The sequence below is a fragment of the Shewanella sp. 3_MG-2023 genome, from assembly GCF_030548765.1.
Classification (GTDB): Bacteria; Pseudomonadota; Gammaproteobacteria; order Enterobacterales; family Shewanellaceae; genus Shewanella.
Genome location: NZ_JAUOSH010000004.1, coordinates 57,672 through 173,014, shown reverse-complemented (window position 1 = coordinate 173,014; position 115,343 = coordinate 57,672). Strand labels below are relative to the sequence as shown.

Sequence of the window (115,343 nt, the reverse complement as noted above, 5' to 3'; positions counted from 1 at the left end):
TAGTTAAAGCGGGTGATGTGGTTAAAGTTAAAGTGATGGAAGTGGATGTAGAGCGTCGCCGTATCGCATTAAGTATGCGCCTTGATGAAGCACTACCCACAGCGAAAACCGCTAATCAATCTAAATCAGCCAACAGCAAGCCTACACATAAAGCTAGCGGGAATAAATCAGGGCAAAAGTCAGCCCATAAACCGCAAAAGGCCCCAGCTAATGCCGCTATGGGTAATGCCTTTGCTGACGCCTTTGCTAAGCTGAAAAAGTAACACCGCTAATGTGTTTGGCTTAGGGTTAAACCAAAAAAGGCCTTAACATCGTGAGAATACTCGTGACTGTTAAGGCCTTTTTATTTTGTAAAATTTATAGTGCGACCAATTAAGCGATATGAGTCATTTCGTTTAAAATGAACTGCTCAACAGCACCTTCGGTTGCCACCATATACTCGGCTAAATGTGCGTTACCCATGTGTGCTTGCCATAATTCACGGCTTTCCCAGTTTTCATAAAACATGAAATGTGCAGGGTTTTCGTTGTCTTGATGTAAGTCGTAATTGATGCAACCGGCTTCAGCGCGAGTTATATCCATAAGTTTTAGTAGTTCCGCTTTAACCAGCTCTACTTTGTCAGTTTTGGTAATGATGTTTGCTACGATAGTTAAGCTAGCCATGATGATAGTTCCTATAATGTATCAAGTTGAATTTGGTTCAGCCCTGTTGCTGATGAAGCTATATTAGCCATTACTTACTGGTGAATAAATAGGCTGTCATTTGAGTTATTATCAAAAATTAATAGATAATCTTTTGAAGTGAATGTGTGATTGATGCTTATGGCCTAAATAACGACTATTACCTAATACAATGATTAGCGGGTAATAATGATTAGTTAGTAATCGTTCGGCCATAATAAGTGAAGACATCAAGCCCGTTAATTAAAGTGAGAGCAGGGTTAGACTAATATCAGCAGATGAGCGAGTGGCGAAGGGGTGGTGCATTGCTGGTAACATGTGGCTATGTGCTGGCCAAATTGTTTATAAAACTCATCAGAATGCTGCTTTATCTGTTGTTTAACTTCGGTTTTTTTATTGTTTTCGCTGTTAATTGCAGTCGACTTAGTGGGCGTTTTGGGCTGAATGTCACGACGGCTAACAGTGGGATTATTTCTGGCTGCTACTCGCAGCAGTTGTGGCAATAAGCCGGTTAACGGTGCGCTTTGAGGTGCTTGCTGTTGTAAAGCTGATTGTTGGGATAGATGCTGCTGATTCTGTTGATCTGAGGATTGTCGCTGCTGGCGATGCTTTTCCTCTATGGTATTTAAACGGAATAATGATTCGTTTTTTTGATTTAGCGCCCGTTCATGGTGGGGCTTAGTTAACGCTTGTGGCGGTAATATTGGCTTTGCCTGCTGATTATCCGCCCGAGCAAGATCCGTTGCAACATTCGTTGTTGCAAGCGGTACTTGGGGATAATTAGTGACAATTAGCATAACACTCACTTAAAAAACAAACAGTTAATGTTTAAATTATAACCAAATGCTAGCAGGTTTTATAGCCTATATTTGATGTTTTTTTATCCATGGCAATAAGCCATCTATAAAGGCCTGTGGGTGTGAAATAAACGGCGCATGGGAGGCTTTATTGTGGACAATGTCAGTAATATTACTGGCTTGGGGTAACTGGCGGATGATGGTTCTGGGTACTAAGGCATCGCATTTGCCCCAAATACGTAACCATGGCTGGCTAATATCCGTAAGCTGGGGCCGCAAATCAACCTCTTTGAGCATATCTAAGCCTTGATCGAGTACTGCTTGGGTCGGTAAAGGTTTAGCCAACACTAATTTTTTTATCGCTACAATATCTTGTTTGGCCGAGTCACTGCCCATGGCTTGAATCGCTAAAAATCGCTCGACCGTTTTGGCTAGATTGACATTTAATTGCTGGTGAAATTGCGTGAGCACTTCAGGGGCGATCCCCGGCCACTGATTTTGCTCTTGGGCCATAAAGCAAGGCGAAGAGGCTACAGTGATCAGCGCTTTTACCGACTGAGGATGATTTAGGGCAATTTGAGTGGCAACTAAGCCCCCCAATGACCAACCAAGCCAGATGGCATTTTCTGGTAGAGCTTTAGCTAACGCCGCTGCCCATGCTTCAATATTATCGCTATTTGCTTGGCTATCACCAAAGCCCGGCAAGTCGACATAATGCACTCTATACTCTGATAATGCGGTTTGTAGCGGCTGAAAAACCGCAGAGTTCACCCCCCAGCCATGTAGCAATACGATATCAATAACGTCGGTGCTATTTTCATGAGTCATATCTGTATGAGAAATAGCTTTAGGCGTAATAGTAGTAATGTGCAGCGCTGGTGGATTCAAAGGCTAACCTCAAAAAGTGGCGATTAATAAATGATCGCTGGTTAAAACAACTGTCATACAGGATAAGGATATTCTATGGCTTGGCAACTCTCAAAACTCCTCAAGCTCAATTTGCACAATAATACAGCGCGGTTAGTTTCATTGATGGCTGCAGTGGCAGCTAACCTGCCTAACCGCTGCTTGTTATGTCAACAAGATATCATTCAGTACTCTGCAGCTAAACCGCATACGGGGGTGTGTCAGACCTGCCTTGTGGCGGGGCTTTATCAGCAGGAAGTCTGTTTAGGTTGTGGTAAATCGATGCCGTTATTGCAAGTGTATTGCGGCCACTGCCAGCATATTGAACCCATGTTAGTCATTGCCCCTTGCAGTTATCATCAAGGCTTAGGGGAGTTAATAGCTGGGATTAAATATCAGCAGCAATGCGCGCCATTAGCGGCCTTGGTGCAAGTATTAGCCGTAAGGGTGATGGATTTGGCGGCCAGAGGTTTAATTCAACTTCCCCAAGTGCTCATTCCGGTGCCGCTACATCGCAATCGCTTAAAGCAGCGCGGTTTTAATCAAGCTTGGCTGATTGCTAAAGAGCTCAGTGCGCAAATTGGTATTCCGATGGACGATAGTTTATTGGTGCGCTGCGTTGATACCAAGGCCCAAGCGGGACTTAATGGTAAGCAGCGTCGCTTAAATTGCGCCGATGCATTTACGTTGCAGCGAGATAACCCCTACCAGCGGGTGGCGCTTATCGATGATGTGGTGACCACAGGCACCACGGTGAATGAAATTAGCCGCTTATTTGCGGCGCACTATACCCATGTGCAAACTTGGTGCTTAGCAAGGGCTGAAGCACCGGGATTATTATGAAAGGCAGACTGTAAATTAGTCAGTTATTTTTGGATAAAATACAGCGCATTGGCGTAGACTTTTTCAGAGCCTAACCATATATTTCTAAACAAAAAATTATCTGTTAATGCCACAACATGCCCTTTGCCTTTGGGCTCAACAATCATTGCTGGGGTGTTGGCAAAAGCGCGCTGATATTCCTTAGCAAGGTAACCGCTCATCAGTGGCTCATTGGTATAGTCCGCCGCCACAATAAATGGCGTGGAAGTGAGGTTAAAGCTTATCTCACGGTTTTTCATCACTTGCAGCGGGTTAGGTAAACCAAAGTTGATTGGATGGGTTTCATCCAGTGTTAACGCCACAATGGCGCCGCCGATGGATTGTCTGGCATTTAATTTAGACTTATCCGCATAACTCATCCCTGAAGTGCTAAATAATTTATTCAGCTCTAGTCTGGTTTTAGGCTGAGACTTAAGAATATTGCGCTTATTGAGCCATACCAGCGCCCGCTTTTGCGCCACGATAGTGCCGCCATCCATTACAAATTTGCCCAGCTTTCTTGCGCTGGCATCACTGATTAAATGATAAGGCCCATCAGCCATAAAAATGTGGCTATAGCCTGATAAATCAATGCCTGCTAGTCGATTGCTGTCCACCATAGTGACAGGCGCGGCAAGCGTTTGATCAAGGTAATACCACATTTGCCCGGTTTCTGAGGCGTTAGTATCTATGCCTGTGAGCAGTAACGGCTTAATGGGGTTGATCACGCTAAATTCATCACTGCCAAGATCCATTCCCGCTAAGGTATGTGAGCTGCTTGCTGCAGTGACATCTACTTGGTATTGCGTGGCAAGCTGGCTAACAAGTAAGGCGATATTGCCTTTGTAGTTGGGCTGGCGTAAGGGAATTTGCAGGCTACCCGCTGTGAAGTCTATTGCTGCTGACTTTTTGGCGTTAGAGCTGCGATCAGGCAGGCTAAAGGGCTTTTTAGCGTATTTAACCTGTACCCCTTGGCTAAGTAATTGCTGCAACATGGGCGCCGCGGCCGCTTGTTGCCAGTCAATAATAAAGGCCACATTGCTGGCGTTATCTAGCTGCTCAGTCGCCGCGACATATGGCGTGTTATTGGTGAGATATTTGGGGTTGGGTTTAGCATTTTCACTGATACTTAAGCCCAGAGCTGATTCAAAATTCCAAGTGGAAATATCATAAAAGGTTTCATCTTTAAACTCAGTGCGCTTATCAAACAATGCTTGCAATAAGTCATGCTGTGGCTGACTTTGAGGAATGAACAGGCTGTTTGACGGCTTAAAGAGTATGTCATCGTTTTCCAGTTCACGGTTTAGATATTTGAAGCTGATTTGGTGTTGCTGCAATATCGTTGCAAGCTCAGTGATATGGGCATTACCGCCATGGGCTTTGATAAGGCGGCCAGTTTGTTTACCGTCACGGGTGCGCTTACTGTTGCGAGCAAAAAAATCACTTTGGTATGTCATCAATTTTTTACGTAGCGCATGGGCGCCTTGCAGGCTTGATAGTGAAGTAGAAAATTGATTATCAATACTATTTTGCAAGGTGACCACACCATTGGGGGACTCTTGGGCTTGACCACGGGAGCTAGCTTGCTCAAACAAAATACCCACAGCGCCATTGATATCTGGGTAGGTTGAGCCTTTACCATAGAAAAAGTCATCAAACATCTGCCCGCTAAAATATGGCTGCTTAACCTCATCCAGCGCTTTACGATGATAGGCCGCTAGCTCATTGGATAACATTTGATTGGCAGGATTGGTCAGCGGATTGACTCTATCAGCGACACCAGGTTGAAAGAAGTAGGTTTGGTCTTGCCACATCTCGTGGAAATCCCCTACATAATGGGGCTGCCATTTATGGAAAAACGCCACTCTGCCTTGAGAGGCGGGGTGGCGCAGAAATAGCCAGTCACGGTTTAAGTCAGCGAAATGGTGATTAAAACGTCCGCCGGGCCAATCTTGATTATGCTCACGATGATTAGGATCGGTAATAATCACTTGGCCTCGATTGCTATTTGCCCAGTTAGCAAAGCGATCAAAACCATCAGGGTTCTGGGTCGGAGTCAGTAAAATAACCGTATTATCGAGTAATTCTTTTACCCAATCTTCATCAGATGCGGCAAGGTAATGGCTTAACGCCACCGCCGCATGGGCGCCACTGGCTTCATCGCCATGAATCGAATAGGCCAACCAGATAATCAATGGGCTTTGCTGTAATGGACCTTGTTGTTTGACACCGTATTTTACTTGGCTGCGCTGGGCGAGGATTTCAGCTAGCCGCTGTTGGTTGTCATCTGAGGTAATGACCGCGCTAAGTTGCTGGCGTTTTTCATAGGAGTAACCAGCAGAATCTAAAGAAACTCGCGAACTTTGGCTGGCTAATAGTTGTAAATAGTGATTAATTTGATCATGTCTTAAATGCCACTCGCCCAATGGATAACCTAAATATTCAGTAGGTTGGGTGATTTTTTTATTAATTTTCTCAGCCCCGAGGCGCTGCTCAATGCGGGAATCAGCCTGCGCCACGGTAAATAATGGCATACAGATAATGAAGCCGAAAAAGGTGCCTTTAGCGAGACGAGTAAACAATGCATTGAAGCTAATCATATAAGAAACAACATCATAAAAAGAAAACAATACAATCACCATAAAGTGATTAAACTTAAATCGCCATTAAAAAGCGCAATTTCTCGGTGTTTTTTATGCAACTTGCTCACTGCAGGACTACAAAGCCGTCGCAACTAGGAGTATCATAGCGCTAATTCTTACTAAATTACTCAAGTACTATTTTTAGTACACTTTAAAGTACTATCTAACGGAGCAGTTTTTATGATCAACATTTCTGATACGGCTCAGGCGCATTTTGTTAAATTACTGGCCGATCAACCTGAAGGCACGCATATCCGTGTGTTTGTAATCAGCCCGGGTACTGCCCAAGCTGAGTGCGGCGTGTCTTATTGTCCACCTGACGCTGTAGAAGCGGATGACACTGAATTACCTTTCAACGGCTTCAGTGCCATGGTTGACGAAAAAAGCGCACCATTTTTAGAAGAAGCGAGCATTGATTTTGTTACTGACCAATTAGGTTCGCAGCTAACCTTAAAAGCGCCAAACGCTAAAATGCGTAAAGTGTCTTCAGATGCGCCATTAAAAGAGCGTATTGAATATGTGATTCAATCAGAGATTAACCCGCAGTTAGCAAGCCATGGTGGTAACATCATGCTAGTTGAAATCACGGAAGATGCAGTTGCAGTACTGCAGTTTGGTGGTGGTTGTAATGGTTGTTCTCAAGTTGATATCACTTTAAAAGATGGCATTGAGAAACAGTTACTGGAGATGTTCCCTGGTGAGCTCTCTGGTGTGAAAGATGTGACTGACCATCAACATGGTTCTCACTCTTACCAGTAAATTTGCAAGGTTTTATTGTTGTAAAATACAGCAATAGCTAATTCAAATTTTACACTAAACGCGGCCAATATGGTCGCGTTTTTTATTGGCCGTCACTTACGCTGAGTGGGAGCCTTGTGCTATAACTTAAGTATGAAAACGGAGCAGGATAACTTCATGGCAGAAAAAACAACTCAATTTAAACCGTTAAAAATGCAAGGCTTTACCTTAATTGAGCTGGTAGTGGTTATTATTGTATTGGCTATTTTAGCAGTAATAGCGGCGAGTAAATTTATAGATGTAAAACGTGATGCTGAAATAAGCCGAGTAAAGGCGGTAGCGGCATCCTTTGAGCAGTCGGTTACTTTTTCCCATACACGTTGGCAAATTATTGGTGGCAGTGATCCGATGAATGATCTACCTGACTTTGCCAATAACGATCTCGACATGAATGCTTTTGGCTATCCGTTAGGCACAGGTAAAAACAACCCTATGGCCAACCCTGTCAATATTGGTCAAGGTCAGCAAGGGTGTGTCGATCTTTGGAACGCTTTGATAGAAAGCCCACCATCGGTTGCCATTAGAAATACTTCCGATGATGTGGATTTTGAATCATATCGACATGCAGCTGCGGGCGGTACAGGTGAGACCCAATGTACTTATGTACTGCGAACGCTTGGTGATACTGCAGGTCGAAATAGTGCAGAGATAAAAATTGTCTATGACTCGGTAGAAGGGACTGTTCAAGCCTATATCGATGAATAAATCGGATAGTTATTTATCAAATGCGACATAATAAAAATAGCGGCTTTAAGCCGCTATTTTTATAGCTGTAATTTAATAATATCAAATGAATTTAGGTGGCTACTTTTTCTTTTTTGACTTGAATATACGTCGATAAAAAGTGACTGTGCTGAATAATAGAATCAAGGTACCAACCACTGCGACTAATGTAATAAATACAACGTATTTAAGTGGCATATTCAATGCGTCATGCAGTGGTCTAACAAAGCTGGCCACTTGACCTGACAAGTTTCTATCGCTGTGCTTCAGGCTTGATACGATTTTGCCGTGCTGATGATCCATGGTGATACTGTCAGCATTTCTAAGCCAGACATCAGCATGACTATCAAAGTTGATACTGTAATTCATCGCTTGAGGTTTAGCCGCCTTTGGTGCATCAGGATCGGGTTTTTTCTGCCTTGGTTTATTAACCGATACTAATAACGATTCAGGCCATAAATCTTGGGCGGTTTGTAGCTGGCTTTGCCAATCGTTAGCTTTACTTACTGGATAATTAATTTCTGCGGTTGGCTTGTGCTTGAGCGCATCCATCCATAAGCCTTTATAAGTAATCAAAAAGCCGGTAATACAGAGTAAAAACAGTGGCACTGATATGAATAAACCTAATTGAATGTGGCTTTTAACTAGGCTGCTTGATTTGGTGTCTTTTGGAATAGAGTGCTTGAGTCTAAAACCTTTACGTACTCGCCACCAAAGGTAAATACCCACTAGGGTAATGACGCCACCAATGAACGATGCCCATGCATTAACGTATTTACCAATATCACCCAGTAAGAAGTTTCTGTGCAACCAAAACATCGTGGTCCAAAGCGGAATTTCTGTCACCTTGTAATGGGAGATTTCATTGAACTCGCTATCAAAAGCGATAGATTGCCCACGGGTAGCAGCTTCAAGGTAAGGGGTATGTTCGGTAGGAAAACGTACACTGCTCATTTTTGGGTAATGCTCAAAAATATACTCAGTGGCTTGTGCTTTTTGCTCAATGGTTAACGGCACATAGGTTTGGCCTTTATCATCCATTCTTTTTAGCATGTCCATGCCGCCGAGATACACTCCCGTTGTCAGCACTATCAGCATACAAATACTAATGACAAAACCGACCCAATTATGGAACCACTTTAAAGCGGGTACAACTTTCATATTTACGTTCTCAGGTTAAATATTTATGGATGACAATGACAAAAGTTAGCAGCTAACAATTATGACTGACACGCTATATGGGTAATGATAATTAATCTCATTTGCAACTGCAATTAAAGAAATGTAAAGAGTGGCATATAAGTGTCATTGTGTTGTCGAGGTCACATTTAAAGCTGTAGAGGGCGTATAAAGCTAAAAGTTTATTTGAATAAAAATTCTTGGTAATGAATTTTTTTAGCTGCTATTAAGTGAGGTTTTCGAAAAATAATGAAATTTAAGCTAATAAATACACATGTTTAATATTTGTTAATTTCTGATTTTGTGTAACTTTGTTTAAATAATTAATATCTGTATTAGTTTTGGCGATTAAACTCATCTAGCTTGGATGAACATTAGTTAATCCATTTATGCAACATTTATTCAGGTAAACTTTCTACAATTTACTTACAACAGTGTCCTTGTTCACAGTTATTTACTTCTGTTAAATAAATGGCTTCACTTTCGCCGTAATGCAAATGATAATCCATCTCATTAACGACTGCTGCCATTTAAAGGGCTACTTTGTATGAAAATCTCACCTATTGCATTTGCTGTTGTTGCCAGTTTAGCCTCAGCTTCATTAGCGGCTGAAGAAGCAACTAATGACACTGATAACGGCTTAGATTTCGAGTTGAACATTGAGCGAATTCAAGTAACAGGCATGAATTTTAATAATTACAAAGTAGGCTCGTCATCAGGCGCCATGCGGGGTGATATTGCCTTGATGGATACGCCGCAATCAGTGAACGTTATTCCAGATTTTGTCACTGATGAGCAGTTAGCAACTAATTTATCTGAAGTATTAGTTAACGACTCAAGTGTGACCGGCGGCAGTGAAAAGTGGAACCGCCAAGTATTTAATATTCGTGGCTTTGAATTAGATTCTGGCAGTGGCTTTTTAATTAATGGTCAGCAGCAGTTTTCGCACTATGTGCAGCCGATTGAAACCTTGCAGCAAGTCGAAGTCTTAAAAGGCCCATCAAGCATGCTTTATGGCCAATCAGGCCCAGGTGGCTTGATTAATATGGTGACCAAAAAGGCCACCTCTGAAACCATGTTTGACTTTGGGTTCGATACCGATGAGAACGGCTCAACTCGTTTTCAACTTGATGCAGGCGGCGCGTTAAATGATGCTGAGTCAATCCGTTACCGCACTGTATTAGTTAAGCAAGATACAAAATACTGGCGTGAATACCAGGACGGTGAGGGCGATGATACTCAAGAACGTGACCGTTTCTTAGGGTACTTAAACCTTGAATTCGACCTGCATGATGATGTGATGTTATCACTGACCTATGATTACACCGATGATAAAACCGGTATCGATAGCGGTGGCTGGTTAGATGGTAACGGTGACTTAGTTGGTGATCGCGAAGATATCTGGGATATGTCGTGGGCCTTTACTGACAACGAGGTGCAAAACCTGGGTGCTGATTTAACCTGGTATGTATCAGATGATTGGAAAATGACCACAGGTTATAACCATCAATCATTTACCCGTCAGCGCTTAGATTCGTCTCCATCGATGGTGGCAGGTATGGATCCAACTACCGATGGTTACCAAATTAAGGCGTTTGATCGCCACGATGATTGGCAGCTTAAAACCGCTTATATGGATTTCACTGGTGTCGTAAATGGCTTTGGCATGGAACATCAATTGTTAGTTGGTGCTAACATTCTCGATTATTACTATGGTCAACTTATTGACCGCGATGACGCGCAGATGGTTCAGCCGGGTGGTTATGTACCTAGACCTGATCTGGATTACAACAGAGACACCACTAAGTCAGAGTCAAGCTATAAGCATTATGGTTTTTATGTACAAGACTTAATGACCATTAATGATCAGTGGCAAGTACTGGCAGGCCTGCGTTATGACGAGCAGAAAAAAGACGGCGATGGTGAAAATAGCTATGCCGTGTCACCTAAGCTTGGGGTTATTTACTCGCCTTCAGATAACGGCAGCATCTATGTAAACTACGCCAAAAGTTTCAATCCTCAGTCAATCGTTAACAATGAAGACGATGTCAATAATGGTATGAACTTAGACCCAGAGTACGGTGAGCAATATGAAATCGGTACCAAATGGGAACTGTATGATGGCGGCTTACTATTAACTGGTGCAGTTTTTGACACCACAGTGAGCAACGTTACAGTGCGCGAACAATTAGACCAACCTATTGGCGAGCATGAGTACATCACCACCCAAAGCGGTAAGCAGCATCACCGTGGTTTTGAAATGGGCGCTCAAGGACAAGTCAGTGACAATGTATTCGTCACCAGCTCAATGATGTATCTAGATGCAAAATATGTCACCAGTAGCCAAGATACTGAACAGCTAGACGGTAAAACCCCGGTAGATGCACCTGAATGGTCAGCAAATATCTGGACTCGTTACGAAGTTACCGATGATGTCGCACTTAACTTTGGTGCTATCTATGTCGGTGAGCGTTTTGCCAATACTCAAAACACCATAGTTAAAGATGACTATGTTAGATTTGATTTCGGCGCAGCTTACTCATTTGCAGTAAACAATACTGATATGAATGTACGTTTTAATATCAAAAACTTATTTGATACTGAATACCTAGATGGCGGCACCAACACTGACGTCACCGTCGGTGATGGTAGACATTTCAGCCTCGCATTTGAAGCTAAGTTTTAATCGCTTTAGTTAAATGCTTTAGTTAAGTGCTTTAGTTAAGTGCTTTAGTTAAGTGCTTTAGTTAAGTGCTTTAGTTAAGTGCTTTAGTTAAATGCTTTAGCTGAGAACTTGCGTTAAGTAATTGGGTAAAAATTTTTAATAGAAAGGCCCGCACATATACCAATATGTGCGGGCCTTTTTCATTGCTTCAATTATAGGTTTTTAGATAAGAACTTATCGATAGCTTTAAAGGTCATTAAACGGTGTTGGTTGTTGGATAAGTTGTGATTGGCATTATCGATTTCAACATATTCGACTTGTTTATCTAACGAGGTTAATTTTCGATACATATCTCGGCTTTGGCTCACCTGTACCACTTTGTCATTATCACCATGGATTAATAAAATGGGCACATTAATTTTATCAGCATGATAAATCGGAGAGCGTTCATACAGGTCGTCATAATCATCTCCTAACACCTTTTTAGTCATCTCATGACTAGTATAAAAACGGGATAGCTTCACTAAGTCTTCTACATCAGCCACACCTGCAAAACTGATCACACATTGGTATAATTCAGGGGTCTTTGCTGCGGCCATCATGGCGGCATATCCACCGTAACTAGCGCCAACTATGCATATGTTATTTGGGTCAGCAACACCTTGGTCGATTAAATAGCGAGTGCCATCTTCAACATCTGTTTGCATCTCTTTCCCCCAATTTTTATGTCCAGCAGTGGTGAACTTAAGCCCGTAGCCCGCCGAGCCCCTAAAGTTCATTTGCAGTACAGCATAACCTCGGTTAGCAAAGAACTGAGCCCAATAATCGAATTCTTCGCCAACATAAGAATTAGGTCCACCATGGGGAAAAATAATGGTAGGTAAGTTCTTCGCTTCACGTCCTTTGGGCAATGTAAGGTAGCTAGGTATCTCTAAACCATCTCTGGCGGTATAACTCATTGCTTGAGGTTGGACTAATACATCTGGCGTGAGTTGCGAATACTTGGTCGCAATCACTTCTAGCCTGTTTGCATCGCGATCGCCATAAAGATACAACCCTGGTTGAGTAGGACTTGTAGCAAAAACAATATAACGGCGTTCATTTTTACTAAACTGAGTCAGGTAGTTTTGGGTATCGGGTAATGCGCTTTTTAAGCGCTTGATCAGTTTTTGATAATCTTGATCCCAAAAGTGATATTCATTATCGATACCTGCGGCAATACCAATGGCCTCTCGAGTGATATTAGAGTGCAGCAATTGTGCATTAACGTCACGATTGTCTTCGCTAAATACGAGTTCTTTATGAAGTGTAGGATCCCTAAGATCAACTTTAAAAATGGCAAAGTAACCATCTTGGTAAGCTTTGACGAAGAGAATATTGGGGTTTACGTCAAATCCTAGAGGAATAACGCTGTCTTCTGAATATGCTTCGTGTTTCCAAAGTAAACGTAATTCACCATTGGCTTCACTTTGCTCGTAGGTTCTATATTCGGTGGTATCAGGGTCTCGATAAGTGGCAATACGCACCTTGTGTTGTTGATCGGTCATCCATCCGATAACATGCTCTCGATAGTATTGTTCAGTGGAAACCCTACCGGAATACAAGTTAACTTTTACCACGCTATCTTCATTCACTCGCTCACTAAATCCGGCAACAGATAGCAAAATGTGCTGAGGATCTTTAGGGAGTAAATCGATAATGTGATGCTGAAATTGAGGATTAAACTTAAAACGTTTAAGGGCTTTTTTAGTTAATACGCTGCCCACATCACCGGTTTTTATATTGTACTTTATCAGCAAACTTTCATTAGCATTTTTTCCAAAACGTTTCGAAGGCAAAGTGGCTGCAATGAGCAAGATTTCATCGCTGGCCCAGGTTAAATTAAAAATGGTATAGCGTTCATGGTCATTTTTAAGCGGTATATGAAACTGACCCGTTTCGGTATTAAACAGCGCCACAATCTTATGTGGCTCTTCGGCGCTATCGTCCAAAATTAACGATGCTATGTGTTTACCATTTGGTGACAGCTTTACAGTGCTGACATCGGGAATACTGGCAAAGGCTTCAACGGGGAGTTTAGGGGCAGTTTTTGGGGGAGTATTATCGGTAGCCAAAGCTTGCTGACTTAGCACCAAAGTGGTGATTAGTATGGAAATCCATTTCATTATTGATTGTTTCTCTTAAACGTTTTTTTGATAAAGAATCAGTACCACAGTGTTGATTTACTGGGTACTGTTCTGAATTTAAAGCTTAATGTAAATTTTGATGTAAAAACTTTTCAATGGCGATAAAGGTCTGAATCCGATGATCATTATTACTTAAATAATGATCGCCGTTTTCAAGTTCGATATATTCCACAGGCTTTTTTAGGTCGTCTAACTTATCAAACATATCTTCACTGTGCTGCACGCGCACCACGCGATCTTTATCGCCGTGAATAAGTAACACTGGGACATGAATGTCTTTAGCTTTGCTTAATGGTGAGCGCTCATATAGGGCATCATAGTCATCACCAATTTGTTTTTTAACGATTTCAAAATTAGTGTAACGTCTTGAAGACTTGACTAAATACTCCACATCGGTGACACCCGCCACACTGACTGCACATTGGTATAAATCTTTGGTGGTAGCCACACCCATGAGTGCGGCATAACCGCCATAACTGGCGCCGACAATGCATATTTTTTTAGGGTCTGAAATACCTTGCTCCATCAGCCAGCGGGTACCATCTTCAACATCGTTTTGCATATCCAAGCCCCAGCTTTTTAACCCTGCTTGCATAAAGTCAAAGCCGTAACCAGATGAACCTCGAAAGTTCATTCTCAGTACTGCATAGCCTCTGTTGGCTAGAAACTGGGTCCAATAATCAAAGCTATTTGAGTCATAACTAATGGGGCCGCCATGGGGGAAAATAATAGTAGGTAGGTTTTTAGCTTCTTTGTTTTGGGGCGTCGTTAGAAAAGCTTCGATTTCTAAGCCGTCTCTGGCTTTATAAGTCAGGGTTTTAGTATCAGCTAATAATTCAGGGTTTAACTCTTTATAGCGGTATGCGATAGGGAGTAACTCACCGGCATCACGATCACCAAAGAAATAAATACCCGCTTCTTTGGCATTGGTTGAGTAGACAATATAGCGGCGTTCATCGTCACTAAATTGAGTGATGTAATTACGATAGTCTGGTAACGCTTTATTTAGTCCATTAGCTAAGCGAACGTATTCGTCATCCCAAAATGTATATTCAGATTCGTCACTGTCATTAATGCCGATGACTCTTTGTTTGAGACTTGAGTAAATTAATGAGCCTTCAACGTCATAGGACTCTCTGCTAAACACCAATTCTTTAGTTAGTTTTGGGTCGGTTAAGTTAACCTTAAAAATAGCCAATAAGTCATCATGATATGCTTTTACATAAAGAATATTGGGGTCTTGCGCAAAGCCCATCGGCCAAATTTGTTCCTTAGCAAAGGCCTCAAACTCCCATAAAACACGCCTATCTTCACCTGTGTCAGCTTGTTCGTAAATTCTGAACTGAGTATCTTTGTGATAAATGCCAATTCTGACTTTATGTTGTCTATCGGTTAACCAGTCTTGGATATGTGGCTCTGCTGGTTGCACAAACTTGAAAGCTCCATTGTTCAAGTTGATGTTAATAACCGACTCAAAATTGGGCTTGCTACCTAAACCACTAATGCCCAGTAACAGTTTTTCTTTATCATTTGGCAAATAGTCGATGATGTTAGATTGGATTTGCGGCATCCATTTGAATTTTTTAAGAGAGCGACTGCTGATAATGCTAGAGGTTTTATTTTTACTGATAGAATACTTCATCAACCTCGTTTCTGTAGTTGGCGTGCCGTAGCGTACAGCAGGGAATTTAGCTTTGATTAATAAGGCATCATCACTGGCCCATTGCAGTGATAAAATCACAAATTTTTCATTATCTGTTTGCAGTGGATAAAAAGACTCACGGCTATCAATATCAAGGATATTAATAATAGAGCCTTTCATTTCATTGGTATTTAAGCGGACTAAAGAAGCTATTTTTTTGCCATTAGGTGACATGGTCACATGGCTAACATCTGGAATGCTGGCAAATGCTTCCAGCGGTAATTGTTGGGCGCTAACTGAAGCTGAGCATAGCCAAAGCGTCACTAGTAAGCTAAAAATCCGTTTCATTAAAATCATCCCTATTATTGTTGTTAACTAGATGTTATCAGTCGCGGGACTGATAAATCTACTGTTAATTCAATAATAAAGAGCGCTTATAGCTGTTTAAAGCAGTCACTGTAGCGGTAATGCAGTGCTAACGACAGGCTACGGCATAACATAAAGGCGCTCATGGCGGCCCACAGGGCATTATTGCCGTATTCTTGAAGTAAATACCAACAGGGAAAAAACACCCCAAAGGTCGATAAAATCATGCTATTACGCATCATTTTACCTTGAGCTGCGCCAATATAAACCCCATCAAATAAGTAGGACCCAAATGCCAGCAACGGCATGAATACCAACCAGATCAAGTAATGCTCGGCTTGTTGTTGCACCAGCTCAATATTGGTGAGTAAGCCAATGATATTGCTACCCGCAAAATAAAATAACAGGCTAAAGCCAACAGCAAACATGGCAGACCAAGTGGCGGCAAGGGTCACTGAGTCATGTAATAAACTTAGGTTTTTTTGCCCCACCGCGCGGCCCACTTCGGCTTCGGCATAATAAGCTATGCCATCTAAGGCGTAAGAGATCAGCATCAGTAAATTAAGCAGCACCGCATTAGCGGCAATGATGTCATCACCTAAGCCCGCACCGTAAAAAGTCATAAAGGTAAAGCTGGCTTGCAAACATAAGCTGCGAATAAAGATATCGCGATTTAATTTTAATAAGCGTGAATAGCCTTTTAAGCTGATATGAACCATTAACTGACGCAAACTAAAATCAGCCTGTTGATATAAAGCGCGTTTTACAATGACAGCTGCAACGGTAAAGGCACACATATCAGCGATAACAGAGGCAAGCGCGGCGCCTTTTACATTCCAATTTAGGCCAATCACAAACACTACATCTAAAACGATATTGACGATATTGGCGATGATTAACTGCCACATTGCCGCCTTGGGCGCTTGCCTGCCCAGTAACCAGCCAAGTAACACCAAATTTAAGAGTGCAAATGGCACCGACCAAATACGAATTTCTACGTACTCGCGGCAAAATTGCTGCACCTGCGCACTGGCTTGGCTTAAAGACATGGCAAAATCGAGCAGCGGTTGCTGCAATAACACTGCTGCGCCACCAAACAGCAATGCAAGGCAAGCGCCTTGCACCAGCAATTTTTGCTGAGTTACGGTATCATTAGCGCCGTAAGCTTGGGCGACCAGCCCCGTGGTGGACATGCGCAAAAAGCCCAGCAACCAGACAATTAAAGTAATAATTGTGCTGCCAAGCGCCACCCCGCCTAAATAATAGGCCTCACTTAAATGGCCGATGACTGCGGTATCGACTAAACCTAATAACGGTATGGTGATATTCGATAAAATCATCGGTAAGGCTAAAGCAAAAAGCTGCCGGTTTTTTTGGCTGTTAAAAAGTAATGCTTTTATGGACATAGGAATAATATGTTAAAACGAACTCTATTGGGGTTATTGTGGTTAATATCACTTAATGCCAATGCCGTGGTGATCTTGCAATATCATCATGTGTCAGAAACTACACCTGCAAGTACCAGTGTGACGCCAGCTCAATTTGAAGAGCAAATGCAATACCTTGCTGAAAACGAGTTTACCATCATTCCATTAACCCAAGCGGTAAATGCGCTAAAGAATAACACGCCATTAGCGGATAAAAGCATCGTTATTACCTTTGATGATGGCTATGACAGTATCGGTATGGCTGCGGCGCCCATATTAGCCAAATATGATTTTCCTTATACAGTATTTGTGTCAGTAGAGCCGATTGAAAAAGGTTATCGCGGCATGATGAGTTGGGATGATATTAAAACGCTCACTGAAAAGGGCGCTACAATCGCCAACCATAGCTGGGCCCATGAGCATCTAAATCGTAAGCTTGATGGCGAATCTAAGCAGCAATGGCTTGATAGAATCGAAGCAAACTTGCTAGCAACGGAAGCGGAAATTAACAAGCATACCGGTCAGAGTGTAAAAATGCTGGCTTACCCATATGGTGAGTACAATAGCGATGTTGAAGATATTCTGAAAAAGCACGCCTTTATTGGTTTAGGGCAACAATCTGGCGCCGCGGGAAAATACTCAATACTGACTGCGCTGCCACGTTTTCCTGTGGCGGGCCCTTATGCTGATTTAGACAGTTTAAAAGTCAAGTTTACTAGCCTCAATATGCCGGTGGTGAAGCAAAATATCACTGACCCACAGTTAAGCCAAGGTCAGTGGCGACCTGAGCTAACCGTTGAGCTGGACACCACTGATATTTACCCGCATCAGGTGATGTGTTTTGTCCAAGGCCAAGGCGCTAAAAAGCCGACTTGGGTGTCTGAAACTGAGTTTAATATTCAAGCTTCAGCAAACTTACCTGCAGGTCGAAGCCGTTATAACTGCACTGCACCGAGTAAAACTAAGTCAGGTTATTATTGGTTTTCGCAAGCCTGGTTAAGACCGAATAATGATGGCAGTTGGCCGACAGAATAACTTCTTTCTTTGGGTGCTATTTTTCCAAACTCCGTTTGGATTAACATCGTGGGTTTTCCACCCACACCCGACCAAAAGGGTATCAACAGCAATACCCTCTTGGATCACCCTGCCGCCCCCGACGAAAAATGCTGAAAAGCGCATGATTTTCGATGGGGATTGATCCAGCTTTCAACGTCGTTTGTAAACCGCTTCGGTCACCTCTTTATTGCAAAGAGTGAAAATGCTAACGCTTCCGATGGTGCATCCATGCACCGCGAAAGCTAGCCTGACGTCCTGTCAGGCTCACGCTATTTTCTCTGCGTCCTCAATTCAAATTGAGTCAGAAAGTTTTAGATCCTTTTTCTCTTTAAATTGTCACGAATACAGTCAAATCGAAGAAATGAAAATTCGGGTGTAGATGCAGCAGCGAGCTTCCAAAACAGGGATGTTTTGGCAGAGCTTACATGGACGTACTTGCAGCGTCTCGCAGTTGTATCTGCACATAAGGTCGCTCTTTCACATCCATGTGATCGCGACATTTGTATATCCTATACATCACCTGCGGCAGGCAATGGATTAAGTTGAAGTTATGGTCTTCCGTAATTTAGCCAATAAAAATGAAGTATAAAGTTGGTGCTGGTAACTCGTTTATGCCCCTTTATTAGCTTCGCCGAACAAATTAGCGTATCCAATCATTCGTAATTTGCCCAAATAAAGCTAATGTGAGAACGGTGATATTTATGCAGTAAAAGTGTATTCAAATCTCGATTGGGGAAGTCACTTTGTGACAAAAGGAATTTTGTATTAGCGAATAAAGATACAACAAAAAGAGACTGCCTACGTGCTTTGTCTTTTCTCTCTCTTTTTCAACTCAATCCGTAAGTGGCATTGCGATCGCCACGATAAAAAAGTGTCGTTGCCCCTCTTGCTGATTCCTAAGCTCTAATGCTCCATCGTGAAACTGCACAATGCGCTGCACTAGATTGAGCCCCTGCCCAATGCCATCGCTTGCTTTGCCTTTGACTCTGGCTTGAGTCACATTGAGGGGAACTGGCTCGTTCACCGGGTTTTTAAACTGTAATTCATTTCCCTGCCACGAGATCTGTAACCGCTTTTCACCTGCGTGTTTTACGGCATTGATAATTAGGTTATTCAGTAACAATTTCAGTAATACTGGGCTAGCTAGGATCCGAGTCTTTGCAAGTACCTGAATATCGATATTAAAGTCTTCTTGGTTTTGCAAATCAGGCAGGGAAAGCACGCTTCTTTCAATGGCGAACAATAGCTTAACTCGCTTTTTTTGACTGGACTCTTCTCTTGCTAGGGTGGTTAACACATTCAGGATCTGGTGCTGTTGTTCGACGGCCTTATTCAGTTGTTGGCTATATTTACTGGGTAATAGTTTTTGTTCGTTACATTCCCTTAGCGCGTTTTTTAGAATTGTCACCGGCGTTCGTAATTCATGGCTGATGTCTCGGGTAAACTGCTTTTCTCTGTCCAAAGTCAGATGCAAACGCTCCAACAGTTTCTTCAGAGATCCTGCCAGAGAGCGCACTTCATTATCGGGAAAAGTGTCTGTAAAACCCGAGGGCAGCTCGTCGAGTGACTGAATGTTAAACATGATTTCACTGAGCCGATTTAGCGGCGCAGTAATGTTGCGAATAAATCGATAAACCAACCAAGATCCCACTGCGATGAGCATCAATACAAAAATCAGAAACAAGGGGATAACCAGCGGCCAGGAGCGATCATTGACCCCTAGACCACTCACCTTAGACACCAAGATAACCTGTTTTTTCTCGTCGAGCCTAAATGGAAACACATGGATATCTATGCCGTCAGGGAGTGTATATTCGACTCTATTGGGCTCATCGCTTTGTTGTACGACTATGTCCGCAGACAAGTCCTGCCAACGGGATACCAGATACATGTAGGGATAACGAGGACTGACAATCTCTCCTTGTGCCTGATATTGCGACTGTATGTATTTGGCTTCGCTGTATAGCTGCTCATTGAAGATGTTGTCTTCAATCATGTAGGCATAAAAGATGGTGATAGCAATCAATAGGCTAGTAAGAAAAAAGCTAAACAGCAGAAAAAGGCGCTGTAACTGTGAGCCGATACTCTTCACGCTTGCTCCTGCAATCTATAACCCACTCCGTGTATTGTCTTTAACATGGAATGGGAAAAAGGTTTGTCCAGAGCCTGCCTAAGAGTATAGATATGAGACTTGAGCACATCGCTATCTGGAAAATCCTCTCCCCACAACTTGTCCAGCAGCTCAGTGCGGCTAACTGGGGCTGGATGTGCCTGAGCCAAAGTCATCAGGATTTGCCTGTCCTTTTGACTTAAATTCAGCTTTGTTCCCTCTCGAAAGATATCTTTAGTGATCTGATTAATTTGCAGAGGGCCGATATTAATTTCTTGGGTTTGATGTAACACATTCCTGCGAGCTAGGGCTTGGCATCTTACCAGTACTTCCGAAGCTTCATAGGGTTTAGTCACATAATCGTCTGTACCCGCTTCAAAACCTTCCAGCTTTTCATGTAACGCATCCCGGGCCGTTAACATCAACACAGGAATGATAGTTGTGGCATCCGACTTTATCTGCTGGCAGACTTGAATGCCGTCAATATCCGGTAATGAAAGATCCAGAATCACCACGTCGTAACGATTTTCCTTACAAAATCTGATACCAGACTCACCGTTATAGGCATAATCGACCCGATAGCCTGTTTCAGTAAAATAATCTCCCAGCTGTTGTGCTAATAAGGCATTGTCTTCAATAATGAGCAGCGATAATTTAAATTCCATTATTTCTAGAGTCCATTCTATATTTAAGATGCTTACCTGCGACTAAAAGATTATTTTTAGCTTTTATTTATCTCTTGACCTTTTCTTTACCACTCCTTTGCTAAATTGCTGACAACTTTTTGAGGAGGGGTAACTAATTATGCGAACAGTATTACTATTCACAATCATTTTGGCAACAACGGGATGCGGCATGGGAATGGATGCATGGATACACGATGAGGTGAATGACGATTTCACGAAACAAAGCTTTGCTCAAAAAGCATTACAGGAAGATTTGGCCTATTTACAAACTCAAATGGCGGCAAGGCATCCGGTTTATCATGAGTTGACAGACGAGAAAGCCATTAATGAAAAGTTTGCGACTATGAGCAGCAAAATTAAAAACGAGATGAGTCGTGGTGAATATTTTCGTTTGATTGGCACCATCAATCCCTATTTTAGAGATGGCCATAGCCTACTGTTCCCGTTACTGGCTGAAGGAACCTATGCAGAAGACAAAAAACAAAACCTCTTCCCCTTTGGCGTATTTACTCAAAACCATTCTCTGTATATCAACAAGGTCTATAAAAATAAGTCCACCGGTGCATTAATAGAAAAAGGAACGAAAGTGGTCTCTATCAACGGTGTGGCCGGCGAGACGATTCTGAAACAGCTTGCGGAATATGGCCATGGAGAAACCGCCAACCTAAGAATGCACATGAGCACCCTATTATTTCACTACTGGTTAAATGCGATTTATGAATGGCGCGGCAACTTTAAGCTGGTTTTGGAACACGACAACAAGCAAGAAACCATGATGCTTTCCAGTCATGGGAATTGGGAGAGTGAACAAAACAAGCTGAGCGATAACTGGCTAAAAATCATTGCTAACCAGAATGCCTACTTAAAACTTGGCACCTTCGATGTGGACGAAGAGTCAGGCTTCGAAGACTTTGTTGAAGACGCTTTCGCTAAGATAAAAGAAATGAAAGTAGCAAAGCTAATTATTGATGTCAGAGGTAACACTGGTGGACAGTCCGATGCGGGGGCGGAGGTGATTAGTTACCTCACTGATAAAAAACTCAACCAAGCCTCTTCCGTTATTGAAAAACTATCTAACGATAATAATGGACTGTTTGGCTACAAAGGTAAGCCAGGTGAAATCATTGAGCTAGATGTTATCGGCAGCCAAATCATCGAGCCTGTCGAACCATCTAAAAGGTTCAAAGGTGAAGTGGTCGTGCTGATTGACGAGATGACCTACTCAGCAGGAATCGTTTTTGCCACCACGCTACAAGATCACAAAGTAGCGAAATTAGTGGGGCAGCCCACAGGTGGGCACGCCAATCAGACTGGCAACCTGAACCCTTTTTACTTACCTAATACTAAATTACTTGTCTTAGCACCTAGCCGCTACATAACCCGAGTGTCAGGTGATACTAGTAAGCAAAGCATACAACCAGATGTGATTGTGAATAAAGGCAAAGACACGACTGTGGACATGACTTTGCAGGTCAGCCAAGAGTTATTTTCTAATTAACCTCAGTTCTGCTCAAGCGAGAACTCGCCTTTCGTTAGATTTAAACCAGGTTTTTGGGGTTGATAAGCATAGTCAATCAACTCGGCTGTAACTTCTAACATAAAGTTTATAGGACTGCGGTGCTGACTATGCTCAATTTGAGAAATATTCTTAAGGTACGCATTGTAGTGGCCAACTCATATTGGCCACATTCTTAGAATTTAACTAGAACAATCGATCTGCTCCATTAGGTGCTTCGGAAAACTAAATTACTTTTTCTAATCTATATTCGGTCACCTAGACCAAATACTCTAACGCATTTCTGTCCACAAATGAGTTACTACATCAGTCCTCGTCAAAACAAAAAGCCTCAATATTTTCATATTGAGGCTTTGTTATATTTCAATACCTATATAAAAACCTTAAGCACTTTCAATAATCTGCTTTAGATCCGCAACCAGCTCTTTATTCAAAATCTGTGGTATTTTCCCGGGTTGGGCTTTAGGTTTAAACACTGCAAACTTTTCCCCTTGTGGTGATACTAAAACATAGCTGGCGCTGTGATCCACTTGGTAATCTTCGCCGTCGCCAACCATGGCGTAGGCAAAACCTAAATCACGAGTAAAAGGAAATAGCTGAGCGTGATCGGCAGTAACGGCTTTGAAATCGCGGTTAAAAAAATTGATGTAATCTAAACGTTTAGTTTGGCTGTCCCTTGCGGGGTCCACTGACACAAACACCACTTGAATATTGTCGCTTACTGCTTGCAACTCTGGGTAGGCGGCATTGAGTTTATTAAGGGTTGTTGGGCAAACATCTGGGCATGAAGTAAAGCCGACAAATACTAAACTCCACTTACCTAAAAGCTGCTCATTGGTAAAGGTATTCCCCAATTGGTCTTGCATACTAAAAGGTGCCAGTGGTCTTGGGTTATCAAACAAATAACTTGTTTCAAGTGCCAGATCCGGCCTTGATTTAGTGGCAGTGGCGATTGTTGCGGATGAACTTTTTTGACTAGGGAAAAGCGTAGCAACAGCGACGCCCAAGCCCAGCATAATGAAAGCTAACGCGATAATTTTTTTCACTCATTCACTCCATTATTTTTATCTTTACGTTCACTGTTTTTATCTTCAACTTCACCATGGCGATAAGCACTGATAAAGCGAGTTATACCCATAAGTAGTGATCAACTAATAGCACTAAAAATAAAATCATTAAGTGATAAATCGAGAACTTAAACACATCCATCGCCAGCCCTGGTTTGTCGTGATACTTAAGTTGCCAGGCTTTATAAATAAAGCCACAACTTAGAATGGTTGAACCCACAAGATAAACGGGGCCACACATGCCAACCAGTACTGGCAATAAACAGGCAATAGCCAGTAACAAGGTATATAACAAGATACAAGTTTTAGTAAACTCAACCCCATGGGTGACTGGCAGCATTGGGACATCGACTTTGGCGTATTCTTTTCTACGGTGAATCGCCAGTGCCCAAAAATGCGGCGGCGTCCAAGTGAAGATGATGATAACAAGTAATAGTGCGTTGCCATGTAATTCGTTGGTGACAGCAGTCCAACCCAATAAAGGTGGCATTGCCCCAGCTAAGCCGCCAATGACGATATTTTGCGGGGTAGCGCGCTTAAGATAAGCGGTATACACCACAGCATAACCGATTAAACTGGCAAAGGTTAACCATGCGGTAAGTGGGTTAACTAAGGTATACAAAATAACAAAACCGCCTAAGCCGATAGAAGTGGCAAAGGTCATGGCTTTGATTACCGAGACCTTGCCTTTTGGTAATGGGCGGTTATAGGTACGCGCCATTAAACCATCAATGCGGCGATCAATTAAGTGGTTATAAGCCGCCGCTGCCCCCGCCATCATGGCTATGCCTATCATGCCAAAGATAAGCGGCTGCAATGGCACTGCGCCGGGCAATGCGAGGCACATTCCCACCAGTACTGTCAGTAACATCAGGGCGACCACTTTGGGTTTGGTCATTTCAAAATAGGCGCGCCAAGGTAATTGCGCGCTGCTGGTGCTTGCTGGTATAGACAGAGATTTAGCCATAATAGAATCCTTGCTTAAGCTTTACGCCACAGCGCGTAGTTGATGAAAATAACGGTAAGTAACAATAGCGCTGCGCCGCCGTTGTGCGATACAGCAATCCCTAAAGGCAAATGCATGACAATATTGCTGATGCCAAGGCCCACTTGAATGATCACTAGGGCAAATAACAGCCAAGCACTTTTACGTATTGTGTGTGAGCGTGCTTTAAGTAATTTAAATCCTAACCACACTAAACAGGCAGCGGTAATCACGCCCCAAATACGATGAGTAACATGGATTGTCATGCGGGCAGGGTATTCCAATACGCCATATTCAAAGCTTGGATGTGTCCCTTGAAACGGTGAAAAAGCATCAGCAAATTGCAGATTATCGACCCAGTTACCTTCACATATTGGCAGGGCGGTACAGGCTAATGCTGCGTAATTCGATGACGTCCAGCCGCCCAAAATAATTTGAACCGCCAGTACAATTAAGCAGACCATGGCAAAGGGGGCGAGTTTTCTGGCATAAGTGTCACCACCAGGGATCCGCAGTGGCCGGGTACGTAAATACAGCAGTAGCAGTAAAGCGAATAAACTAAAGCCACCAATTAAATGCCCCATGACTACGATGGGCATTAATTTCATGGTGACAGTCCACATGCCTAAGGCAGCTTGAAAGAGCAGTAGGGCGGAAATCAGTATGGGTAGCTTTTTGGGCGCATCGGCTCTTTTTAAGCAGATGATAAGGATGGTTAAAATCAGTAATCCAAGAGTGCCAGCGATATAGCGGTGGATCATTTCCAGCCACGCCTTGTCAGGCTCTAGCGTTTGATTTGGGAATGCAGTCTCAACTTTTGCTATTGCATCAGGCGCGCTAGGCACCACAAGATGACCATAGCAACCTGGCCAATCAGGGCAGCCAAGGCCTGCATCTGACAGCCGAGTGTAGGCACCCATTAATATCACCGTAAAGGTAAATACTAAGGTAAATTTGAGCAGGTTTTTTATCACCATTACCCGACCCTCGATAGTTTAAGCATCTTACGTAAATCGCCAATCATCGACTTACCTTGGGCAATATTTTCTTGCTCGCCCATAATACCTGGGTATTTCATGACTAGGCTACCAAGGGGATCGACAATAATCATTTGCTGCTCTGTCAGTAATGCGGCCATTGCAGGGCTGGCACTGGCTGTAGCAAACGGCACTTGCAGTTTAGTTAAAATTGCGGTGTCGCTATCTGGGGTGAGTAAAATAATTGGGCTGACGCGATCTTGATGTTTACCTAAGGCGATATGGCTTTGATGCATGACATACAAACGTTGCTGACATTGTTCTAGGCATTGGTTTGGTAATAAATACACCAGCTGCCACATATGCGGCTGCGGGTTGGTCATGGCTAAGGTTTGATAATTAAGTTGTGCGCCGATTAGCTCACCTTTGTTAGTGGCGGCGCCGTTATATAAATCTAGGCTCAAGACTAATTTAGCCATAGCCACCGGTAAAATAAATACCAGCAGCAGTAGATATAATGTCTTGTTACCTTTAGGTTTTGCTGGGGAGTTCATACTTGCTCCTCTTGTTACGACTGTTTTTGTTATAGGATGAGTTTTTTTTACTTAAGTCACTATTTTTAATTTAGTTACTCTTGTATTTAGATTTTAACTTTAGGTCTTAATTTTAGGCTTAAATGTTTTCCAACCAAGCCATAGCATTAGCGATAAAAATACTGCTGCCATGGTGAACCATTGCAATGCATAGCCTTGGTGTTTTTGGGCTGACAGTGGAATAGGTGTCCATGGTTTTGCTAGTGTCATGTTCGGTGTTATATCTGGCTGCAGTACTGCCGGTGCCAGTTGATGACCTATTTTCTCTGCTAAGGCCACGAGATTTAAATTTTGAAAACGGATCACGTCACGGTTTTCTACTGTAAATTGTTCCACATAAAGTTGGTCACTTAAGGGATTGGTTTGGCGCTGATACACTCGACCTGTGAGCTGATATTGCGCCGCAGGCAATGGCGCTAAATCGGGTAATATGCGGCGGTCTTTATTCGCTGCAGTAAAGCCTAGTTCAACCAGTAGCCATGGCTCTGTGGCTGATATTGCAAATACTTGATAAGCCAGATAACCCACTTGGCCGTTATAAACTTGATTATCAAGCAGTAATATTTGTTCATTAACGGGCTTAGCGGTGACGTTAATGCGATAACCCGTTAGTGGACCGCTGCTATCTAGCGTTAAAAAAGTGTGGTAATCCAATTCACTGGACGCTTGCCTTTCACTTAAGGTGGCTTGCCAAGCTTGTTTTTGAATTCCTCTATCAAGTTGCCATAAACCGAGCTTGACCAAAATAGAAAACACACTCACAGTAACAACTAGCAATAACCCAGTAGAAAGTCGCCAAACGCGCAAAGGAGAGCCCGTGGGAACCTTAGATACCTTAGTTATTTTCAAGCTTGTTTTAGTACTGCTGCTTGTATTCATATTATTTAATTTAGCCAGAGCCCTATTTATTATGGTTAAAGCGGAAAATAAACAATCTATGAGCCAATATTTAGGTCGTCGAGTGATCTTTTCTGCGTTAGTGATGTTGTTATTGTTACTGGCCTTAGGATTTGGCTGGATAAGCCCAAATCCTAGACCTTATTAGCTTTGCAGCCTTATAAGACGTACACGAAAATAAATAAGCATAACCACACCACATCAACAAAATGCCAATACCAACTTCCGGATTGAAAGGCGAAATGATTATCTGGGGTGAAGTGACCTTTCAATACTCTAAAGAACAGGATTATTAGAAATACTGTGCCTAAGGTGACGTGCATACCGTGAAAGCCAGTTAGCAAAAAGAAGGTGTTACCATAAATCCCTGAGGTGAGTGTGAGCCCCATTTCTTGGTAGGCATGGACATACTCTTCAACTTGTAAAAACAAGAAGCCGATACCCAGCAAAATAGTCAGTCCTAACCAAACCTTCAGTGCGCCACGTTTTGATTTTTCTAACGACACATGGGCAAAGTGCAAGGTGACTGAAGAGGTCAGTAGAATGAGGGTGTTATACAGCGGCAATCCGCCCCAACCCATGGCTTCAGTGGTGGTACCATCTGGGGTTTTCACTAGCGGCCAAATGGCTTCAAATGTTGGCCATAATACCTCATGGGTCATGGCATTATTTGATGCACCGCCGAGCCAAGGTATTGCTACCATTCGAGCGTAAAACAATGCCCCAAAAAATGCCCCGAAAAACATGATTTCTGAGAAAATAAACCAGCTCATGCCTTGTCTAAAAGAGCGATCCATTTGCGCTGAATATAAACCTGACATTGACTCATCAATGATATTTTTAAACCAGCCAAACAGCATAAATATAATTACAGCAATACCCGCGATTAGGGTGTAGCCGCCAGAAGATTGTTCAGTTGAAAGTTGTTGGATGTAGGTACCTGCGCCAAATGCAATCAGAAATAATCCGATAGCGCCGGTAATTGGCCAGATACTTTGCGCTGGCACGTAGTAGTTTTCATGTTTTGTTGTCATCTTGCTGCTCCTTGCTCTATGGCTGCAGTCTGCTTGTCTGTAATATCATAGAGGGTATAAGAGAGAGTCAAAGTGTTAATGGATTCAGGTAAATCCGCATCCACGTAAAAAATTAACGGTAATTCAGCATCGGCCATTGCTGCTAGGGGTTGCTGATTGAAGCAAAAGCACTCGGTCTTATTAAAATAAGCCGCGCCTTGGCCTGGCGATACCGAGGGTATTGCTTGGCCTACGAGGTTATTTGAAGATAAGTTTTTCGCTAAAAACGCAGTACGTGTGAGTTCGCCGGGGTGAACCTGCATGCGGTTCACTTTTGGCACAAACTCCCACGGCATATTGCTTTGTACTTGGGCAATAAACTCAATGGTTACAGTACGGTCTTTATCAATCACCACAGCCTCATAACTGCTGGCAGTACTTTGGGTTTTTCCATTAATCCCCAAGGCATCGCAAAGCACGTCATACAAAGGCACTAGCGCAAAACCAAAGCCGAACATACCTATTGAACCCAGTACTAGGCCAATAAGTAAATTACGGTTTGATTTTGTTGGCTGGCTCATATCATTTAACCTCTGGTGGGGTGGTAAATGAGTGATAAGGCGCAGGACTGGCAATAGTCCACTCTAACCCTTCAGCACCTTCCCATGGCTTATCCGCAGCTTTTTCGCCGCCCTTGATACATTTCAGTACCACAGCGAGGAAAATCAGTTGTGATAAACCAAAGGCAAAACCACCAATAGAGACAATTTGGTTTACGTCAGCAAACTGAATTGCATAGTCTGGAATACGACGTGGCATGCCTGCTAAGCCTAAAAAGTGCATTGGGAAAAACAGTACATTCACTGAAATAACACTGCACCAGAAATGCCAACGACCTAATGTTTCGCTATACATGTATCCTGTCCATTTCGGTAGCCAGTAATATGCTGCAGCCATAATGGAAAATACTGCGCCAGTCACCAGTACATAATGAAAATGCGCTACCACAAAGTAAGTATCATGGTATTGGAAATCCGCTGGGGTTATCGCTAGCATCAAGCCAGAGAAGCCACCGATGGTGAATAAGATGATGAATGCAATGGCGAACAGCATCGGGGTTTCGAAGGTGATTGAGCCGCGCCACATAGTTGCAACCCAGTTAAACACTTTCACCCCAGTAGGCACTGCGATTAACATGGTGCAGTACATGAAGAATAGCTCTGCAAATACTGGCATCCCGGTGGTGAACATGTGATGCGCCCAAACTAGGAAGGACAAAATCGCAATACTTGAGGTGGCGTATACCATGGAGGCATAACCGAAAAGCTTTTTACGGCTAAAGGTGGGAATAATGGCCGAGATAATCCCGAATGAAGGTAAAATCATGATGTAGACTTCGGGGTGGCCAAAGAACCAGAAAATATGCTGGAACATCACAGGGTCGCCGCCGCCAGCAGCATCAAAGAAGCTGGTGGCAAAGTATTTATCAGTCAGTACCATGGTTACTACACCTGCCAATACCGGCATCACTGCTATTAGCAAGAAGGCGGTAATCAGCCAAGTCCAGACGAACAATGGCAGCTTCATCCAAGTCATACCCGGAGCACGCATATTAACAATGGTCACCACCACGTTAATAGCACCCATGATCGAGCTTATGCCCATAATGTGAACTGAGAACACAAATAATGCTGTGCTATCAGGGCTATAGGTTGTTGACAGTGGTGCATAGAAAGTCCAGCCAAAGTTGGGGCCTCCACCTTCCATAAATAGCGAGCTAAGTAGAATCGCAAACGCGAAAGGTAAAATCCAAAAGCTCCAGTTATTCATCCGCGGTAGTGCCATATCTGGCGCACCAATCATCATTGGAATGAGCCAGTTAGCTAAGCCGGTAAAGGCTGGCATGACTGCGCCAAATACCATAATCAAGCCATGGACTGTGGTCATTTGGTTAAAAAAGTTAGGTTCAACTAACTGTAAACCGGGTTGGAATAACTCAGCACGAATGACCATGGCCATTGCGCCGCCGGTTAAAAACATAATGAAACTAAACCACAGATACATTGAACCAATATCTTTATGGTTAGTGGTTAAAACCCAGCGCATAATGCCTTTTGGCGCCCCATGATGATGGTCATCATGGTGATCGTCGTGAGCGGCTGGTGAATCTTGTGTAATTGTGCTCATTTTAATCCCTTACTTTCCGTGACCAACAACATCAGCAGCCTGAACTGCATCGCCAGAGTTATTACCCCAGGCATTTCGCTCATAAGTCACCACTGCAGCAAGCTGTTGTGGCGTAAGTAGCGAGTTAAATGCTTGCATTGCCGTGCCAGGTTTACCATTGATGACAATATTAAGATGATCCGTCACTGGACCGACGATGAGTGGGCTGCCTACTAATGAAGGGAACGCGCCAGGTAAGCCAGTACCAGCAGCTTGGTGACATGCAGCGCAGCTAGTCATATAGACTTGCTCGCCCATGGTCATTAACTCATCCATCGTCAAGTCATCCAATACCACAGCTTTAACTTCTGCTGCTTGTGTTGCCGCTTCAGTCACAGCTTGTGTTGCAGTGTCTTCAAGTTGTTCAGCTGTAGGTAAGCTTGCTGGTAAAGTCACAGGCGTTGACGTGTCTGCGATAGAAGTGCCTGCACTAGGAGCGTCAGCAGTGGTTGGTGTAGCGCTAGAATTTGTCCCATTGCCACTCACATCAGCCGCTTGCACGGTATCGCCAGAGTCATTACCCCAAGCATTACGCTCATAAGTGACTACTGCAGCAATTTCAGTTGCCGTTAGCTGCTTGGCAAACGCTTGCATCGCAGTGCCAGGCTTACCATTAACGACAATATCGATATGACCAGACACTGGGCCTTTAATCATTGGACTGCCAATTAGGGAAGGGAAGACGCCAGGTAAACCAGCACCATTAGGTTGGTGGCAAGCCGCGCAGCGACCCATGTAGATTTGTTCGCCTTGGGCCATTAACTCGTCATAGCTAAGGGTTTGGCTCAGTGAGGCTTGTGCAGCGGCTTTAGCATCGACAGCAAATTGCTTTTGGTCGATTAGCCATTGGTCAAAGTCTGCTTCTGAGACGGCTTCAACAACAATAGGCATAAAGCCATGATCTTTACCGCATAGTTCGGCACATTGGCCTCGATAAGTACCTATTTTATCGATTTTAGTCCAAGCTTCATTGATGAAACCAGGATTTGCATCTTTTTTAACGGCAAATGCTGGTACCCACCAAGAGTGGATAACGTCATCCGAGGTCATTAAAAAACGTACTTTACGATTTATTGGTAAAACCAGCGGCTTATCGACCTCTAAAAGATAGGTGTCGGTTTTATCTGCGGTGCCAGTAATTTGGTCTGCTGGGGTAGATAATAAACTGAAAAACTCGACATCTTCATTGAAATAGCTGTAATGCCATTTCCATTGAGAGCCCGTCACTTTGACTGTCAGTTCAGCATCGCTGGGATCTTCCATAGCAATCAGCGTTTTTGTTGCTGGGATTGCCATGCCAATTAGGATTAGAAATGGCAATACTGTCCAAGCTATTTCAACCTTGGTACTGTCATGAAAGTCGGCTGCAACTGCACCCTTAGATTTTCTGTGATAGATCATGGAATAAATCATGATCCCAAAGACCACGACACCAATGGCGCAACAGATATACAAAATAATCATATGCAGGTCGTAAACCTGGCCACTGATCTCTGTTACACCTTGAGTCATGTTTAAGGGCATCTCTGCCGCTGTGAGTGGGGTTGCAAGCAACGCCACCATTAATCCGTACAACAATCGCTTCACAAGACTACTCCTCTGCTAATTGCGAATTGCAATTACAAAGAAAAGCCACACAGTAATACTCTGCTCTATGCAAACTTTTCATACCCGAAAAAGTTTGATCATTTCAAAGTACACGGTGGCTTTGAGCTTGAAAACTCAATTATGTTATTACGTTACGGTGCCACACTTGTACCTAATACTGAACTTATCAATTATATTTGACGCTTTACATTCAAGGCTTTCTATACCGCACGGTACCAGCTCAATCTTTTAATAGCGTTTGTATCTTTTTGACATTTATTCTCGGCAGTACGATAAATTGTTACTACCTTGTTAACTACATTACTTGGAGATTAAATATTGATCAAGATCACTTTATCATCTAATTTGCTGAAAAAAGTGCAAAAAAAAGCCCCTCAGCGTAGTGAAGGGCTTTTTTAGTCATATTTTACTAGTGAAACGAGGTAAGGTTTACCCGAGTCGGTACTGCTAAAGTTTGCGTTAATGGGTCGCCTTCAGGTAAGTGAGTATTTACATCTTCAATGATAAGCCCTTGGGCTAAGGCATTTTTGGCAACCAATTGAATGCGGCGATTGTCGCGGGCATCTAATGGTGGTGTCCAAGTAATTACTGCACTTGAAGTACCGTTAGTGAGCGCTTTTTCCATCGCCCACAGGGTTTCGACTTCATCTTTGGTGTGAACTAACAATACTCTGTCCATACGAACATTGGCATTAGCAAGAATTTGCTTATAACCGATATGCGGCGGATTAATCAGTACAATCCAACGGCCTTGCTGACTTAAAATGGCTAACTGACTGCATAATTGAGTCAATTCAGTTAAGCCTTGGTTTTGGGTGCGCTTGGTTTCAATCCCTTGTTTAGTGGGTAAGGGATCAGATGCCATATCTACCCATAATCCAGGGTGACGCGGTGCATTGCCTATTAATGTGTTCATAACCAACCTCCATTACGAATAACGCCAACAGCAAGCCCTTCAATCGTTAGGTTTTGGCAACTTAAATCAACTTTAATCGGCTCATATTCTGCATTTTCAGCATGTAAATAAATAATATTGCCTTTCTTTTCAAATCTTTTCACGGTTACATCGTCTTCAAGACGTGCCACTACAACTTGACCATTGGTGGCAGTTTGCATTTTATGCACTGCTAATAAGTCGCCCTCTAAAATACCAATGTCTTTCATACTGTCGCCTCGAACGCGTAGTAAGAAATTAGCATTGGGCTTAAACATTTCTGGGTCAACTTGGAAATACTGTTCAACATGCTCTTGAGCAAGGATAGGTTCACCTGCAGCAACTTGGCCGATAAGTGGTAAGCCTGCTTCAACTTCCTCCTCCACCTGCACCATGCGGATCCCGCGAGAGGTACCAGGAATAATTTCAATACAGCCTTTTTTTGCCAGTGCTTTTAAGTGTTCTTCAGCGGCATTGGCGCTTTTGAAGCCTAATCGAGTTGCAATTTCTGCACGAGTTGGCGGCATACCTGTTTCGGCGATATTACATTTAATTAGCTCTAATATTTCAGCTTGGCGTGGCGTTAAAGGTCTCATATTGATTCCTGTTTTTTTATACAGTGACTGTCATTATATACAGTATCGGTGGTCGCGCAAGTATTAACCAAATTAATTTAACTATTATCATCTAATTCTTGTTGGCTATATATGGGGGCACGGTTAAGTATCTGTAATTTAATTATTTAGTTAATGAAGGTAAGTCAGCTTTTTAAACCGATGAAATTGGCTATTTCTCACATCGTTTGTTTAAACAGTATATTTATACAGTAGTGTTGATTGAAAATAGGTTGGTTGTTATTCGGATATGGCTATTTTTACTGAACAAATATTCTCTGTATAGACCCTTGTTAGTGAAACTGAACCATTATCTGGTATTCTATGGCCAATTAATTGATGTTGAATATGCGAACACTCATGTTAAAACCTGACTCAATCATAGCAAAATCATTACGTTGGATTCAAAAACTGATGGTGCACACGGTTGTTGTGCCTGAAGATCCCTTTGCCGATCTGAACTTAGACCCAGATAAACCAGTGGTCTATGTGATGAAGACAGAATCACTCAGTGATATTGCGGCATTAAATGAAGTGACCGCCAAATATGGCTTACCGAGCCCTTATGAGCGACTAGACGTTGATGGCTTAAATACCCCTAGAATTGTGTGTATTGAAGGTCGTAAGCCTCTATTTGGCAAGCGTTTAAGTGGCGAAAAATTTGTTGATAACTTCACCAGCTTATTAGCCTTACATAAAAAAAATGATCAACTTGATATTCAATTGGTGCCAGTGAGTCTGTATTGGGGACGTATCCCTGGTAAAGAAGATGACACCATGACCGCAGCCGTATTTGAGCGTGAAAACCCGACCTGGTTACGTAAATGGTTGATGATTTTGTTCTTAGGTCGCCATAGCTTTATTCAATTCTCAAATGCTATGTCGCTACGTTATATGGCTGATGAACACGGCACTGATGTCAGTATTGCGCATAAACTTATCCGTGTGGCGCGAGTGCACTTTAGACGCCAACGTAAAGTGATGACAGGCCCACAACTGCCAAATCGTCAGGCAATGTTCAACTCATTATTAAAGTCTGATGCCATTGCTCAAGCGATAAAAGAAGAAGCGCTTAATAAAAAAATTCCTGAAGACAAAGCCCGCGAAAAAGCTATTCAGTATTTAGATGAAATTGCAGCGGATTACTCAGACAGCTTAGTGCGTATTGCTGAGCGCTTTCTTACTTGGTTGTGGAATAAGTTATACAGCGGTATTAGCATTAAAAGCGCTGAAAAAGTGCGTAAGCTGCATCATGATGGTCATGAAATTGTCTATGTGCCTTGCCATCGTAGCCACATGGATTACCTACTGCTGTCGTATATTTTGTATTACCAAGGCATGGTGCCGCCGCATATTGCCGCCGGTATTAATTTAAACTTTTGGCCAGCAGGCCCTATGTTCCGCCGTGGTGGTGCTTTCTTTATTCGTCGTAGCTTTAACGGTAATAAACTTTATACCGCAGTGTTTCGTGAGTATTTAGATCAGTTATTTGCTAAAGGCTATTCGGTTGAATACTTCACCGAAGGTGGTCGTTCTCGTACCGGTCGTTTATTAGCGCCTAAGACCGGCATGTTAGCGATGACAGTTAACTGTGTACTGCGGGGCATTGAACGCCCAGTAACCTTAGTGCCAGTTTATCTTGGTTATGATCATGTGATGGAAGTGTCCACCTATCATAAAGAGTTAAGCGGTAAGAAAAAGCAAAAAGAATCAGTGTGGCAGGTCTTTGGTGCGCTGCGTAAATTAGGCAACTTTGGCCAAGGTTACGTTAACTTTGGCGAGCCAATCAATGTGCAGCAATTTTTAAATCAACAATCGCCAAATTGGCGTGAAGAAATTGCTCAAGATCCGGATCAAAAGCCATCATGGTTAACGCCAGCAGTAAATGTATTGGCCAATAAAGTGATGACTAACATCAATGGCGCCGCCGCAGCGAGTTCGGTGACATTAGCAAGTATGGCGCTGCTGGCTTCAGAGCAAAACGCCCTGCAGCGCAGTGAGCTTGAAACCCAGCTAGACCTCTACCTGAAAATCTTAAAGGATGTTCCTTATACTGAGTATGCGTCGGTGGCTGAGGGCTCAGCTCATGACCTAGTTGAGCAATGTTTGTCGCTGAATAAATTTACCTCAACCACAGATGCCATCGGCGAAATTATCGCAATTGAAGATAGCTCAGTGATTGCGATGAGCTATTATCGCAATAACATAATTCATCTAATGGCAGTGCCTTCATTAATCGCCAGTTGCTTGGTGCAATATGAAGAATTTAGCCGAGAAAAAATCCAGCAAATTGTTAATGATTTTTACCCATTATTGAAAGCTGAGCTGTTTATGGGCATTGAAGATTTAAGTGCCTATGTGGATCAAGTGCTTGATTTGTTTGTTGAACAAAAGCTAATTTCCGGTAGCGATCACTTTGAAGTCAATCAAAGTAATGTCACTCAGTTAATGTTATTGTCCGCCACGGTCAGTGAGACCCTACAGCGTTACGCGATTATCTTTAATTTACTGGCTTACAAACCAGAAATTGAGCGTTCTGATTTAGAAAGCGCCAGCCATTTATTGGCTCAGCGTTTAGGTGCTTTACATGGAATTACTGCGCCTGAGTTTTATGATAAAAAGCTCTACAATAATTTGAGTGTGAAATTAAAAGAATTAGGGTATTTATCCGCTAACGATAATCAATTTGAAGTCATCCGAATACGTGATCATGCCAATGGTATGCTGCGTTTATCTGTTCGAAAAACCATTGTTGATAGTGTCACAATGGAACATGGGTAATAACTAATTTTATGAGTTCGACACAATCTCAACCGCAAAATAAATCCTTATTGGGCGGTGCTATGATCATCGCCGGTACCACAGTCGGTGCTGGTATGTTTTCTTTGCCTGTGGTCAGTGCAGGCATGTGGTTTGGCTATTCATTAGTCATGTTAATTGGTATTTGGTTTTGTATGCTGGTGTCAGGTCTGATGCTACTTGAAACCAATTTGCATTTTAAACCCGGTGACAGTTTTGACACCTTAACTAAGGTAACCTTAGGCCAGTTTTGGCGGATTATTAACGGGTTATCTATTGCTTTCGTGTTGTACATCCTGACCTATGCTTACATCAGTGGTGGTGGCTCGATTGTTAATCACACCCTTGCGGGGATGGGGATTAACTTACCTCAACCGATCGCAGGGTTAGTGTTTGCCGTCGTACTTGCTGCAGTGGTGATCATCAGTACCAAAGCGGTTGATCGCATTACCACCATTATGATTGGCGGGATGTTAATTACCTTTTTTCTCGCCATCGGAAATCTGCTGATTGATATTGATAGCGCAAAATTATTAATGCCAGATGGTGAGGCGAGTTTCTCGCCTTATATTTTAGCGGCGCTACCTTTTGGGCTGGCCAGTTTTGGTTACCACGGCAATGTGCCAAGCCTAGTTAAGTATTACGGCAAACAACCTAAAGTGATTTTAAAAGCCATCTTTATTGGTACGTTTATCGCCTTAGTTATTTACAGCTGTTGGTTAGTGGCAACCATGGGCAACATTCCCCGTAGTCAGTTCAGCGACATTATTGCCCAGGGCGGCAATATGGGTGTGTTAGTGGGCGCTCTGTCAGATGTGATGGCGAGTAAATGGCTTAATACCATGTTGACCTTGTTTGCTAATCTTGCTGTGGCGTCATCATTCTTAGGGGTGACCTTAGGCTTGTTTGATTATCTAGCTGACTTATTTGGCTTTGAAGAAAGCAATAATGGCCGCATTAAAACAGCTGCGATCACCTTTATCCCGCCGACAGTATTAGGTTTGTTATTCCCTAATGGTTTCTTGATTGCCATTGGCTTTGCGGCATTAGCGGCGACCATTTGGGCGGCGATAGTGCCAGCCATGATGGCATACAAATCGCGCAAAATGTTCCCTGATGAGAAGAGCTTTAGAGTCCCAGGTGGTACGCCATTGATTGTGGTGATTATTGCATTCGGTGTCATCACCGGCGCATGTCATTTGTTGGCGATGGCTGAGTTACTGCCAGTTTATAAATAATACTTTAGCTAGATAAAGTGGTGTTTAAACACCGAAATGACCTCCAAAAAGCCCTTTGAAAAGGGCTTTTTTATGGGCGTTTTCTAGCAAGTAAGGATGTGACTGTTAGCATTTTGACTAAAGGTGTGTGTAATTTACGACTTGTGACCGATAGTGACTAGCCATGGCTTGCTGATATTGTTGTCTATATAAGGCTATGATTTTAAGTTGTATTTATTATTTAAATGTCATTTTTTATACGAATAACCAACCATTATTGCCAACTCGACTTTAGCTTTAAAAGTGTCTTAACTTAAAGAGTGTTGTCATTTAGGTTCAGCTTAAACCTTTATTCTTATAAGTCATTATCAACAGCAGGGTGAGGTGTATGAAGGTGTCACACTATAAACAAGGGCAACCTTGTTGGGTCGAACTTGCCAGTCATGATTGGTATGCCGCGAAAGCATTCTACCAAAGCCTATTTCAGTGGCAGGCTGATGATATGCCCATGCCTGAGGGTCATTACACTATGTTGCAGTTAGCGGGTGATGACATTGCGGCTATGTATCAAATGCCCAAAGAGATGGAGAGTTTGCCAACCCATTGGCAGCTTTATTTTGCCGTTGATGATGTTGAGGCGACAATTAAAGCCATTAGGCTTGCGGGTGGACAAATTATTGCAGGCCCTCACTCTGTTGGTGATTCAGGGATTATAGCTGTGTGCCAAGATCCTGATGGCGCACGATTTTCAATCTGGCAGGCCATTAACCATATCGGCATTAAGCGCTCATTTGAGCCCAATACTTTGTGCTGGGTTGAATATATGTGCCGCGATCTGGCCACATCAACCGATTTTTATACCCAAGCGCTTGGCTTTGAGACTAACAGCCTTGATATGTCTTCAATGGGCATAGCTGATTACGTGCAATGGCTGGTGGATAAGCAAGCCATTGGCGGTATGATGCAAATGACGTCCGAGTGGGGTGATACCCCGCCCCATTGGATGCTGTATTTTAGTGTGCAAGATTGTGATGCTATGGCTCAAGATGCCGAAGCTCTAGGCGGGCGAATTTGTGTCCCGCCTACGGATATTCCGGATGTGGGTCGTTTTGCGGTGATTGATGATCCCCAAGGCGGCACTTTTTCAATTATTGCATTGACCGAGGTAGCGTCTGAAGTAGAATAATTGCTTGAAAGTTAAACTGTAAATCTAATCAAGGAAGACTTATGACACTCACAAAGGACGAAAAACTCGCGGTAATTCAAAAGAAAATGACCATGGTGGCAGTCATTGATTTTCCTGGCACGTTATTAATGGCGGCGGGTTTATATGGCTTGTTTGCAGGTTTTGATACTGCTGCTTATCCGATGCTGGCGAATCCAATACTGCTGTTTGCTATGGTTGGAGTCGGAGGTTGTATTATGGTTTGGGGTCTTTTAAGGATGATGCAACTGGCACGAGAAAAGCAAGGCGTACTCAGTGAACCAAGCTAACAAGCTTATATTCAGCTTGTGGCTTTATAGATAAAAAGGCGCCTTAAGCGCCTTTTTTAGTGTTTATGAGTGACTTTGTAAACCTAGTTACTGAGTTTACGACCATAGATTAGTAAATAAATGGCTGGAATAACAAACAGCGATAGCAGCGGCGCAGTGACCATGCCACCAACCATAGGTGCGGCAATTTTCTGCATCACTTCGTTACCGGTTCCTGTGCCCCACATTATCGGCAGTAAGCCAAAAAATATGGTCGCAACTGTCATCGCTTTGGGGCGAATCCGCATTACAGCACCTTCAATCAATGCTTGGCGTAAATCATCTTTGCTATTGAGAGTGTCATGATGTTTTCGGTCTTTTATACTGTTGTTGAGATACACCTGCATCACCACGCCAAATTCAGCGGCGACACCCGCAAGGGCAATCATCCCCACAGATACCGCAACCGAAAAGTTGAAGTTCAGCAAATATAAAAACCAGGCACTGCCTACTAAGGCAAAGGGTAAACTCAGCATAATTACTGAAGCTTGAGCAAACGAGTTAAAGGTCAGCATCAGTAATATAAAAATAACTGCCAGCATTAGTGGAATGACTAACTCCATCTTGGCTTCAACACGCTGCATATATTCATATTGACCCGCAAAGCTGTAGCTATAACGTGCTGGCAAAGTGATTTGCTGGCCTAAGGCTATTTGCGCTTGCTCGATATATTCGCCGATAGAAATATCTTTAATATCGACAAACACCCATGAGATTAAACGGCCATTTTCACTGGCAAGCATGGGCGGTCCATCACTGATGGTGATGTCGGCTAAAACGCTTAATGGCAGATATTTACCGGTTTTGGTTAATACCGGTAAATCTCTGAGTTTTTCGATGCTGTCACGTAACTCTCGTGGATAACGAATGTTAATTGGGTAACGTTCTTGACCTTGAATTGATTCCCCTATATTCATACCGCCGATGGCGATTTGCACCACATCTTGGATGTCACTTAGGGTCATACCATATCGAGCTGCATTTTTTAGTTTCGGCTCAATATCGATATAACGTCCACCACTACTTCGCTGCGCAAATGCTGATGTTGTGCCTGGCACTTGGCTCATTACCGCTTCGATTTCAGCGCCAATTTTTTCCAGTTCGGCCACATCTGAACCCGATATTTTAATGCCGACAGGTGTTCTAACCCCGGTGGACAGCATATCGATACGGGTTTTTATCGGCTGCACCCATGCGTTAGTCATGCCGGGCACTTTCACCGTTCTCTGTAATTCAGCAATAATAGATTCTAAGGTCACGCCTTCACGCCATTGAGCATGTGGTTTAAGCATGATGGTGGTTTCAAGCATGGTTAATGGTGCAGGATCGGTAGCGGTCATCGCGCGGCCCACTTTACCAAATACTCTTTTGACCTCTGGTACCGTTTTAATCAATCTATCGGTTTGCTGTAAAATTTCAGCGGCTTTACCTGCACTGACACTTGGCAGGGTTGTAGGCATATAAAGTAAATCACCTTCAGCGAGTTCTGGCATAAACTCAGAGCCCATCTTTGTCATCGGATAGTAAGCACTGGCTAAAATGACCAGCGCTAATAAGATGGTGAATTTAGGAAATTTTAATACCAGTTTGAGTAATGGCTGGTATATGGCAATCAAAAATCGACTGATGGGGTTTTTGCGTTCATCAGGGATATTACCGCGCACAAAATAACCCATTAATACTGGGATCAAGGTGATGGCCAGTATTGCAGAAGACGCCATAGCAAAGGTTTTAGTAAACGCCAGTGGGTGGAATAAACGGCCTTCTTGAGCTTCCAGTGCAAATACAGGAATAAAGCTTAAGGTGATGATTAGCAGGCTAAAGAATAGCGCAGGCCCTACTTCAACAGAGGCCTCTTTAATTAGTTGCCAGTGGGCTTCACCTTCGGGTGGTTTACCGTGCTCAGCCCGATATCGCTCTAAATGTTTATGGGCGTTTTCTACCATGACAATGGCGGCATCGACAACGGCGCCTATGGCAATGGCAATACCTCCTAAGCTCATGATGTTGGCATTAACCCCCATAAAATGCATGATAATGAAACTGCTTAATATAGATAATGGCAGGGTGATTATGGCAACCAGTGTTGAGCGAGCATGTAATAGAAATAGTAAGCAAACTAGGCCAACGACCAGCATCTCTTCCATCACTTTGTGCATCAGATTATCCACAGAATTGAGGATAAGTTCTGAGCGATCGTAAGTGATAACTAATTCAACCCCTTCAGGTAAACCGCTTTCAATTTGCTTAATCTTTTGTTTAACATTATTAATGGTTTCAAGGGCATTCTCGCCATAGCGCATAACCACAATGCCGCCAACGACTTCACCTTTACCATCAAGTTCAGCAATACCACGACGCGCTGCAGGGCCTGTTCGCAGCTGCGCCACATCTTTCATTAATACTGGTGTGCCAGCATCAGATAACACCCCTAAAGGAATTTCGGCAAAATCTTCAATGTTTTGTCGATAACCCGATGAAGTAATCATGTACTCGGCTTCGGCCATTTCAATAACCGAGCCACCGACAGAGCTATTAGAGCTTGCTAGCGCATTTTTAACCGTCATCAAATCGATTTGATAAAGGGCGAGTTTATGTGGGTCGACCACGATTTGATAAGATTGCTCCATGCCGCCAATCGTAGCAATTTCAGATACGCCTTCGACACTTTGTAATTCCAGTTTTAAAAACCAGTCTTGCAATGAACGCAGCTGGGCTAAATCGTGATTACCTTGTCTATCGACTAAGGCGTATTGAAATACCCAACCGACACCAGAAGCATCAGGCCCTAAAGTGGGGCTAACGCCCTCTGGGAGCTGATCTTGGGTTTGTGATAGGTATTCTAAAACCCGTGAACGTGCCCAGTAGATATCGGTATTATCTTCGAAAATGATATAGACGAATGAGTCGCCAAACATCGAAAACCCACGTACGGTTTTCGCCCCAGGTACAGCCAGCATCGCTGTGGATAATGGATAAGTAATTTGATCTTCGACTAACTGCGGTGCTTGACCTGGATATGAGGTCTTAACAATCACTTGCACATCAGATAAGTCCGGCAGGGCATCCAATGGGGTGGTGCGCATGGCTTGATAACCGATCACTGCAACCACTAAGGTGAGTAATAACACCATCGCACGTTGCTTTATCGAAGCACTGATTATTTTCTCTAGCATGAGAGTGCTCCTTAGTGGTTATGGGCTGCAGGCGCTTTATCTGCGCCGCTTAAACGTAACAAGCTACCTTGAATACTGGCTTCTGAATCAAGCAGGAACTGCCCTGAAACCACCACATGGTCGCCTTCATTGATGCCTTCAATGATCTCTGCTTTCCCTTGCGCAATGATGCCGACTTTTACAGGTACCGAAGTAAATCCGCTATCGTGACGCTGAACTACTACTCGATTTTCACGGCCGGTTAATATCAGTGCTTCTGTGGGAATAGTAATAATGTTGCGTTTAGGGCCGCCAAATAAAGACACATCCACTAAGGTTCCTGGTCGTAGGCTTGCATTTGGATTGGCTAATTTTACTCTGACACGCATGGCGCGAGTGACAGGGTCGAGTTCTGGATAGATATAATCAATGTCAGACTCAAGATCAAATAAGCCTTGGGCCGATGCAGTGACTTCTGCAGGACGGCCTTTTTCTAGCCAGCTTTGTTCATTTTCAAACACATCGGCAATGACCCAAACCGTGGATAAGTCGACTAATTCTATTAAGGCATTACCCGGTTGGATATACATGCCATCACGAATGTCCATTTGGCTGACAACCCCATCTTGTGGGGCATAAAAAGGCACTCTAAAAGCAGTTTCGCCGCTGGTTTCTAATTGTTGAATAATTTTTGATGACACCCCTAAAAGCGCTAAACGTTGGCGGGCTTTACGCTCGAGAATGCCGCCACGTTGATTGTCTTGCTCCAAATAATCAAGCGCTTGTAAGTAGTCATCTTGAGCATTAATAAGTTCAGGTGAATAAAGCTCATACATGAGCTGACCTTTTTTTATTTTTTGGCCAACATTATTAATATGCAGTTTTTCCACCCAACCAGTCACTCGAGCATGAACATGGGTAATGCTGTCTTCGTTATACTCAACGGTGCCGATGGTTTTAACCAGGCGCCATAGGGTATCTCTTTCAACTTGTTGAGTGCGCATGCCTAAAGCTTGCTGCATGCCGCCAGATACGCCAACCACGATTTCTTCTGTCGCAGCGCCCATGGTGACTTTTTCTAAATTCATACCACAAATAGGGCAAGTGCCTTGGGTGTCAGAAACAATATGCGGGTGCATTGGGCAGACATATTTAATGCTTGGCTCTGCATCCGAGGGTAATAGGCTTGGTTTAACAGTATTAAACACTTTATCTGCAGCACTCTGTGTGGGTTGCACTGCTAGGTTTTCTATCTGTTCATCTTGTGCATGCTGATGTTGGCTATGGTCGACTTCTTCCTCTTCTTCTTTAACCACTAACAACATATTGCACTTTGGGCAGCGGTCACCTTGTTTGTGGCTGCTAACTTCAGGGTGCATTGGGCAGATGTAGGTGGTTTCGGCGCTATGGTCTATGGCAGCCTCAGGGCTAACTTCTTCTAAGAACATATTGCATTTAGGACAAGTATCACCGGATTTATGACTAATAACTTCAGGGTGCATCGGGCAGATGTAGGTCTTCTGAACATTATGTTGAGCGTGTTCATTTGAACTGTGACCAGATTCCTCTTCTTCCTCTTCTTCATTTGCCACTAGAAACATATTGCATTTAGGACAAGTATCACCTGATTTATGGCTAGTGACCTCAGGGTGCATTGGGCAGATGTAGGTCGTTTCAGCGCTATGGTCTATGGCAGGCTCAGGGCTAACTTCTTCCAAAAACATATTGCACTTAGGGCAAGTATCACCCGACTTATGGCTTATGACTTCAGGGTGCATCGGGCATGAATAGGTGGCTTTTTCTGCATCATGCTGATGCTTGTCAGTCGCAATATGACTATGTGTTACTGCTTGTTGAGCAGCGACTGGATTAGTGCATAACCCAGCTAGAAAACCCGCAATGGTGATCAATAAAATAGCGTGTTTCATAATAACCTCAAAATACGGCTGGCAAATAAAGCGAACCGTTTATAAAAACTGTAAATACTAGCAAGTATAGGTGTTTAGCTATGGCACAGAGGACAGTGCTAGGCTAAAAATATTCTGTCAGTAATTTAACTAATCGGAGGTCGAAATTCTGGAAGGGTTTTATGGAAGAAAAAGTGTGGCACTGCAGTGGCATCAGCCTTGCTGTTGACTGCTTTTGCGAGAAGGATATCAAATGTGAGCAAATGCCCTGTCATCGAGATAGTAATGCAGTGACCACAATCGATAGCGCAGCCATTTTTGCTGTCACAACAGCTTTGATCAGCTTTTTTCGATTGGAGCATTGAGCCATCGTCACAACAATGAGTCGTTTTTTGCGGGGCTTGTTCAGTCATAGATGAATGACAATTAGGGGTATCGGCACTGCTGTGTTGCTTCAGATTTGCTTGGGATGTTTTGTCGTTAGGCATTAACATCTCTGCTGATGAGCGCATGAGAGGGTTAGCGACCATAGCGTAACCATTAGTTATCAACCCTTGGCCTAAAATGGCAAAGAGGGTGATAAAAACGATTATTTGGTGCGTTAACTTAGTGCTCATGCTTTTCCAAAGTGTGTAGCCATCAATAACAATTAAATAGCGCAATAATCTAGTGATAAATCAAGAATCAAAGCTAAATTAAGTTGCTGATGATCTGGCTTAATATAACCCGAAACAATACCCGCAGCAATAAACAGCTTCAGAATATTTATACTCGCTCAAACTAACTAGTGGCAGAGGCTATAATGATTCTATAGCGCAATAAACCTGATTTTTTTACAGTATATTGCAAAGGTAGGTTAATTGTCATTTTTGTGAAGGCTACTTTGCGATTTTGCTATAGCTGTATTAAGTTTAAAGGAGTCAAATTAATTATCATTGAGCCTCAATAGTTAGATCTTGATCTCATTTTGAGCATATACTGGTAACTTATTAATTAAAACATGTTCTTAATTCGTTTTTTTATGGGCAAAACAACCTAGAATAGATTTACTATTTTTAGAACTTAAAATTTATATTTTAGAGTTTAAAAATTATAAATTATAAAACTGTTAACTGGAGATGTCCGATGAACTGGCGTGCACTATTTAAACCGAGCGCAAAATATTCTATTATCGCACTGATTGTAGTGGGTATTATTTTGGGTGTAGTGGGCTATTTCGCCACTCAACAAACTTTACATGCAACAAGTTCAGATGAATTCTGTATGAGTTGTCATAGCAATCACTCATTGAAAGATGAAGTACTAGCTTCAGCACATGGCGGCGGTAGCGCTGGCGTGACTGTTCAATGTCAAGATTGTCACCTTCCACACGGCCCAGTTGATTACTTGGTTAAAAAGATTATCGTATCTAAAGATTTATACGGTTTCGTAACTATTGATGGTTTCAACACTCAAGCTTGGTTAGATGAGAACCGTAAAGAACAAGCAGATATCGCACTTAAGTACTTCCAAGCAACAGATTCTGCTAACTGCCAACATTGTCATACGCGCATCTATGAAAACCAGCCTGAGACTATGAAGAAAATGGCTGTCAGAATGCATGAGCGTAATGCTAAGCAAGAAGGCGACAAGAGAAAGACTTGTGTAGATTGTCATAAAGGTGTTGCTCACCCTTACCCTAAAAAGTAAGTGACGATTCATAATCAGGAGTGATGACCTGATTAAGAAAAAACCTCGCCTAGGCGAGGTTTTTTTATGCTTGCATTTCAATTAAATCTAACGACTACTCGGCTTTATCAAGCTCTAGTACTTTTTGTCGGTACACAAGTAAACCGAAAACACCAAAAAAATACACTTTAAGATAATCAACAAAAGATAACTTAAGTAAGCTGCTAAACATGGTGTTGAAAATAAGTAATTGGAAAAAATGCATTATTACAGTGATAAAAAATAAGATATTCAACACTATGCTGACTTGGCCTTCAAACGGCATAAATAAGTTATAAAACATCACTAACCACATGATTAAAGTTAAACTTTTACCACCGATAATAAAAAATTTCATGGGTATCCTCTATTAGATTTGTTGCTTGTTTGAAATGCTATTCATCAAGCTGATATTGAAATAAGCGATAGGTTACCTGACCGGCATTTTTTTGCTTGAGCTCAACCCAATGGTTTGGGATCGCTAGCTGGGTTAAATCTGATTCAGTTTCTAGGTAAATTAATGCATTCTCATTTAACCAGTTATGCTCAGCTAATAACGCCATAGTGGTATTGGCCAGCCCTTTACGAAATGGTGGGTCAACAAACACAATATCAAAGCCTTTATCGTTATTCAGACCTTGTTTTAGCAATGCCAGACTGTCGCCACTGATGACATCGGCATTGTCACATTTTAAGGTTTGTAAGTTTTGCTTTAACTGTTTGGCCGCATTGCTCTGCAGTTCGCAAATACGTGCATAGCTGGCGTAACGTGATAAAGCTTCCAGACTTAGGGCGCCACTGCCTGCAAAACAATCTAATACCCTTGCACCTCTGATATCGCTAGCAAGCCAATTAAACAAGGTTTCACGGACGCGATCAGTGGTTGGTCGTAACCCTTCTAAATCATGAATAGGTAGCTTTCGTGAACGCCATTGCCCTGAAATGATCCTGACTTGGCCGCTTGCGGACTTATTTTTGGACATTTTGCCCTCGTGATTTTGCCTGAACAAAGAAAGTGGTAGACTATGCAACCAATTAGAATACTCGATATTTTATACCAAACTGCTGTTTAAAGGTGAGGATTCCTTTTAACAAGTTTAGTATTAATGACTCGAGAAAACTTCTCCGAATTTTATCGCTCATTTAGCATTGGTAGTAGACATGGCAAAGAAAGGTTTTTTTTCGTGGTTTCGTAAAGACAAAACCAAAGAGCAAGAGCGTGTTGCACAAGAGCAACGTATCGCAGAAGAGCAAGCTGCAGAGGCTTTGGCAAAAGAACAGGCCATTGCTGCTGAAGAAGCGGAGCGATTAGCTGAACAAGAACGCGCCGCAGAAGCTGAACGTATAGCAGAGCAACAGCGCTTAGCTGAAGAGTTACGTCTTGCAGAAGCCGAACAGGCGCGTATTGCAGCAGAGGCAGAGCGTATAGCCGAGCAAGAGCGCTTAGCTGAAGAGTTACGTCTTGCAGAAGCCGAACAGGCACGTATTGCAGCAGAGGCAGAACGTATAGCTGAGCAAGAGCGCTTAGCTGAAGAGTTACGTCGTGCAGAAGCCGAACAGGCAGGTATTGCAGCAGAGGCTGAACATGCCGCCGAGCAACAGCGCTTAGCTGAAGAGTTACGTCTTGCTGAAGCGGAAGAAGAGCGTATTGCTGCAGAAGCAGAACATGTTGCAGAGCAACAGCGTTTAATTGAAGAGCGAAGCCTAGCAGAAGCCGAAGAAGCACACCTTGCAGCTAAAGCTGAACGTGAAGCCGAGCAACAACGTTTAGCGGTTGAGCAGCAGAAATTAGCTGAAGAGCAACGCCTTGTCGAAGCAGAAGAGGCGCGTATTACAGCAGAAGCTGAACGTGTAGCAGAGCTGCAACGTTTGGAGGCAGAAAAACAAAGGTTAGCAGAAGAGCGAAGCCTTGCTGAGGCTGAAGAACAAGCTCGTCTAGCTGCAGAAGCCGAAGCAGCGCGTATTGCACTAGAAGCTGAACGTGCAGCAGAGCAGCAACGTCTTGCTGACCAAGAACAAGCTCGATTGGCAGCAGAAGCCGAGGCGGCGCGTATTGCATTAGAAGCTGAACGTGCAGCAGAGCAGCAGCGTCTTGCTGACCAAGAGCAAGCTCGATTGGCAGCAGAAGCCGAAGCGGCGCGTATTGCATTAGAAGCTGAACGTGCAGCAGAGCAGCAGCGTCTTGCTGACCAAGAACAAGCTCGATTGGCAGCAGAAGCCGAAGCGGCGCGTATTGCACTAGAAGCTGAACGTGCAGCAGAGCAGCAACGTCTTGCTGACCAAGAACAAGCTCGATTGGCAGCAGAAGCCGAAGCGGCTGACGTTGAGCAAGAGCAAGTGGATGAGCCTCAGGCTAAACCGGTAAAAGAGGGCTTATTTGCCCGCTTAAAGCGTGGATTACTGCGAACCAGTGAAAACATTGGTAGCGGCTTTATGGGGATCTTCCGCGGTAAAAAAATTGACGATGACTTATTCGAAGAACTCGAAGAGCAATTATTGATTGCCGATGTGGGCGTCGAAACCACCACTCGCCTGATTGATAATTTGACCTCACAAGCATCACGTAAGCAACTTAAAGATGCCGAAGCGCTATATGATTTATTACGAGACGAATTACAAACTATTCTCGATCCAGTGGCAGTCCCTTTAGTGCCTGAAAATGCAGACGGCCCATTTGTTATTTTAATGGTCGGCGTCAATGGCGTGGGTAAAACTACCACCATTGGTAAATTAGCAAAACAGTATCAAAAACAAGGCAAATCTGTCATGTTAGCGGCTGGTGATACCTTCCGTGCAGCAGCCGTTGAGCAATTACAGGTTTGGGGACAACGTAATGACATCCCAGTGATTGCCCAACATACCGGCGCAGACAGTGCCTCGGTATTATTTGATGCATTACAAGCTGCCAAAGCGCGTAATGTTGACGTACTGATTGCCGATACGGCAGGGCGTTTACAAAATAAGAGTCATTTGATGGAAGAGCTGAAAAAAGTTGTTCGCGTCATGAAAAAATTAGACCCTAATGCGCCTCACGAGGTGATGCTAACGCTAGATGCAAGTACCGGGCAAAATGCCATTAGCCAGGCGCAGTTATTCCAAGAAGCCGTTGGGGTAACGGGGATCACCATTAGTAAATTAGATGGTACTGCAAAAGGTGGGGTTATTTTCGCCATTGCTGATAAGTTTAATATTCCGATCCGACACATAGGTGTTGGTGAGCAAATTGATGACTTACGTACTTTTAATTCCAGCGATTTCATCGAAGCATTATTTAGTCAGGAAAAGGCAGAATAGTCATTTATGATCCAGTTTGAGCAAGTCAGTAAGATTTATCCGGGTGGCCAAAAAGCACTCTCAGAAGTTAATTTTCACCTCCAACAAGGGGAAATGGCCTTTTTAACCGGACATTCTGGCGCAGGTAAAAGTACCTTGCTCAAATTGATCACTGTGATTGAGCGAGCCAGTGCCGGTAAAGTATCGATTAATGGTCATGATATTGCCAAGTTAGGGAAAAAGCATGTGCCGTATTTACGTCGCAATATCGGCATGATTTTTCAAAACCACCACTTATTAATGGATAAAAGCGTATTTGATAATATTGCGCTGCCATTAGTGATTGAAGGCTTCTCCCACGGCGAGATCCGCAAAAGAGTTGCTGGCGCACTCGACATGGTGGGGCTGTATGGCAAAGAGCGTCATTTACCCATCATGCTATCTGGCGGTGAGCAACAACGTGTTGGTATTGCCCGCGCCATTGTCAACAAACCGCCTTTATTACTGGCCGATGAACCCACAGGTAACTTAGATCCTAAGTTATCGATGGATATCTTAAGATTATTCGAAACCTTCCATGATTCTGGCACTAGCGTGCTGATTGCCACCCATGACTTAGGCTTGATTGCCCGGATGAAATACCGCACCTTAACCCTGCGTCAGGGCAAAATGCTTGGCAATGACGAGCTCTATTCTGCGACCACAGAAGGGCAAGTATAATGACCAGAAAAGTTAAAATTACCGCCAGTAAGCTGCCTTTTACGGGTCGAGTAGTGATGTTTTTTGTGCGCCACATTCAGCAAGCAATGGCGAGTGTGGGCGAGCTGTGGCGCAACCCGGTGTCCTCTGTGATGACCATGGCGGTACTTGGGGTGAGCTTAAGCTTACCTGCAGCTTTGCAAGTACTGGTTAAAAATGCCGAGAACATCACCCAGTCATGGAATAATGCTGCTGAAATATCGTTATTTATTAACGAAGGCCGGAGTGAGCAATCTATTCAAAATTTAATCCGCCGTATTAATGTATACGCTGAAGTTGATGCGGTTGACTATATAAACCGCGAGCAAGCGCTAGAAGAGTTTCAGCGCTTATCAGGCTTTGGCGAAGCATTATCTTACCTTGATAGTAACCCGTTGCCAGCCGTGGTGGTGGTAACACCTTTGGCGCGTCACTCGAGCCCTGAAGGGGCAAGACAACTATTAGTAAAGCTTGAGCGTGAGCCTGAAGTGAGCTTTGGCCGTTTAGATATTGAATGGCTTGAGCGCCTGCAAGCCATGGTCAGGTTAATTGAGCGCACGGTACTCGCCATTGCTGCGTTATTGGTATTAGCAGTGGTGTTAGTGATTGGCAATACTATTCGCTTAGCCATTATGAATCGCCGTACTGAAATTGAAGTCATGAAACTGGTCGGCGCCACAGAGTCTTTTATTCAACGGCCGTTTCTTTATACCGGTATTTGGTATGGGGTGATTGGCGGCGTGTTAGCTTGGGTTATTATCAATTTATTAGTCTGGTATCTTGATTCTGCTTTAGCTGAGTTGTTAGGTCTTTATGGTAGCCAGTTGCAAATTCAAGCCTTGAGTTTCTCTGAGCTAATTAAGTTAGTGCTACTTGCCTCGTTTTTAGGCTGGCTAGGTTCATACTTATCGGTAAGGCAGCATTTACGTGCCATTGAACCTTCTTAGGGCTTGGTTGGTATCATTTAATAGCTAAATTGATCGCGTAATAGCTAAGTTGATCGCGGCTTTGATGAATTTTTATTAACTTGTAATCGATGTGTTTTCAGTCGAGTATAAATTAGCACAAAAAATGTGCACCAACTAATCTGGTCGCCATGTTGACATATGTCGCCATATCATAGATAGTTCACAAGCTATTGCCGCCAGCTAGCTGTATAATGAGCAATAGACCGTTTTAATGTTGTTAATGTAGGAGCGCCAATGGCCTTTCAATCGCAATCTATGTCACTTACTGTCCCTAGAGGTAGTAGCAGCTTAGAAGCTTATATGCAGTCAGTCACAGGCATCGAAATGCTTGGGGCCGAAGAAGAGCATGAGTTAGCCAAGCGTTTGCAAGAAACTGGCGATCTACAAGCGGCAAAAAAACTGATTATGTCGCACCTGCGCTTTGTAGTGCATGTGGCTAAAGGTTATTCAGGATATGGTTTGCCACAGGCGGACCTTATTCAAGAAGGCAACATTGGTTTGATGAAAGCGGTAAAACGTTTTGATCCTGGTGTTGGTGTGCGCTTGGTGTCTTTTGCTGTGCATTGGATTAAAGCTGAAATTCATGAATACGTGCTTAAAAACTGGCGTATTGTGAAAGTTGCCACCACCAAAGCGCAACGTAAATTATTCTTCAACATTCGTAAAACCAAAAAGCGTTTAGGCTGGTTTAGTGATGAAGAAGTCGGCATGGTTGCCGAAAACCTTGGGGTGTCTAAAAAAGACGTCACTGAGATGGAGTCGCGTATGGCGGCTCAAGATCCTGCATTTGATTTAGCCAGCGACAATGATGATGACAGCGGTGTGGATTTTGCCCCAGTTCATTATTTAGAAGATCATTCTTCCGATGTTGCACTTGAAGTTGAAAATCAAAATTGGGAGTCAGACTCTCAAGCGCGTTTATTCTCGGCAATTAAAACCCTTGATGAACGTAGCCAACATATTTTAAGAGCGCGTTGGTTAGATGATGACAAGACAACACTACAAGAATTAGCCGCTACTTACCAAGTGTCTGCAGAGCGCATTAGACAGCTTGAAAAGAATGCCATGACCAAGCTTAAATCTTGTATGGAAATCTAACTTAGCCTCGGGTTGATTCACTTCAATCTCGCTAAAAACTAAAACCTGCTACGGCAGGTTTTTTTGTGGCTAAAAATTAGCTTTCAACTAAAGCTGTTATTAGCTGAAAGCCGTGATAAAACAGCCTAAAGTGAGTCGAGGTTATATTGGCTCTTAACCGCAGCAATGATCTGTTTGCGAGGTATTTTTAAACTGGCGGACTCAATATTATCGGGCCAAGGGTAATAGTGACGCGGGCGCTTAAAGCGAGCGATAAACTTTAATAGCAGTGCTTCAATGCTGCCAATAACCTCGGTTGTTAGCTGGGCTTGGGGAGCTTTAAATTGAATAATTGCTGCTGGTAGCAAGCTAAATTTAGCATCATATTGGCCAAACACAATGGCCTGAGCGATATCAGGGTGAGCCCTTAAGGCGGCTTCAATTTCTTCTGGGTGAATATTTTCACCACCACAGATAAACATATTGTCTACGCGGCCCAGTAAATGTAACTGACCTTGGTCATCAAATTGGCCTTGGTCATTAGTGCAAAACCAACCGTTCTCATCAACAGGACGCTCAAGTATGGGCTCTGCTCGCTGCTGTGAAGCGCTTAGGGTGTGATCAGGGCTTGCTTGTAAATAGCCTAAAAATAAACATGGGCCTTTGACCCAAATTACCCCATCAACTAGCTTTAATTGCCGCTGTGGCAGCGCTGTACCTAAATGATTAGCGCTATTAATGGCCGCGGTAGTGATTTGTGAGCTCATCTCTGACATGCCGTAACTGCAAAAAGCGCTGATGTGTAACTGAGCTAGCTGTTTAACCAGTAGCAGATCGATCGCGCCGCCACCGAGCAATAATGCTTTTACATGTTTAAGTACTGTCGCATCAGTGTCTAAAATCTGGCTTAGCTGGGCAGATACTAACGATAAGTGGCTTAATGGCGTTTGGGCTAATTGCTTAACAAGAGGCTGCTCGGTACTGAGTACTATGGTGGCAGCGGCGATGGCGCAGCGATTAACAATGGCGAGGCCGCCAATATGAAATAGCGGTAATGATAATAACCAGCTATCCCCTTTATCTAGGTTGATATTTTCAGCTGAGCCTGTGGCGCTAGCAATATGATTACTAAGGCTATGAACCACTCCTTTTGGGGTGCCACTTGAACCAGAGGTCAGAATAACATTCACTGGCTGGCTAGCGTCGATAGCGAAGGGCCTGAGTGGCTTACTGGTATTTAGGTTAAGCTTAAATGTCACCTCAGTTGTGATAGGTTGCGGCTGTGCCTGTGTGGCTAATACTGATGCTAATTGCGGTGTTAAATCAGCCTCAGACCAATAGTAATTGATGTTAAAACGCAGGCATAGTTGGCTTATTTGCGCAGCAGGAAAACGGGGTGATATCGGAAAAAATAATGCCCCTAAATCAATACAGGCCCAATACAGGCAAATCATTTCCAGATTATTACGACTAATGCAGGCCAGTCGATGATTTTTTGCAACCCCTTGGCCGCTAAGTTGCTGCGCCAATGCTAATACCAGCTGACTTAACTGAGCATAGCTAATGGCGGTTTGGGTATCGTTACTCGCAGTTGATGCACTGGCGGTTTTATTGAAACCCGCTGTGAGCTCAGCGGCGCTATTCGGTAAGATGATTGCCACTGCATTTGGATGTTCAATAGCAGTTTGGTGCAGCGGCGATATCATGTTATTCATATTAATGCTCGCTATCGGCAATAAGGATCGATGCTTGATTGAGAGCTGCAGCTTGGGTGAGATCAGCGTCTTGATTGATCGTCGCTTCAGAAATCGTTTCGCGCTGCAGTAGCACACAAACCGCTTTATTCAGTTGCCCTTGTTCATCAATAAGCGGTTCACTAAAGCTTGATAGGGTATCGAGTCCTGGGGTTTCATCTGGAGTCAGCATATAGCTTAATTTAGCCAAGTCATTAATCCCAAGGTTTGCCTCTAAACTTGAGCTTAAAATGCAGCGCACGCCATGGCTATTGGCCTTGGTAATTAACCCTGTTAATTGATTAATGCCGCCTATGATGGTGGGTTTAATTACCAGCGCGGTTAGACCTTCAAGCATGTCAAATTGATACTTGCTGTCGTTTAAGCTTTCATCTAAAGCAAAAGGAATTTTAAGGGCTTGGTAAACCTGTTGGTTTTCTGCTGGGGTTTTACATGGCTCTTCAATATATTCAATGGCCGCTTTAGGCAAACACGCTAGAAACTCAATGGCTTGCTCAGGTGTAAAGCCTTGGTTGGCATCTAAACGGAGTTTAAGCTTTGGATTAAGCTCAAGTATTTGATGAATATATTTTATTTCCTGCTCGATACTGGCTTGGGCGACTTTCACTTTAACTGAGTAGCTGCGTTTATCTAATTGGGCCAGTTTTGCTCGTAACTTATTGAGATCTGAGTCTGGTTGATAATAGAAAAGGCCAATTTTACTTTGCATTGATTGAGCATAATCATATTGGGGATGATCAAACCCGCCATCAAGCTTAAGGGCTAATAAACTTAAGCCAAATGCAGCGGATGGATAAAGCTCAGCAGATGCCAATATCTCATTAATTTGAGTAAGGCTACTGCCTATTAAGCGTGGTAATAGGGTGGTGAGTTGTTCGATAACTGCGTCAAGTGATTCATGACTAAAACCGCTGAGCGCCACGCCTTCAATGTCAGTGCCAGACAGTGGCGCTATTTCAACAAAGCTTTGTTGGCCGCTAGTTAGACTTGCTGCAATGACTAAGCCGTGGCGGATATCAATACGTTGTTTAGCTACGGGTAAATGGGGCGCCAAGTTAATTTGATAACGATATAACTCAAGCTGACTAATACGTGGGGCATTCATTAAAACCTGGTTATTATTACTGTTAGCGGTTGCCATGAATGATGTCCTTAAGGGGTTAAAAGTTGGATGATCCTAGCGGCAAACATCTTAGGTTGCGCTTTATGGATATTGTGACCGCAATGAGCAATGGTGACTGTGTTAAGTTGCAGTTTTTGCTGCCACTGCTGGGCAAGTTGACTGAACTTACTGTCTTGTTCTCCCACTAACAGGTAGGCGGGGCAGTGTAATTGCTTCAGCACTTTTTCGCCATTTTGTTGTAACCCTAGCGAGGTACTTTTAAAACAGTGCAGCAGCGCTTGGGGATTGTTTTTACTGCGAATCGCAATCAGGTTTTTTCTCGCGTCCGTGGTTAAATTAGCAAATACTGGCTGTTGATACCATTGCTCGAGAAAGTCTCTAATAGGTTCGACGGCGAGCTTATCGGCCCACTTTTGATCGTGCTTGAGGCGTGCTTGTTTGTCGCGGCTGCTGGTTAAGCCTAAGTGCGCTGACTCCAGCAATAAACTTAATACTGCTTTGGGGTAAAGCTTGGCAATGTGCAGTGCAATACGGCCACCTAATGAATAACCTAACAAATGAAATTGGCTATAACCGAGCTGGATGACTTTATCGACAATAGACTGCGCCGCCGTTTCAAAGCCTGGGGTTGGCAATTCTAGCTGATTGTCACCATGGCCTGGTAAGTCGATACAGATACAGTGAAAGTGCTGACTTAAAATCTGTAAGCTTGCTTGCCAGTCTTCTTTTGACCCCAAAAAACCATGCAATAATACCAGTGCTGGTAAATTGGTGTCGCCAAAACGATTAATTATTGGCATTAGTGCTGCCTCACCCATTGTCCGATGAGTTTAATCTGATCGCTGGCCTGAGTTGGGCTGACATTCACTTCAATGACTGAGGTGCCTGCATATCCCATCGCATCGGCGTAGGCTTCATTAAAACTCGTTAAACTATCCACTTGATTATAGGCCAGACCAAACATGGCTGCTGCGTAGCCAAATTCTAAGCCATGGCTTAAGCGGTAATATTGCTCTCGAACGGCATCATTGGGTACCGGCAGCAGGTTAAAGATATTACCGCCGTCATTGTTTAAAATCACAATCACAAACGGGCTGTTAACGTGTTTGGTCATCGCCAGTGAGTTTAAGTCGTGCAAACTGGAAATATCCCCAATAAGCAAGGTGGTAGGCTGATTATTGGCTAATGCCACCCCAGTTGCGGTAGCGATTAAGCCATCAATACCCGATGCGCCGCGGTTAGTATAAATATCGGGTAGCTCGCAAATGATTGGTGCATACATATCGTATAAGCGTATTGGCAAGCTATTACCAATAAACCATTGATGTGATGCGCTTTGCTGCTGAGCGATATGCCGAACCACTTGCGGCTCACCAAAACTACTTTGATCAATATGCTGCGTCAGTAATGCTTCAATGTTTTGATTGTGCTCAACTAAGCTTAACGCCCAATTAGCTGCAGAGGAGCGAGGCCAATTGTTATTGCACATGGCAGTGATACTGGCTTGCCAAATTCGTTTTGATTGATGGTTTGGATCCAGTCGTTGCTGGTTTGCTAATACCTGCCAATAGCTATGCCATTGATGATTAGCAATAAAGCTGATTAAACGCTTAGAGATAAAGCGGCCACCAAACACCAAAATGCGGTCAGCTTGTTCAATAAATTTACTGGCTTTAGGATTTAGCAGCAGTTGATCGATATGGCCAATAACACTGGGGTGCTGCCTCAGTTGTGATTGCGCGTCGGCGACTATTGGCCAACCCAGTTTTTGAGATAATTCAATAATTTGCTTTGGGTTTTCTTGGGGGGATAAGGTTCCCGCCACAATGATCCCTTTGCCGTGTGCAAAACGCATCATAGTGTCTTGGCTAGGCAGATTGGTTTGAGCTAACTGGCCGTAATCCGTGTAAGGGTGAGAGTGGTTTAACCATGGCGTAATTGGCGTTACATAATCACTCATTGATTGGGCTAATTGCCCTAGGCTTTGAAGCTCTGTGGGATACAGAGGCTCTCGGTACATGCAATTGACATGTACTGGCTGGGTTAAATTTGCCACTGCTTCATCAATGGTGGTGAGCAAGGTATTAGGGCTGATGGCAAGATCCGGCGTCGGTAAATTCACTTGCTTAGCGTAATCAGCAAAAATGGCGGGCTGATTAATGGCTTGGTTAGCGCCGCAGCCAATGAGTTCAGGCGGCCTGTCGCCAGTTAAAATAATCAGCGGCACCTGAGTAAGCCAAGCTTCAATAATGGCGGGATACAGATTCGCCACCGCAGTGCCAGAAGTGGTGATGATGGCCACCGGGCTGTGACTGGCTTTAGCTAAGCCCAGCGCCATGAAACCCAGCCCACGTTCGTCAAAATGAAGGTGAGATTGCAAGCTTGACTGCGCCGCTGCGGCTAAGGTTAATGGGGTTGAGCGAGAGCCTGGCGCCATACAAACATGTTTAACACCCAGTCTGGCTAACTCTTCTAAAATGAGTGCGCCCCAAAGTAAATTGATGTCAGATGTCGGCTGTGATTGCATGTTGATAAACCTAATAGAAAACCAGTTACTAAGAAGTGTAACGCTATCAAGCTGCTATATCTAAGATTTCGGTTGGAAAATTATAAAAAGCTAGCTTGATAAGCTAAAAATAGCGCCAGTAAAGGGGAACAGATAAATTGCTACAATTCAAGCTAGCGACTTTGATTTAACCTAATAGCCTAATTACTGGGCTGGTTATTAATCCATTCACTCATCACCACGTGGGTTTTGATTTTAACGATATCGGCTTGGGCATCAATGTATTCCCGAATTTGATGTAAGCGCTTCATTGATGGGGCATTCACATACACTAATAAATCCATTTCGCCGGTAATGCCTTGGCACGTGATCACTTCAGGAATCGCGTGAAAAACATGGACTACATCAGCGCAATTAGCGCGTTCATGCTGGATTTCGAAATACGCTGAAACGCCTTCTTTTTGTGACTCGCTCAATAGCACTTGATAACCACGGATCACGCCGGTTTGTTCTTGCTTTTTGATGCGTTCAGTGACTGCGCTGCGAGATAAACTCACTTGCTCAGCAATATTTGAAATGCTTTGGCGGGCATTAAGGCGTAATGCGTTAATGATTAATTGATCGAACTTGTCCAAGGCTAACCCTCATTATGTTGGTTATTGAGCTAAATGCCGTCATTTTGTCGGTTTGTTCGGTGATCTTGCAGGTGATATGCTGCAGTTTGACAAGCGCTATCAGCTTATACTCTTACTAAATATCACTATAGATAAAGACAATGAATCAAATTACAGCAAGCATAGGGCGCTGGCAAGGCGCAGGACTGATGGCCACCACTTTGCTGGGCACTGGGGTATTTATATTGCCACAGATGACCATAGAGGTGGCTGGGAGTGGCGCTTTACTGGCGTGGATTATACTCACAGTCGCCATATTGCCGGTGGCAGTGGTATTTGGCTTGCTGGCAAGTCGCTTCCCCCATGCCGCAGGGCCAGCTTATTTTATTGAAAAAGCCTTTGGTATCACAGCAGGGCGCACCATAGGGCTGATTTTTTTATTAGTGATCCCCATTGGCGCCCCCGCAGCCATTTTAATGACCTTTCAATTTATGGATGCGCTGGTTGCTATAACAGGTTGGGGGCAATTGGCCGCCGAAATCGCCATTGTTGCTGTGTTATTGCTGCTTAATTATCGCGGCATTCAAGTGTCTGCCAAATTACAGTTTGGGCTAACACTGGCCATTGTGGCTGTAGTGACTGTGCTATTTGGCAGCAGCGGCGCCAACCTTGGGCAATTAACCTCGCTCTCTGCAGTCGCTAAACCAGAAGCGGCGAGCGTGATGTTAGCCATGGGCATCGGTTTTTGGAGCTTTTTAGGCATAGAAGCCATGACCCATTTAGCCAATGACTTTCGCGACCCGAAAAAAGATATGTTACCAGCAATGATGTTAGGCACTGTGTTGGTGGGGATTATTTATCTGGTATGCACCTTGTTGTTATTAATTGTGCCAGCTGAAGCTGAGGGCCTTGCAATGGTGCATGCTTTTAATCAGCTATTGAGCGGTTTGGGTGTGCCTGCCATTGGGGCGCAAGTTATCGGTGTATTAGGCATAGCAAGTGGCTTGGCAACGGTAAATGTATATTGTGCCAGTGCAGCGCGGCTACTTTGGAGTTTTAGCCAGCAAGGAATATTGCCCAAGTATTTTGAAAAATTGAACTCATACGGCGTACCTTTGCGGGCATTGGTGACCATTTTAGTGACTATGGTGATGGTTATTGTACTGACATTTATCACTGAGCAGAAACTTGAAGATCTGATTGCCTGGAGTAATGGGGTGTTTGTGATTATCTATTTATTAACCATGTTGTCAGCGGCAAAGTTACTCAGTAAAGCTTACTTACCTTTGGTGGTGGCGGGCTGTGTATTTTGTATTGGAGTGGGCTACGCACTCGCTGAGAATATGTGGTATTCGTGCATCTTAGTGCTGACCGTTGCGCCCTTCATCTATTGGCAGAAAAATCATTTAACTCGTAAGGCGCTAATAAGTGATTAGCTATAAGAGCTTAATTTTGTGAGGCTACCTCGACGCGAGTTAGGCCCTCAAAGAGCCCTTAACGTTGCTCCATGGCGATATTACGCATTTGAATAACTTCACTGTGCTTTAAATGCAGCAAATCTGCGGTGCGGCGAATGATTTGATCTTCATTGCGGCACAGTTTGCCGTCGGAGTAGGCAAGCTTCCACATCCCCAGTAACAGTTTCTGTTTTTGGGCGATGGAGCATTGGGCGTTTATTTCAGCGGTAAACTCGTACAATGAGGTGGCATTGCCTTGAATCAATTTGGCTTCAGCGATGAGCTCATCAGCGGCTTGCAGAGTCAAACCGAGATTCTTAGTGAGCATAGCTGGCAACATGGCCACCTCTTGCTCATCAAGGGTTTCATCTGCGTACATGACTTCAAGTAATAAACTGGCAGCAGCGAGATTAAGCTGACGCGCTTGATCTTCTGGGGTGGTCGCTTGGGTATGGGATTGTAAGAACTGTTTTAATTTAGCAATCATATTGCCTCCAATAAACAAAACGATGTATGCAGCTGTGTCAGCCTATGTGATGACTTTAGCTTAACAGAGACAATAATGCCGAGCGAATGGCTCGGCATTAATTAAAATTAATCCATTAACGATACCGCAAATGTTACATGATTGAACCAAGGCCTTTCATCAACATATCAACTGTGCCTTCAGAGCCGTTGCTTTCTAGATAAGACTTGGCAATATCGACCATAGGCGCCACGTATTCTTTTTTAATTCCAAGTGCTTCAAAGGTGTCATATACCATGCTCGCGCCTTCAAGTGACTTACCAATATCACCAGCTTGAGACAATAACCCTGTCATACCTGAATCTGAAGATAGTGCTGGCACTGCTGCCAATAGCGCATCAGTACCGGGAATGCTATCTGAAATTTGGCTAAAGTCTGAATCGCCCAAGTTAGATTGCGCTAAGCTTAGCAATGCCCCTAAACCACCTTCAGCTTGCTGCTGGTTTAACCCCAGCTGTGACATGACATTACCAACTAAATCAGTTGATTGTGCATCAGCAACCGCTTCAGTAGCGGCGACGGTTTCAACTTTTTCTTCATCACTACCAAAAATGTTATCTAACCATCCAGCTTGAGCGGGTGTGGTGACTGCAAATGCGGTTAATAAAAGGCTTACTGCGGGAGTCATTTTCATTGTGGCCGTCCTGTAGGTAATAATAATTGGATACTTTGGTTAACATTGTAACGCTATTAACAAAATTGTGACAATTGATTTAGGGAACTTCAGTCTAATGACGATATCAATTGTGCAAAAAACTGCTTTTTTCGGTATCCTTAGCAGTATATTTATCTTTTTTTGATTATTGGAACCCCCATGTCATTGTCTGCAATTTTGACTGAAGCATATAATTTCTTTCGTAACCACATTGTACAATTAGCATCATTAACAGTACCGTTGCTGCTACTCCAAGTCGTGATCCAATTATGGTTAGGCAGTGAACTGGCAGCCCAAGCAGAAGTAGAAGTACCACAATTTGGTGCAATGCATGGCGCTGCGATGATGGCGTTATTGCTGATTTTTTCACTGTTGATTTCGGCGCTAACCTTGTACCTAGAGGTGCGATCTCGTGGTCATGAAGTGACCCCTGGGATGATATTGAAAAACAGCTTCACTTTCGTGCCGCCGCTATTATTAGCTGGGGTGTTTTCTGGTTTAGCGATTTTAGCGCCGGTAATGCTGTTTGCTGTGTTTGGGCCGTTTTGGGTTGTAGGTTTGGCGATAAGCTTCTATTTATTTGCCCGTTTAGCTTACGTAAACTTTATGGTGATTGTAGAGCGCCTAACGCCACTAGAAGCCATTAAGAACAGCTTTAAGTTTTCATCTCCTATTGTGCTGAAAACAATGGCTATTTTGATGATGTATATTCCATTGTCATTAGTGGGCGGTACGGTATTATCTCTCGCTGAATTTGGCGGTTTTCCACTACAGGTGATCATCGACACTGTATTCGCATTCTTAGGCCTGTTTGTAAACGTGGCTTTATTCAGATTGTATATGGTTAATCGCAGCACTGATGTTAGCGAAGATGATACCAACAGCGATCATACAGAAATCTAATTAAGTGAGTTGATAGCCTTGAGGAGTTGCCCGAAGTGTTAAATGATATTGAGCTGATAGGCAGCTTCTCTCCTGACATTGTTGAAGATTACACTAAAGCCAAGAGCTATGTGCGAGATATTCCCACCCAGGCTTTGGTGTTTGTCAGAAGTTTTACCCATCAAGTTACTGCGTTAATCGCGGCTAAGCAGTCGCTAAAATTCACTAGCCCCAATTTATATGATCGCATCGAGCAGTTAAATCGCATGCGCTTGATTGATGTGCCTACGACGCGCGCGCTACATAAACTTCGTAGTGACGGTAATCGTGGCGCTCATCCTGAGAAATACCATCTAACCCAAGAGCAATTGGTTACGCTCGCTGAAAAAACCATTAAAAATAGCTTAGGGTTAATTGAGCTGCTATATCCGAAAGTCCACCAAAAAGCTGCGCCAGCATATAAATTTGAAGCTTTTGATTCTTTTGCTGGGCGAGAGTTGTGTTATCAAGCTGTCATGCATAATGATCCCCAAGCGCAATATCTGGTGGGGATGTCGCTCAAGTCAAAAGCATTAATGCAACAAGAGCAGGAGCAATCACTGCAGCAACCTGAACTTGAACAGGCCGAGTCAATCAGCACCTTTAAACAGGCGGCTTACTGGTTTGAGCTTGCGGCAACGGCGCATCATCAAGGTTTATTTGAACACGGTGTGGCGCTACTGCATGGTTACAGTGGTCATAAAGATGCGCTAAAAGGCGAGCAAGCCATTGAGCAAGCAGCACAAGCAGGTGTGATTGAAGCTAAAGCCTTATTGGGTTATTTCTATTTAGTGGGCTCTAAGCAGTTTCCGCAGGATATGGCATTAGCCGCGAATTGGCTTGAACAGGCCGCCGTGGCAGAAAATGCAGAAGCGATGTCGAATTTGGGGGTACTGTATTATCAGCAGCAACAGTTAACCGATGCATTTGAGTGGATTAGTAAAGCCGCCCAGACAGGTTATCCCCATGCGCAATACCATTTAGCCTTAATGCTCCATAATGGTGAAGGCTGTGAGGCTGATGCTAATACCAGTGAGCATTGGTTGGCAGAAGCGGCTGAGCAAGGTCAGCTTGATGCCATGTTTGCCCGCGCGCAGCACATGTTAAATGACGATGCTGGTTTGGGTAGCGATGGCTGTTTAGCCGAGCGCTACTTACGTGATGTGATCAATTATGGCCGCAGTGTCCCTGCTATGATTGAACTGAGTGTCGCTTTGGCCGATGGCATGTTAGGCCGCATTGATGTGGTGGAATCGGCATCCTTGTTAAAGCTGGCAAAACAGCATGCGAATGAACAACAAGCTGAAATTATTGACCCCATTTGGTTGTCGCTGCAAATTCAAATTGATAATGTGATTGGGCTTAAGCCCAGTGAACAAGAGTTAAAGTCATTGCAATATGCGCAGCATATTTTGGCTTAATCGTTTCATACATCCCAGATACCAAAACACCGCCAGCTGGCGGTGTTTTCATTGGTATAGCTAAACGCTAAGCAGCTTGTTAATCAGGATTGTGCTCGAAAGTGCGACCCGTGTTGCTGGGTTTGGCTTTTCGGAACATCTCTGATTTGTAGATAGATGATTCTCGCTGCATGTTGGGATTGCTACGATAAAACTCATTTGCTTGAGACTGCTGGCTGAAAATAGGCTGCATTCTAGGGGCTAGGTATTTACGCCCTAATAAGTTCAATCCGATGAAGCTGACTAGAGCAAACATCAGTAAAAACGGTAATAACACTAACGAGGTCAACGAAATCCCGATCACTAATAGCAATGATAATAGTGGGTGAAAATTCCCTAGGCGCTGTTTTAAATTTGTTTGATTAAACATTTGGTTAAAGTTCATTGTTACTCCTAAAATAACCTTTGAACATCGTCATCAAAATAGCACTGGATGACGATGAATTTAATACTTGAAGCATGACTATCGATGATCCCAGCGCCTAGGTCACGTTAATCATGGTTAATGTTTGTGCATTTTTGCGGCAATCTGGGCAGCAATTTGAGCCAAATTTTATCGTCAGTGATTGTGTTATGAAAAATGGGCTGGCTTATATTGCAGTATTGGGCGATTAAACCTGCGTGACAGCCGTTTGTTTTATCGCTTCTTCTACACTGCCACAAATGATATTTCTTAACCAAAGGTGACCCGGCGCTTGGCTGTTGCGTTCATGCCACAGTAGTACATAGGCCATGGGCATAAACTCAAATGGTAGCGGAATTTCAACCAGTGGATAAAGTAGTGCAGCATGCCTTGCAAAGCTCGATGGCAAAGTAAAAATTAAGTCACTGTGGGCGCAAATACTGGCAGCGCCATAAAAATCTGGCACGGTAGAGCTAATACGCCGATGTAAGTTTTTCTCTGCAAGATGGTAATCCAGCGCCCACCAATCATTGCCTTCACAGCGCACCTGCACATGAGCCATTTGCAGGTACAGCTCTCTATTCCAGTGACCGGCTTTAATTTGTGCCATTAGCGGATGATCTTGGCGGATTAAGCACACTTGCCTATCTTTAAATAAGGTCTGATATTTAATCCCATCAGGCAGTTGCTCTATTTTCAAATCAGCTTGAGGATGAGTATCACGACCTGCAATGCCAAAATCGATTTGCCCCAACTGTAAGTCTTGCATCGACTTTTCAGTCCACACATAAGAGTCTAACTTTACATTGGGTGCTTCTCTTAAAATGGTGCCGATAAAATACGGTAGCAAGGTTTCGTAGGCGCTTTCGACCATGGCAAATGAAAAATGCTGGTGGCTACTGGCAGCAATAAAGCTTGGTGGCTGCACTATTTGATGCAAACTTTGCAGAAGTTGAGGTAATTGTTGGGCAAGATTTACCGCATGGGCAGTGGGCTTTAACCCATGAGCTGTACGCTGAAATAGCGGGTCGTCTAAGGTTGCCCGTAGTCGGTTAAGGCTTTTGCTTAACGCTGACTGACTTAAATGCAGGCGGTTTGCGGCGCGAGTGACCGATTGTTCTTCAAGTAAGACTTGTAGAATGACCAGCAGGTTTAAGTCTATTTTAGCGAGATTATCAATATTCATGTGATATTCCTCAAGGGAAATTTACTTAGGAAATAATACCATTTCTATTCATACCATGAGTAGTCTAAAATGCCGCCCAATTAATCATTACCATGAAATGTAAGAGACCAATTCAATGAGACGTAACCTGCTACCAATACTGATGTTTATGGTGCTACTGAGCCCATTAGCCATCGATATATATTTACCATCCATGCCAACCATGGCGCTAGAGTATGGGGTAAGTGGTAGCCAAATTCAGTCAACATTAGTGTTGTTTTTGTTTGCCATGGGGCTGGGACAAATCCTAATTGGCCCATTAGCCGATCGCTTTGGCCGTAAGCCAATCGCCTTATTCGGTATTGTGTTATATGGCGTGAGCAGCCTAGTTGGCGCGATGGCGGTGGAGTTTGAAGTATTGCAACTTGCACGTGTTCTGCAAGGCTTGGCAGCTTGTTCTACTTCGATTGTGGTATTCAGTGCGGTTCGAGACTGTTATACCAGTCAAGAAAGCGTCAAAATGTACAGTTATTTAAATGGCGCTATTTGCGTTATTCCGGCACTGGCACCAACATTGGGCGGCTTATTAGCCCTGCAGTTTGGCTGGCGTTCAACCTTTATCTTTATGGCGCTGTACGCCATCATCGTATTGGCTATCGTTATTTTTAAATTCCCTGAAACTCGCCCAGCAAGCACAGACACTAGCGGTAAGCTTTATCGCTGGGGACGTTACAAGCCAGTATTAAGCGACCCACACTTCATGTTTTATGCTGCAACCTGTATGGCAGCAATGGCATCTATCATCACCTACGTATCATATTCGCCTATGTGGTTAATTGGCCATCTAGGGGTCAGTGAGTTGGCATTTAGTGGCTTATTTGGCCTCAATGCGGCAGTCAATATTGCGGCTTGTTTTGCTGCGCCAGTGTTAGTTAAGCGCATTGGTAATCGCCCAGGTGTGGTGGTGGCATTAACCTTGATGCTCATCGCGGCAGTCCTTGAGGTGGTGATGCAACTTGTAGGACCTGAAACCGGTTTAGCTGCAGGCTTTAGCTTTATGCTACCTATGATGCTGCTATGTATTGGTTTTGCGATATTACTCGGCCCAGCAACTTCAATGGCATTATCAGCCTTTGGTGAGCGCGCCGGTACGGCAGCAGCTATGTTAGGTTGTATTCAAATGAGCGGCGCATCAGTATTGGCGGCGTTAATTCAAATGACCGATATCACCGCACCTTATGCGGTAGCGATATTAATGGGCGGCTTGTCACTGGTGCTACTCATTATTATGTCATCAAAACGCTTGAATCATTTACATGTTGAGCAAGTTCATCCTTAAATTATAGGTAAGTCTTATTTAAATCATGGTGTTATGATTTAAAGGGTGCTAAGTCAATAAATCAGTCAACGCCGCAAATTAGTTTGCGGCGTTTTAATTTATTTAGATTATAAAATTCAGTTACAGGCTCTTAATTACACAGCATTCTTATTTATTGTAATTGGTATAAAATGGCCTTTAATTGTATTGATATGTTCAAGGAGTGGGTTATTAGAATTATCTGTAAAAGTTGTGGCTACCCACAGTCGGCTTGTATCTGTGATAGCGTGACTAAGATGGAGGCTAAAACTGAGGTGATTGTGCTGCAGCACCCCTCTGAAGTTGAGCATGCAAAAAATACTGTTAAATTGCTGAGTTTAACCCTGCCGCAAACTCAAGTGGTGGTGGGTGAGAGCGCTGATGACTTTGCGCTATTGCGACAACAGCTGGCTGCGGCCAATAAACCTGTGTATCTGGTGTATCCCTGTGAAAATAGTCAAAATGCTGCGGACTCGTCAGTACCAGCAGATTGCTGTATTTTATTAATTGATGGCACCTGGCGCAAAGCATTCAAAATGTTGCAGCTTAATCCGTGGTTATTGGAGCTTCCGGCATTGCATATTGAATTTGAAGGGGTTTCACAATATCTTATTCGCAAGGCCAAACGTAGCGACAGTTTATCAACACTGGAAGCCACCGCTTATACATTGCAAGCAATCGATAGCGAACTTGATATCAGCCCGCTATTTAGCGCCTTTGATGCCATGGTGCAACATAAGCTCAATGCCATGCCTGCTGAGGTGCGAGCCCGTTATATTGAGTCTAAAAACAACCAGGAAGGTTAATTGTATGTCGCTAAACTTATATTCAAACAGTCTATTAAGGCTAATGAGCAAGCTATTACTGCTTTCAAGTTTGCTAGGCGTTATTGCCGTGGCTGCTCAGGCATCTGATAAGCCGCGACTGACCTTGTCGCAACAAGCTGAGCAAGGTCGAATCGACTCGAAAAAGACGGAGCAAAGTCAGCTTGAAAAAGCCCGCCAAGCAGCCAGCGACACCAGCAGTCGTGAGCAAGAAATTATTGAACGCCAAGAGCCTGGTGAGTGGCAACAACAGCAGTTAGAGAAATCTCAAGCGCAGTTTCAACAGCGAGAATCTCGGGCGGATAAATATTTGCGTGAGGCTAAAGAAGCTGCAGCTAAAGAGCGTAAAATCGAAGAAAAGTAAGCGCTTTGGCAATGCAGCACTATTAACTAGCTGATTAGCGCTTTATAGCCACCGGTTTTTGCATCGGCAACAAATTCCAGATAGTTATTAATACTGTCTAAACTGTCCTCATGGTAATGGGACACATATAGCAGCTGACTGAGGTTTTCTCTGGCGATCAGTTCTAGGGTATTTTTGACTAAGCGAATACCCAGATAATCTAACCCTTGATAGGGTTCATCTAAAATCAATAATGTCGGCTGTTTCACTAATGCTCTGGCAATTAACAATAGTCGCTGTTGGCTGTAATCCAGTTGCTTAAACGAGACTTTGGCATAGTGGGACATATGCAAAATGCTGAGCCAATCTTGGGCGATATCTTGCTGGGCTTGGGTGGCTTTTTGGTACAGGCCGATAGAGTCATAAAAGCCGGATAAAATCACATCTTTAGCGCTGCAACCGACGCGATACTGCAAGTGTAATGCCGATGACACCATGCCGATATGCTGCTTTATTTCCCAAATACTTTCTCCAGTGCCACGTTGCTTACCAAAGATATGAATATCATTGCTGTAGCATTGTGGGTGGTCGCCAAAAATAAGCCCTAACAAGGTACTTTTACCACAGCCATTGGGCCCTTTTACCTGCCAGTGTTGGCCTTTATCAATGCGCCAATTAACCTCAGTAAAAATGGTTTTATCACTGTAAGCCACCTTGCCATTTTTAAGTTCAAAGATGGGGTTATCAAATGGGCTTTGATGGCGGTGGCGCTGCATGATAGCCAGCATCTGCTCGCTTTGGACTTTAGATTGGGCGGTAATTTGGCTTATAACAGGGTGTTGCTCCCAGCTGGCTTTATCCATGATGCTATCAAGTTTGCTGTGGCTGAATATAGCAATCTGATCTATCCATGTGGGCATATCTTCCTCGCGAGAAAATATCACCATCATTTGAATATCAAGCTGACTTAGATAAGCCGTTAAGCTTTTACGATGGCTAATGTCGAGCCCTGAATAGGGATTATCTAACACTAAAAAATCCGGCTCGCTAGCAAGGGCAATGGCTAGCATCACGCGACGGGTTTCGCCCGTTGAAAGTTCACGAAACCCGCGCTGTTGCAGCTGAACTAAATCAAGCTCCTCAAGCAGTTTGTCGGTTAATGTTTGCTTATGGCAATGGGCAAAAATTAATCCCGCGACCGTAGTGCCTTTATCGGCATAATCTAAAAAGTCACTGTCATCATTGGCGAGTTCAAGTGCTAATAACCTTTGTTGCTCAGCGAGTGAGACCTGAGCAACTCGGCCTGAGGTTTTATGTATCGCACCTGCGGTGACCTCAATGCTTGATGTATTTGATGTGTCAGAGCCAACGCCCACAGGTACATCTGCTAATAAGTCACCGATCATGGCACCAATATCACTGTGGGCGCTGAATACTCCCCAGGATTGGCGATGTTCAATTAACCACTGTTCAATCTCCAATGAGTTACTAGCACCGGCTGCGGTTAATTGCTCAAAGGTGATTTTCATGGGCTAGGACTCTCGATTTAAAATTAATAGTGGCCATAGATTATCAACACAATGTCATCAACCATAGTTTTTATTGAGCCACTCTACATAAATCGACACAATTTCAAATGTGCTTTGGATAACAAAATATTTAACAATTCAAGGGATACGCTGTAGATTGAAATACTACCAAAATGATAAAAACATGGATGATTTATGCGCTTAACGATACTTGCTGCTTGCCTTGCGGTTGCCTCTGGCACTTTTTCTAGTTCGATAATGGCTCAAACCCCTAACGCAGCACAACTTGCAAGCGATGTTGAAGCTAAGGTGTTGGAGTGGCGCCGTGACTTGCATCAGCACCCTGAACTGTCTAACCGCGAGTTTAGAACCAGTAAAGTGATTGCCAAACACCTTGAGTCTTTAGGCTTAGAAGTACAAACCGGCATTGCGCACACTGGTGTAGTGGCGATATTAAAAGGCGCAAAGTCTGGGCCGCTAATCGGCATTCGCGCAGATATGGATGCGTTGCCAGTGACAGAAGAGGTTGATTTACTTTTTGCCTCCAAAGCCACTGATACTTATCGTGGCCAAAAAGTCGGCGTGATGCATGCCTGTGGTCATGACACTCATGTGGCGATGTTAATGGGCGTGGCAGAGAATCTGGTCAAGTCTAAAGACAGCCTTGCTGGCGATGTGATGTTTATCTTTCAGCCAGCAGAAGAAGGCGCGCCAGCGGGTGAAGAAGGCGGTGCAGAGTTAATGCTTAAAGAAGGCTTATTTGCTAGTCGTAAACCTGATCAAGTGTTTGGTATGCACGTGACCTCAAGTATGCCCACAGGGATGATTGGTTTGCGAGCAGGCCCTGCGATGGCTTCAGAAGATTCATTTACGATTACGGTAAAGGGTCGCCAAACCCATGGTTCTCGTCCTTGGGGCGGGGTTGACCCGATTGTGGCTTCTGCGCAAATAATTAATAGCGTACAAACCATTATTAGTCGCCGCGTTGATGTGACTAAAGCACCGGCAGTGGTGAGTTTTGGCGCCATTAATGGCGGTATACGCTCGAACATCATTCCTGATGAAGTTGAGTTGATTGGTACTATCCGAACCTTTGATCAAGATATGCGCGCCGACATTAAAGTAAAACTAGCTGAAATCGCGACGCTTTCTGCTCAAACCCTCGGCGCCACTGCCACCACAGAGATTGATGCAGGTTATCCAGTTACGGTTAATAACCCTGAGTTAGTCGCAAAAATGGGTCCGGTTATTCGTGAGGTTGTGGGCGATGATAATCTCATTGAGCCAGGGCTTATCACCGGCGCTGAGGACTTCTCCTACTATGCGCTTGAAACGCCGGGGCTGTTTTACTTTTTAGGGGTGACGCCAGCAGGCACAGATCCTGCCACTGTCGCCAGTAATCATTCGCCAGCATTTTTTGTTGATGAAAAAGCCTTAAAAGTGGGCGTTGAAACCATGACTCAGCTGGCATTAACTGCGCTAGGCGCGGTGAATTAAGCGATAAAAATACTAACAACGGGTTGTAGCAGGCCTGTTGTTCATTGCAATGACTTACAAGGAAACCATTATGAAACGCAACATCAGCGCGTTATGGGTATTACTCAGTTGCTGGGTGAGTACCGCGGCGATGGCCACCACAGTCGAGGATATCAATAGCTTTACTCTGGATAATGGCATGAAAATTATGGTGCTAGAAGATAGCAGCATACCCAATGCCAACATGTACTTATTTTGGAAAGTGGGCTCTCGTAATGAGGCGCCGGGTATTACTGGGATCTCGCATTTTTTCGAGCACATGATGTTTAACGGCTCAAAAAAGTATGGCCCTAAAATGTTTGACCGCACCATGGAAGCCGCGGGTGGCGCTAATAATGCTTATACCACTGAAGACACCACGGTATACACCAATTGGTTTCCTGCCAATGCGTTAGAAACCATTTTTGATCTCGAAGCTGATCGCATCGCTAACTTAGATATTAATTCGCAGATGGTAGAAAGCGAGCGTGGTGTGGTGCAATCAGAGCGCACCACAGGGCTTGAAAACTCCAACTGGCGCACCTTGCAACAAGAAGTAAAAGGTGCAGCGTTTAGAGCTCACCCTTATAGCTGGCCTGTGATTGGCCATGAGTCAGATATTGCCGCCTGGTCGCTAGCGGATTTACAGCAATACCATAAGACTTACTATGCGCCCAACAATGCTGTGGTGGTGATCGCAGGTGATGTTAAAACCGCGGAGGTGAAGCGTTTAGCGAAGCAATATTTTGGCGTCATTGCCGCCCAGCCCGCGCCATTAGCCGTTCGCACTGTAGAGCCGCTGCAAAAAGGTGAGCGCCGAGTCTTTGTTGAAAAAGCCTCTGTCACTACCCCTAATGTGCTGCTGGCGTATCATGTACCATCCACGAAACATGCCGATTATTATGCGCTAGATATACTCAGCACTATTTTCAGTGAAGGTAATAGCTCACGGCTTTATCAAGGCTTGGTGGATAAGCAACTGGCCTCCGATGTGATGTCATATTTGCCCATGTCATTTGACCCTAATCTGTTTTACTTTCTTGGGGTCGCCAATGCAGGGATTGATGCATTGCAATTAGAAGCCTCAATGATTGCCGAGATAAACCGTATTGCCCTTGAAGGCGTTAGCGAGCAAGAGCTTGAAAAAGTGAAAAACATCAAGCTAATGGATTTTTATCGCACCATGCAAACCATCAATGGCCGCGCTAATACTTTAGGTCGTTATGAGCTGTATTTTGGCAGTTATGACAAACTATTTAGTGCGCCTGCAGCCTACAATAAGGTAACCGTTGCTGATATTCAGCGTGTTGCGCAAACCTATTTACGTAAGGCCAATCGCACCGTGGGTGTGTTAGCCGCCACAGAGGGAGCTGACTAATGATGTCATTGATAAAGCTTAAAAAGACCAGCGCCTTAACGGTATCAGCCATAGCGCTTGCTTGTGGTGTGGGGGTGGCGGGCTGCAAAGCCACGACTGAGTCAAGCAAGCCCCTCGATACTGGCAGTTTCAGTATGCCGCAGTATCAATCTGTTACCCTTGAAAATGGCTTACTGGTTAATTTGATGGTGCAACAAGAAGTGCCGATAATTAACTTTAATGCCGTTGTGCGCGCAGGGGCGGTAAACGACACCACATCTGGGGTGTCGTATATGACAATGAAAAGTCTCTTACTGGGCGCCGGCGGTAAAAGCAAAGCTGAAATTGAGCAGATGGTGGACTTTCTCGGTGCAAGCTTATCTACAGCGTCAGGGCGTGAAAGCATGATGCTGGAAGCGGATTTTATGAGTAAAGATCTTGATACCATGCTCGATATTATCCAGCCAGTGCTCATAAGCCCTGACTTTGACCATAGTGAATTTGAAAAACTCAGACAGCGCGAAATTGTTGGCTTGTCACAAGCGAAAGAAAGCCCACGGGCGGTAATCGGTCGTTACTACAATAAGTTGGTATTTGGTGAGCATCCTTACGCCAATCCGATATCAGGCAACAGTAAGTCATTAGCTGATATTAATGTCACTCAGCTACGGGCCTTTCATCAAAGTTATTTTCAGCCAAAAAATACCGCCATTAATGTGGTGGGTGACTTTGATATCGCAACCATGAAAGCCAAGCTGTCAACGGCATTTGGCGGCTGGAAAAACACTGACACTGCGGTGCAGCCTGATTTAACACAAGGGCTAGCGCCATTAACTGCCAGTAAGGTGTTATTAGTTGATAAACCCGATGCCATTGAAACCACTTTTGTTATTGGCGGTTTGGGGATTAAGCGCGATAACCCTGATTATGTGGGGCTAACGGTAGTAAATACCATTTTAGGGGGCCGTTTTACCTCATGGCTTAATGATGAGTTACGGGTTAACGCCGGGCTCACTTATGGGGCGCGTTCTGGCTTTAGTGCCTATTCTGCTGCAGGGGTGTTCTCTATCAGCACCTTTACTAAAACCAGCACCACCAAAGAAGCCATGGATTTAGCTTTAAAAACCTATGGCCGTTTATGGGAGCAAGGCATTGATCAACAAACCCTAGATTCAGCCAAAGCTTATGTCAAAGGTCAGTACCCTCCTAAGTTTGAAACCGGTGGCCAACTGGGCGAGTTACTGGCTGATATGTATATCTATAACTTTGATGATGCATTTATTAATGAGTTTCAAGCCAAGGTCGATGGGCTGACATTAGCCGAAACCCAGCGTCTCATTAACCGTTACTTTCCAAAAGACAATTTGCAGTATGTGCTTGTTGGTAACGCGGCTCAGATTGCCGATATTGCCAAAGAGTATGGTGAGGTTACTAAGGTTAATATTACCGATGTGGGCTTTGGCCAATAAGCTATCTCAGCGCGGAACAGGTTAAATAAACAAGCCTCGCATTATTGCGAGGCTTTTTGTTGGCTGCATTATGTGATTGGGATGAACCACTTAGTCTGAACCACTTAAGCCAGATTGATGTTTGAAACTTACCGTGGTTAAAACCTAAAACCTAAAACCTAAAACCTAGCTGGCGCCAGCAAAGTCCAATTGACGCCAAGCTTCATAGCTAATAATCGCCACTGAGTTAGACAGGTTTAAGCTGCGACTGTTAGCCGTCATCGGAATACGTAAGCGCTGCTCAGTGGGAATCGACTCAATGATATCCATAGGTAAGCCACGGGTTTCGGGCCCAAATAACAATACATCATCAGCAGCGAACGACAGCTCAGTATGAGGACGACTACCTTTGGTGGTGCAGGCCATAATACGTTTACCTGCCATGACGTCAAGGAAGGCTGCAAAATCTTTATGACGGGTGATATTGGTTAAGTCTGAGTAATCTAAGCCGGCGCGTCGAAGTTTTTTCTCTTCTAAATCAAAACCTAATGGCTCTATTAAATGTAGCTTAGCGCCATTATTGGCACAAAGACGGATAATGTTACCGGTATTAGGGGCAATTTCTGGTTCATAAAGCGCAATATGGAACATGGATAGCTACCTTCATTGATTGAGCTGGGAATTATACGCAAAACCAGCTGCTGGTGGTAATCAATTCACAATGTTCAATTCGAACGGCAGATCCGCTCAGGCAGGCTAATCACCACCTTGAGCCCATGGGGGGCAATATTGCTGGCATGTATCTCGCCTTTATTGAGCTTGATGGCGGCTTGGGTAATCGCCAGACCTAAGCCCCAACCACCTGATTCTCTGTCTCTTGAACTATCAGGGCGATAAAAAGGCTTAAATATTTTCTCTAACTCAACGTCTTCAATACCAGGACCATCGTCTTTAATGGTAATGACGACCTGTTGGTGTTGCTTTATTGCAGTGATTGAAATGTCACTATTGGCATATCGAATGCCATTACGCAGTACATTTTCAATCGCCCTAGAAAGCGCTTTGGGGTAGTGATCTAGGCTAATGTTTTCTGGTATATCAATGAGTAATCTTTTCTGTTGTTGCTCGGCTTCAAATTCAGCATCATCAAGAATTTGACTGAGAGACTCGGCAAGTTCTAAGTGGACTTTATTTTCAGTATTACTGATGGTCACTCGCGATAAGGTCAGCAATTCAGCAATCAAGGCTTCTAGCTGCTCAGCTTCATAGCCAATGCGCTCAATCTCGACGCTGCTTTGTTGTTTTTTGCGAGCCAGCGCTAAAGAGAGTTGTAAGCGCGTTAAGGGGGTGCGCAGTTCATGGGAGATATCACCCATTAGGCGCTGCTGGTTATGCATCATGGTTTCAATGGATTGCGCCATGGTATTGAATGCTTGTGCTAACTCGCCCATTTCATCGCCTCTGGCGGCAATACTGTCATCGACTCGAGCGCTTAAATCGCCGCTAGCAAGAGCGTTAGAGCTTTGCTTGAGTGAGCGAAGTGGTTTGCCTAAATACCATGCTAAAAAGCCACATAATATGCCAGATAAGATCATGGCGATAATAGTGGTTAATAATTTATGGTCATTAAAGAAAAAGAACCAAGGTCTAGGGTGGTTATCTGGTACGCGACTGTAGATGCGATATTCTTGTTCCCCAGCAGTAAAAGTGTAAGGTCCAAAAATCAATTCATCACGGAACTGATGGCTCATTGGCGCGTTAAACTCTTCACTAATCAGCAAGAACTCTCTAAAGGTTCTAGGGACTTGCCTGCTATTAATCACAAGGTCTTGGTCATTGGTGATATAGAACTTAATCATTTTGCCATTTGGACTGCGATGGCGATGCAAGCGTTTTAAAGCTTTGTGATCTTCGAGTAATTTAGGATCTTCAATAAATGGTTTAGCTGTGCGTTTAAGTAGCTGTTGCTGCTTGGCTGTCATTGGCTGTTTGTCGTGGTTTTGCTGCAATAAAGGCAGTACAGCCACAAAGCCAATAATTAAAGAGCTGCCAAGCCAAAAGCCCAGCAGTAATTTGACAAATAAACGATTTAACGAAGATAGCTTAATCATTATGGGATCCAGATATAGCCTTTACCACGGATGGTTTTTACTCGAGGGCGACCATCGTGACGTTCAGGTAATTTTTTGCGCAGATTGGATAAATGCATGTCTAAACTGCGGTCAAATGGCATCAGTTTTTTACCCAAAACGGTTTCACTGAGCTGCTCTTTAGTGACCAAATCGCCTGCTTGAGTGATCAAGCTATGAAGCAATGAGAATTCAGTGCCGGTAAGAATAATAAGCTGATCATTACAGTACAGCTCTTGTCTGGCTTGATCTAAGGTTAAATCACCAAAGCTAATGGTATCTTGGGCGCCTGCATCTGCTTGAGTGAGGCTAGAACGGCGTAAAATAGCGCGTATACGGGCCACTAATTCACGATCGTTAAACGGTTTTGGCAGGTAGTCATCAGCGCCAATTTCTAACCCTACTACTCGGTCAATTTCATCGCCTCTGGCGGTAAGCATCAGCACTGGAGTTTGCTTTTGGGTGCGCAGGGCGCGCAGCACTTCAAAACCATTGAGTTTTGGCAGCATGACGTCTAATAAGATTAAATCAAAATCTTGATTCTGCGCAAAGTCTAGCCCTTGCTGACCATCAAATGCTTGAGTTAATTCAAAGCCTTCTAGCTCTAAAAGCTGGGCTAATAACTCTGATAAACCTGCGTCATCATCGACTAATAAAATTCGACTCATGGGATCCTCGCTCAATAATAAGCATTCACTATATAACGAATGAATAGCCAAGTTTAGCAACATTGCACTCTTTTACATATTGGCCAACTAAGCTGTGGTTATTGTTTAGTGATAGCTATAAATGGGCTGGAACAAGCAATAAACCAAGCTGGTCAGTCTAATCAAAATAGCCAATAGCGAGTGCCACTTAATAGCACTCGCATTGATAATGTTACCAGATAAAAAATTAGACGGCTTTTTGCTTATAGCGCTTAATTTTTACCACAATATAGGTAAGTAAAATTGAGCCGGCAATTAACCCAACAGAGAACACCACGTTTTGCAGTGCCATAGGGTTAAGGACCAACATGCTGCCTAAGCCTAGCATCATGATCCCAGACATTAACTTAAGTACTTCACCTTCTTTTTCAGTGAGCTTACGTTTACCTAATGTGGCAGCAAAAACAATGACAATCGTCGCTAATGGAATGATATAGATAAGGTTATAAGCGATGAGGTATAAATAGCGCTGCACGGTATCTACCCCTGAGATTGATAACACTGAGGTGTAAATCATCGGGAAACCCGCGGTGCAGAGTAGCTCGTAAGCATTGGCCATAATCGCCAGTAATGCCGAACCCAATATTAAGCTTGGTAAAGAGCTAGCTTTAGATAATTTGCCCATGCGTTTGATTAAGCTGCCGCGGTTTTCAACTGACATAGACAAACTGACATCGCCTTTACCAAAAAAGAAATCTTTAATATTCACTACTGCCGCCACCAGTGCGATAACTCCTGCGCTAGTAATTATCCAGCCGCCATCACCACCGCCAAGTAACTGGAATAAGTTTAGCCACGCGCTCATAAAGATAAAGTAAATAAAGCCCGAGAAAAACACAAAGATACCGCCCACTAATAACATGCGGCCACGACTACCGGCATTCACCATAATGCTAAGCAAAAATAGCAATACGAAGAAGGCACAAGGGTTAAAGGCATCGACGCCGGCGAGGACTAAGGTCAACACAGGAAGTGACATTTGCTCTGGTTGTACTGCACCAATTAACGGAATATCAACGGGCTGGATATGTGGCGTTGAATCGAGCTTTGCTTGTTCGCCAGTAGTCGTACTAAAGTTCATCCCACAAGTGCTGGGGTTATTTGGATCTGAATCATCAGCACAGGTTTCAAAAAGCGGGCTACTAGCAGTGGTTTTTTCGGTATAGAAATCAGCCATTAAGTCTTTGCTTGGCAAGCTGCCTGCATTTCGTTGATAACAAGCCTCTAGGCGCTGCAGAATATAGCGTCCGGTGACATCATGGCTGTTGTAGCCAGTAATGGCTTCGCCACAGACGGCGAAATAAGGCACTGACTTGGGTTCAACCCCGGTTAATTCGCCCACGGCCATGAGTTTGTCGACACTGCCAGGCTCGCTGATAAGGTAATCTTGTAAATGAATCCAGCTATAGCGCTCTGCTAAGGCATCTATAAAAGGGTGAGCCTCATTACAATGTGGGCAGGTCGCAGACCAAAAAAAGTGTAAGTTAATCTCGGGGCCGGCTTGGGTTTGATTAACCCAAATACTGGCATTGGGTTCGTGAGGACTGGGTGTCACGTTACTTTGTGCAAAACCACAGACAGAAAATAATAAACTACTAATAAAAATGATATTGCTGACAACTTTGTTCATCCATAACCTCAATTCAATCATTTACCGCATTTAGTCACTCATAACATCAGTCATTCACTCTTAGCTGCAGTCTTTTGTCACATGCGCTTAAATTATCTCTGATAAGTCGCACTCGCTATAAAGCTAATGTCTCATAATGTTAACTACTTAGCGCTAACTTTGATGTTACAAGTGTAACTTTGTTCATTATGAAAATGATCAAACCTTTAATACGTGAGCTTGCTCCCATTCTCTGCATCGAGGTCGTGATTATGGGCAATTTTATTGAATAACAAGATGTGTGTTGATTAAAAAATGGTCTTTACATTTTTTTACTGAGCCAACACCCTCATTGACATTGCATTCGCTAAACTTGTTTCATTCCTACGAAACAGTATGTAGGTGACCCCAGATCCCGTTATCAGTGCGATGTTCATTTTCATGCTGACAACACAAACGATTTTGAGCCTAAGGTGAGTTTTTGATTGGTTACATTTGATGGATTAAATGGTTAACCGTCGGTCTTAGCGGGTTCAATAACTTGAGATAAAAGGTGAGATTATGAAAACACGATTAAAGATGAAAAGCAGCGTTTTAGCTCTAGTAGCATCATCAGCATTATTAGCTGGTCAACTTTATGCCGCAGAGCCTGCAGATACCTCAGTTAAAACTGAGCAAACCCAAAAAGGTGAACGTGCTCACGGCGGCAAACATCACGGTAAAAGCATGCATAAAGGCGTACGTAAAATGCTACGTTCTTTAGATCTTACCGAAGCGCAAAAGACTGACGTTAAAGCGATTATGGCTAAGTACAAAGCTGAAAAAGGCGAGCGTCCTTCAGCACAAGAGCGCAGTGCACATAAAGCAGACATGTTAGCGTTAATTACTGATGCCAACTTTAATGAGTCTCAAGCTGAGCAAATCATTGCTGCTAAGCAGGCGAAGCAAACACAACAAATGATGAATTTCTTCAAAATGCAAAATGAAATCTATCAAATTTTGACAGAAGAGCAGCAACAGAAATTTGAATCACGCTTTACCAAGGTAAAAGGTAAAGGTTCTCGTTAAATAAACCAAGACTCCGCTATAATAGAGATTAACTAAATGGCTTAATTACTAGTGTTTTCTCTATTATGACTGCAGAATCTGAATACGATTTTTGGGTAAAACTTGCCAGCCGAGCCGCGGTGGCAACAGCATTAATCCTGATCGTGATAAAACTACTCGCTTGGCTCTATTCAGGGTCGGCGAGTATGTTAGCTTCCCTTACTGACTCCTTTGCTGATGCCTTAGCATCCATAGTGAATTTCATCGCTATTCGCTATGCCATTTTACCCGCTGATGACGACCATCGATATGGTCATGGTAAAGCCGAACCTCTTGCATCACTTGCCCAATCTGCTTTCATCTTAGGCTCAGCATTTTTGTTGATGTTTTATGGTGGCGAACGGTTAATTAATCCGGTAGAAGTGGCCCATGCAGGCCTTGGGGTCATTGTCTCCATTATTGCCTTAGTCATGACTTTTGCCTTGGTGATACTGCAGAAAAAAGCCTTAGCCAAGACCAACAGCACCATAGTCGAAGCGGATTCATTGCATTATAAATCAGATTTATTTTTAAACGGTGCAGTATTGCTGGCATTGGTATTAGCACAATATGGCTGGTGGTGGGCTGATGGCTTGTTTGCAGTATTGATTGCCTTATACATTGGTCATCAAGCATTTGATTTAGCGTATCGCTCGGTTCAGTCGTTATTAGACAGGGAGCTGGATGAAGAGACTCGGGCGCAGATTGTTGCCATTGCCACCGCGGATCCGCGGGTGAATGGTATTCATGATTTACGGACGCGTCAGGCCGGTAAAACCACCTTCATTCAATTTCATATTGAATTAAATGGGCAACTGTTATTACTTGAAGCCCACGAAATTACTGATGGCACTGAAGATCGCTTACGGGCAGAGTTTGAAGATGCCGAAGTGATTATTCACCAAGACCCGATTTAATGGCTGATGACATCAATTGCAGTTGATACCGCAGTTAATAATACTGTTGCTATCAAGGGCAATATTAGCCAAATAAAAAGCCTTAACTGTTATATGCAGTTAAGGCTTTTTTACATCTGCAGCCAAGTGATGAGTGCGGTTTTGATAATGTTGCGGTCGAAATTAACTTGATTCTAACTCGGTTAAAGCTTTTAAAGCTTGCTGGACAATGGCTTCAATAGAATTATCAATATTGACAGTGATCACGTCAGGCTCATTGCTTGGCTCTTCTAAGGTGGCAAACTGGCTATCAAGCATGTCAGCTTTCATAAAATGGCCATGACGGGCTTGAATTCTTTTTAAAATTAGTTGGTAACTGCCTTCAAGATACAGAAATACCACATGATTATTGCCCTCGCGTATTTGCTCGCGATAGCTTTGTTTTAATGCTGAACAGACAATCACTGCAGTTTCGTTTTTTTGTTCAATGCTAAATGCAGCATCCCTTATGCGCTCAAGCCAAGGGGCGCGGTCGGTATCATTGAGCGCTTCGCCCTTGGCCATTTTGATGATATTGGCTTTAGGATGTAGATCGTCACCGTCAATAAACTTAGCCTTGATAACAGCAGCTAAGCGCGCAGCAATGCTACTTTTTCCGCTGGCACATACGCCCATGACAATAATGCTTTTTGCGGCCATTTTCAGTCCTTGCAGTTATGTTGAGCGATATACTTCGCGGCTTTACAGCTCATGTGTTTGTGGTAATTGAGGGTTGTTACTCGCTCCATATTCGAAGCTCTGAATAATGCTTATACTCTGAGTTAATAGTGCTTAAACTACAAAACTAAATCAATATAGTCATAAAAAAGGAGTCATTTCATTATCGAAATAGGACTCCTTTTAGGCTGAAATAAGCAGGACTTTAATCCATTTCAAGCTCTTTTAGCTTGCGGGTGAGGGTATTACGCCCCCAGCCTAAACGTTTAGCGGCTTCTTGTTTATGGCCTTGAGTATGCTTTAGTGCGGTTTCAAGTAAAATTCGCTCAAAGGCAGGTTGCACTTCAGTTAATAAATCACTTTCACCGGCAGAGAGCTTTTCATCAATCCATTGGGTCAGCGCCATTTGCCAATCAGAAACACCATTAACACGCTCGCTGGCACTGATGGGATCTTTTAGCAGTTCAGGCGGTAAATCCTGAGGCAGGATTTCTTGCCCCGATGCCATCACTGTTAACCAGCGGCAGGTATTTTCAAGCTGACGCACATTACCCGGCCACGGCAGTTGCTCAAGTTTTTTAGCGGTTTCTTTAGTGAGGATTTTAGGCTCAACGCCGATTTCTTTGGCGGCAGTGGCAAGGAAATGGCTTGCTAACTGAGTAATATCCTCACGGCGCTGAGAAAGCGGTGGTAAATGTACTCTTATAACATTGAGACGATGAAATAAATCTTCACGGAAATCGCCTTTTTGCACCAATAATTCTAAGTCTTGGTGGGTTGCGGCAATAATACGTACATCAACTTGCACGGCAATGTGACCACCAACCCGATAAAATTGCCCATCAGCCAATACCCGCAATAGACGGGTTTGCACATCTAATGGCATATCACCAATTTCATCTAAGAATAGTGTGCCGCCATTGGCTTGCTCAAAGCGCCCTTGGCGCACATTAGCGGCACCGGTGAAGGCACCTTTTTCATGACCAAATAATTCAGATTCAATCAAATCTTTGGGGATTGCTGCCATGTTAAGGGCAATAAAAGGGTTTTCTTTACGGGGGCTATGTTTATGCAGCGCCCCAGCAACTAACTCTTTACCGGTACCAGACTGACCGTTAATAAGCACACTAATTGATGAGCGAGATAAACGGCCAATAGCGCGAAACACCTCCTGCATTGAAGGCGCTTCACCAATAATTTCTGGTGTTTTAAGCTTTTCTGGCTCAGCTACAGGCGGCGGTACTTGCTCTGTTGCATGGGTCAGTGCGCGCTCTACCAGCGCAATGGCTTCATCAATATCAAAAGGCTTTGGCAAATATTCAAATGCCCCTGCTTGATAGGCACTGACGGCACTATCCAGATCCGAATGAGCCGTCATGATGATCACCGGAATATGCGGATAGTGCATTTGCAAGCGATCAAGCAAGGTTAAGCCATCGGTACCCGGCATACGGATATCAGATACGATGACAATAGGCTGAGATATTTCTAAGGCTTGCCATAACGACTCTGCAGCGGCAAAACTTGCCGTTGTCAGTTTAGCTCCCGCTAAGGCTCTTTCTAAAACCCAGCGAATCGAGCTGTCGTCATCAAGGATCCAAACTTGTTCGCTTATGTTCATATCACTTCCTCTTGAGCCATCATTGGCAAATTATTGTAATGGCAAAATAATCGTAAATTCTGTTTGTCCTGGTGCCGATATACAATCAATCCGACCTCCATGTAATCGTGCAATATTATGGGCGATGGATAATCCTAATCCTGAGCCCTCCTCACGGCCGGTGACCATGGGATAAAACAAGGTATCTAATAGGTCTGCAGGGATCCCTGGGCCGTTATCGATAATCGACAATGCCAGTACCAGCTTAAAACGCTTAGTGCCTATGGTGACTTGATGCTGGGTGCGAGTGCGGATGAGTATTTCTCCGCCATTAGGATCTAATGCTTGCGCGGCATTTTGCACCACATTGAGCACCGCTTGCTGTAATTGATCAGCATCCATGTCCATATCGGGGATTGAAGGGTCATAATCTCGCTCCAAGCGGATATTGCTTGGTAGGGTTAGCTCGACTAAGCGCAGCACTTTTTGAACTATTTGATGAATATTGTGGGTTTCATGTTGAGTCGGGCGCTGAGGGCCCAATAGTTTATCAACTAAATTTCGTAGTCTATCGGCTTGCTCAATAATCAGATCGGTAAATTCTTTAAGGCTTGGGTCTTCTAGTTCCCGAGATAATAGTTGCGCCGCGCCTCTTAAGCCACCTAATGGGTTTTTAATTTCATGGGCGAGGTTACGCACTAAAAATTGTGCCGCCTGTTGCTGAGCATCTAAATTAAGTTGTTGATGAATACGATGTTGTTGATCAACTTGACGTAGTTCTAGCAGGCTGATGTTGTCTTCACTTTCCATCGGTATCAGGGTGATATCGATGATGTGGTGCACGCCATCAAGAGTAATTAACGCCGCAGTGTTGACGGTGATCCCTTGATTTGCGTTAACCGAGTCTTGGAGGAGCTCGGCTTCAACGCCCATGAACTGATATAGCTCAGGTAAACGCTGCTCTAGTAATTTATTGCTGCCAATACCAAGAAGTTGTTCAGCTGCAGCATTGGCATAACGCGGCCGTAATTCGTTATCGATAACGAATACAGCGGTAACCAAATGATTCAGCAGATTGTTCATGTCCATCAAGTGTCCTGCAAAGTAGAGTTGCACTACTATGTTGCACCAATATGGTGCGATGCGCAACTTGTTCTACACTGGCAACTTGTTAAAACAATCTCAAATTCATAATATTTATCTTTTTGATATATATCACTTTTTACTTGGCAAAGGTCGAGGCTTTGCGATTGAGAAAACAGATGCTTGGTGTAGAAATATCTTTCTTGGAGAACTTGATGCAAGGACTTTGCCGTTTTGGGTCAAAACTTTAACCACGAGATTATGTTCACCGCGATTCACTTCGGTAACATTAAAAATACTGCTTGATTGCGGCTGACCATAAAGTAAGTCGTCGATATACAGCGCCATTAAAAAGCCACTGGGTAATTCTGGTGCAGCACTGGCAACCACAGTAAAGTTGCCATTGTTATTGCGAATGGTTTCTTCTTGGGTCGGATTAACAATACGTACCCGATACTCTACTGGTTTAGCTTCTTTTGGGCTGCTGTCTGTTTCTATGACGGTGGGCGCAGCAACACTGTTTTGGGTATTTTCACTCAATTCTACTTGTTCAGCATTTTCTCGTGGTTGGTCGCTGTAATGTACATTTCCTTGTTCATCAACCCAGCGATACACGGTGGCATGACTGATAGAAAAGATAACACTGCATAAAATAAGAGTTATTAATAAGGTTAAACGCATTTGGGGTTCCTTCACCTTCAGCTTTAAACTTTATAATATTAGCCTCTTTTGAATTAAAGATCAGTATTAACTGCTGATTAACATAGGCTAATTACTTGTACTCGCAGCAATATTCGCTAATTTCATGGGTACGAATTTTAAAGGTGACTTTCGCATCAAGTGTAAACAGTTGACCTGCTGGAACGGTTTGCCATTCACTCTTGTTGGGTAATAGCACCTCAAATGAACCTGAAGTCACATTCATGATTTCAGCGACAGCAGTGTCAAAGCTGTATTCGCCCGGCAACACTACTCCGAGAGTCTGCTGGCTTCCGTCATTAAAATGAATGGTACGACTGATGACTTTACCTTCAAAATAAACATTGGCTTGCTTGGCTACGTTAACGTGATTAATGACGGTCATATTATTCTCTGTTGATTAATTATTGAGAGAAAATATATAGTCGATTTAAGTGAGTTAAAAGTGAAATTAAGTCATGTGCTGTTTTGCGGCTAAGTATATTTAGCCAATAAAAAACCCGCCATAAGCGGGTTTTTTGGTTCTCAAAATTTGAAATCGTTAACTAATCAAAACGATTACTTAGCGCTACGGTTATGACGCTTACGCTCGTTTTCAGTTAAGTAACGCTTACGAACACGGATGTTCTCAGGAGTTACTTCTACTAATTCGTCATCATCGATGAACTCAAGCGCTTGCTCAAGGGTCATTTCGATATGCGGAGTTAACACTTGTGCTTCATCAGTACCTGATGCACGCATGTTTGTAAGTTGCTTACCTTTCAAACAGTTAACTGTTAAATCGTTTGCACGAGCGTGTAAACCAACAACTTGACCTTCATATACTTCAGCAGCATGGCCGATGAATAGACGACCACGTTCTTGTAAACCGAACAATGCGAAAGTCAGTGCTTTACCAGTAGCGTTTGAAATCAATACACCACGAGCACGTTGACCAATGTCACCGCCTTTCACTGGACCGTAATGGTCGAATGAATGGTAGATAAGACCAGTACCAGAAGTCGCTGTCATGAATTCAGTTTGGAAACCGATTAAGCCACGGCTAGGAATGATAAAGTCGATACGTACACGACCTTTACCGTCTAGCTGCATGTCTTTCATGTCACCTTTACGTGTACCTAATTTTTCAATTACAGCACCTTGATGTTCTTCTTCAACATCAACGGTTAAGGTTTCAAATGGCTCGCACATTTCACCGTCAATTTCTTTAACGATTACTTCTGGACGTGATACCGCTAGCTCGTAACCTTCACGACGCATGTTTTCAATTAGGATACCTAAGTGTAATTCACCACGGCCTGAAACACGGAAACGATCTGGAGATTCAGTTTCTTCAACACGTAATGCAACGTTATGAATTAGCTCTTGCTCTAAACGCTCAAGGATATTACGTGAAGTAACATACTTACCTTCTTTACCAGCAAACGGAGAAGTGTTTACTTGGAAAGTCATGGTTAGCGTTGGTTCGTCAACAGAAAGAGCAGGCAAGGCTTCAACAGCGCCTGGAGCACAAATAGTGTCAGAAATTTTTAGCTCACCAAGACCGGTAATTGCAACGATGTCGCCAGCGTTAGCTTCAGCAACTTCGTGACGGTCAAGACCCATGTAACCTAATACTTGGCCAACTTTACCGTTACGTGTCTTACCGTCTGCACCAACAATAGTTACTTGTTGGTTAGGCTTAACGCTACCACGTTTAACACGACCAATACCGATAACACCTACGTATGAGTTGTAATCGATTTGAGAAATTTGCATTTGACATTCACCTTCAGCATCAGCATCAGGGAAAGAAACCTTTTCAACAATTGCTTGGAATAAAGGTGTCATGTCTTCGCTAGTTTCGTCTGGATCAAGGGTCGCGAAACCATTTAATGCAGAAGCATAAACGATAGGGAAATCTAACTGTTCGTCAGTTGCACCTAAGTTGTCGAATAAATCGAATACTTGGTCAATAACCCAATCAGGACGAGCGCCTGGACGGTCAATCTTGTTGATTACAACAATTGGCTTAAGGCCTTGAGCAAACGCTTTTTTAGTTACGAAGCGAGTTTGTGGCATTGGGCCATCAACTGCATCAACTAAAAGTAATACTGAATCTACCATAGATAGAACACGTTCAACTTCACCACCGAAATCGGCGTGACCAGGAGTGTCTACGATATTAATACGGTAGTCGTTCCATTTGATGGCGGTATTTTTAGCCAAAATGGTGATACCACGTTCTTTTTCAAGATCGTTAGAATCCATTACACGTTCTGCGGCTTCGCCTCGACTTTCAAGGGTGCCTGACTGTGCCAAAAGCTTGTCTACCAAGGTCGTTTTGCCATGGTCGACGTGAGCAATAATGGCGATGTTACGTAAATTCTCTAACACGGATAAAACCTCTATACCATCAAACAAATAAATAGGAGTTTATAGCGGCATTAAGTTTAGCCACCATAAAAAAGCGTGCCATTCTACTCCACGAGACGCTTTGCGGATAGGATTATTTTTGTACACTTTGTGATTAGCTAAAAAATAACCATCAATTTTGGCATTTATAGCATCATATAATAGTAACGATTCAGAAATGTGACAAACAATCAGCGCAGTGTTTTTAGCCGCGCACCAAAATAGAAGTTGAACCATAATGGTGCGTGCGCTTGCACTAAAATGATGCAAAATTGTGTTTTCGATAATTGGCTATTAAGTCAAATATATAAAAATCATATACTTATTCAGTTGGCATGGTAATAGCTTTAAGATTGTCAATTATGTGATATTTCGACACATACGCGTCTTTAATGTCGTAGTATAGTGGTGAACTTGAATTATAAAAGGGAATACCCTTACTCTACCGGAGGCTTAAGAATGTCAGCTGAATCTGTTTTAACGCAACTTAAAGAATTGGAAGTTAAGTTTGTTGATTTACGCTTTACCGATACCAGAGGTAAAGAACAACACGTTTCTATCCCATCTCATCAGGTTGATGAAGATTTTTTTGAAGACGGCAAAATGTTCGATGGTTCGTCTATTACGGGTTGGAAAGGCATTAACGAATCTGACATGGTGCTGATGCCAGATGCGAGCACGTTTGTTCTTGACCCTTTCACAGAAGAAACAACTGCACTAATCCGTTGTGACATCTTAGAGCCAGGCACAATGACAGGTTACAACCGTGACCCACGTTCTATTGCTAAAAAAGCTGAAGAATACTTAACGTCTACTGGTATTGCTGACACAGTATTAATTGGACCAGAGCCAGAGTTCTTCTTATTTGACGATGTTAAGTTTGGTGCTGACATGTCAGGTTGTTTTGCTAAAGTTGATGCAAAAGAAGCGGCATGGAACTCAGGTACTGGCTATGAAGATGGTAACACTGGTCACCGTCCATTCGTTAAAGGTGGTTACTTCCCAGTAGCACCAGTTGATTCATCACAAGACTTACGTAGTGCTATGTGTTTAGTACTTGAAGAAATGGGTCAAGTTGTTGAAGCGCATCACCATGAAGTTGCTACAGCCGGTCAAAACGAAATCGCGACACGCTTTAACACGCTAACTGCTAAAGCTGATGAAGTTCAGATCCTTAAGTATGTTGTGCATAACATGGCACACGCATACGGTAAAACAGCGACATTTATGCCTAAGCCAGTAATGGGCGATAACGGTAGTGGTATGCACGTTCACCAATCTTTAGCTAAAGATGGCGTTAACTTATTCGCAGGCGACAAGTACGCTGGTTTAAGTGAAACTGCTCTTTACTACATTGGTGGCATCATCAAGCATGCTAAAGCGTTGAATGCATTTACTAACCCAAGCACAAACTCTTACAAGCGTCTTGTGCCACATTTCGAAGCGCCTGTCATGCTTGCATACTCTGCACGTAACCGTAGTGCTTCTATCCGTATCCCAGTGGTACCAAGCCCTAAAGGTCGTCGTATTGAAACACGTTTCCCTGATCCACATGCAAACCCATATTTAGGTTTTGCTGCGCTATTAATGGCAGGTCTAGACGGTATCCAAAACAAGATTCACCCAGGTGAAGCTATGGATAAAGATTTATACGACTTACCAGCAGAAGAAGCGGCTGAGATCCCACAAGTTGCGACTTCACTAGAAGATGCACTTGCAAGCTTAGATGCGGACCGTGAGTTCTTAGTTAAAGGTGAAGTATTCACTAATGACTTTATCGATTCATATATTGCTATCAAGCAAGGTGAAGCAGAGCGTGTTGCACGTACTACTCACCCAGTTGAATTTGAACTTTACTACTCACTATAAGACGTCTTTATAGACCGCTTTTATAGTAGTAAATAACAGTTAGTAAAAAGCCCTTACTGGTTTCCAGTAAGGGCTTTTTTGATCTTTGCATATTCATAAAACGGCAGGGTGGATGGATATTTAGCAAAGTGGCTGTTTGATTTTTCTACAATCTATTTTACAAATTCAATGTGTTTGTCGGTATATTAAATGAACAAATAGATGCTAACTTGTTAATCATGACCAAATTGGCAATAAATGGATTTTACTACATATACTTAAATACACGCTTTTAATTATTAGTCGCGCATGATTAATAGCAAATGATTGCAAAATAAGGACTCATGATGATAACCAATATCAAACGTCTCTGGCTGCAAGTGCTAACTGTATGGATAGCATTGTTGCTATTACCCTTTTCGGCAGTAGCAATTGAATGGCCGCAAGATGTTGAAACGAAACTCGGCACCTTAGTGGTTTATCAGCCGCAGCCAGAATCGTTAGATGGCAATATCTTGATGAGCCGCGCTGCGATGTCATTTGAAGTGGAAGGTCAAGACGACCCTGTATTTGGCGCTTTTTGGTTTAGCGCTAGAATCGATACTGATGACGATGTTGCTTTGGTGCGTAATATTGAAGTGACCGAAGTGCGCTGGCCATCATCCACTGCCGAAGACCAGCAAACGTTCACCGATACAGTCTCAGAATCGCTAGCGACAACTAGCTTCGACATTTCCATGGAGCGCTTATCAGCCAGCCTTGAAAATGCTGAGCAGGTAAAACGCAGCTTAGATAATATTAACAACGATGCGCCAGAAATCGTCTTCAGTAATAACTTGAGCGTGTTGCTGTCCTATGATGGTGAGCCACAATTTAGTGAAATTGAAAATAGTCCCTATGAGCGAGTGTTAAATACCCCTTTTGCCGTTGCCCGTAATACGCAAACGAACAAGCTGTATTTAAGCAGTGGTACCTTTTGGTATGTGGCAGATGATCCTATGGGGCCATGGCAAGTCACATTGTATCCTCCTGAAGATTTGGTCAGCATGGTGAATACCGAGGATGAAGCCGCTAAAAGCACCGTCAATGCGCCGCAGATTATTACCACTAATGAACCGACTGAGTTAGTGGCCACTGATGGCTCACCCAATTGGCAAAGTCTGATTGATGGTAAGTTACTTTATGTCACCAATACCGAAACCCCATGGGTAAGAGAGACCTCCTCTGGCGATATGTATGTGCTCTTATCTGGGCGTTGGTTTAAATCTAAAAAGCAGGCCGGACCTTGGCAGTTTGTTAGGGCTGACAAACTGCCTGAAAGCTTTAACGATATCCCTCCCGAATCTGATATTGGTGGCTTAAGGGTCTCAGTTGCAGGCACTGATGAAGCCAATCAAGCAGTGCTAGATGCGCAAATCCCGCAAACTGCAGCGATTAAGCGTGATGAAGCCACACTGGAGGTTGAATACGATGGCGAGCCTAAATTTGAAGCGGTAACAGGAACATCAGTCTCCTATGCTGTTAATACCGCCACACAAGTATTGTTGATAAATCAAGCTTATTACGCTGTTGATAATGGGGTGTGGTTTACCTCAAAAACTGCCAAAGGCCCGTGGATTGTTGCTGATAATATTCCTGATGAAGAAATTGCCAAGATACCCGCAAGTTCGCCGGTTTATAACACCACTTACGTGCAGGTTTATGATTCAACCCCTGAAGTGGTTTACGTAGGTTATACGCCGGGTTATATGTGGTCATACCCTTATTATGGGGTGCCAATTTACGGTACCGGCTGGTATTACCCACCGTATCGAGGCCGTTATTATTATCCTCGCCCACCGACCTGGGGATTACATGTTGGTTATAATCCGTGGACAGGTTGGAATGTTGGCGTGAGCTGGAGCAACGGCTTTTTCAATGCTGGTGTGGTATGGGGAGGCGGTTATGGTTATCGTCGCCCATGCTGTGGTGGCTATTATGGCGGTGGCTATAGACGACCAGTGGTGATCAATACCGGTCGTATCAATATTGGTAACAGTATCAGTGTCGGTAATCGCACTAAAATGCATAATCATATGCGTTCGAACAAATTAGCTAATAATCGCGCTAGACCCAATAACCTTTACCATCGCGAGGCGAATCGTAAACGCTTAGCCAGCCCAAGTGTAGCCAATAAGCATTTTAATAAAGCGAAGGTAAATAAAAAGCGCACTAATGATGTGTTTGCCGATAAGCACGGTAATGTTGCCCGTGATAATAAAGGCAAGTGGGAAAATCGTAGCGATGGTAAGTGGAATAATGTGCCATCAAAAGCTCAAGGGTCTAAACCTAGCAATGTAAATAAACCGTCAAAGGGCAATAGTAGTAGTTTTCCTTCGACACGGCCATCTAGCACTACTCGTCCGGCGAGTAATACCCGTCCCGCCAATAATACTCGTCCTGTTACAAGTACGCGGCCATCAACCTCGATTCAACCGAGTCGAAATCAAACTAGCCACAGCCAACCGAGCCGTAATCAGTCGAGTAATATGAGTCACTCAATTAATCGAACTCGCTCGAGTAGCATAGATCATCAAAGTCTGAATCGTTCTCGACAAGCGCGTCAGTCAGGAATGACCAGAGAAGGGCGAAGCAGAGGAAAATAGCTGTTTATCGCAATTTAGCCAAAGCCCGCAGTCGCGGGCTTTGCTTGGGCGCATTAGTTCAGAGTCAAGTTTACTGCAGATAAGTTACTCGTCATCAATGCGCTGCAGTAAGCCCAGCCTTCATAGTAACGGCTTTTCGGCTATGATTAAAAATCAGCATATGCTCACTAGATCTTAATTATTGGAACCTCACCATGTGGAATGCCCTTCGCGCGTATCGCTCATCGATTATTTTACTCACAGCCCTGATGCTGGGCGGCATGTTGGGCTTAGTTGCCCCTGAGTTTGCCATTAAACTTAAACCCATAGGGCAAATATTTCTCAACTTGTTGTTTATGATTATTGTGCCTTTGGTGGCCGTTAGCGTGATGTCATCCATTGCCAAAATGACCGATTTAAAAAAGCTTGGCTCCATACTTGCCACCATCATGGGCGTGTCCATTGTCATGGCGATGATCCCCGCTGTAGGCATTACCTTGTTGGCGCTAGCATTTGACCCTGCCCAAGGAGTGACACTTGATTTAGCCGATACCGTTGAAACCACTGGCAGTATGGATTTTGTGAGCTTATTAACCACCAATGATTTTGTGGGCTTAATGTCTAAATCGAATATTTTAGCGCTGATCATTATGTCGCTGATCACCGGAATAGCGATTGGTCAATCAGGTGAAGACGGCCTCAAAGTTTCGGCATTATTGGATAGCTTTAATACCGTGATCATGAAAATCATAGCCATCTTAATGTACTTAGCACCAATTGGCTTAGGGGCTTATTTTGCCGCAACTATGGCCAGTCAAGATGCTGAGTTAATGGGCACATTTGCCCGAGCTATTGCGCTATTTTTAGTGGCAACCTTTTTGTATTTAACTTTAGGCTCAACGCTATATGCATGGATTGGAGGTGGAGGGAAAGGAGTAAATAATTTTTGGCAGCATATGTTAGCTCCTGCAGTAACCGCCCTAGGTACTAGTTCCTCTTTGGCCACCTTGCCAGTTAATATTCGCACAGCAAGTAAAATGGGTTTAAATGAGCAAATAGCTGAAATCAGCTTGCCGCTATTGGTGAATTTAAATAAAGGCGGCGCAGCGATGATAACCGCGCTTAAAATCGTATTTATCTATTCATTACTTGGGCTCGACTTTAGCGCGGATGTGTTTATGTTAACCATTTTGATTTCGGTGCTGTCAGCATTTGTCATTGGCGGCGTGCCTGGCGGGGCATTTTTAGGGGAAATCTTTATTGTGACAACCTTAGGCTTACCCGTCGAAGTGATCCCTATTTTGGTGGTATTAGGCGCCATTACCGATGCAGCATCGACTGTCATCAATGTGGTACATGATTTAACGGCCACTCAAATTATTCAACGGATTAATGGTAGGCATTATATAAATTGAATTAACTGAACTGAGTTTAAGGGGGATGTAAGTCGGAGCTTTAATTGGGGATACTCCCCCTTAACGTTGAACAAAATTAGAACCCATGCGGCAATCTGATTGCTTATTATAATCATACGCTGATTTTCGCTGTGCCTAAAAATGACTACATTGACCTGTATTAATCGCTAGGGTATTGATTTCACTGCAGCGCCATCAGGCGCGATTGCTACTTTTAGATTATTATTAGCTTGTTACGTATAATTTTATATAGGGATGGAATAGTTTGAGAAATGGATTTTTAAGCCAATTAGTACTGTTAATAATGCTGATGTTGGTCACTGCTAATGTCTTTGCGAATAATAAAGTTGGCAGCATAAACCTTCAATGTAATGACTGTAATTCAGATAAAAAATATCAAGCTGCAGCATTATCAGCGTTAGCCAATCGCCAGCACGCGTTTATGAATGTGGTTAACTTTAGCCAATTTGAGCTACGTAAATTTGAAGTAATTAAATTAATGGTTGAAGTGTGTAGTGACTATAATCGCTCTGCCACCCAAGGCATTTGCCAGTTTGAAGACCGCTCTACCATTATTCCCTTAGCGCCACAAAATCTCGAGCGTGAACAGTTTATTACTTATGCAGAGTATTTATATCAGCAGGACTTTTTTGAGCCGCTACAAATAAAGGTTGCTCCAGACATTGCCGCAACAGCATGGTCATTAGTTAATGATAAAGACCGAATAGTGCAAATTAATGCAGATTGGAAGCGTAAGATAACTTATTACCAGTTCAAAAAGATGTGGTTTGAAGCCTATATCCAAGGGGTTGAATATAATACCCCCATTGCTAATTTATCCCCTGAAATAACATTTGAATTTGCCGATAAATCGACGTTAACGTCACTCGTTAGCGGCTTTGATGATGAGCAAAGGTTACACCTTTCAGCTCGAAAGCTAAAAGATAGTAACAATAATCAGTTATCAATGACTGCAATTGCATCACTCAGTAATGGCGATACATTCCAGTTTAGCTCAGTAGAGACTGAGGCTTATCAAGTATTATCACACTTGGCTGCCTCGCAGGGTTTTATACTTGATCAAAAGCAGATGCTTACACATATTGAGGTGACATTGATTGCTTGCCGAGATGGCGTTAAGACTTGTTCTGAACTGGATAAATTGGCAACTAAAGAGAAAAGCAGCTTTTAAGTCAGGACTTAAAAGCTGCTCACTTTATTTTTAAGATGTTAACCCTTTTCCATGGCTTCAATAAACTTATTCGATTCAGCAATCGATTTGTTCATTTCGCTGATCAAGCTAGTAATATCTGATTGCAGGCTTTCAAACTCACCTTTAATGGCGCCAATGGCCTGCGCATTAAGGTTATGCTTTAAATACAACATATTGTCTTTCATAGCCGTCAGGATCGGAGGCATTTTTGCTTCGGCGCGGCGCATGCCTTTGACCAATGAATCGTAAGAGCGCTGGGTTTCATTCAATTTAGAGGTGCTATTACGGCGTAGGCTCGCTTTGCTGATTTCTTGAATTTCAGCTTGCCACTCTTCAAATAGAGCTTCAGCTACATCTTCAACTTTATCGATGCGATCGCCCACTTCATCAGCGGCTGACTGCGCTGAATCATATTCATCTTTAGCTTTGTTATAAGCATCTTCAAGATCGCCACCATCAAAGGCAAGTAACGCCTGCATTTCTTCTAACGCAGAACTAAATTGCTCTTGGGCTTCTTCTTGGGACTCTTTTGCTTCCTGGACGCGATCAACCATGATGTCACGCTTGTGGTAGCCGACCTTTTCCATGGCGCCATAATAAGCGCTTTGACAACCGCTAAGTAGTAAGCTGCTGCTCAGTAATGCCAAGGATATCCATTTCTTCATTGTTTACTCTCTTATCGTATTGTCGAATTAGTCGGCGGTAAATGTGGCAGCATCAATAATGCTCCAAAGGTGAAGTATGGCACCAATAATGGCTGGGATGATTAATACCCAGAAGAAGTAACATACTGCTGTAAGACAGAAAAATAGAATTGCAGCTATAATACGACCTTGAACCAGTTGACCTAAACCTGGGAAAAAGAAACTGGCGATGGCGGCAATCACATTACCAGCAGAACCTTGTTGAGACATTAAATCGCTCCCTTGGAGTGTAACTATCGTGTTATAACATTGTACGAATTAAAACGCAGAATTGAAAATAAAATAATCAAGAGAATATTGTGACAAATAAGATAGATGTAGCCTATATCCAACGAGTTTTTATTAGCATTTGGCAATTTATACTTCACCTTAAGCAGCGCTTGGTAGAAGATCAAATCAATGTCAAAGCCGGTCACTTAGCCTATGTGACACTATTATCACTAGTGCCAATGGTGGCGGTGACCATGTCGATGTTGTCGGCGTTTCCAGTATTTAAAGGTATTCGCGGTAAAATTGAGAGCTTTATTTACGACAACTTTTTGCCTGCCGCTGGCGATACCGTACAGGTTTATATCAATGAATTTGTTGAAAATGCCTCAAAGGGCACCTTTGTCGGGGTGATTGCGTTAGTGGTGGTGGCCTTGTTGCTGATTTCTGCTATCGATAAAGCGCTGAATAATATTTGGCGTACCACTGAAAGCCGCTCTTATATGGTGTCTTTTTCTATGTATTGGATGGTACTGACATTAGGGCCAGTATTGATTGGTGCCAGCTTAGTGGCAACCTCTTATGTGGTGTCATTAACGGTATTTGATAATAGCGAAATATCAGGCTTAATGACTTGGCTGGTTGAGCGTTTGCCGATGTTGTTTTCTGTGGCCTCGATTTTACTGTTGTATATGGTGGTGCCCAATAAAAAAGTGCATTTTTTACATGCCTTATTAGGTGCTGTGGTAGCGGCGATGCTATTTGAAGCGGGTAAAAAAGGTTTTGCCTTTTATGTGACGCAGTTTCCCAGTTATGAAGCCATTTATGGCGCGCTAGCCACCATCCCGATTTTGTTTGTGTGGATTTATGTGTCGTGGATAATTGTTTTATTAGGCGCAGAAATAACGGCCGCGATGCCTGAGTACCTCGATACCGGGATTTTTTCTACTTCAGAAGATAATGAGAAGTAACACAAGCATTATAAATACACCGACTGGGCTTAGCACTTGAGCCTGACATGAGTGTTAACTTGCGATACTTTATCGCTAGCAAAGATAACTTAACAAGGAACGAAAATGAAAAAATTGATACTTGCAGCATGCGTAATAGGGTTATCTGCTTGCGCCGCCACCGAAAATACCACAGAAGATACTGTAGTTTCTGCTGCTCCTAAGATGATCAACATGGCTAATATGAGCGATGAGCAAGCCGCTGAAGAATTATATAAAACGTTGCTAAACGCCAGTTACTTAGCCACTAAACTCAGCCCTAATAGTGTGGCGGTGCAATTTGGGGAAACTCAGTTTGTGCTGCAGCCTAGCATGAGTGAGCAAGGGGTCGATCGTATTCTTACCAATCGATTGTTTGCGGTGCATCCGCAATTACATGGCAGTAAAGAGCTATTGTTGTTAATTGGCTCACTAAACCAAAAGCTTAATTTTGCTAAGTTCGTCATTCGCGACAATGGGGCGGTGATCCAAGTACAAGGCGCTGCGACATTTGTTGATTCCATTGAACTGGAAGAATTACGCCGCTTTATGTTGTGGACTGATGAAGGCCTTAATCAAGTGGGTAAATCATTACCCAAAGGATCTGAGCATTTAATTAAACCGATCCCAGTGATGAAACAAGATATCGCTGGCTAAGGTTATTGTTGGTGTAGGTAAATCCGCAAGTAATCGCACAATTCTTCACGTAAGTATTAGGAAGTAACATTGATTGGCTTAATCCAAAGGGTGACACGTGCCAGTGTCACCATCGACTCTGAGCTAGGGCAAGAAGTCACCGGTAGTATCAATAAAGGTTTATTAGTGCTGCTTGGGGTGGAACGTGACGATGACATTGAGAAAATGCAAAAGCTGGCCAAAAAAGTCATCGGCTATCGTGTGTTTAGTGATGAAAACGGCAAGATGAATTTAAATCTGCAACAAGCTGGTGGTGAGTTACTGGTAGTGTCACAGTTTACCTTAGCCGCTGATACTGGCCGAGGGCTGCGTCCAAGCTTCTCCAGCGCTGCGACTCCAGATCAAGCCAATGAGCTATATGAAGCTTTCGTGGCTTTTTGTCGTGAACAAGGGGTGACAACTGCTACAGGCTCTTTCGGCGCAAACATGAAGGTAGAGTTAGTTAATGATGGTCCTGTGACCTTTAATTTACAGGTTTAAAGGAGCACATTATGGCGGCTAAAGAGCAACTTATTGAACTGCAAAACACTTGGTATCAAACCATTCCTTTGAGTGAGTTTATGCAAGTGCAGCCGCTGAGTTTTCAGCAGCAAACACTCACAGTTACCGCGCCGCTCGAGCCCAATATTAACCTGCATCAAACCATGTTTGCTGGCAGTATTTATACCCTGGCTACCCTAACGGGCTGGGGGATGATGTGGTTACAGCAAAAGTTGCAAGGTTTTAGTGGTGATATCGTATTAGCAGATGCACACATCCGCTATAGCGCGCCCATTACTGAAGCCCCCACTGCTAGTGTTATTTGGCCAGATGTTTCATTAGCAAGCCTTGCTGATGGCGGTAAGGTAAAAGTGAAACTTGAGGTACAGCTGCATTGTAAAGATAAGCTTTGTGCCAGCTTTACTGGGCTGTATTTTAGCATTGCTAAGTGAACTTGATTCAATAATCGTGTTCAGCCATACCAGAGCTGGGAGCGTTAGTGTCTTGCTCCCAAGCCCTACTAAACCTCACTAGTAGTATTTTTTCAAATAACTGTTGGCATATCTACGCAATGTTTTCTGTTTCGCATTGGCGGCAATGTCTGCAACAACAGGTTTGTATTGAGCAGAACCTGAAATAGCGAGCCCTTTAGCCACATAAGCGTAGGCATCAATCGCGAGTCTACTGTCATCAATTAAGCGCATCGGCTGCAATTGAATGGCTAACTGGCTTAGCATGTAATCGTCAAAAATCCGCTCGGTGATGATGCGTCTTGCGGTTAGACGAATCAATGCTAAATCGTCACTTCTTAATGCTGCGGCATAGGTATTTTGCAGCCGTGGTTGGGTTTGATCATAGTGACTTTTATCTTGTAAAAACACGTTCCACTTTTGAAACTTCTTTAGATCTTCAATCGCAGCCTTGGCATATTTTCGGATCTTTAGGTGGGCTTCACCTTGGGATAAAGACACTAAGAAACCGTTATATTGCGGGTCGCCTGAATAGCCTAAGCCTTTAATTAACCAGGAAACATTATCAATTAAATACTTATCGGTTGCACTAGGCAGTTCCGTTTCGATTTTGGATTTGATGGTGTTATAAATACTTGGGTCTTCAAGGCCTACCAATATCATCGATTCAATGGCCTGTTTTTGCTTATAGGTATCGTTACCGCTAAAAATTTGTTGGTATTCGGCGCTGGTATAACTATTTGCTAGCGTCATTGGGCTGAGTAAACAGCAGCCAATGACGAGGCTATTCAGTAATAATTTCATTGTTAACCCCTAGAGTTTGACTATATCCATTTATAAGAAGGGTTTAATTCTCTGTCAGTGATACTACACAAAAAAAGTTGCTTTAATCATCATGGCTTTGATGGCTCAGGTTAACGAATAAACTCATGTGAATATATTGAAATTTGTATAGTATGATAAAAGTACATATACAAACTAAACTAATAAAATATGCCAATATTTAAAGAACATAATGAACAATTGAATCTAGCTAATACGCTGTTATATAAAGGGAAGGCATTAGAGGCTGCAGCCGTTTTAGAACCGTTAGTAAAGCAAGAAGTTCCAGATGCATTACTTATGAAAGTCGATGTGCTTATCTGTAATAACCCGTCTGTTGGACTAAAATTTGTATTTGAATTAGTTGAAAAAGGCATTGCTGGAGCAAGCTATAAAGCTGCCTTTCTATTATATTTTCACCCACAAGTTGGTGTGGCATTTCAGCCTTACTTGTATGATGCGTATATCAAAGGTGATTTGAATGCTGTAATCGCAGCGGCAAATTTGTATTATCAACAGAATGATTTGGTTAAGGCTTTCACTATTCTAAAGCGCTTTGATCATCTTGAATCGATTATTGCGATATTAGACGCTTTAGATTTTGAATCTGTAAGTGAACCGATAGAGATTTATGACTTTAATGATATTAAAAAAGCCGATTTATCAGCATTATCCTACCAATTAATCGCACCAGAAATAAACTTGTATACCGTTGATGATTTCGTTAATGATTTCGAGTGTCATTGGCTTAAGTGCCATGCGGAAAGTAGCATCAAGCGATCATTGGTTGTTGATGGTAATACAGGGAAAAATGAAGTCAGCCAGGTTCGCACGGGTTCGGTCGCCCAATTTGTTTCTACATCGAGTGATTGGGTATTATTGAATATTGAAATGAAAATATCAGCGTACTTTAACTTACCTGTTGAACATGGTGAGTTAAGTAATGTCTTACATTATGCGCCAACTGAAGAATATAAAGCGCACTATGATTTTTTCCATCCTAAAGATTCAGGGTCGGCTGTAGCATTGCAAGATGGCGGGCAGAGATACAAAACGGTATTAATTTATTTAAATAAGGTTAAAAGTGGAGGGGAAACAAACTTTCCACGCCTTTCGAAATCAATCACTCCTAAGTATAAGCAACTCATTATTTTCAATAATACAGATAATAACTTTGCGCCTTTACCGTTATCTCTACATCAGGGAATGCCAGTGATTGAAGGCGAGAAATGGCTTTTTTCTAAATGGATTAGAGAGAAGCCAACATCTTATAAAAACGTGTTGAATGCGATTAGCTTTTTATAAAGAACTTAGCTGTTCCAACGCTTAAAGATTAACGAGGTATTGATGCCGCCAAAAGCAAAAATACTTTATCTAAAAAAATAGCGACACTCATGTCGCTATTTTTTATGCAATTGATTTAGATTGCGCATACTGGAACCTGCCATTGCAAATCATAACCCCAATGATAACGGTTCTATCAGTTGGCCATTTGCTGCTGAAGTTTTCTAATTGCCGTTTTAATTTTACGGCTATTTTCAGGTCCCATACGCACCATAAACTTTTGCACGTTGGGTAGTGCTTCAAGCTTAGGGTCGACAAATTGATAATTGACACTGATAGAGCTTAATTCAATAGGGTCTTCAATAATCGGCGCTGATAAGATCATTTGAAATGCTTGTTGCATGCGCTCGTCAAATGACATGTCGCTATAACCTAGCTCTGCAAAAGCTTCGTCAAATATTGGTGTGAGTTCTTTATAAGTGTTGATTAACTGCTCGTCATTCATATCTGACACCATGTTGGCGTACAGGTCATAACGATGGTAACTGTCAGGGTTTAAATAGGTTTTGTTAGTGATTTCACTGACGGTGAATTTATCTTTAGGGCCTTTCAGTGGGCTGGCTTTACGGATCACTTCACCTTGGGCCATATTATCGACAAATACCACAAACTGGCGGGCAATGTCTTTTTTAACAAGTAGTGGCTCGATTTTCATCCCATCAGCCATCTCAACCGTTTTCTGGGCGACAAAGTCATCACTTTCAATCAGTGTAGGTAAGGGCTCTACTACTTCAGGCTCTGGAGCTTCAATAATAGTGGGTTCAATAACTTCCACTATCACTTCTTCAATAGGCTCTTGCTCAATAGGTTGTTCAGGCACAGGCTCTGGTAGTTGCACAGGTATTGGCGCTTCGACTTCAGGCGCTTTATCGGCCGAGAAGTAGAAATAGCCTGCACCAGCCAGTAAAACCGCAATGGTGATACCAATCACACCCGCGTTACTACCACTGGCGCGACTTGAGTGCGGTGTGGCTCTATCATTTTGATTGACTTGCATGTCTATTCCTTAGCTTTAAACGTCGAAAGGGAACCAATATCATTGAATTTGTTACATTTTCATTTGGTGGCATATAAGGCTTAAACCTTATTTTCATTCTGCAATAATCTCAACACTTGTCTAGTAATATAAGACTAAGTTAACAATAATTTATGCTTGTACGTATTGCTGGCGATCCCCTAACCAACGTTGAACAATGCTGTCTACATTTTGTGGCACTTGTTGCATAACATGGGCCGCTAATTTTTGTGTGTTTTCAATCAGATATTGATCCCTGACTAAATCAGCGATTTTCATTTCTGCCAAGCCGGTTTGGCGGGTACCGAGTACTTCACCTGGGCCTCTTATTTCTAAGTCTTTTTGGGCAATAACAAAGCCATCGTTACTGGCCCTTAGTACTCCTAAACGTTTGGTGGCAGTTTGTGATAACGGTGCTTTGTACAATAACACGCAGTGGCTGGCAATAGAGCCTCGGCCTACTCGGCCACGTAACTGATGCAATTGCGCCAAGCCTAACCGCTCAGGGTTTTCAATAATCATTAAACTGGCATTAGGCACATCGACTCCCACTTCAATAACCGTTGTTGCCACTAATAAATGTAGTTCACCCGCCTTAAATTGGGCCATTATTTGCTGTTTTTCTGCACTTTTCATACGTCCGTGCACTAAGCCAACCTTTAATTCGGGTAGTAATTGGCTTAATTCTGCAGCGGTATCTTCAGCGGCTTGGCACTCAAGAACTTCAGATTCTTCAATGAGAGTACAAACCCAATAAATCTGCCGATTATCATTTAGCGCGGCTTGTTTTACCCGCTCGATGATTTGTTCGCGGCGATTATCGCTAATGGCAACCGTGGTAACAGGGGTTCTTCCTGGCGGTAACTCATCAATGATAGAGGTTTCTAAATCAGCATAAGCCGTCATCGCTAACGTGCGCGGAATTGGCGTAGCTGTCATTATTAATTGATGCGGATGAAAGCCTTGGCTGACGCCTTTTTCGCGTAATCCTAAGCGTTGATGGACCCCAAAACGGTGTTGTTCATCAATAATGATTAACGCGAGCTTATTAAAACTGACCTGCTCTTGGAAAATAGCATGGGTGCCAATTACCATGTTGGCGCTGCCATCGGCGATATCAGCCAATGATTGTGTTCTGGCTTTGCCTTTTAACTTGCCTGCTAACCAGCCCACTTTTAGCCCTAATGGTTCAAACCAGGCGGCAAAGTTGACTGCGTGTTGCTCTGCTAATAATTCCGTCGGTGCCATCATCGCCACCTGATAACCATTTTCAATGGCTTGCAGGGCTGCTAAGGCGGCCACTAAGGTTTTACCCGAGCCCACATCCCCTTGCACTAAGCGCATCATAGGTGTGGGCTTTTCAATATCAATACCGATATCAGCTACGACTCGTTGCTGGGCCCCTGTTGGCTTAAAAGGTAAGGCTTTTAAAAATGGATTTAATAGCTGGCCGGTGGCGGGTAAAGTCACCGCTTTATCAAGGTTATTGCGCTGACGTAATTGCAGCATACTTAAGTTATGGGCCAGTAACTCTTCTTGGACTAAGCGCTGCTGAGCGGGGTGCATGCCTTGCTCTAAATCGGCTTGGGCGATGTTATTGGGCGGTCGATGGATTAAGGATAATGCCTGACCAATGCTCATATTGTTGGGTTGCAGGGCTGGTGGTAGTAACTCTGTTAAGCCACCTTGATTGAGCATAGTTAGTGCCTGCTCGGTGAGCTTAATCCAACTGGCTTGTTTTAATCCTTCAGTCGAAGGATAAATAGGGGTCAGTGAATCACTCAGGGCTGGGTTTTCGCCAGCTTTAATGATTTTGTATTCTGGGTGGATTATCTCAAAATGGCGGTTGCCGCGCTTGATTTCACCATAGGCCCGAATTATCGCGCCGTTTTGCATGCCATTTCGCTGGGCAACCGAGAAGTTAAAAAACCGCAATGTGAGATAACCACTTTCGTCGGCAATATTGCAGGTCAGCATACGTCTGCGACCCGGCACAATTTGGGTTGAGATGATTTCAGCTTCAACTGTGGCGTACATCGCGGGATAAAGAGCATTGATGGGATAGATTTGGGTGCGGTCTTCATAGCGCAGCGGCAAATGAAACAGTACATCTTGCACTGTCTTAATGCCAAGCTTTGCCAGCTTTTCAGCGGCTTTTTTAGCGACGCCTTTTAAGTCGGTAATCGGTACCTGATCCAATGGTTGCAAATCTAGCATGCCTTTATCTATTGAGTTGACCACAGACTTCATCACTTAGACTTTGTTGATATTGTAAAGCTCGCTGATTAAAGTGAGTCATTCACTTTGGGGTTAACTTTGACAGTTATCCAAAGAGTTATACAGTCAACTTTATCGCCCTGATGCTTGTTAGCAATGATAGTACTGTAAATATATACAGATGTTATGGCTTATCTTAGCAGAGTTTTAATACAAGGCAATATTAATCCAGATATCAGGCTTAACTGCCTCTATAACCAGCCTTTTTGTTTAGCTATTCGCGCCGCATCTATGCGATTGGTGGCATTGAGCTTGGAGATCGCTTCAGAAAGGTAATTCCGCACAGTACCTTCGGCGATAAATAACTGGGCGGCGATATCACTGGTTGATAAGCCATCACTGGCTAATCGTAGCGCTTTTCTTTCTTTATCATTGAGTGGGTCAATATCACCAATGGCGCTGATCGCCAGCTCTGGATCGATAATTTTTTTACCTGCCATCACCTGTTTAATAGCGTTGACTAGACTTTCTGATGGCGCATCTTTTAGCAAAAATCCCTCGACGCCACAACTGAGTGCTCTTTTGATGTAACCTACGCGGCCAAAAGTGGTTAAGATGATGATTTTAGTTTTAGGTTGCATTGTTGCAGCCTCGGCTTGATATGCTGCGAGCCACTGAGCCAGCTCAACGCCGCTGTGACCGGGCATTTCAATATCACTGAGCAGCAAATCAAAATGCTGCTCTTTAAGCATTGCCATGGCTTGGTTACCATCTTCTGCTTCTGTGATATCGACTTCACCGAGTTCATCTTCGGCAAGGGTAAGTAGGGCTGATAATGCCCCGCGCACCATGGCTTGATCTTCTGCTAATAAAATCTTCATTAAGGCTGTTCCGTGTCGTTGTCAACTTTAGGTTCACTGACTTGCTCTGCTTCAAGGGGCAAACTGATGCTAAAACGGTAGCCATCGTTAATATGATAACTAAACTTGCCGCCCAATAAGTTCACTCGCTCTCTAATGCCTTTTAAGCCATTACCTTCTTTAATAACTTTGGTGTTAGCATTGTCACTTAGGCTAACAATAAGCTGCTTATCTAAGGTGTTAAAGCACCATACACATTGACTGGCTTGGCTATGTTTGAGCATATTATTAACTAATTCTGTCAACATTAGCCCTAGTTGAGTTTCTTGCAAAGGTGTTAATGGTGGTAATTTACCCTCGAGATGTACTTCAATTTCTTTTTGTCTTAATAAACTGCATAGTTGATTGACCGTATCTTGTAAGCCTTTATGTTTGTAATTAGAAACCGTTTGGCGAATTTCAGTTAAGCTGTTTCTGGCGATATCAGCAAGTTCCTGTAAATGCTGTTTTGCAACAGCAAGCTCGCCTGCTTCAACCAGTTTTTCGGCGAGTTGTGCTTTCAGTGCAATGGAAGATAAATTGTGCCCCATGATGTCATGTAAATCGCGCGCAATACGTTCACGCTCCAGTGCCGTTGCTAAGTTAGCGATTTCATCATTTGATTGTCTTTGTTGGCGCCTGATGCGTTCATTGTTATGCTCAACCACGCCAAATAGCCCCACCACAAAGGTGATTAACATACCGTATAGCGGAAAATAGTAAGCTTCATAGCCCACAATGTAATTAAGTAGCCACAGCCAAGTACTGATAAGAATAAAGCTAATAATGGCGGTGCGCAGTGAATAGAAAAAACCAACAAAAAAACCGGCAAAACTGAAAAATGAAATGGAGCCGCTGGTAAATATGGTGGCAATGCTCGCAGTGATGAGCATTAAAGCAATAGGATATTTCCCTTGAACGGCTGAGCTTTTGTAAGCCCAAAAGTACCCATATAAGAAGGGAAATATGAGTAACAAGCTGACACCGACCCGAGCCCAATCATCCCGCATAAACCAAAGTGGAATAAAGTAAAAAATCAGATTGAGCAGATATACCCAAGCTGTTTTTTGTCGATAGGCTTTTTCTGGGTGAACGCGAGTGTTGCTACTATTGACCGAGTGTTTGGTATTGATATTAGACATGAAGCCTCCTTGCGAAGTTAGCATACTGCAACCGAGTCATAATGTGTATGTCTGCAGTAGCTAGCTTCAGCAGCATCGGATTAACGCGCTTGTTGTTTAAGTAAAAAATTTGCCCAAGCGTAATTAGGATCAATTTCTACAGCGTGTTGCCAATCATTAATTGCTTCTTTTTGACGACCTAATTCTTGCTTAGCGATTCCGCGCCAGGTGTACGCTTCAGTATGCCCCCAGCAGATATCAACACATGGCTGTTCATAAAAACGAATCGCATCAGTGGCATATTGCTCAGCCTTATCCATACCGCCGCCATATTGAGCGGGAGTATAAAAGGCGCTCATTGCTCTGACTAACGCAATACGGGGATTTTCAGGGCTGAGTTGTTCTGCTTGAGCCAGTAAAGCACTTACCTTCATTCCCAGAGATTGTCCTTTGCTTGAGTCATTGGCGATTTGCATACCGTAAACAGAAGCCAGTAGCGCCATTGACTCAGCATCGTCTTCACGGCTCAATACAGTTTCAAGTGTCGACTGTGCATCATTGAGGGCTTTTTTAGCCACTCCGCGCAGACCGCTAATATTGGCTGTAATGGCGATGCGATATTGTGCATAGGCGTGTTCATAATCCACAGATTGTTCGCTGAGAACCTTTAGCTGTTGTAGATCCATTGTGTTGGCTGCCATATCGATAGCGCCGATATCGGCATTGCTAGCACTACTGACTAACGTCAGTGTTACCGCCATGACGGTTGATTTTGAGATAAGAGATTTTAAGATTAGTGATGTCATGATTAACTCCGTTTATTGCATTTAAGGTGTGTTGCTACGGAGTTAGTATCTAACAAAGGGCTTGCACAGGGCAGACACAAACGTCACCAGTTTGAGGTGACAAATGTCATTGATAAAAAAGCCGCCGGCTTGTTAAAGCTTAGGCGGCCAATATATTGAAGCGAATTACTGTGGTGCTAAATCTCGTCTTCCCAGCACACTTTAGCGCCGCGAATACCGTCAACTTTGGCACTGAACTGCTTTTCTAACACATGACGCTTAATTTTAAGTGTAGGGGTTAGGGCATCATTTTCAATGGTCCAAGGCTCTGTCACTACGACAATGGCATCCACAACTTCATGGGACTCAAGGTGCGGGTTAACTCCATCTAGGGTCGCTTTCAGTGACGCGCGCACTTCTTCGCGGGCTTGCAAGGCTGAGCCTTCAGATAATTGCACTAAGGTGATCGGGTGCGGTAAGCCTGAGCCAATGACACAAAGTAGCTCAATGTGCGGATCTTGGGCTATTTTACGCTCAATAGGCACCGGCGCCACATACTTACCTTTAGAGGTTTTAAAGTTATCTTTAACGCGGCCAGTGATAGAAATGTAGCCATCTTCATCGATTTCACATAAGTCACCCGTATGGAAAAATCCATCAGCATCAAAGCATGCTGCTGTGGCTTCTTCTTGCTTGTAATAACCTGTCATCAAACCTGGGCTCTTAACCATTAACTCACCTTCATCGGTGCGGCGAACTTGGCAGCCTTCAACAGGGCGACCCACGCTACCAATTTTTGAGGCATTAAATGGGAAGTTAATAATTGAGTAAGCACAGTTTTCGGTCATGCCCCAGGCTTCTGAAATATTCATGCCGATTTTGTTGTACCACTCTAATTGAGATGGTGGGATGGGGGCTGATCCTGAACCTAATAAACGGCAATGCTCTAAGCCTAAACCTTTTTGGATTTTACGTTTAACTAAGCCGCTAACCAGTGGGATTTTAAGCAATAAATCCAGCTTGCTTTGGCCAATTTTATTGACAATATTGAGCTGAAACAGGGTCCATAAACGCGGCACCGAGAAAAAGACCGTCGGGCGGCATCGCTGCACATCAGCCACAAAAGAATCTAAACTTTCTACAAACGCCACCGACGAGCCGGAGTAAAAAGACGATCCTTGAATCGCTACCCGCTCAGTAATGTGCGCTAAAGGCAAGTAGGATAATAATCTGTCTGTGGTATTGGTTTTTAAATCGCGCACAACCGCTTCACAAGTCCAGCCGTAACTGCCGAAGGTTTGCATTGCGCCTTTTGGTTTACCAGTAGAGCCCGAGGTGTAAATGAGCGTCATCATTTGATCGCTACTAGGCGTAGGCGCATCCACTAATGGTTGCCCTAACTCAAGCAGTTTTTCCCAATGATATTGCGCTGGCATTGTGTCATAAGGTAAAGCTAAACGGAGGATTTCACCGCCGACACCGGCTTCTTGGTCGGCCCAAAAATCAAGTTTTCCGGTGAAGATAGCTTTAGCGCCACTGTGTTCTAATACATAGCGGATCATTTCAGCGTTAGCAGTGGGATAGATTGGCACACTGATGTAGCCGCCGTGCATAAGGGCAAGATCGGTAATAAACCACTCGGCACAGTTTTTAGAAAGCAGAGCAACTTTGTCACCCGGTACTAGACCTAAGTGGCGTAATGCGCCTGCAATTTGTTGTACCTTTTGCTGAACTTCTCCCCATGTGAAGTCAACAAACTGGCCGTTAATTGGTTGTCGTAAATATACGGCATCCCCTTGGGTTTCAGCCCAATGAGATAACATTTCTACTGGCGTTTTTATTAGATTTTCCATCGACAATTCCATGTTCTTTTTGTTTTTAATGTAGGATGCATTTATTTGTAGTTTGCTAATGCAATCATCTCAGTATGGCTATTTATCAGCCTATTCGCAAACGCGAGAACAACTTAACGAGATAATTTCTACTTATAAACTAGCATGTTTCACTGAAAGTTAAATACCTCTTGAGTAATAGCTCTAATAAAAAAGGGTGCCAATGGCACCCTTCAGGATAAAACTCGGTTTGTGAGCTAGATCTCCATTATTCCATCCATTTCCACTAATGAGCCTTTTGGCAGCTGTTTTACCCCGATTGCAGCACGTGCTGGATAAGGTTGAGTAAAGTAGCGCGCCATGATTTCATTAACGGTAGCGAAGTGAGATAAGTCGGTTAAAAAGATATTCAGTTTAACGATATCAGCCATAGTGCCGCCAGCGGCATCACATACTGCGGTTAAGTTTTCGAAAACCTGTACAACCTGCTCAGAGAAATCATCGCTAACCATTTCCATGGTGCTTGGTACGAGTGGGATTTGGCCTGAAAGGTAAACAGTGCTACCTACTTTTACAGCTTGAGAATAGGTGCCAATTGCTGTTGGAGCTTTATCGGTTGCGATGATGATTTTTTCTGCCATGACGCCCTCTGCGATCAAGTAAATGAATGATGTCATCCCTAAGCTGTTATCTAACTTAGGGATTTAGGGGATCAATATTACTAACGTTTGTGGCAGGTGCGCAAGACTTCTGCAGTGCAGAAGTCGTGATTGATTTATTAGCGGTTACGTGAGGTGCGCAGGACTTCAGGTAATACCCTAATGCGGCGCATAACATTGGCCAAATGAACACGGTCGTCGACTGAGATCCGCAGGTTAATGAGATAGACTCTGCCATCACGCTCTTCAGTGCTCAAGTTATGAATATTTGAGCCGGCGGCAGCAATAATACTGGTGATTTTTGCCAGTGCGCCTTGATGATTGACAATTTCAACTCGCAGATTGGCTTGATAGCTTTCACCTTCAACGTTATCCCAATGTACTGGGATATATTTGTCTGGCTCGCTTTGATAACCACGGATATTTGAGCAATTTTCCATGTGTACCACAAGGCCTTTGCCTGGGCTTACATGGGCGATGACAGCATCACCTGGAATTGGACGACAGCAATTTGCGAAGGTCACCAACATGCCTTCAGCGCCGCGAATTGGCATCAAGTGCTCTTCGGTTTCGCTATCTTCATTCTTAGTGGTGAGCTTGTGACCCATTAAGCGCTGGGCAACCACAATGCTCATGGCATTACCTAGGCCGATATCAGCCAATAACGATTCAAGATTGTCATGCTTAGTTTCAGCAATAACTTTTTTAAGCTGCTCTAAGGTGATGTCATCAAGCTTGTTTTCACCTAATGCGTGGTTCAGTAGCCGTTTGCCGAGCGCCACAGCATCGTCACTGGTTAAACTTTTCAAGACTTGACGAATTTTACCGCGGGCTTTACCTGTTACGACAAAGTTAAGCCATGCAGCATTAGGTCTTGCGCCTTTAGCTGTAATAATTTCAACGGTTTGGCCTGATATTAACGGCTGACTTAATGGATAAGCTTGACGGTTAACACGGGCGCCGACACAGGTGTTACCCACATCGGTATGGACTTCGTAAGCAAAGTCGACCGCTGTTGCATTCACCGGCAGCTCTAAAATGCGGCCTTCTGGGGTGAATACGTATATTTCTTCAGGGAATAGCTCAGTTTTAACATTTTCCACAAACTCAAATGAGCTACTGGCGCTTTGTTGTAGCTCCAGCAAGCTTTGCATCCACTTATGGGCGCGAACTTGGGTGGTACTTTGTTGTGAACTACTGGTGCCGCTCTTATACATCCAATGAGCAGCAACCCCTTTGTCCGCCATCAGGTCCATTTCTTCAGTACGTATTTGTACTTCAACAGGAACCGCATGGGGGCCAAATAATGAGGTGTGCAATGATTGATAACCATTGGCTTTAGGAATGGCAATATAATCTTTAAAGCGACCGGGATGAGGCTTATAAAGACCATGCATGGCACCTAATACACGGTAACAGGTGTCAATGGAATCGACCATGACTCTGAAGGCATAAATGTCCATGACTTCTTGAAACTGCAGTTCTTTTTTACTCATTTTAAGGTAAATTGAGTAAAGGTTTTTCTCACGACCTTTGACCTTGCAGTTAATTCCAGCATCTTCAAGGCGAGAGGTTATGGCAGTTTCAATACTGTTAATCAGTTCTTTTCTATTACCACGGGCTGCTTTTACGACTTCTTTTAAAACGCGATATCGCATCGGATAATAGGCTTGAAAACCTAAATCTTCTAATTCGCTTTTGATATTGTGAATACCAAGACGGTTAGCAATCGGTGCGTAAATCTCTAAGGTTTCACGGGCAATACGACGACGCTTGTCAGGACGTAATGCACCCAAAGTTCGCATGTTATGCGTTCTGTCAGCAAGTTTGATCAAAATAACGCGAATATCTTGCGTCATTGCCATCATCATCTTGCGGAAGTTTTCAGCTTGGGCTTCTTTTTTATCGCGGAACTTGATTTTTTCAAGTTTAGACACGCCTTCGACCAGTTCAGCCACGGTTACGCCAAATAGCTCAGTGAGTTCTTCTTTGGTAACTGGGGTATCTTCGATGGTGTCGTGAAGCAGTGCAGCCATTAACGTCTCGTGATCAAGACGCATATCTGCAACGATGCGGGCTACCGCAACGGGGTGGGTAATATAGGGCTCGCCACTTGTGCGCATTTGCCCTTCATGGGCATCACGCGCAACAATGTACGCCTGCTTGAGTAACTCTACTTGCGCTGGTTCTAAATAACCAGAGGCAGACTCCTTTAGACCTTCAAACAGATACAAGTGGCGCTACTCCTTAAAGTGAACGGCCTTCAGCAATTGCTGCAACAGCGGCAATTTCAGCTGCTTCGCGTTCACGTACAGTTTGACGCTCATCAGCGTCTAATGTGTTAGAGGTGACTAAACCTAATTCGATTTCGCGCAGGGCGATAACCGTTGGTTTATCATTCATCTCTTCAACCATTGGGTCTTTACCTTGCACAGCGATTTGGCGTGCACGACGCGCTGCAACCAGGATCATGTCAAAACGGTTGCCGATTTGTTGTACGGCGTCTTCTACAGTTACGCGAGCCATGTGGTGAAACTCCAGTGTTATCTATGGGAAAAAGTGACGCAAATTGTACTTAATGACAATTAGTCTGCCAACAGATCGTTAATCATACCATTATGAGTATGGATCTGACTAGCACAGGTTGATCTTTGGCTGCGAATGATCGCGCGCAGATCGTCTAGTGCGGTATCAAAGTCATCGTTTACAATAATATAATCAGCGTCTTTATAGTGTGACATCTCAGATACAGCCTCAGCCATACGTCCGTCAATCACGTCTTGGCTGTCTTGTCCTCGGCCAGTTAGGCGGCGTTCAAGCTCAGCTTTTGAAGGGGGTAATATAAATACCCCAACGGCCTCAGGCATTAGCTTTTTAACTTGCTCTGCGCCTTGCCAATCAATATCTAAAAAGACATCAATACCGTTGGCTAATGTTTGCTCAATGACCTTGCGGGATGTGCCGTAATAGTTACCAAACACTTCAGCCCATTCAAAAAAAGCTTCATCAGCGATGAGCGCTTTAAATTGTTCAACGCTGGCAAAGTGATAATGTTGACCATTAACTTCACCAGGACGTGGTTGACGGGTAGTGTGTGATACAGACACTTGCATGTCGCTTGGCTTATCTTTTAATAAAGCAGAGATAAGCGAAGATTTACCGGCGCCACTTGGGGCAGACACAATAAATAGATTTCCTCTCGCGCTCATAGTGCAAATTCCAACCAGATTATTTTACAGGGCGAGTATTATACTCAAAGCATGGCAATTTGCGAGATTTGTGATGGAAAAAACTGCATAAATCTGTGGTTATTAGCGGCGATTTTTTTTCTAACCTTAGTAATACATTGATTAGTTTAATGCATAGGCTTAAAGACCTAAGGCTATTTCATTTTGTCATATTCGTTAATAAAAAAATGAACTGGCAATGTTAATGGCGCTAAATGGTTTGTGATTGATGTTTTTACAATTAATTTTGCGGCAAATGCAGTGGTTTCGCTGACTTTAGTGATGAAATTGTTTAGTCTGCTTATATAGTTTCTGTTTATTTATTATTGGGATTTCTTGTGTCATTTTCATCCTTATTTTGTCGCCAAGGCCGAGATAACGGTCAAAGAGTGTTGGCTGTGCAATTATCTTGTTTGATTTTTGTATTAATCATCGCGCTGTTATTTGCTCATTCTGTTACCACTATTATTGCAGGAGTAGTGGCGCTGCCCATTAGTGCTTTAAGCAGCTTACGCCGTTTACGAGACGCAGCTAAGCCAAGCTCTTTGGTGGCAATCCCAACCTTGTTATTGTTATTTTTTAGCCTTTCTATTGCATTTAGTTTTCCTGTTGCTGTGTCAGTGACCATTTTTATTTTAGCGGCCATAGTGAGCGCTGGTTTTGCGTGGTTTTCAGCACCCAAGAGCAATAGCCGTAATCAAAACCGCAGAAATAATTTTTATGTTATGGGCTATCAAGGCCCACATGCTAAACCTGTTGCAGGCGCTCAGAGAGTAAGGCAGCGTCAAGAACCGACCATTGGACATGGCAATAACACCAGTCTTAGGGCTGAAAGCCCTGACGCTGCCAACGTTGATAGCGCAAACTCTGATATTGAAAGCTTTGATAACAACAGTTTTGATGACGAACTGGGCCATGAGCCTGGTTATCAGCACGAAACCGTTTATAAAGAGTCTGAGCTTAATCCGTTTAACCATTCTGCAAATAATGCAGCTGGATACAATAGCGAAACAGACGAGGCTAGGTATCAAGCTGATGAAAAGCCCAGCTACCGAGTTGACCGAGGCGCATTAGAGTCAGGTTCGATGACAGAATTACTTAAATCTTGGTTAGTGTGGGCGCAAGATAATAAAAAAATACTTATAATGGCGGCAAAAGCTATAGGGGTTATGTGTGCAATTGGCCTAGTTATCTATCTAATTAGCTTATTATTTACTGGCACAGAAAAAACCGAAATTGTACCTGTTGAAACCGCAGCCATTGAGCAACCATTAGCAAGCAATGAAACTGCGCGAGTAAAACTGCCTGATGGTTTTTGGCTTATCTTACAAGAAGATATTTTAGTGTTACGCTGGTTAGGTGATGAAGGTGATGCCCAGTCTATTTGGCGTTTAGATACAGCCCAAGGCGATAAACGCTGCGCCGAATTAGTCTTTAATGATGGCAGTAAATTTAGGCCCATTAGCGTTGATTTAATGGCAGATAGCGGCACCGAAGCGCGCTTTTCACCGCTGGATAATACCAAGCTCATCAACAATGTTGCCATGCGTGGTAGCTTCAAACTGTGTGGTTATAACTTTAGCCTGAAAGGCAGCCAAGCCACATTATCCTCTGAGCCTGCATTTGGCCAATTTATGAAAAGCTTATAAGAGCTTAAATCGCAGCACAACAGGTGACTAGTGTTGCCGGCTGCGATGACTTAAACTGTTTGGCTTGCAAAGAAAAGATATGGAGTGTTGGGTGGTTGAGTTTATTAGGCAAACAATTTTGCCTTTATATGGAATTGCAGCATCAGATGTAACAAGTGCCACTATTGCGCCTTTGGGCAATGGTCATATTAACCAAACCTATTTGGTTAAGTGGCCAGCAGGGCAAATGGTGCTACAGAAAATTAATACCACAGTGTTCACCAAACCTGACGTGTTAATCGACAATGCTGCTAAAGTGAGTCATCACCTCATCCAAAAATCTACCTTGGGTGAATACCAGCTCGATGTTATTTCGCCTGTGGTTCTTAAGGATGGAAGTTTGTCGGTAAACCTTGGTGATAAAGGTTATTGGCGAGCCATTAGCTATTTAGCCAATAGCCATACAATTGAAGTGGTGACCAATCAAGATGAAGCCAAAATGGCCGCCAGCGCTTTTGGTCATTTTGCACATGCATTGAGTGATTTAGATGCTAATAGCTTACAAGATGTTATTCCTAACTTCTTAAACCTTCCTCTTCGTATCCAACAGCTTAAACAAGCGGTTGCTGATGATAAATCTCAGCGCTTAGCAGATTGTCAGCAATGGGTTGATTTAGTGTTTTCGCAACAAGCCTTATTTGCTGAGCTCGCCAAAGTGGAGCAACAACTGCCACTTCGTATTTGCCATAACGACACAAAAATCAACAATATGCTGTTTGATAAGCGTGATATGTCTAGCATGGCAGTCATCGATATCGACACCTGCATGAAAGGCTACTTAATGTATGACTTTGGTGACATGGTACGGGCGTTTTGCTCACCTGAGGAAGAAGACTCTACAGCGCTCGATAAAGTCATTGCTCGCCCTGAGATTATTAAAGCAGCCACTCAAGCCTATACCGAGCAGTTATCTGCAATATTAACACCGCTGGAAAAACGCAGCCTGTGGTTAGGCATTAAAGTGATGGCGTTGATGCTAGGTTCGCGGTTTTTAACCGATCATTTAAATGGTGATGTGTACTTTGGTATTCATCGTGAGGGCCATAACCTCGATCGCGCGGCAAACCAGTTAACCATATATAACAGCTTGGTTGCCCAAGAAGCGCAATTAGTGACGCTATTTGAATAATAACTAGGCTGTTTCAAATCATTTTCATAAACCAAAACGTCGATAAGGCTGAACCATGAAGTACCAATGGATATTGTTTGACGCCGATGAAACCCTGTTTGATTTTGATATATTTAGCGGCCTAAAGCTGATGTTTTCACGCTTTGATATTGATTTTAAAGCCAGTGATTTTGAATTTTATCAATCGGTAAACAAGCAGCTTTGGCTGGATTATCAACAAGGATTAATTGATGCCGCGCAGCTGCAACACACCCGCTTTTTACATTGGGCTGAAAAGCTCAATGTCACGACCAAGCAACTTAACAGTGATTTTTTAGCGGCCATGGCCGATATCTGTCAGCCATTACCGGGGGCGAAACAGCTGGTTGATAGCCTAAAAGGCAAAGCCAATTTAGGCATAATCACCAACGGCTTAACTGAGCTGCAAAATGTGCGCCTTGAACGCACCGGCTTTAAGTCGTCATTTGAGCATGTGGTGATTTCTGAAGAGTTTGGTAAAGCCAAACCCGATGTCAGTATTTTTGAGCATACCTTTAAGCTGATGGGTAACCCTGAAAAGCACAATATTTTGATGGTGGGCGATAACCTGCATTCAGATATTTTAGGCGGCGTTAATGCTGGGATTGATACCTGTTGGCTCAATCATCACGGTAAACAAACCGTCGATGGCATTACGCCAACGTTTGAAGTCAAAGACCTACAGCAACTACATGATGTACTGCATTCAGTGAGTTAGATAGCTCGATTTTTAGCATAAATAAAGCCACTCGATTGAGTGGCTTCTTTTTGGGTAAATCTTTAGCTCAAAGTATCAGCTCGAAGCATTATCCCTGAACATTAGCCCTGAACATTAGCCTAGCAGGTTAACTCAAGCACTCGTTTCAGCCGCTTTAGGAAACGCCTCATGATAGGCAATCATAAAGTCTTCTCGAATGTGTTGCTCTAAATGGGTTGCCCGTTCAGTGGGGCAAAAAATCATAATATGCACCATTTGCTCACCCGCAGGGCCGCTATGGATATGAATATGTGGCTCAGGTCCTGGCAGGTCAACGCCAGCATGTCTTTCAATAATATTATTATAGCGAGTTGCTACTTCAAAAAAGTCTTCACAGTGGGCTTCAATCTTGCTGGTTAATGCAGGAAACAGCGGATACAAGTTTACAAACTCAACCACGGTAATGGAAAAGCTATGGTAAACATAACGCTTCATGAAATTGAGGTTTTTCACCGCATAACTAAAAAACATACTATTAGGGAAGGTGACTGTTTTACCGGTGTAATGGTACTGACCATGGTGCAAGTCGATTTCTTGGATCACCGTCGCCATTAAGTTGTGTTCAATGACCTCGCCGCACAGCTTACCCACTTCAATCCAGTCACCGATGACAAATGAGCGCGAACTCGCCCGCTGAATGGAGCCAGTAAAACACAGAATAATCTCTTTTGACGCCACCACCAATGCAATGGCAATCGCGGTCACAGACAGCGCGAACTTATTGATTTCTGTCTGCCACAGTAAAAATAAAATCATCACGATTAAGATGAAAGTGCCGTTTTTAGTCCGCGACATCCACTTACGCTGCCCTTCGCTCACAAAAGCGATATCACCACGAATTTTAGACACCACAAAGCGTTTAAGCATCGACAGCAATAGGATGATTAATACGGTAACAAACAACTTATAGGTTGCTAAAAAATCAATGACGATAGTGAGTTGTTCCACAAAACCTTCTTAAATAACGATAACTTGGTGATAATTCAGCGATAAGACTCACTGTAACATAGCTAGTGATTAAGTCAGCTTTGACCAGTGTTTTATCTTCGATATTCGTGAATTAGCCTTTTTTATTAACAATAGAATGCACTTAAGGAAGCTGAAATGTATTGGAGTACCAGCTCATGAAGTATCCCTTAATGCGATATAACCTATGGGATAGTCATTAAGGGCTCAAGGCACCAAACAAGCAATCAAACTCACTATGGGTTAGTTTTACCTGTTGTAGCGTGTGAAACGAAGGTTGTTATAAGGCCTACAAACTTTACAAACTAAAATAGAAAGCCCAGCATTCGCTGGGCTTAGTTTTATAAAACGTGTGTAAAATGCTTACTCAACGTTCTGGATCTGTTCTCTCATCTGCTCAATAAGCACTTTAAGTTCTACCGCTGCGGCGGTGACTTCTGCACTGATTGACTTAGACGCTAGGGTATTAGATTCGCGGTTAAACTCTTGCATCATGAAATCTAAGCGGCGGCCTTGTGCGCCACCTTTTTTGAGGATTAAGCGCGTTTCTGCAACGTGTGCATCAAGGCGATCCATTTCTTCTGCGACATCCATCTTTTGTGCAAGTAGCACCATTTCTTGCTCCATACGAGCAGGATCAAGTTCGCCAGTGATTTCTGCTAAACGGTTGGTTAGCTTGTCACGTTGCCATTGCATCACGGCTGGCATGTGCTCGCGCACGATGGCCACTTGTTCAACAATTTGGTCTAGGCGGGTTTGCAACATAGTATTGATTGCTTCACCTTCACGGCCGCGAGCTTCGATAAATTGCG

The 115,343-nt window shown here is 43.4% G+C and carries 101 protein-coding genes (2 of these 101 cut by a window edge); 40 read left to right on the top strand and 61 right to left on the bottom strand.

The window, feature by feature from the left end; translation table 11 throughout:
- Positions 1 to 263, top strand: the end of a protein-coding gene (locus tag Q4591_RS03930; protein ID WP_102476147.1) for a Tex family protein. Its footprint begins 2,083 nt before the window's first position; 263 of the gene's 2,346 nt are visible here — the last part of the coding sequence; the start codon falls outside the window, past its left edge; it ends in the stop codon at positions 261 to 263.
- A gap of 109 nt (positions 264 to 372) precedes the next feature.
- On the opposite strand, the gene Q4591_RS03925 is transcribed toward Q4591_RS03930, so the two are convergent.
- From Q4591_RS03925 to bioH, 3 genes are all read right to left on the bottom strand, one after another.
- On the bottom strand, positions 373 to 663 hold the full coding sequence (locus Q4591_RS03925; RefSeq protein ID WP_102439428.1) for a putative quinol monooxygenase: 291 nt from the start codon (positions 661 to 663) through the stop codon (positions 373 to 375).
- Between the two features lie 278 nt (positions 664 to 941).
- Positions 942 to 1,478, bottom strand: a complete 537-nt coding sequence (locus Q4591_RS03920) for a hypothetical protein (RefSeq protein WP_303459482.1) — start codon at positions 1,476 to 1,478, stop codon at positions 942 to 944.
- Between the two features lie 66 nt (positions 1,479 to 1,544).
- Positions 1,545 to 2,306, bottom strand: coding sequence for a pimeloyl-ACP methyl ester esterase BioH (gene bioH, locus Q4591_RS03915; RefSeq protein ID WP_303459506.1), 762 nt, complete (start codon positions 2,304 to 2,306; stop codon positions 1,545 to 1,547).
- A gap of 204 nt (positions 2,307 to 2,510) precedes the next feature.
- Between bioH and Q4591_RS03910 the strand changes: the two genes are divergently transcribed.
- On the top strand, positions 2,511 to 3,227 hold the full coding sequence (locus Q4591_RS03910) for a ComF family protein (protein ID WP_198589328.1): 717 nt from the start codon (positions 2,511 to 2,513) through the stop codon (positions 3,225 to 3,227).
- A gap of 23 nt (positions 3,228 to 3,250) precedes the next feature.
- Here the strand turns inward: Q4591_RS03910 and Q4591_RS03905 are convergent, their stop codons facing one another.
- Positions 3,251 to 5,875 carry a M14 family metallopeptidase gene (locus tag Q4591_RS03905; protein ID WP_303459479.1) on the bottom strand — a complete coding sequence of 875 codons (2,625 nt, stop codon included), beginning with the start codon at positions 5,873 to 5,875 and terminating at the stop codon, positions 3,251 to 3,253.
- A gap of 192 nt (positions 5,876 to 6,067) precedes the next feature.
- On the opposite strand from Q4591_RS03905, the gene nfuA reads away from it, so the two are divergent.
- Both nfuA and Q4591_RS03895 read left to right on the top strand, forming a co-directional pair.
- Positions 6,068 to 6,646: a Fe-S biogenesis protein NfuA gene (nfuA, locus tag Q4591_RS03900; RefSeq protein WP_076538256.1), complete on the top strand. Its 579-nt coding sequence runs from the start codon at positions 6,068 to 6,070 to the stop codon at positions 6,644 to 6,646.
- Between the two features lie 156 nt (positions 6,647 to 6,802).
- Complete coding sequence (locus Q4591_RS03895) at positions 6,803 to 7,390, top strand: type II secretion system protein (protein ID WP_303445891.1); 588 nt, start codon at positions 6,803 to 6,805, stop codon at positions 7,388 to 7,390.
- Between the two features lie 99 nt (positions 7,391 to 7,489).
- On the opposite strand, the gene Q4591_RS03890 is transcribed toward Q4591_RS03895, so the two are convergent.
- Positions 7,490 to 8,569 carry a PepSY domain-containing protein gene (locus Q4591_RS03890; RefSeq protein ID WP_102439432.1) on the bottom strand — a complete coding sequence of 360 codons (1,080 nt, stop codon included), beginning with the start codon at positions 8,567 to 8,569 and terminating at the stop codon, positions 7,490 to 7,492.
- 565 nt (positions 8,570 to 9,134) lie between these two features.
- Between Q4591_RS03890 and Q4591_RS03885 the strand changes: the two genes are divergently transcribed.
- On the top strand, positions 9,135 to 11,273 hold the full coding sequence (locus tag Q4591_RS03885; RefSeq protein ID WP_303459475.1) for a TonB-dependent siderophore receptor: 2,139 nt from the start codon (positions 9,135 to 9,137) through the stop codon (positions 11,271 to 11,273).
- Between the two features lie 191 nt (positions 11,274 to 11,464).
- Here the strand turns inward: Q4591_RS03885 and Q4591_RS03880 are convergent, their stop codons facing one another.
- The 3 genes from Q4591_RS03880 to dinF form a co-directional block, all read right to left on the bottom strand.
- On the bottom strand, positions 11,465 to 13,417 hold the full coding sequence (locus Q4591_RS03880) for a S9 family peptidase (protein ID WP_303459472.1): 1,953 nt from the start codon (positions 13,415 to 13,417) through the stop codon (positions 11,465 to 11,467).
- Positions 13,418 to 13,502: 85 nt separating this feature from the next.
- Positions 13,503 to 15,428, bottom strand: coding sequence for a S9 family peptidase (locus tag Q4591_RS03875; RefSeq protein ID WP_303459469.1), 1,926 nt, complete (start codon positions 15,426 to 15,428; stop codon positions 13,503 to 13,505).
- A gap of 86 nt (positions 15,429 to 15,514) precedes the next feature.
- On the bottom strand, positions 15,515 to 16,852 hold the full coding sequence (dinF, locus tag Q4591_RS03870) for an MATE family efflux transporter DinF (protein ID WP_303459467.1): 1,338 nt from the start codon (positions 16,850 to 16,852) through the stop codon (positions 15,515 to 15,517).
- A gap of 9 nt (positions 16,853 to 16,861) precedes the next feature.
- Between dinF and Q4591_RS03865 the strand changes: the two genes are divergently transcribed.
- Positions 16,862 to 17,908, top strand: coding sequence for a polysaccharide deacetylase family protein (locus Q4591_RS03865; RefSeq protein WP_102439437.1), 1,047 nt, complete (start codon positions 16,862 to 16,864; stop codon positions 17,906 to 17,908).
- Between the two features lie 853 nt (positions 17,909 to 18,761).
- On the opposite strand, the gene Q4591_RS03860 is transcribed toward Q4591_RS03865, so the two are convergent.
- Both Q4591_RS03860 and Q4591_RS03855 read right to left on the bottom strand, forming a co-directional pair.
- Positions 18,762 to 20,021: a HAMP domain-containing sensor histidine kinase gene (locus Q4591_RS03860; RefSeq protein ID WP_102531850.1), complete on the bottom strand. Its 1,260-nt coding sequence runs from the start codon at positions 20,019 to 20,021 to the stop codon at positions 18,762 to 18,764.
- Positions 20,018 to 20,704, bottom strand: a complete 687-nt coding sequence (locus tag Q4591_RS03855) for a response regulator transcription factor (protein WP_303459466.1) — start codon at positions 20,702 to 20,704, stop codon at positions 20,018 to 20,020. The genes Q4591_RS03860 and Q4591_RS03855 overlap by 4 nt, the downstream gene beginning before the upstream one ends.
- A gap of 139 nt (positions 20,705 to 20,843) precedes the next feature.
- Here Q4591_RS03855 and Q4591_RS03850 point away from each other — a divergent pair, with 139 nt between their 5' ends.
- Entirely contained in the window at positions 20,844 to 22,223 is a 1,380-nt protein-coding gene (locus tag Q4591_RS03850; RefSeq protein WP_303459463.1) for a S41 family peptidase, read from the top strand.
- Positions 22,224 to 22,624: 401 nt separating this feature from the next.
- Here Q4591_RS03850 and Q4591_RS03845 read toward each other — a convergent pair whose 3' ends face one another.
- The 5 genes from Q4591_RS03845 to Q4591_RS03825 all read right to left on the bottom strand — a co-directional run bounded on the left by Q4591_RS03845 (position 22,625) and on the right by Q4591_RS03825 (position 26,670).
- A complete protein-coding gene (locus Q4591_RS03845) occupies positions 22,625 to 23,257 on the bottom strand; it encodes an SCO family protein (RefSeq protein ID WP_102440180.1) in 633 nt (210 codons plus the stop codon).
- A gap of 112 nt (positions 23,258 to 23,369) precedes the next feature.
- The gene (gene cyoE, locus Q4591_RS03840) at positions 23,370 to 24,275 is read right to left on the bottom strand and encodes a heme o synthase (RefSeq protein WP_102440128.1); all 906 of its coding nucleotides are present in this window, start codon (positions 24,273 to 24,275) and stop codon (positions 23,370 to 23,372) included.
- 14 nt (positions 24,276 to 24,289) lie between these two features.
- Positions 24,290 to 25,270: a heme A synthase gene (locus Q4591_RS03835; RefSeq protein WP_102440129.1), complete on the bottom strand. Its 981-nt coding sequence runs from the start codon at positions 25,268 to 25,270 to the stop codon at positions 24,290 to 24,292.
- A complete protein-coding gene (locus Q4591_RS03830) occupies positions 25,270 to 25,824 on the bottom strand; it encodes a hypothetical protein (RefSeq protein WP_102440130.1) in 555 nt (184 codons plus the stop codon). The genes Q4591_RS03835 and Q4591_RS03830 overlap by 1 nt, the downstream gene beginning before the upstream one ends.
- Positions 25,825 to 25,923: 99 nt before the next feature.
- Positions 25,924 to 26,670 carry an SURF1 family protein gene (locus tag Q4591_RS03825; RefSeq protein ID WP_347232002.1) on the bottom strand — a complete coding sequence of 249 codons (747 nt, stop codon included), beginning with the start codon at positions 26,668 to 26,670 and terminating at the stop codon, positions 25,924 to 25,926.
- Between the two features lie 10 nt (positions 26,671 to 26,680).
- Here Q4591_RS03825 and Q4591_RS03820 point away from each other — a divergent pair, with 10 nt between their 5' ends.
- The gene (locus Q4591_RS03820; RefSeq protein ID WP_076538217.1) at positions 26,681 to 26,908 is read left to right on the top strand and encodes a DUF2909 family protein; all 228 of its coding nucleotides are present in this window, start codon (positions 26,681 to 26,683) and stop codon (positions 26,906 to 26,908) included.
- Between the two features lie 10 nt (positions 26,909 to 26,918).
- Here the strand turns inward: Q4591_RS03820 and Q4591_RS03815 are convergent, their stop codons facing one another.
- From Q4591_RS03815 to lexA, 6 genes are all read right to left on the bottom strand, one after another.
- On the bottom strand, positions 26,919 to 27,794 hold the full coding sequence (locus Q4591_RS03815; RefSeq protein WP_076538215.1) for a cytochrome c oxidase subunit 3: 876 nt from the start codon (positions 27,792 to 27,794) through the stop codon (positions 26,919 to 26,921).
- Complete coding sequence (locus Q4591_RS03810) at positions 27,791 to 28,354, bottom strand: cytochrome c oxidase assembly protein (protein ID WP_102440132.1); 564 nt, start codon at positions 28,352 to 28,354, stop codon at positions 27,791 to 27,793. The genes Q4591_RS03815 and Q4591_RS03810 overlap by 4 nt, the downstream gene beginning before the upstream one ends.
- Position 28,355: 1 nt before the next feature.
- Positions 28,356 to 29,960, bottom strand: coding sequence for a cytochrome c oxidase subunit I (ctaD, locus tag Q4591_RS03805; RefSeq protein WP_102440133.1), 1,605 nt, complete (start codon positions 29,958 to 29,960; stop codon positions 28,356 to 28,358).
- Between the two features lie 9 nt (positions 29,961 to 29,969).
- Entirely contained in the window at positions 29,970 to 31,586 is a 1,617-nt protein-coding gene (gene coxB / locus Q4591_RS03800) for a cytochrome c oxidase subunit II (protein ID WP_303459458.1), read from the bottom strand.
- Positions 31,587 to 32,016: 430 nt separating this feature from the next.
- Positions 32,017 to 32,523 (bottom strand): cell division inhibitor SulA, encoded by a 507-nt coding sequence (locus Q4591_RS03795; RefSeq protein ID WP_102440135.1) that lies wholly within the window; start codon positions 32,521 to 32,523, stop codon positions 32,017 to 32,019.
- Positions 32,520 to 33,137, bottom strand: coding sequence for a transcriptional repressor LexA (gene lexA, locus Q4591_RS03790; RefSeq protein WP_076538206.1), 618 nt, complete (start codon positions 33,135 to 33,137; stop codon positions 32,520 to 32,522). Before lexA ends, Q4591_RS03795 begins: the two co-directional genes overlap by 4 nt.
- Before the next feature lie 378 nt (positions 33,138 to 33,515).
- Here lexA and plsB point away from each other — a divergent pair, with 378 nt between their 5' ends.
- The 4 genes from plsB to Q4591_RS03770 all read left to right on the top strand — a co-directional run bounded on the left by plsB (position 33,516) and on the right by Q4591_RS03770 (position 38,665).
- Positions 33,516 to 35,936: a glycerol-3-phosphate 1-O-acyltransferase PlsB gene (gene plsB / locus Q4591_RS03785; protein WP_102440136.1), complete on the top strand. Its 2,421-nt coding sequence runs from the start codon at positions 33,516 to 33,518 to the stop codon at positions 35,934 to 35,936.
- 11 nt (positions 35,937 to 35,947) lie between these two features.
- The gene (mtr, locus tag Q4591_RS03780; RefSeq protein ID WP_198590916.1) at positions 35,948 to 37,192 is read left to right on the top strand and encodes a tryptophan permease; all 1,245 of its coding nucleotides are present in this window, start codon (positions 35,948 to 35,950) and stop codon (positions 37,190 to 37,192) included.
- 367 nt (positions 37,193 to 37,559) lie between these two features.
- Positions 37,560 to 38,357: a VOC family protein gene (locus Q4591_RS03775; RefSeq protein WP_102440138.1), complete on the top strand. Its 798-nt coding sequence runs from the start codon at positions 37,560 to 37,562 to the stop codon at positions 38,355 to 38,357.
- A gap of 41 nt (positions 38,358 to 38,398) precedes the next feature.
- A complete protein-coding gene (locus Q4591_RS03770; RefSeq protein ID WP_303459455.1) occupies positions 38,399 to 38,665 on the top strand; it encodes a hypothetical protein in 267 nt (88 codons plus the stop codon).
- A gap of 83 nt (positions 38,666 to 38,748) precedes the next feature.
- Here the strand turns inward: Q4591_RS03770 and Q4591_RS03765 are convergent, their stop codons facing one another.
- The 3 genes from Q4591_RS03765 to Q4591_RS03755 form a co-directional block, all read right to left on the bottom strand.
- Positions 38,749 to 41,880 carry an efflux RND transporter permease subunit gene (locus Q4591_RS03765; protein WP_303459453.1) on the bottom strand — a complete coding sequence of 1,044 codons (3,132 nt, stop codon included), beginning with the start codon at positions 41,878 to 41,880 and terminating at the stop codon, positions 38,749 to 38,751.
- A gap of 11 nt (positions 41,881 to 41,891) precedes the next feature.
- Positions 41,892 to 43,787: an efflux RND transporter periplasmic adaptor subunit gene (locus tag Q4591_RS03760; protein ID WP_303459451.1), complete on the bottom strand. Its 1,896-nt coding sequence runs from the start codon at positions 43,785 to 43,787 to the stop codon at positions 41,892 to 41,894.
- 125 nt (positions 43,788 to 43,912) lie between these two features.
- Positions 43,913 to 44,383: a hypothetical protein gene (locus Q4591_RS03755; RefSeq protein ID WP_102440141.1), complete on the bottom strand. Its 471-nt coding sequence runs from the start codon at positions 44,381 to 44,383 to the stop codon at positions 43,913 to 43,915.
- A 508-nt stretch (positions 44,384 to 44,891) separates the two neighbouring features.
- Here Q4591_RS03755 and Q4591_RS03750 point away from each other — a divergent pair.
- Positions 44,892 to 45,455, top strand: a complete 564-nt coding sequence (locus Q4591_RS03750) for a NapC/NirT family cytochrome c (protein ID WP_102477285.1) — start codon at positions 44,892 to 44,894, stop codon at positions 45,453 to 45,455.
- A gap of 94 nt (positions 45,456 to 45,549) precedes the next feature.
- Here Q4591_RS03750 and Q4591_RS03745 read toward each other — a convergent pair whose 3' ends face one another.
- Positions 45,550 to 45,831, bottom strand: coding sequence for a DUF1145 domain-containing protein (locus Q4591_RS03745; RefSeq protein WP_303459448.1), 282 nt, complete (start codon positions 45,829 to 45,831; stop codon positions 45,550 to 45,552).
- Positions 45,832 to 45,868: 37 nt separating this feature from the next.
- Positions 45,869 to 46,456, bottom strand: coding sequence for a 16S rRNA (guanine(966)-N(2))-methyltransferase RsmD (gene rsmD, locus Q4591_RS03740; protein WP_102531240.1), 588 nt, complete (start codon positions 46,454 to 46,456; stop codon positions 45,869 to 45,871).
- A gap of 178 nt (positions 46,457 to 46,634) precedes the next feature.
- Here rsmD and ftsY point away from each other — a divergent pair, with 178 nt between their 5' ends.
- The 4 genes from ftsY (at position 46,635) to rpoH (ending at position 51,550) form a co-directional block, all read left to right on the top strand.
- On the top strand, positions 46,635 to 48,767 hold the full coding sequence (gene ftsY / locus Q4591_RS03735; RefSeq protein ID WP_303459445.1) for a signal recognition particle-docking protein FtsY: 2,133 nt from the start codon (positions 46,635 to 46,637) through the stop codon (positions 48,765 to 48,767).
- Between the two features lie 6 nt (positions 48,768 to 48,773).
- Positions 48,774 to 49,466, top strand: coding sequence for a cell division ATP-binding protein FtsE (gene ftsE / locus Q4591_RS03730; RefSeq protein ID WP_076538182.1), 693 nt, complete (start codon positions 48,774 to 48,776; stop codon positions 49,464 to 49,466).
- Positions 49,466 to 50,431 (top strand): permease-like cell division protein FtsX, encoded by a 966-nt coding sequence (gene ftsX, locus Q4591_RS03725; RefSeq protein ID WP_102440146.1) that lies wholly within the window; start codon positions 49,466 to 49,468, stop codon positions 50,429 to 50,431. Before ftsE ends, ftsX begins: the two co-directional genes overlap by 1 nt.
- Positions 50,432 to 50,686: 255 nt before the next feature.
- Entirely contained in the window at positions 50,687 to 51,550 is an 864-nt protein-coding gene (gene rpoH / locus Q4591_RS03720; protein WP_102440147.1) for an RNA polymerase sigma factor RpoH, read from the top strand.
- 125 nt (positions 51,551 to 51,675) lie between these two features.
- On the opposite strand, the gene menE is transcribed toward rpoH, so the two are convergent.
- The 5 genes from menE to Q4591_RS03695 form a co-directional block, all read right to left on the bottom strand.
- A complete protein-coding gene (gene menE, locus Q4591_RS03715) occupies positions 51,676 to 53,244 on the bottom strand; it encodes an o-succinylbenzoate--CoA ligase (protein ID WP_102531319.1) in 1,569 nt (522 codons plus the stop codon).
- 1 nt (position 53,245) lies between these two features.
- Positions 53,246 to 54,424, bottom strand: coding sequence for an o-succinylbenzoate synthase (gene menC, locus Q4591_RS03710; RefSeq protein ID WP_241901067.1), 1,179 nt, complete (start codon positions 54,422 to 54,424; stop codon positions 53,246 to 53,248).
- Positions 54,425 to 54,435: 11 nt separating this feature from the next.
- Positions 54,436 to 55,206 carry a 2-succinyl-6-hydroxy-2,4-cyclohexadiene-1-carboxylate synthase gene (gene menH / locus Q4591_RS03705; RefSeq protein WP_102440149.1) on the bottom strand — a complete coding sequence of 257 codons (771 nt, stop codon included), beginning with the start codon at positions 55,204 to 55,206 and terminating at the stop codon, positions 54,436 to 54,438.
- Entirely contained in the window at positions 55,206 to 56,933 is a 1,728-nt protein-coding gene (gene menD, locus Q4591_RS03700; protein WP_102476596.1) for a 2-succinyl-5-enolpyruvyl-6-hydroxy-3-cyclohexene-1-carboxylic-acid synthase, read from the bottom strand. Before menD ends, menH begins: the two co-directional genes overlap by 1 nt.
- Before the next feature lie 179 nt (positions 56,934 to 57,112).
- A complete protein-coding gene (locus Q4591_RS03695) occupies positions 57,113 to 57,547 on the bottom strand; it encodes an Lrp/AsnC family transcriptional regulator (protein ID WP_303459441.1) in 435 nt (144 codons plus the stop codon).
- A 140-nt stretch (positions 57,548 to 57,687) separates the two neighbouring features.
- Here Q4591_RS03695 and yjeH point away from each other — a divergent pair, with 140 nt between their 5' ends.
- Positions 57,688 to 58,962 (top strand): L-methionine/branched-chain amino acid transporter, encoded by a 1,275-nt coding sequence (gene yjeH / locus Q4591_RS03690; protein WP_102440152.1) that lies wholly within the window; start codon positions 57,688 to 57,690, stop codon positions 58,960 to 58,962.
- Positions 58,963 to 59,020: 58 nt separating this feature from the next.
- Here yjeH and Q4591_RS03685 read toward each other — a convergent pair whose 3' ends face one another.
- Positions 59,021 to 59,470, bottom strand: coding sequence for a TerB family tellurite resistance protein (locus tag Q4591_RS03685; RefSeq protein ID WP_102440153.1), 450 nt, complete (start codon positions 59,468 to 59,470; stop codon positions 59,021 to 59,023).
- Positions 59,471 to 59,603: 133 nt separating this feature from the next.
- Positions 59,604 to 60,143 (bottom strand): DUF2780 domain-containing protein, encoded by a 540-nt coding sequence (locus Q4591_RS03680; protein ID WP_102440154.1) that lies wholly within the window; start codon positions 60,141 to 60,143, stop codon positions 59,604 to 59,606.
- A 180-nt stretch (positions 60,144 to 60,323) separates the two neighbouring features.
- Between Q4591_RS03680 and Q4591_RS03675 the strand changes: the two genes are divergently transcribed.
- Both Q4591_RS03675 and Q4591_RS03670 read left to right on the top strand, forming a co-directional pair.
- Positions 60,324 to 61,067: a hypothetical protein gene (locus Q4591_RS03675; RefSeq protein WP_102440155.1), complete on the top strand. Its 744-nt coding sequence runs from the start codon at positions 60,324 to 60,326 to the stop codon at positions 61,065 to 61,067.
- Between the two features lie 35 nt (positions 61,068 to 61,102).
- Positions 61,103 to 62,506, top strand: a complete 1,404-nt coding sequence (locus tag Q4591_RS03670; protein ID WP_102440156.1) for a tetratricopeptide repeat protein — start codon at positions 61,103 to 61,105, stop codon at positions 62,504 to 62,506.
- Positions 62,507 to 62,585: 79 nt separating this feature from the next.
- On the opposite strand, the gene Q4591_RS03665 is transcribed toward Q4591_RS03670, so the two are convergent.
- Together Q4591_RS03665 and Q4591_RS03660 are read right to left on the bottom strand one after the other, a co-directional pair.
- Positions 62,586 to 62,930, bottom strand: a complete 345-nt coding sequence (locus Q4591_RS03665) for a hypothetical protein (protein ID WP_102440157.1) — start codon at positions 62,928 to 62,930, stop codon at positions 62,586 to 62,588.
- Positions 62,931 to 63,156: 226 nt separating this feature from the next.
- Positions 63,157 to 64,134, bottom strand: coding sequence for a LysR family transcriptional regulator (locus tag Q4591_RS03660; protein ID WP_102440158.1), 978 nt, complete (start codon positions 64,132 to 64,134; stop codon positions 63,157 to 63,159).
- A gap of 115 nt (positions 64,135 to 64,249) precedes the next feature.
- Between Q4591_RS03660 and Q4591_RS03655 the strand changes: the two genes are divergently transcribed.
- From Q4591_RS03655 to Q4591_RS03645, 3 genes are all read left to right on the top strand, one after another.
- Positions 64,250 to 65,452: a multidrug effflux MFS transporter gene (locus Q4591_RS03655; RefSeq protein ID WP_102476595.1), complete on the top strand. Its 1,203-nt coding sequence runs from the start codon at positions 64,250 to 64,252 to the stop codon at positions 65,450 to 65,452.
- 170 nt (positions 65,453 to 65,622) lie between these two features.
- Positions 65,623 to 66,276, top strand: coding sequence for a tRNA-uridine aminocarboxypropyltransferase (locus tag Q4591_RS03650; protein ID WP_303459439.1), 654 nt, complete (start codon positions 65,623 to 65,625; stop codon positions 66,274 to 66,276).
- Between the two features lie 4 nt (positions 66,277 to 66,280).
- Positions 66,281 to 66,658 (top strand): hypothetical protein, encoded by a 378-nt coding sequence (locus Q4591_RS03645; RefSeq protein WP_241901066.1) that lies wholly within the window; start codon positions 66,281 to 66,283, stop codon positions 66,656 to 66,658.
- A 26-nt stretch (positions 66,659 to 66,684) separates the two neighbouring features.
- Here the strand turns inward: Q4591_RS03645 and Q4591_RS03640 are convergent, their stop codons facing one another.
- Entirely contained in the window at positions 66,685 to 68,166 is a 1,482-nt protein-coding gene (locus Q4591_RS03640) for an ATP-binding cassette domain-containing protein (RefSeq protein WP_303459436.1), read from the bottom strand.
- Between the two features lie 195 nt (positions 68,167 to 68,361).
- Between Q4591_RS03640 and Q4591_RS03635 the strand changes: the two genes are divergently transcribed.
- The 3 genes from Q4591_RS03635 to Q4591_RS03625 all read left to right on the top strand — a co-directional run bounded on the left by Q4591_RS03635 (position 68,362) and on the right by Q4591_RS03625 (position 72,507).
- On the top strand, positions 68,362 to 69,663 hold the full coding sequence (locus Q4591_RS03635) for an amidohydrolase (RefSeq protein WP_303459433.1): 1,302 nt from the start codon (positions 68,362 to 68,364) through the stop codon (positions 69,661 to 69,663).
- Between the two features lie 70 nt (positions 69,664 to 69,733).
- A complete protein-coding gene (locus Q4591_RS03630; RefSeq protein WP_102476591.1) occupies positions 69,734 to 71,059 on the top strand; it encodes a pitrilysin family protein in 1,326 nt (441 codons plus the stop codon).
- Entirely contained in the window at positions 71,059 to 72,507 is a 1,449-nt protein-coding gene (locus Q4591_RS03625; protein WP_303459431.1) for a pitrilysin family protein, read from the top strand. Before Q4591_RS03630 ends, Q4591_RS03625 begins: the two co-directional genes overlap by 1 nt.
- 165 nt (positions 72,508 to 72,672) lie before the next feature.
- Here the strand turns inward: Q4591_RS03625 and trmL are convergent, their stop codons facing one another.
- The 4 genes from trmL to Q4591_RS03605 form a co-directional block, all read right to left on the bottom strand.
- Entirely contained in the window at positions 72,673 to 73,137 is a 465-nt protein-coding gene (gene trmL, locus Q4591_RS03620) for a tRNA (uridine(34)/cytosine(34)/5-carboxymethylaminomethyluridine(34)-2'-O)-methyltransferase TrmL (protein ID WP_303459428.1), read from the bottom strand.
- Positions 73,138 to 73,211: 74 nt separating this feature from the next.
- Positions 73,212 to 74,597: an ATP-binding protein gene (locus Q4591_RS03615; RefSeq protein WP_303459425.1), complete on the bottom strand. Its 1,386-nt coding sequence runs from the start codon at positions 74,595 to 74,597 to the stop codon at positions 73,212 to 73,214.
- On the bottom strand, positions 74,597 to 75,283 hold the full coding sequence (locus Q4591_RS03610; protein ID WP_303459424.1) for a response regulator: 687 nt from the start codon (positions 75,281 to 75,283) through the stop codon (positions 74,597 to 74,599). The genes Q4591_RS03615 and Q4591_RS03610 overlap by 1 nt, the downstream gene beginning before the upstream one ends.
- Positions 75,284 to 75,509: 226 nt before the next feature.
- Positions 75,510 to 76,952, bottom strand: a complete 1,443-nt coding sequence (locus Q4591_RS03605; protein WP_303459422.1) for a cytochrome C biosynthesis protein — start codon at positions 76,950 to 76,952, stop codon at positions 75,510 to 75,512.
- A 540-nt stretch (positions 76,953 to 77,492) separates the two neighbouring features.
- Between Q4591_RS03605 and Q4591_RS03600 the strand changes: the two genes are divergently transcribed.
- On the top strand, positions 77,493 to 77,999 hold the full coding sequence (locus Q4591_RS03600) for a Spy/CpxP family protein refolding chaperone (protein WP_102531192.1): 507 nt from the start codon (positions 77,493 to 77,495) through the stop codon (positions 77,997 to 77,999).
- 65 nt (positions 78,000 to 78,064) lie between these two features.
- Positions 78,065 to 78,934 carry a cation diffusion facilitator family transporter gene (locus tag Q4591_RS03595; RefSeq protein ID WP_102440170.1) on the top strand — a complete coding sequence of 290 codons (870 nt, stop codon included), beginning with the start codon at positions 78,065 to 78,067 and terminating at the stop codon, positions 78,932 to 78,934.
- 162 nt (positions 78,935 to 79,096) lie between these two features.
- On the opposite strand, the gene Q4591_RS03590 is transcribed toward Q4591_RS03595, so the two are convergent.
- From Q4591_RS03590 to typA, 6 genes are all read right to left on the bottom strand, one after another.
- Positions 79,097 to 79,612 carry a gluconokinase gene (locus Q4591_RS03590; protein ID WP_102440171.1) on the bottom strand — a complete coding sequence of 172 codons (516 nt, stop codon included), beginning with the start codon at positions 79,610 to 79,612 and terminating at the stop codon, positions 79,097 to 79,099.
- A 223-nt stretch (positions 79,613 to 79,835) separates the two neighbouring features.
- The gene (gene glnG, locus Q4591_RS03585) at positions 79,836 to 81,251 is read right to left on the bottom strand and encodes a nitrogen regulation protein NR(I) (protein ID WP_102440172.1); all 1,416 of its coding nucleotides are present in this window, start codon (positions 81,249 to 81,251) and stop codon (positions 79,836 to 79,838) included.
- Positions 81,252 to 81,281: 30 nt separating this feature from the next.
- Positions 81,282 to 82,319 carry a nitrogen regulation protein NR(II) gene (glnL, locus tag Q4591_RS03580; RefSeq protein ID WP_102440173.1) on the bottom strand — a complete coding sequence of 346 codons (1,038 nt, stop codon included), beginning with the start codon at positions 82,317 to 82,319 and terminating at the stop codon, positions 81,282 to 81,284.
- Positions 82,320 to 82,445: 126 nt separating this feature from the next.
- Positions 82,446 to 82,994 carry a DUF4124 domain-containing protein gene (locus Q4591_RS03575; protein WP_102440174.1) on the bottom strand — a complete coding sequence of 183 codons (549 nt, stop codon included), beginning with the start codon at positions 82,992 to 82,994 and terminating at the stop codon, positions 82,446 to 82,448.
- A 91-nt stretch (positions 82,995 to 83,085) separates the two neighbouring features.
- On the bottom strand, positions 83,086 to 83,397 hold the full coding sequence (locus Q4591_RS03570; RefSeq protein WP_102440175.1) for a pyrimidine/purine nucleoside phosphorylase: 312 nt from the start codon (positions 83,395 to 83,397) through the stop codon (positions 83,086 to 83,088).
- A gap of 173 nt (positions 83,398 to 83,570) precedes the next feature.
- Positions 83,571 to 85,388, bottom strand: a complete 1,818-nt coding sequence (gene typA, locus Q4591_RS03565) for a translational GTPase TypA (RefSeq protein ID WP_076538117.1) — start codon at positions 85,386 to 85,388, stop codon at positions 83,571 to 83,573.
- Between the two features lie 477 nt (positions 85,389 to 85,865).
- On the opposite strand from typA, the gene glnA reads away from it, so the two are divergent.
- From glnA to Q4591_RS03545, 4 genes are all read left to right on the top strand, one after another.
- Positions 85,866 to 87,275: a glutamate--ammonia ligase gene (glnA, locus tag Q4591_RS03560; RefSeq protein ID WP_076538111.1), complete on the top strand. Its 1,410-nt coding sequence runs from the start codon at positions 85,866 to 85,868 to the stop codon at positions 87,273 to 87,275.
- A 323-nt stretch (positions 87,276 to 87,598) separates the two neighbouring features.
- The gene (locus Q4591_RS03555) at positions 87,599 to 89,899 is read left to right on the top strand and encodes a carbohydrate-binding family V/XII (protein WP_303459417.1); all 2,301 of its coding nucleotides are present in this window, start codon (positions 87,599 to 87,601) and stop codon (positions 89,897 to 89,899) included.
- Between the two features lie 194 nt (positions 89,900 to 90,093).
- Positions 90,094 to 91,293, top strand: coding sequence for a dicarboxylate/amino acid:cation symporter (locus tag Q4591_RS03550; protein ID WP_102476581.1), 1,200 nt, complete (start codon positions 90,094 to 90,096; stop codon positions 91,291 to 91,293).
- Between the two features lie 265 nt (positions 91,294 to 91,558).
- Positions 91,559 to 92,485 carry a hypothetical protein gene (locus tag Q4591_RS03545; RefSeq protein ID WP_303459414.1) on the top strand — a complete coding sequence of 309 codons (927 nt, stop codon included), beginning with the start codon at positions 91,559 to 91,561 and terminating at the stop codon, positions 92,483 to 92,485.
- Positions 92,486 to 92,523: 38 nt separating this feature from the next.
- Here Q4591_RS03545 and Q4591_RS03540 read toward each other — a convergent pair whose 3' ends face one another.
- Complete coding sequence (locus Q4591_RS03540; protein ID WP_102439865.1) at positions 92,524 to 93,171, bottom strand: DUF2959 domain-containing protein; 648 nt, start codon at positions 93,169 to 93,171, stop codon at positions 92,524 to 92,526.
- Between the two features lie 27 nt (positions 93,172 to 93,198).
- Positions 93,199 to 93,420 carry a hypothetical protein gene (locus Q4591_RS03535; protein WP_076538103.1) on the bottom strand — a complete coding sequence of 74 codons (222 nt, stop codon included), beginning with the start codon at positions 93,418 to 93,420 and terminating at the stop codon, positions 93,199 to 93,201.
- An 89-nt stretch (positions 93,421 to 93,509) separates the two neighbouring features.
- Between Q4591_RS03535 and Q4591_RS03530 the strand changes: the two genes are divergently transcribed.
- The 4 genes from Q4591_RS03530 to Q4591_RS03515 all read left to right on the top strand — a co-directional run bounded on the left by Q4591_RS03530 (position 93,510) and on the right by Q4591_RS03515 (position 96,034).
- The gene (locus Q4591_RS03530; RefSeq protein ID WP_102439864.1) at positions 93,510 to 94,388 is read left to right on the top strand and encodes a virulence factor BrkB family protein; all 879 of its coding nucleotides are present in this window, start codon (positions 93,510 to 93,512) and stop codon (positions 94,386 to 94,388) included.
- 105 nt (positions 94,389 to 94,493) lie between these two features.
- Positions 94,494 to 95,063, top strand: coding sequence for a hypothetical protein (locus Q4591_RS03525; protein ID WP_102439863.1), 570 nt, complete (start codon positions 94,494 to 94,496; stop codon positions 95,061 to 95,063).
- Positions 95,064 to 95,132: 69 nt separating this feature from the next.
- On the top strand, positions 95,133 to 95,582 hold the full coding sequence (dtd, locus tag Q4591_RS03520; RefSeq protein WP_102439862.1) for a D-aminoacyl-tRNA deacylase: 450 nt from the start codon (positions 95,133 to 95,135) through the stop codon (positions 95,580 to 95,582).
- Between the two features lie 11 nt (positions 95,583 to 95,593).
- A complete protein-coding gene (locus tag Q4591_RS03515) occupies positions 95,594 to 96,034 on the top strand; it encodes a thioesterase domain-containing protein (RefSeq protein ID WP_303459412.1) in 441 nt (146 codons plus the stop codon).
- Between the two features lie 78 nt (positions 96,035 to 96,112).
- Here Q4591_RS03515 and Q4591_RS03510 read toward each other — a convergent pair whose 3' ends face one another.
- Positions 96,113 to 96,856, bottom strand: coding sequence for a hypothetical protein (locus tag Q4591_RS03510; RefSeq protein ID WP_303459410.1), 744 nt, complete (start codon positions 96,854 to 96,856; stop codon positions 96,113 to 96,115).
- 189 nt (positions 96,857 to 97,045) lie between these two features.
- Between Q4591_RS03510 and Q4591_RS03505 the strand changes: the two genes are divergently transcribed.
- Positions 97,046 to 98,179, top strand: coding sequence for a 2OG-Fe(II) oxygenase (locus tag Q4591_RS03505; protein ID WP_303459408.1), 1,134 nt, complete (start codon positions 97,046 to 97,048; stop codon positions 98,177 to 98,179).
- Between the two features lie 175 nt (positions 98,180 to 98,354).
- Here the strand turns inward: Q4591_RS03505 and Q4591_RS03500 are convergent, their stop codons facing one another.
- From Q4591_RS03500 to gmk, 10 genes are all read right to left on the bottom strand, one after another.
- On the bottom strand, positions 98,355 to 99,215 hold the full coding sequence (locus tag Q4591_RS03500) for a DUF3014 domain-containing protein (RefSeq protein ID WP_303459405.1): 861 nt from the start codon (positions 99,213 to 99,215) through the stop codon (positions 98,355 to 98,357).
- Between the two features lie 150 nt (positions 99,216 to 99,365).
- Positions 99,366 to 101,441, bottom strand: coding sequence for an ATP-dependent DNA helicase RecG (recG, locus tag Q4591_RS03495; RefSeq protein WP_102439867.1), 2,076 nt, complete (start codon positions 101,439 to 101,441; stop codon positions 99,366 to 99,368).
- Positions 101,442 to 101,701: 260 nt separating this feature from the next.
- Entirely contained in the window at positions 101,702 to 102,331 is a 630-nt protein-coding gene (locus tag Q4591_RS03490) for a DNA-binding response regulator (RefSeq protein WP_303459402.1), read from the bottom strand.
- Positions 102,331 to 103,491, bottom strand: a complete 1,161-nt coding sequence (locus Q4591_RS03485) for a sensor histidine kinase (protein ID WP_368501199.1) — start codon at positions 103,489 to 103,491, stop codon at positions 102,331 to 102,333. Before Q4591_RS03485 ends, Q4591_RS03490 begins: the two co-directional genes overlap by 1 nt.
- Before the next feature lie 80 nt (positions 103,492 to 103,571).
- Positions 103,572 to 104,276 carry a hypothetical protein gene (locus Q4591_RS03480; RefSeq protein WP_102439857.1) on the bottom strand — a complete coding sequence of 235 codons (705 nt, stop codon included), beginning with the start codon at positions 104,274 to 104,276 and terminating at the stop codon, positions 103,572 to 103,574.
- A gap of 176 nt (positions 104,277 to 104,452) precedes the next feature.
- A complete protein-coding gene (locus tag Q4591_RS03475) occupies positions 104,453 to 106,108 on the bottom strand; it encodes an AMP-binding protein (protein WP_076538083.1) in 1,656 nt (551 codons plus the stop codon).
- 236 nt (positions 106,109 to 106,344) lie between these two features.
- Entirely contained in the window at positions 106,345 to 106,728 is a 384-nt protein-coding gene (locus Q4591_RS03470; protein WP_076538417.1) for a RidA family protein, read from the bottom strand.
- Positions 106,729 to 106,865: 137 nt separating this feature from the next.
- A complete protein-coding gene (gene spoT / locus Q4591_RS03465) occupies positions 106,866 to 108,980 on the bottom strand; it encodes a bifunctional GTP diphosphokinase/guanosine-3',5'-bis pyrophosphate 3'-pyrophosphohydrolase (RefSeq protein WP_102439856.1) in 2,115 nt (704 codons plus the stop codon).
- Positions 108,981 to 108,993: 13 nt separating this feature from the next.
- Positions 108,994 to 109,272: a DNA-directed RNA polymerase subunit omega gene (gene rpoZ, locus Q4591_RS03460; RefSeq protein ID WP_076538077.1), complete on the bottom strand. Its 279-nt coding sequence runs from the start codon at positions 109,270 to 109,272 to the stop codon at positions 108,994 to 108,996.
- Positions 109,273 to 109,331: 59 nt separating this feature from the next.
- Positions 109,332 to 109,955, bottom strand: a complete 624-nt coding sequence (gene gmk / locus Q4591_RS03455) for a guanylate kinase (RefSeq protein ID WP_076538074.1) — start codon at positions 109,953 to 109,955, stop codon at positions 109,332 to 109,334.
- A 356-nt stretch (positions 109,956 to 110,311) separates the two neighbouring features.
- On the opposite strand from gmk, the gene Q4591_RS03450 reads away from it, so the two are divergent.
- The 3 genes from Q4591_RS03450 (at position 110,312) to yjjG (ending at position 113,526) form a co-directional block, all read left to right on the top strand.
- Positions 110,312 to 111,622, top strand: coding sequence for a hypothetical protein (locus Q4591_RS03450; RefSeq protein WP_102439855.1), 1,311 nt, complete (start codon positions 110,312 to 110,314; stop codon positions 111,620 to 111,622).
- 91 nt (positions 111,623 to 111,713) lie between these two features.
- Positions 111,714 to 112,790 carry a phosphotransferase enzyme family protein gene (locus Q4591_RS03445; RefSeq protein ID WP_303459399.1) on the top strand — a complete coding sequence of 359 codons (1,077 nt, stop codon included), beginning with the start codon at positions 111,714 to 111,716 and terminating at the stop codon, positions 112,788 to 112,790.
- 55 nt (positions 112,791 to 112,845) lie between these two features.
- The gene (gene yjjG / locus Q4591_RS03440) at positions 112,846 to 113,526 is read left to right on the top strand and encodes a pyrimidine 5'-nucleotidase (protein ID WP_303459396.1); all 681 of its coding nucleotides are present in this window, start codon (positions 112,846 to 112,848) and stop codon (positions 113,524 to 113,526) included.
- A 132-nt stretch (positions 113,527 to 113,658) separates the two neighbouring features.
- On the opposite strand, the gene Q4591_RS03435 is transcribed toward yjjG, so the two are convergent.
- Positions 113,659 to 114,513, bottom strand: a complete 855-nt coding sequence (locus Q4591_RS03435; protein WP_303459393.1) for a mechanosensitive ion channel family protein — start codon at positions 114,511 to 114,513, stop codon at positions 113,659 to 113,661.
- Between the two features lie 381 nt (positions 114,514 to 114,894).
- A protein-coding gene (locus tag Q4591_RS03430; RefSeq protein WP_102440189.1) for a YicC/YloC family endoribonuclease crosses the window boundary here: on the bottom strand, positions 114,895 to 115,343 show its 3' portion. 415 nt of this gene lie beyond the right edge of the window; only the last 449 of its 864 coding nucleotides appear in the window; its start codon lies off the right edge, out of view; the stop codon is at positions 114,895 to 114,897.

Bases quoted from the DNA above. Each gene is read 5' to 3' on its own strand.
- Q4591_RS03925 (WP_102439428.1), bottom strand. From the start codon at position 663: ATGGCTAGCTTAACTATCGTAGCAAACATCATTACCAAAACTGACAAA.
- Q4591_RS03920 (WP_303459482.1), bottom strand. From the start codon at position 1,478: ATGCTAATTGTCACTAATTATCCCCAAGTACCGCTTGCAACAACGAAT.
- bioH (WP_303459506.1), bottom strand. From the start codon at position 2,306: ATGACTCATGAAAATAGCACCGACGTTATTGATATCGTATTGCTACAT.
- Q4591_RS03910 (WP_198589328.1), top strand. From the start codon at position 2,511: ATGGCTGCAGTGGCAGCTAACCTGCCTAACCGCTGCTTGTTATGTCAA.
- nfuA (WP_076538256.1), top strand. From the start codon at position 6,068: ATGATCAACATTTCTGATACGGCTCAGGCGCATTTTGTTAAATTACTG.
- Q4591_RS03895 (WP_303445891.1), top strand. From the start codon at position 6,803: ATGGCAGAAAAAACAACTCAATTTAAACCGTTAAAAATGCAAGGCTTT.
- Q4591_RS03890 (WP_102439432.1), bottom strand. From the start codon at position 8,569: ATGAAAGTTGTACCCGCTTTAAAGTGGTTCCATAATTGGGTCGGTTTT.
- Q4591_RS03885 (WP_303459475.1), top strand. From the start codon at position 9,135: ATGAAAATCTCACCTATTGCATTTGCTGTTGTTGCCAGTTTAGCCTCA.
- Q4591_RS03880 (WP_303459472.1), bottom strand. From the start codon at position 13,417: ATGAAATGGATTTCCATACTAATCACCACTTTGGTGCTAAGTCAGCAA.
- Q4591_RS03875 (WP_303459469.1), bottom strand. From the start codon at position 15,428: ATGAAACGGATTTTTAGCTTACTAGTGACGCTTTGGCTATGCTCAGCT.
- dinF (WP_303459467.1), bottom strand. From the start codon at position 16,852: ATGTCCATAAAAGCATTACTTTTTAACAGCCAAAAAAACCGGCAGCTT.
- Q4591_RS03865 (WP_102439437.1), top strand. From the start codon at position 16,862: ATGTTAAAACGAACTCTATTGGGGTTATTGTGGTTAATATCACTTAAT.
- Q4591_RS03855 (WP_303459466.1), bottom strand. From the start codon at position 20,704: ATGGAATTTAAATTATCGCTGCTCATTATTGAAGACAATGCCTTATTA.
- Q4591_RS03850 (WP_303459463.1), top strand. From the start codon at position 20,844: ATGCGAACAGTATTACTATTCACAATCATTTTGGCAACAACGGGATGC.
- Q4591_RS03845 (WP_102440180.1), bottom strand. From the start codon at position 23,257: ATGCTGGGCTTGGGCGTCGCTGTTGCTACGCTTTTCCCTAGTCAAAAA.
- cyoE (WP_102440128.1), bottom strand. From the start codon at position 24,275: ATGGCTAAATCTCTGTCTATACCAGCAAGCACCAGCAGCGCGCAATTA.
- Q4591_RS03835 (WP_102440129.1), bottom strand. From the start codon at position 25,270: ATGGTGATAAAAAACCTGCTCAAATTTACCTTAGTATTTACCTTTACG.
- Q4591_RS03830 (WP_102440130.1), bottom strand. From the start codon at position 25,824: ATGAACTCCCCAGCAAAACCTAAAGGTAACAAGACATTATATCTACTG.
- Q4591_RS03815 (WP_076538215.1), bottom strand. From the start codon at position 27,794: ATGACAACAAAACATGAAAACTACTACGTGCCAGCGCAAAGTATCTGG.
- Q4591_RS03810 (WP_102440132.1), bottom strand. From the start codon at position 28,354: ATGAGCCAGCCAACAAAATCAAACCGTAATTTACTTATTGGCCTAGTA.
- ctaD (WP_102440133.1), bottom strand. From the start codon at position 29,960: ATGAGCACAATTACACAAGATTCACCAGCCGCTCACGACGATCACCAT.
- Q4591_RS03795 (WP_102440135.1), bottom strand. From the start codon at position 32,523: ATGAACACATTAATAGGCAATGCACCGCGTCACCCTGGATTATGGGTA.
- lexA (WP_076538206.1), bottom strand. From the start codon at position 33,137: ATGAGACCTTTAACGCCACGCCAAGCTGAAATATTAGAGCTAATTAAA.
- plsB (WP_102440136.1), top strand. From the start codon at position 33,516: ATGTTAAAACCTGACTCAATCATAGCAAAATCATTACGTTGGATTCAA.
- mtr (WP_198590916.1), top strand. From the start codon at position 35,948: ATGAGTTCGACACAATCTCAACCGCAAAATAAATCCTTATTGGGCGGT.
- Q4591_RS03775 (WP_102440138.1), top strand. From the start codon at position 37,560: ATGAAGGTGTCACACTATAAACAAGGGCAACCTTGTTGGGTCGAACTT.
- Q4591_RS03770 (WP_303459455.1), top strand. From the start codon at position 38,399: ATGACACTCACAAAGGACGAAAAACTCGCGGTAATTCAAAAGAAAATG.
- Q4591_RS03765 (WP_303459453.1), bottom strand. From the start codon at position 41,880: ATGCTAGAGAAAATAATCAGTGCTTCGATAAAGCAACGTGCGATGGTG.
- Q4591_RS03760 (WP_303459451.1), bottom strand. From the start codon at position 43,787: ATGAAACACGCTATTTTATTGATCACCATTGCGGGTTTTCTAGCTGGG.
- Q4591_RS03755 (WP_102440141.1), bottom strand. From the start codon at position 44,383: ATGAGCACTAAGTTAACGCACCAAATAATCGTTTTTATCACCCTCTTT.
- Q4591_RS03750 (WP_102477285.1), top strand. From the start codon at position 44,892: ATGAACTGGCGTGCACTATTTAAACCGAGCGCAAAATATTCTATTATC.
- Q4591_RS03745 (WP_303459448.1), bottom strand. From the start codon at position 45,831: ATGAAATTTTTTATTATCGGTGGTAAAAGTTTAACTTTAATCATGTGG.
- rsmD (WP_102531240.1), bottom strand. From the start codon at position 46,456: ATGTCCAAAAATAAGTCCGCAAGCGGCCAAGTCAGGATCATTTCAGGG.
- ftsY (WP_303459445.1), top strand. From the start codon at position 46,635: ATGGCAAAGAAAGGTTTTTTTTCGTGGTTTCGTAAAGACAAAACCAAA.
- ftsE (WP_076538182.1), top strand. From the start codon at position 48,774: ATGATCCAGTTTGAGCAAGTCAGTAAGATTTATCCGGGTGGCCAAAAA.
- ftsX (WP_102440146.1), top strand. From the start codon at position 49,466: ATGACCAGAAAAGTTAAAATTACCGCCAGTAAGCTGCCTTTTACGGGT.
- rpoH (WP_102440147.1), top strand. From the start codon at position 50,687: ATGGCCTTTCAATCGCAATCTATGTCACTTACTGTCCCTAGAGGTAGT.
- menE (WP_102531319.1), bottom strand. From the start codon at position 53,244: ATGAATAACATGATATCGCCGCTGCACCAAACTGCTATTGAACATCCA.
- menC (WP_241901067.1), bottom strand. From the start codon at position 54,424: ATGGCAACCGCTAACAGTAATAATAACCAGGTTTTAATGAATGCCCCA.
- menH (WP_102440149.1), bottom strand. From the start codon at position 55,206: ATGCCAATAATTAATCGTTTTGGCGACACCAATTTACCAGCACTGGTA.
- menD (WP_102476596.1), bottom strand. From the start codon at position 56,933: ATGCAATCACAGCCGACATCTGACATCAATTTACTTTGGGGCGCACTC.
- yjeH (WP_102440152.1), top strand. From the start codon at position 57,688: ATGAATCAAATTACAGCAAGCATAGGGCGCTGGCAAGGCGCAGGACTG.
- Q4591_RS03685 (WP_102440153.1), bottom strand. From the start codon at position 59,470: ATGATTGCTAAATTAAAACAGTTCTTACAATCCCATACCCAAGCGACC.
- Q4591_RS03680 (WP_102440154.1), bottom strand. From the start codon at position 60,143: ATGAAAATGACTCCCGCAGTAAGCCTTTTATTAACCGCATTTGCAGTC.
- Q4591_RS03675 (WP_102440155.1), top strand. From the start codon at position 60,324: ATGTCATTGTCTGCAATTTTGACTGAAGCATATAATTTCTTTCGTAAC.
- Q4591_RS03665 (WP_102440157.1), bottom strand. From the start codon at position 62,930: ATGAACTTTAACCAAATGTTTAATCAAACAAATTTAAAACAGCGCCTA.
- Q4591_RS03660 (WP_102440158.1), bottom strand. From the start codon at position 64,134: ATGAATATTGATAATCTCGCTAAAATAGACTTAAACCTGCTGGTCATT.
- Q4591_RS03655 (WP_102476595.1), top strand. From the start codon at position 64,250: ATGAGACGTAACCTGCTACCAATACTGATGTTTATGGTGCTACTGAGC.
- Q4591_RS03650 (WP_303459439.1), top strand. From the start codon at position 65,623: ATGGCCTTTAATTGTATTGATATGTTCAAGGAGTGGGTTATTAGAATT.
- Q4591_RS03645 (WP_241901066.1), top strand. From the start codon at position 66,281: ATGTCGCTAAACTTATATTCAAACAGTCTATTAAGGCTAATGAGCAAG.
- Q4591_RS03640 (WP_303459436.1), bottom strand. From the start codon at position 68,166: ATGAAAATCACCTTTGAGCAATTAACCGCAGCCGGTGCTAGTAACTCA.
- Q4591_RS03635 (WP_303459433.1), top strand. From the start codon at position 68,362: ATGCGCTTAACGATACTTGCTGCTTGCCTTGCGGTTGCCTCTGGCACT.
- Q4591_RS03630 (WP_102476591.1), top strand. From the start codon at position 69,734: ATGAAACGCAACATCAGCGCGTTATGGGTATTACTCAGTTGCTGGGTG.
- Q4591_RS03625 (WP_303459431.1), top strand. From the start codon at position 71,059: ATGATGTCATTGATAAAGCTTAAAAAGACCAGCGCCTTAACGGTATCA.
- trmL (WP_303459428.1), bottom strand. From the start codon at position 73,137: ATGTTCCATATTGCGCTTTATGAACCAGAAATTGCCCCTAATACCGGT.
- Q4591_RS03615 (WP_303459425.1), bottom strand. From the start codon at position 74,597: ATGATTAAGCTATCTTCGTTAAATCGTTTATTTGTCAAATTACTGCTG.
- Q4591_RS03610 (WP_303459424.1), bottom strand. From the start codon at position 75,283: ATGAGTCGAATTTTATTAGTCGATGATGACGCAGGTTTATCAGAGTTA.
- Q4591_RS03605 (WP_303459422.1), bottom strand. From the start codon at position 76,952: ATGAACAAAGTTGTCAGCAATATCATTTTTATTAGTAGTTTATTATTT.
- Q4591_RS03600 (WP_102531192.1), top strand. From the start codon at position 77,493: ATGAAAACACGATTAAAGATGAAAAGCAGCGTTTTAGCTCTAGTAGCA.
- Q4591_RS03595 (WP_102440170.1), top strand. From the start codon at position 78,065: ATGACTGCAGAATCTGAATACGATTTTTGGGTAAAACTTGCCAGCCGA.
- Q4591_RS03590 (WP_102440171.1), bottom strand. From the start codon at position 79,612: ATGGCCGCAAAAAGCATTATTGTCATGGGCGTATGTGCCAGCGGAAAA.
- glnG (WP_102440172.1), bottom strand. From the start codon at position 81,251: ATGAACATAAGCGAACAAGTTTGGATCCTTGATGACGACAGCTCGATT.
- glnL (WP_102440173.1), bottom strand. From the start codon at position 82,319: ATGGACATGAACAATCTGCTGAATCATTTGGTTACCGCTGTATTCGTT.
- Q4591_RS03575 (WP_102440174.1), bottom strand. From the start codon at position 82,994: ATGCGTTTAACCTTATTAATAACTCTTATTTTATGCAGTGTTATCTTT.
- Q4591_RS03570 (WP_102440175.1), bottom strand. From the start codon at position 83,397: ATGACCGTCATTAATCACGTTAACGTAGCCAAGCAAGCCAATGTTTAT.
- glnA (WP_076538111.1), top strand. From the start codon at position 85,866: ATGTCAGCTGAATCTGTTTTAACGCAACTTAAAGAATTGGAAGTTAAG.
- Q4591_RS03555 (WP_303459417.1), top strand. From the start codon at position 87,599: ATGATGATAACCAATATCAAACGTCTCTGGCTGCAAGTGCTAACTGTA.
- Q4591_RS03550 (WP_102476581.1), top strand. From the start codon at position 90,094: ATGTGGAATGCCCTTCGCGCGTATCGCTCATCGATTATTTTACTCACA.
- Q4591_RS03540 (WP_102439865.1), bottom strand. From the start codon at position 93,171: ATGAAGAAATGGATATCCTTGGCATTACTGAGCAGCAGCTTACTACTT.
- Q4591_RS03535 (WP_076538103.1), bottom strand. From the start codon at position 93,420: ATGTCTCAACAAGGTTCTGCTGGTAATGTGATTGCCGCCATCGCCAGT.
- Q4591_RS03525 (WP_102439863.1), top strand. From the start codon at position 94,494: ATGAAAAAATTGATACTTGCAGCATGCGTAATAGGGTTATCTGCTTGC.
- Q4591_RS03515 (WP_303459412.1), top strand. From the start codon at position 95,594: ATGGCGGCTAAAGAGCAACTTATTGAACTGCAAAACACTTGGTATCAA.
- Q4591_RS03510 (WP_303459410.1), bottom strand. From the start codon at position 96,856: ATGAAATTATTACTGAATAGCCTCGTCATTGGCTGCTGTTTACTCAGC.
- Q4591_RS03505 (WP_303459408.1), top strand. From the start codon at position 97,046: ATGCCAATATTTAAAGAACATAATGAACAATTGAATCTAGCTAATACG.
- Q4591_RS03500 (WP_303459405.1), bottom strand. From the start codon at position 99,215: ATGCAAGTCAATCAAAATGATAGAGCCACACCGCACTCAAGTCGCGCC.
- Q4591_RS03490 (WP_303459402.1), bottom strand. From the start codon at position 102,331: ATGAAGATTTTATTAGCAGAAGATCAAGCCATGGTGCGCGGGGCATTA.
- Q4591_RS03485 (WP_368501199.1), bottom strand. From the start codon at position 103,491: ATGTCTAATATCAATACCAAACACTCGGTCAATAGTAGCAACACTCGC.
- Q4591_RS03480 (WP_102439857.1), bottom strand. From the start codon at position 104,276: ATGACATCACTAATCTTAAAATCTCTTATCTCAAAATCAACCGTCATG.
- Q4591_RS03475 (WP_076538083.1), bottom strand. From the start codon at position 106,108: ATGGAAAATCTAATAAAAACGCCAGTAGAAATGTTATCTCATTGGGCT.
- Q4591_RS03470 (WP_076538417.1), bottom strand. From the start codon at position 106,728: ATGGCAGAAAAAATCATCATCGCAACCGATAAAGCTCCAACAGCAATT.
- rpoZ (WP_076538077.1), bottom strand. From the start codon at position 109,272: ATGGCTCGCGTAACTGTAGAAGACGCCGTACAACAAATCGGCAACCGT.
- gmk (WP_076538074.1), bottom strand. From the start codon at position 109,955: ATGAGCGCGAGAGGAAATCTATTTATTGTGTCTGCCCCAAGTGGCGCC.
- yjjG (WP_303459396.1), top strand. From the start codon at position 112,846: ATGAAGTACCAATGGATATTGTTTGACGCCGATGAAACCCTGTTTGAT.